This window comes from Streptomyces sp. NPDC003300, from assembly GCF_040610915.1.
Lineage (GTDB): Bacteria > Actinomycetota > Actinomycetes > Streptomycetales > Streptomycetaceae > Actinacidiphila.
Window position 1 is genome coordinate 115,344 of record NZ_JBEXNE010000005.1, and the last position, 115,343, is coordinate 230,686.

The 115,343-nt window shown below is 71.4% G+C and carries 97 protein-coding genes, 4 tRNA genes, 6 pseudogenes and 3 CRISPR repeat arrays (2 of these 110 cut by a window edge); of the genes and pseudogenes, 53 read left to right on the forward strand and 54 right to left on the reverse strand.

Annotated elements, in window-relative coordinates; genetic code table 11:
• The 4 genes from ABZX65_RS09540 to ABZX65_RS09555 all read left to right on the forward strand — a co-directional run.
• A protein-coding gene (locus tag ABZX65_RS09540; RefSeq protein ID WP_355336523.1) for a hypothetical protein crosses the window boundary here: on the forward strand, positions 1-149 show its end. Its footprint begins 181 nt before the window's first position; only the last 149 of its 330 coding nucleotides appear in the window; its start codon lies beyond the left edge, outside the window; the stop codon is at positions 147-149.
• Positions 150-420: 271 nt separating this feature from the next.
• Positions 421-960: a hypothetical protein gene (locus tag ABZX65_RS09545; RefSeq protein WP_355336524.1), complete on the forward strand. Its 540-nt coding sequence runs from the start codon at positions 421-423 to the stop codon at positions 958-960.
• A 32-nt stretch (positions 961-992) separates the two neighbouring features.
• Positions 993-1,427, forward strand: coding sequence for a nucleoside deaminase (locus ABZX65_RS09550; RefSeq protein WP_355336525.1), 435 nt, complete (start codon positions 993-995; stop codon positions 1,425-1,427).
• Between the two features lie 31 nt (positions 1,428-1,458).
• Positions 1,459-1,548, forward strand: a tRNA-Ser gene (locus ABZX65_RS09555).
• 93 nt (positions 1,549-1,641) lie between these two features.
• On the opposite strand, the gene ABZX65_RS09560 is transcribed toward ABZX65_RS09555, so the two are convergent.
• Positions 1,642-2,247 (reverse strand): Uma2 family endonuclease, encoded by a 606-nt coding sequence (locus tag ABZX65_RS09560; protein WP_355336526.1) that lies wholly within the window; start codon positions 2,245-2,247, stop codon positions 1,642-1,644.
• A 268-nt stretch (positions 2,248-2,515) separates the two neighbouring features.
• Between ABZX65_RS09560 and ABZX65_RS09565 the strand changes: the two are divergent.
• The 4 genes and pseudogenes from ABZX65_RS09565 to ABZX65_RS09580 form a co-directional block, all read left to right on the forward strand.
• Positions 2,516-2,950: pseudogene (locus ABZX65_RS09565) on the forward strand (transposase); the annotation flags it as partial.
• 5 nt (positions 2,951-2,955) lie between these two features.
• A complete protein-coding gene (locus tag ABZX65_RS09570; RefSeq protein ID WP_355336527.1) occupies positions 2,956-3,285 on the forward strand; it encodes a hypothetical protein in 330 nt (109 codons plus the stop codon).
• Between the two features lie 158 nt (positions 3,286-3,443).
• The gene (locus ABZX65_RS09575; RefSeq protein WP_355336528.1) at positions 3,444-3,686 is read left to right on the forward strand and encodes a hypothetical protein; all 243 of its coding nucleotides are present in this window, start codon (positions 3,444-3,446) and stop codon (positions 3,684-3,686) included.
• A gap of 12 nt (positions 3,687-3,698) precedes the next feature.
• Positions 3,699-4,298, forward strand: a complete 600-nt coding sequence (locus tag ABZX65_RS09580) for a histone deacetylase (protein ID WP_355336529.1) — start codon at positions 3,699-3,701, stop codon at positions 4,296-4,298.
• On the opposite strand, the gene ABZX65_RS09585 is transcribed toward ABZX65_RS09580, so the two are convergent.
• On the reverse strand, positions 4,273-5,412 hold the full coding sequence (locus ABZX65_RS09585) for a Fic family protein (protein ID WP_355336530.1): 1,140 nt from the start codon (positions 5,410-5,412) through the stop codon (positions 4,273-4,275). The two genes, ABZX65_RS09580 and ABZX65_RS09585, sit on opposite strands and share 26 nt — an antisense overlap.
• Before the next feature lie 267 nt (positions 5,413-5,679).
• On the opposite strand from ABZX65_RS09585, the gene ABZX65_RS09590 reads away from it, so the two are divergent.
• From ABZX65_RS09590 to ABZX65_RS09615, 6 genes are all read left to right on the forward strand, one after another.
• Positions 5,680-7,677 (forward strand): alkaline phosphatase family protein, encoded by a 1,998-nt coding sequence (locus ABZX65_RS09590; RefSeq protein WP_355336531.1) that lies wholly within the window; start codon positions 5,680-5,682, stop codon positions 7,675-7,677.
• Between the two features lie 252 nt (positions 7,678-7,929).
• Positions 7,930-8,094, forward strand: coding sequence for a hypothetical protein (locus ABZX65_RS09595; protein ID WP_188284483.1), 165 nt, complete (start codon positions 7,930-7,932; stop codon positions 8,092-8,094).
• Between the two features lie 83 nt (positions 8,095-8,177).
• The gene (locus ABZX65_RS09600; RefSeq protein WP_355336532.1) at positions 8,178-8,471 is read left to right on the forward strand and encodes a Dabb family protein; all 294 of its coding nucleotides are present in this window, start codon (positions 8,178-8,180) and stop codon (positions 8,469-8,471) included.
• 250 nt (positions 8,472-8,721) lie between these two features.
• Positions 8,722-9,549, forward strand: coding sequence for an RNA polymerase sigma factor SigF (locus tag ABZX65_RS09605; RefSeq protein WP_188284485.1), 828 nt, complete (start codon positions 8,722-8,724; stop codon positions 9,547-9,549).
• A gap of 167 nt (positions 9,550-9,716) precedes the next feature.
• Positions 9,717-10,559, forward strand: coding sequence for an RNA polymerase sigma factor SigF (locus ABZX65_RS09610; RefSeq protein ID WP_093712083.1), 843 nt, complete (start codon positions 9,717-9,719; stop codon positions 10,557-10,559).
• 53 nt (positions 10,560-10,612) lie between these two features.
• Positions 10,613-11,437 carry a hypothetical protein gene (locus tag ABZX65_RS09615; RefSeq protein ID WP_355336533.1) on the forward strand — a complete coding sequence of 275 codons (825 nt, stop codon included), beginning with the start codon at positions 10,613-10,615 and terminating at the stop codon, positions 11,435-11,437.
• Positions 11,438-11,637: 200 nt separating this feature from the next.
• Here ABZX65_RS09615 and ABZX65_RS09620 read toward each other — a convergent pair whose 3' ends face one another.
• Positions 11,638-11,823 carry a hypothetical protein gene (locus ABZX65_RS09620; RefSeq protein ID WP_355336534.1) on the reverse strand — a complete coding sequence of 62 codons (186 nt, stop codon included), beginning with the start codon at positions 11,821-11,823 and terminating at the stop codon, positions 11,638-11,640.
• 263 nt (positions 11,824-12,086) lie between these two features.
• Here ABZX65_RS09620 and ABZX65_RS09625 point away from each other — a divergent pair, with 263 nt between their 5' ends.
• From ABZX65_RS09625 to ABZX65_RS09635, 3 genes and pseudogenes are all read left to right on the forward strand, one after another.
• Positions 12,087-12,569 carry a MarR family winged helix-turn-helix transcriptional regulator gene (locus ABZX65_RS09625; RefSeq protein WP_355336535.1) on the forward strand — a complete coding sequence of 161 codons (483 nt, stop codon included), beginning with the start codon at positions 12,087-12,089 and terminating at the stop codon, positions 12,567-12,569.
• Positions 12,570-12,581: 12 nt separating this feature from the next.
• Positions 12,582-14,141: pseudogene (locus ABZX65_RS09630) on the forward strand (MDR family MFS transporter); the annotation flags it as partial.
• Positions 14,142-14,570: 429 nt separating this feature from the next.
• Positions 14,571-15,032 (forward strand): PPOX class F420-dependent oxidoreductase, encoded by a 462-nt coding sequence (locus ABZX65_RS09635; protein WP_355336536.1) that lies wholly within the window; start codon positions 14,571-14,573, stop codon positions 15,030-15,032.
• A gap of 58 nt (positions 15,033-15,090) precedes the next feature.
• Here the strand turns inward: ABZX65_RS09635 and ABZX65_RS09640 are convergent, their stop codons facing one another.
• From ABZX65_RS09640 to ABZX65_RS09685, 10 genes are all read right to left on the reverse strand, one after another.
• Complete coding sequence (locus ABZX65_RS09640; protein WP_355336752.1) at positions 15,091-16,254, reverse strand: ABC transporter permease; 1,164 nt, start codon at positions 16,252-16,254, stop codon at positions 15,091-15,093.
• A gap of 62 nt (positions 16,255-16,316) precedes the next feature.
• Positions 16,317-17,159 carry an ABC transporter ATP-binding protein gene (locus ABZX65_RS09645; RefSeq protein WP_355336753.1) on the reverse strand — a complete coding sequence of 281 codons (843 nt, stop codon included), beginning with the start codon at positions 17,157-17,159 and terminating at the stop codon, positions 16,317-16,319.
• A gap of 86 nt (positions 17,160-17,245) precedes the next feature.
• Positions 17,246-18,316, reverse strand: coding sequence for a peptidoglycan-binding protein (locus ABZX65_RS09650; RefSeq protein WP_355336537.1), 1,071 nt, complete (start codon positions 18,314-18,316; stop codon positions 17,246-17,248).
• Positions 18,309-18,833: a hypothetical protein gene (locus tag ABZX65_RS09655; RefSeq protein WP_355336538.1), complete on the reverse strand. Its 525-nt coding sequence runs from the start codon at positions 18,831-18,833 to the stop codon at positions 18,309-18,311. The genes ABZX65_RS09650 and ABZX65_RS09655 overlap by 8 nt, the downstream gene beginning before the upstream one ends.
• A 90-nt stretch (positions 18,834-18,923) precedes the next feature.
• Entirely contained in the window at positions 18,924-20,171 is a 1,248-nt protein-coding gene (locus tag ABZX65_RS09660) for a HAMP domain-containing sensor histidine kinase (protein ID WP_355336539.1), read from the reverse strand.
• The gene (locus ABZX65_RS09665; RefSeq protein ID WP_355336540.1) at positions 20,168-20,860 is read right to left on the reverse strand and encodes a response regulator transcription factor; all 693 of its coding nucleotides are present in this window, start codon (positions 20,858-20,860) and stop codon (positions 20,168-20,170) included. Before ABZX65_RS09665 ends, ABZX65_RS09660 begins: the two co-directional genes overlap by 4 nt.
• Before the next feature lie 215 nt (positions 20,861-21,075).
• Positions 21,076-23,292 (reverse strand): glycosyltransferase family 39 protein, encoded by a 2,217-nt coding sequence (locus tag ABZX65_RS09670; protein WP_355336541.1) that lies wholly within the window; start codon positions 23,290-23,292, stop codon positions 21,076-21,078.
• Complete coding sequence (locus ABZX65_RS09675; protein WP_355336542.1) at positions 23,289-24,716, reverse strand: bifunctional glycosyltransferase family 2/GtrA family protein; 1,428 nt, start codon at positions 24,714-24,716, stop codon at positions 23,289-23,291. Before ABZX65_RS09675 ends, ABZX65_RS09670 begins: the two co-directional genes overlap by 4 nt.
• A gap of 25 nt (positions 24,717-24,741) precedes the next feature.
• Positions 24,742-26,382: a HAMP domain-containing sensor histidine kinase gene (locus tag ABZX65_RS09680; RefSeq protein WP_355336543.1), complete on the reverse strand. Its 1,641-nt coding sequence runs from the start codon at positions 26,380-26,382 to the stop codon at positions 24,742-24,744.
• A gap of 20 nt (positions 26,383-26,402) precedes the next feature.
• On the reverse strand, positions 26,403-27,179 hold the full coding sequence (locus ABZX65_RS09685; protein ID WP_355336754.1) for a response regulator transcription factor: 777 nt from the start codon (positions 27,177-27,179) through the stop codon (positions 26,403-26,405).
• Between the two features lie 493 nt (positions 27,180-27,672).
• On the opposite strand from ABZX65_RS09685, the gene ABZX65_RS09690 reads away from it, so the two are divergent.
• Positions 27,673-28,545, forward strand: coding sequence for an MEDS domain-containing protein (locus ABZX65_RS09690; RefSeq protein ID WP_355336544.1), 873 nt, complete (start codon positions 27,673-27,675; stop codon positions 28,543-28,545).
• On the opposite strand, the gene ABZX65_RS09695 is transcribed toward ABZX65_RS09690, so the two are convergent.
• The 5 genes and pseudogenes from ABZX65_RS09695 to ABZX65_RS09715 all read right to left on the reverse strand — a co-directional run bounded on the left by ABZX65_RS09695 (position 28,505) and on the right by ABZX65_RS09715 (position 31,684).
• Positions 28,505-28,990 carry a cytidine deaminase gene (locus tag ABZX65_RS09695; protein WP_355336545.1) on the reverse strand — a complete coding sequence of 162 codons (486 nt, stop codon included), beginning with the start codon at positions 28,988-28,990 and terminating at the stop codon, positions 28,505-28,507. The genes ABZX65_RS09690 and ABZX65_RS09695 overlap by 41 nt on opposite strands.
• Positions 28,991-29,223: 233 nt before the next feature.
• Positions 29,224-29,325, reverse strand: a pseudogene (locus ABZX65_RS09700) (AraC family transcriptional regulator); the annotation flags it as partial.
• Between the two features lie 55 nt (positions 29,326-29,380).
• Positions 29,381-30,121, reverse strand: a complete 741-nt coding sequence (locus tag ABZX65_RS09705) for a class F sortase (RefSeq protein ID WP_355336546.1) — start codon at positions 30,119-30,121, stop codon at positions 29,381-29,383.
• Between the two features lie 261 nt (positions 30,122-30,382).
• The gene (locus ABZX65_RS09710) at positions 30,383-30,796 is read right to left on the reverse strand and encodes a hypothetical protein (RefSeq protein WP_355336547.1); all 414 of its coding nucleotides are present in this window, start codon (positions 30,794-30,796) and stop codon (positions 30,383-30,385) included.
• A gap of 606 nt (positions 30,797-31,402) precedes the next feature.
• Positions 31,403-31,684: a hypothetical protein gene (locus ABZX65_RS09715; RefSeq protein WP_355336548.1), complete on the reverse strand. Its 282-nt coding sequence runs from the start codon at positions 31,682-31,684 to the stop codon at positions 31,403-31,405.
• 61 nt (positions 31,685-31,745) lie between these two features.
• On the opposite strand from ABZX65_RS09715, the pseudogene ABZX65_RS09720 reads away from it, so the two are divergent.
• Together ABZX65_RS09720 and ABZX65_RS09725 are read left to right on the forward strand one after the other, a co-directional pair.
• Positions 31,746-31,952, forward strand: a pseudogene (locus ABZX65_RS09720) (hypothetical protein); the annotation flags it as partial.
• A gap of 118 nt (positions 31,953-32,070) precedes the next feature.
• Positions 32,071-32,274, forward strand: coding sequence for a hypothetical protein (locus ABZX65_RS09725; protein ID WP_355336549.1), 204 nt, complete (start codon positions 32,071-32,073; stop codon positions 32,272-32,274).
• Between the two features lie 80 nt (positions 32,275-32,354).
• Here the strand turns inward: ABZX65_RS09725 and ABZX65_RS09730 are convergent.
• Together ABZX65_RS09730 and ABZX65_RS09735 are read right to left on the reverse strand one after the other, a co-directional pair.
• Positions 32,355-32,427 (reverse strand) — tRNA-Arg (locus ABZX65_RS09730).
• A gap of 178 nt (positions 32,428-32,605) precedes the next feature.
• Positions 32,606-32,699, reverse strand: a tRNA-Ser gene (locus tag ABZX65_RS09735).
• A 180-nt stretch (positions 32,700-32,879) separates the two neighbouring features.
• On the opposite strand from ABZX65_RS09735, the gene ABZX65_RS09740 reads away from it, so the two are divergent.
• Positions 32,880-33,479, forward strand: coding sequence for an SSI family serine proteinase inhibitor (locus ABZX65_RS09740; RefSeq protein WP_355336550.1), 600 nt, complete (start codon positions 32,880-32,882; stop codon positions 33,477-33,479).
• 286 nt (positions 33,480-33,765) lie between these two features.
• Complete coding sequence (locus tag ABZX65_RS09745) at positions 33,766-37,773, forward strand: PAS domain-containing protein (RefSeq protein ID WP_355336551.1); 4,008 nt, start codon at positions 33,766-33,768, stop codon at positions 37,771-37,773.
• 707 nt (positions 37,774-38,480) lie between these two features.
• Here ABZX65_RS09745 and ABZX65_RS09750 read toward each other — a convergent pair.
• From ABZX65_RS09750 to ABZX65_RS09765, 4 genes are all read right to left on the reverse strand, one after another.
• Entirely contained in the window at positions 38,481-40,373 is a 1,893-nt protein-coding gene (locus ABZX65_RS09750) for a hypothetical protein (protein ID WP_355336552.1), read from the reverse strand.
• Between the two features lie 326 nt (positions 40,374-40,699).
• Entirely contained in the window at positions 40,700-42,349 is a 1,650-nt protein-coding gene (locus tag ABZX65_RS09755) for a long-chain fatty acid--CoA ligase (protein ID WP_355336553.1), read from the reverse strand.
• Between the two features lie 203 nt (positions 42,350-42,552).
• Positions 42,553-43,077, reverse strand: a complete 525-nt coding sequence (locus ABZX65_RS09760) for a SigE family RNA polymerase sigma factor (RefSeq protein WP_355336554.1) — start codon at positions 43,075-43,077, stop codon at positions 42,553-42,555.
• A gap of 526 nt (positions 43,078-43,603) precedes the next feature.
• A complete protein-coding gene (locus tag ABZX65_RS09765; RefSeq protein ID WP_355336555.1) occupies positions 43,604-44,767 on the reverse strand; it encodes a DUF1906 domain-containing protein in 1,164 nt (387 codons plus the stop codon).
• 375 nt (positions 44,768-45,142) lie between these two features.
• Here ABZX65_RS09765 and ABZX65_RS09770 point away from each other — a divergent pair, with 375 nt between their 5' ends.
• Positions 45,143-45,442, forward strand: a complete 300-nt coding sequence (locus ABZX65_RS09770; RefSeq protein WP_355336556.1) for a hypothetical protein — start codon at positions 45,143-45,145, stop codon at positions 45,440-45,442.
• Between the two features lie 182 nt (positions 45,443-45,624).
• Here ABZX65_RS09770 and ABZX65_RS09775 read toward each other — a convergent pair whose 3' ends face one another.
• The 12 genes and pseudogenes from ABZX65_RS09775 to casA form a co-directional block, all read right to left on the reverse strand.
• Entirely contained in the window at positions 45,625-46,818 is a 1,194-nt protein-coding gene (locus ABZX65_RS09775) for a lipid-transfer protein (RefSeq protein ID WP_355336557.1), read from the reverse strand.
• Positions 46,815-47,216 (reverse strand): MaoC/PaaZ C-terminal domain-containing protein, encoded by a 402-nt coding sequence (locus ABZX65_RS09780; protein ID WP_355336558.1) that lies wholly within the window; start codon positions 47,214-47,216, stop codon positions 46,815-46,817. The genes ABZX65_RS09775 and ABZX65_RS09780 overlap by 4 nt, the downstream gene beginning before the upstream one ends.
• Positions 47,217-47,422: 206 nt before the next feature.
• A pseudogene (locus tag ABZX65_RS09785) lies at positions 47,423-48,349 on the reverse strand (OB-fold domain-containing protein); the annotation flags it as partial.
• A 90-nt stretch (positions 48,350-48,439) separates the two neighbouring features.
• Complete coding sequence (locus tag ABZX65_RS09790) at positions 48,440-49,627, reverse strand: ribokinase (RefSeq protein WP_355336559.1); 1,188 nt, start codon at positions 49,625-49,627, stop codon at positions 48,440-48,442.
• 148 nt (positions 49,628-49,775) lie between these two features.
• A complete protein-coding gene (locus ABZX65_RS09795; RefSeq protein WP_355336560.1) occupies positions 49,776-50,081 on the reverse strand; it encodes a hypothetical protein in 306 nt (101 codons plus the stop codon).
• Between the two features lie 617 nt (positions 50,082-50,698).
• Positions 50,699-51,276: a CRISPR direct-repeat array (repeat unit 28 nt; unit sequence GGGAACAGCCCCGCGGGCGCGGGGAGCA).
• Positions 51,277-51,419: 143 nt separating this feature from the next.
• Entirely contained in the window at positions 51,420-51,788 is a 369-nt protein-coding gene (cas2e, locus tag ABZX65_RS09800) for a type I-E CRISPR-associated endoribonuclease Cas2e (protein ID WP_355336561.1), read from the reverse strand.
• A gap of 10 nt (positions 51,789-51,798) precedes the next feature.
• Complete coding sequence (cas1e, locus tag ABZX65_RS09805) at positions 51,799-52,752, reverse strand: type I-E CRISPR-associated endonuclease Cas1e (protein ID WP_355336562.1); 954 nt, start codon at positions 52,750-52,752, stop codon at positions 51,799-51,801.
• A gap of 3 nt (positions 52,753-52,755) precedes the next feature.
• On the reverse strand, positions 52,756-53,457 hold the full coding sequence (gene cas6e / locus ABZX65_RS09810; RefSeq protein ID WP_355336563.1) for a type I-E CRISPR-associated protein Cas6/Cse3/CasE: 702 nt from the start codon (positions 53,455-53,457) through the stop codon (positions 52,756-52,758).
• Positions 53,457-54,152 carry a type I-E CRISPR-associated protein Cas5/CasD gene (gene cas5e, locus ABZX65_RS09815; RefSeq protein ID WP_355336564.1) on the reverse strand — a complete coding sequence of 232 codons (696 nt, stop codon included), beginning with the start codon at positions 54,150-54,152 and terminating at the stop codon, positions 53,457-53,459. Before cas5e ends, cas6e begins: the two co-directional genes overlap by 1 nt.
• On the reverse strand, positions 54,149-55,381 hold the full coding sequence (gene cas7e / locus ABZX65_RS09820) for a type I-E CRISPR-associated protein Cas7/Cse4/CasC (RefSeq protein ID WP_355336565.1): 1,233 nt from the start codon (positions 55,379-55,381) through the stop codon (positions 54,149-54,151). The genes cas5e and cas7e overlap by 4 nt, the downstream gene beginning before the upstream one ends.
• Before the next feature lie 93 nt (positions 55,382-55,474).
• On the reverse strand, positions 55,475-56,176 hold the full coding sequence (gene casB, locus ABZX65_RS09825; protein WP_355336566.1) for a type I-E CRISPR-associated protein Cse2/CasB: 702 nt from the start codon (positions 56,174-56,176) through the stop codon (positions 55,475-55,477).
• Positions 56,176-60,864, reverse strand: a complete 4,689-nt coding sequence (gene casA / locus ABZX65_RS09830) for a type I-E CRISPR-associated protein Cse1/CasA (RefSeq protein WP_355336567.1) — start codon at positions 60,862-60,864, stop codon at positions 56,176-56,178. The genes casB and casA overlap by 1 nt, the downstream gene beginning before the upstream one ends.
• Before the next feature lie 1,117 nt (positions 60,865-61,981).
• Positions 61,982-64,268: direct repeats of the CRISPR family, unit length 29 nt; unit sequence GGGAACAGCCCCGCGCGGGCGGGGAGCAG.
• Positions 64,269-64,473: 205 nt separating this feature from the next.
• On the opposite strand from casA, the gene ABZX65_RS09835 reads away from it, so the two are divergent.
• Positions 64,474-65,370: a hypothetical protein gene (locus ABZX65_RS09835; RefSeq protein ID WP_355336568.1), complete on the forward strand. Its 897-nt coding sequence runs from the start codon at positions 64,474-64,476 to the stop codon at positions 65,368-65,370.
• Between the two features lie 397 nt (positions 65,371-65,767).
• A CRISPR array of direct repeats spans positions 65,768-67,627; the repeat unit is 29 nt; unit sequence GGGAACAGCCCCGCGCGGGCGGGGAGCAG.
• A gap of 252 nt (positions 67,628-67,879) precedes the next feature.
• Here ABZX65_RS09835 and ABZX65_RS09840 read toward each other — a convergent pair.
• Positions 67,880-68,395 (reverse strand): hypothetical protein, encoded by a 516-nt coding sequence (locus ABZX65_RS09840; RefSeq protein ID WP_355336569.1) that lies wholly within the window; start codon positions 68,393-68,395, stop codon positions 67,880-67,882.
• 240 nt (positions 68,396-68,635) lie between these two features.
• Between ABZX65_RS09840 and ABZX65_RS09845 the strand changes: the two genes are divergently transcribed.
• A complete protein-coding gene (locus tag ABZX65_RS09845) occupies positions 68,636-69,871 on the forward strand; it encodes an amidohydrolase family protein (RefSeq protein WP_355336570.1) in 1,236 nt (411 codons plus the stop codon).
• Positions 69,872-69,956: 85 nt separating this feature from the next.
• Positions 69,957-70,880: an FkbM family methyltransferase gene (locus ABZX65_RS09850; RefSeq protein WP_355336571.1), complete on the forward strand. Its 924-nt coding sequence runs from the start codon at positions 69,957-69,959 to the stop codon at positions 70,878-70,880.
• A gap of 63 nt (positions 70,881-70,943) precedes the next feature.
• Here the strand turns inward: ABZX65_RS09850 and ABZX65_RS09855 are convergent, their stop codons facing one another.
• The 4 genes from ABZX65_RS09855 to ABZX65_RS09870 form a co-directional block, all read right to left on the reverse strand.
• Entirely contained in the window at positions 70,944-71,468 is a 525-nt protein-coding gene (locus tag ABZX65_RS09855) for a hypothetical protein (RefSeq protein ID WP_355336572.1), read from the reverse strand.
• A gap of 13 nt (positions 71,469-71,481) precedes the next feature.
• Entirely contained in the window at positions 71,482-71,913 is a 432-nt protein-coding gene (locus tag ABZX65_RS09860; RefSeq protein WP_355336573.1) for an ATP-binding protein, read from the reverse strand.
• Complete coding sequence (locus ABZX65_RS09865) at positions 71,910-72,662, reverse strand: GntR family transcriptional regulator (RefSeq protein WP_355336574.1); 753 nt, start codon at positions 72,660-72,662, stop codon at positions 71,910-71,912. Before ABZX65_RS09865 ends, ABZX65_RS09860 begins: the two co-directional genes overlap by 4 nt.
• 284 nt (positions 72,663-72,946) lie before the next feature.
• The gene (locus ABZX65_RS09870) at positions 72,947-73,225 is read right to left on the reverse strand and encodes a hypothetical protein (RefSeq protein ID WP_355336575.1); all 279 of its coding nucleotides are present in this window, start codon (positions 73,223-73,225) and stop codon (positions 72,947-72,949) included.
• A gap of 78 nt (positions 73,226-73,303) precedes the next feature.
• On the opposite strand from ABZX65_RS09870, the gene ABZX65_RS09875 reads away from it, so the two are divergent.
• Positions 73,304-74,059 carry a GntR family transcriptional regulator gene (locus tag ABZX65_RS09875; RefSeq protein ID WP_355336576.1) on the forward strand — a complete coding sequence of 252 codons (756 nt, stop codon included), beginning with the start codon at positions 73,304-73,306 and terminating at the stop codon, positions 74,057-74,059.
• 58 nt (positions 74,060-74,117) lie between these two features.
• On the opposite strand, the gene ABZX65_RS09880 is transcribed toward ABZX65_RS09875, so the two are convergent.
• The 3 genes from ABZX65_RS09880 to ABZX65_RS09890 all read right to left on the reverse strand — a co-directional run bounded on the left by ABZX65_RS09880 (position 74,118) and on the right by ABZX65_RS09890 (position 76,660).
• Positions 74,118-74,897 carry a hypothetical protein gene (locus tag ABZX65_RS09880; RefSeq protein WP_355336577.1) on the reverse strand — a complete coding sequence of 260 codons (780 nt, stop codon included), beginning with the start codon at positions 74,895-74,897 and terminating at the stop codon, positions 74,118-74,120.
• A 207-nt stretch (positions 74,898-75,104) separates the two neighbouring features.
• Positions 75,105-75,875 carry a glycosyltransferase family 2 protein gene (locus ABZX65_RS09885; protein ID WP_355336578.1) on the reverse strand — a complete coding sequence of 257 codons (771 nt, stop codon included), beginning with the start codon at positions 75,873-75,875 and terminating at the stop codon, positions 75,105-75,107.
• Positions 75,872-76,660, reverse strand: coding sequence for a GntR family transcriptional regulator (locus ABZX65_RS09890; RefSeq protein ID WP_355336579.1), 789 nt, complete (start codon positions 76,658-76,660; stop codon positions 75,872-75,874). The genes ABZX65_RS09885 and ABZX65_RS09890 overlap by 4 nt, the downstream gene beginning before the upstream one ends.
• 369 nt (positions 76,661-77,029) lie before the next feature.
• Between ABZX65_RS09890 and ABZX65_RS09895 the strand changes: the two genes are divergently transcribed.
• The 10 genes and pseudogenes from ABZX65_RS09895 to ABZX65_RS09940 all read left to right on the forward strand — a co-directional run bounded on the left by ABZX65_RS09895 (position 77,030) and on the right by ABZX65_RS09940 (position 84,403).
• The gene (locus tag ABZX65_RS09895) at positions 77,030-77,317 is read left to right on the forward strand and encodes a hypothetical protein (RefSeq protein ID WP_355336580.1); all 288 of its coding nucleotides are present in this window, start codon (positions 77,030-77,032) and stop codon (positions 77,315-77,317) included.
• A gap of 59 nt (positions 77,318-77,376) precedes the next feature.
• Positions 77,377-78,492 carry a hypothetical protein gene (locus ABZX65_RS09900; protein WP_355336755.1) on the forward strand — a complete coding sequence of 372 codons (1,116 nt, stop codon included), beginning with the start codon at positions 77,377-77,379 and terminating at the stop codon, positions 78,490-78,492.
• A gap of 176 nt (positions 78,493-78,668) precedes the next feature.
• Complete coding sequence (locus tag ABZX65_RS09905) at positions 78,669-80,687, forward strand: cell division protein FtsK (RefSeq protein WP_355336756.1); 2,019 nt, start codon at positions 78,669-78,671, stop codon at positions 80,685-80,687.
• 131 nt (positions 80,688-80,818) lie between these two features.
• The gene (locus ABZX65_RS09910; protein WP_355336581.1) at positions 80,819-81,070 is read left to right on the forward strand and encodes a hypothetical protein; all 252 of its coding nucleotides are present in this window, start codon (positions 80,819-80,821) and stop codon (positions 81,068-81,070) included.
• Entirely contained in the window at positions 81,070-81,264 is a 195-nt protein-coding gene (locus ABZX65_RS09915) for a hypothetical protein (RefSeq protein WP_355336582.1), read from the forward strand. The genes ABZX65_RS09910 and ABZX65_RS09915 overlap by 1 nt, the downstream gene beginning before the upstream one ends.
• Before the next feature lie 31 nt (positions 81,265-81,295).
• Positions 81,296-81,538 carry a hypothetical protein gene (locus tag ABZX65_RS09920; RefSeq protein WP_355336583.1) on the forward strand — a complete coding sequence of 81 codons (243 nt, stop codon included), beginning with the start codon at positions 81,296-81,298 and terminating at the stop codon, positions 81,536-81,538.
• Between the two features lie 105 nt (positions 81,539-81,643).
• Positions 81,644-82,261 (forward strand): hypothetical protein, encoded by a 618-nt coding sequence (locus ABZX65_RS09925; RefSeq protein WP_355336584.1) that lies wholly within the window; start codon positions 81,644-81,646, stop codon positions 82,259-82,261.
• Between the two features lie 2 nt (positions 82,262-82,263).
• On the forward strand, positions 82,264-82,572 hold the full coding sequence (locus ABZX65_RS09930) for a DUF6303 family protein (RefSeq protein WP_355336585.1): 309 nt from the start codon (positions 82,264-82,266) through the stop codon (positions 82,570-82,572).
• Positions 82,573-82,737: 165 nt separating this feature from the next.
• Positions 82,738-82,908: pseudogene (locus ABZX65_RS09935) on the forward strand (helix-turn-helix domain-containing protein); the annotation flags it as partial.
• 67 nt (positions 82,909-82,975) lie between these two features.
• Positions 82,976-84,403 (forward strand): site-specific integrase, encoded by a 1,428-nt coding sequence (locus tag ABZX65_RS09940; RefSeq protein WP_355336586.1) that lies wholly within the window; start codon positions 82,976-82,978, stop codon positions 84,401-84,403.
• 154 nt (positions 84,404-84,557) lie between these two features.
• Here ABZX65_RS09940 and ABZX65_RS09945 read toward each other — a convergent pair.
• Positions 84,558-84,644: transfer RNA gene (locus ABZX65_RS09945), tRNA-Ser, on the reverse strand.
• Positions 84,645-84,680: 36 nt separating this feature from the next.
• The gene (locus ABZX65_RS09950; RefSeq protein ID WP_355336587.1) at positions 84,681-86,474 is read right to left on the reverse strand and encodes a trypsin-like peptidase domain-containing protein; all 1,794 of its coding nucleotides are present in this window, start codon (positions 86,472-86,474) and stop codon (positions 84,681-84,683) included.
• Positions 86,475-86,663: 189 nt separating this feature from the next.
• Between ABZX65_RS09950 and ABZX65_RS09955 the strand changes: the two genes are divergently transcribed.
• The 3 genes from ABZX65_RS09955 (at position 86,664) to ABZX65_RS09965 (ending at position 89,801) form a co-directional block, all read left to right on the forward strand.
• A complete protein-coding gene (locus tag ABZX65_RS09955; protein ID WP_355336588.1) occupies positions 86,664-87,581 on the forward strand; it encodes a glycerophosphodiester phosphodiesterase family protein in 918 nt (305 codons plus the stop codon).
• Between the two features lie 228 nt (positions 87,582-87,809).
• Entirely contained in the window at positions 87,810-88,649 is an 840-nt protein-coding gene (locus ABZX65_RS09960) for an ATP-binding protein (RefSeq protein WP_355336589.1), read from the forward strand.
• 189 nt (positions 88,650-88,838) lie between these two features.
• Positions 88,839-89,801 (forward strand): DUF5926 family protein, encoded by a 963-nt coding sequence (locus ABZX65_RS09965; RefSeq protein WP_188281531.1) that lies wholly within the window; start codon positions 88,839-88,841, stop codon positions 89,799-89,801.
• Positions 89,802-90,725: 924 nt separating this feature from the next.
• Here ABZX65_RS09965 and ABZX65_RS09970 read toward each other — a convergent pair.
• Both ABZX65_RS09970 and ABZX65_RS09975 read right to left on the reverse strand, forming a co-directional pair.
• Positions 90,726-90,995 carry a hypothetical protein gene (locus tag ABZX65_RS09970; RefSeq protein ID WP_355336590.1) on the reverse strand — a complete coding sequence of 90 codons (270 nt, stop codon included), beginning with the start codon at positions 90,993-90,995 and terminating at the stop codon, positions 90,726-90,728.
• Positions 90,996-91,204: 209 nt separating this feature from the next.
• Complete coding sequence (locus ABZX65_RS09975; protein WP_355336591.1) at positions 91,205-91,918, reverse strand: bifunctional DNA primase/polymerase; 714 nt, start codon at positions 91,916-91,918, stop codon at positions 91,205-91,207.
• A gap of 795 nt (positions 91,919-92,713) precedes the next feature.
• On the opposite strand from ABZX65_RS09975, the gene ABZX65_RS09980 reads away from it, so the two are divergent.
• Both ABZX65_RS09980 and ABZX65_RS09985 read left to right on the forward strand, forming a co-directional pair.
• Complete coding sequence (locus tag ABZX65_RS09980; protein WP_355336592.1) at positions 92,714-94,300, forward strand: PP2C family protein-serine/threonine phosphatase; 1,587 nt, start codon at positions 92,714-92,716, stop codon at positions 94,298-94,300.
• A 451-nt stretch (positions 94,301-94,751) separates the two neighbouring features.
• On the forward strand, positions 94,752-96,164 hold the full coding sequence (locus tag ABZX65_RS09985; protein ID WP_355336757.1) for an aminopeptidase P family protein: 1,413 nt from the start codon (positions 94,752-94,754) through the stop codon (positions 96,162-96,164).
• A 44-nt stretch (positions 96,165-96,208) separates the two neighbouring features.
• Here the strand turns inward: ABZX65_RS09985 and ABZX65_RS09990 are convergent, their stop codons facing one another.
• Positions 96,209-96,652, reverse strand: coding sequence for an ATP-binding protein (locus ABZX65_RS09990; protein WP_355336593.1), 444 nt, complete (start codon positions 96,650-96,652; stop codon positions 96,209-96,211).
• Between the two features lie 205 nt (positions 96,653-96,857).
• Here ABZX65_RS09990 and ABZX65_RS09995 point away from each other — a divergent pair, with 205 nt between their 5' ends.
• The 9 genes from ABZX65_RS09995 to ABZX65_RS10035 all read left to right on the forward strand — a co-directional run bounded on the left by ABZX65_RS09995 (position 96,858) and on the right by ABZX65_RS10035 (position 107,705).
• Positions 96,858-97,724, forward strand: coding sequence for a hypothetical protein (locus tag ABZX65_RS09995; protein ID WP_355336594.1), 867 nt, complete (start codon positions 96,858-96,860; stop codon positions 97,722-97,724).
• A gap of 297 nt (positions 97,725-98,021) precedes the next feature.
• Positions 98,022-98,771 (forward strand): YcnI family protein, encoded by a 750-nt coding sequence (locus ABZX65_RS10000; protein WP_355336595.1) that lies wholly within the window; start codon positions 98,022-98,024, stop codon positions 98,769-98,771.
• 272 nt (positions 98,772-99,043) lie between these two features.
• The gene (locus ABZX65_RS10005; protein WP_355336596.1) at positions 99,044-99,796 is read left to right on the forward strand and encodes an SCO family protein; all 753 of its coding nucleotides are present in this window, start codon (positions 99,044-99,046) and stop codon (positions 99,794-99,796) included.
• The gene (locus ABZX65_RS10010; protein WP_355336597.1) at positions 99,793-100,329 is read left to right on the forward strand and encodes a copper chaperone PCu(A)C; all 537 of its coding nucleotides are present in this window, start codon (positions 99,793-99,795) and stop codon (positions 100,327-100,329) included. The genes ABZX65_RS10005 and ABZX65_RS10010 overlap by 4 nt, the downstream gene beginning before the upstream one ends.
• Positions 100,330-100,397: 68 nt before the next feature.
• Positions 100,398-102,452 (forward strand): copper resistance protein CopC, encoded by a 2,055-nt coding sequence (locus ABZX65_RS10015; protein WP_355336598.1) that lies wholly within the window; start codon positions 100,398-100,400, stop codon positions 102,450-102,452.
• 41 nt (positions 102,453-102,493) lie between these two features.
• A complete protein-coding gene (efeB, locus tag ABZX65_RS10020; RefSeq protein WP_355336758.1) occupies positions 102,494-103,789 on the forward strand; it encodes an iron uptake transporter deferrochelatase/peroxidase subunit in 1,296 nt (431 codons plus the stop codon).
• Positions 103,790-103,868: 79 nt separating this feature from the next.
• Positions 103,869-104,798, forward strand: a complete 930-nt coding sequence (pheA, locus tag ABZX65_RS10025) for a prephenate dehydratase (RefSeq protein WP_355336599.1) — start codon at positions 103,869-103,871, stop codon at positions 104,796-104,798.
• Positions 104,799-105,456: 658 nt separating this feature from the next.
• Positions 105,457-106,743 carry a serine--tRNA ligase gene (serS, locus tag ABZX65_RS10030; RefSeq protein WP_355336600.1) on the forward strand — a complete coding sequence of 429 codons (1,287 nt, stop codon included), beginning with the start codon at positions 105,457-105,459 and terminating at the stop codon, positions 106,741-106,743.
• Positions 106,744-106,853: 110 nt separating this feature from the next.
• Positions 106,854-107,705: an HAD family hydrolase gene (locus tag ABZX65_RS10035; protein WP_355336759.1), complete on the forward strand. Its 852-nt coding sequence runs from the start codon at positions 106,854-106,856 to the stop codon at positions 107,703-107,705.
• Between the two features lie 98 nt (positions 107,706-107,803).
• On the opposite strand, the gene ABZX65_RS10040 is transcribed toward ABZX65_RS10035, so the two are convergent.
• The 5 genes from ABZX65_RS10040 to ABZX65_RS10060 form a co-directional block, all read right to left on the reverse strand.
• Positions 107,804-108,484, reverse strand: coding sequence for a rhomboid-like protein (locus tag ABZX65_RS10040; RefSeq protein WP_355336601.1), 681 nt, complete (start codon positions 108,482-108,484; stop codon positions 107,804-107,806).
• Positions 108,485-108,682: 198 nt separating this feature from the next.
• Positions 108,683-109,402, reverse strand: coding sequence for an ABC transporter permease subunit (locus ABZX65_RS10045; protein WP_355336760.1), 720 nt, complete (start codon positions 109,400-109,402; stop codon positions 108,683-108,685).
• A gap of 82 nt (positions 109,403-109,484) precedes the next feature.
• On the reverse strand, positions 109,485-110,402 hold the full coding sequence (locus tag ABZX65_RS10050; RefSeq protein WP_355336602.1) for an ABC transporter ATP-binding protein: 918 nt from the start codon (positions 110,400-110,402) through the stop codon (positions 109,485-109,487).
• A complete protein-coding gene (locus ABZX65_RS10055) occupies positions 110,399-111,322 on the reverse strand; it encodes an ABC-2 transporter permease (protein ID WP_355336761.1) in 924 nt (307 codons plus the stop codon). Before ABZX65_RS10055 ends, ABZX65_RS10050 begins: the two co-directional genes overlap by 4 nt.
• 4 nt (positions 111,323-111,326) lie before the next feature.
• A complete protein-coding gene (locus tag ABZX65_RS10060) occupies positions 111,327-112,406 on the reverse strand; it encodes an ABC transporter ATP-binding protein (RefSeq protein ID WP_355336603.1) in 1,080 nt (359 codons plus the stop codon).
• A 220-nt stretch (positions 112,407-112,626) separates the two neighbouring features.
• Here ABZX65_RS10060 and ABZX65_RS10065 point away from each other — a divergent pair, with 220 nt between their 5' ends.
• Positions 112,627-113,556, forward strand: coding sequence for a M24 family metallopeptidase (locus tag ABZX65_RS10065; RefSeq protein WP_355336604.1), 930 nt, complete (start codon positions 112,627-112,629; stop codon positions 113,554-113,556).
• A protein-coding gene (locus ABZX65_RS10070; protein WP_355336605.1) for an SDR family oxidoreductase crosses the window boundary here: on the forward strand, positions 113,553-115,343 show its 5' portion. 126 nt of this gene lie beyond the right edge of the window; only the first 1,791 of its 1,917 coding nucleotides appear in the window; its start codon is at positions 113,553-113,555; its stop codon lies beyond the right edge, outside the window. The genes ABZX65_RS10065 and ABZX65_RS10070 overlap by 4 nt, the downstream gene beginning before the upstream one ends.

The window sequence follows — 115,343 nt, forward strand, 5'->3', positions numbered from 1 at the left end:
GCGACACGGACATCGAGCGGCGCCGCAAGCGCGCGCTGTTCCTGCGGGAGCTGAACGAGGCCAAGGAGCTGCGCGAGCGGGTCCAGCCGCGACGCGCCCGGGTCGCCCGGCTCCGTCAGCAAATGCGGATGCGCACCTTCCGTTGGTGACCGCGCCGCGCGCGTGAACGGGTACGGATCACGTATACGCCGCGTACGCGCCGCGTACACAGCGTGACGGATCAGTACCGTACGGGTGACCGTTCCGGGCCCCCGATGGCCGGACTTTCCAGAGAAGTGACGAAGACCTGGCACGTCGCGGTGCAGAAGACCCTTCGCAACGCCCCGGTTTCTGCCACGATGCCGAGTGGGTGGGGCCAACGGAAGTCGAAAGCGGCCCCCATCCGGTCCGGACGGCCTGAGACCCTGTGGGAGAGTCACGGTGTACTTCGCCGCACTGCTCGCGCGCACCGAGGACGGTTGGCAAGCGAGCGAACCCGATCTCGACGATGTGGAAACCCTCGCCGATCTGAGCGATCTGGCCCGCGCGGCCGGCGACGAGGAGGAAACGGTTCTGGTCTTCATCGAACAGGAGGACGCCTGGTTCGGCGTCATCCGTGTGGACGGTGAAGAGGATCCCAGGATCTATGTGTCCGACGCGGCTGCCGCCGCCCGCAGTTCGTACGGGGAGATCCTGCTCACCGACGAAGTGCTGGGCCGCGACCCCGAGGACCTGGACGAACTCGTGGACCTCGACGGCACCGAGGACGGCGAGGACGACGAGACCGAGGACGCCGTGGCGGGCCCCTCGGAAGACCATGTGCCGACCGGTCCGCTCGGCGAAACCGACATCCTCACGGATCTCGGCATGAGCACCAGGGAACTGCTGGCGCTCAGCGGTGACGGCGCGCTGACCGGTGAGGCGCTCGGCGAGATCGCCGACGCGCTGGGGTGCGGGGACGTGCTGGAGGCGGTCCGCTGACAGACCCTCTGAAGGACCCCTGGGTCGCCGCGATGCGGCTGGCCCTGGAAGAGGCGGCACAGGCCCCGCTCACCGGTGACGTACCGGTGGGCGCGGTCGTGCTGGCCCCCGACGGCACGGTGCTGTCCCGTGCCCGCAACGAGCGCGAGGCCACCGGCGATCCGACCGCCCACGCCGAGGTCCTGGCCATCCGCCGCGCCGCCGCCTCCGTCGGCGGCTGGCGCCTGACCGGCTGCACCCTCGCGGTCACCCTCGAACCGTGCACCATGTGCGCGGGCGCGATCGTCCTCTCCCGGCTCGACCGCGTCGTCTACGGCGCCGCCGACGACAAGGCGGGCGCCGCCGGTTCCCTCTGGGACGTGGTCCGCGACCGCCGCCTCAACCACCGCCCCGAAGTCATCCCCGACGTCCTCCCCACCCCCTCCGCCGCCCTCCTCACCCGCTTCTTCCGTACAACCGATTTCTGACCACCCCCCCGCGTGGGCTAGGATCTCTCTCGGTAGCGTGTCCGAGCGGCCTAAGGAGCACGCCTCGAAAGCGTGTGAGGGGGCAACTCCTCCGTGGGTTCAAATCCCACCGCTACCGCCATGAACAGCGAAGTTGAGGGGCCCGACCGCACTGCGGTCGGGCCCCTCAACGTGTTCGTCGGAGGGCCGTTCGCCGGGGAACCCTTCGTGGCCGTTACTCGTCGTCGTAGCGCTTGAAGTCGCTGGTGTCGATGGTCCAGGGGCCGAAGGGGACCTGGTCGCCGAAGACGTAGGGGAGCACGGTGGAGTAGTGCGGGCCGCTGGAGCCGGGGGCGGGGTCGGCGTAGGTGAAGACGAGACCCTTGCGAGGGTCGATGAGCAGGTAGAGCGGGATGCCCATCGCGGGGTAGTCGGCGGCCTTCTCGACGTAGTCGTTGTCCGGGTTGGACTCGGAGACCACCTCGACCACCGCGAGCAGGTCAGCGGGGTCGACTGTCGGTTTCGGCTCTTCCAGGATGTCGAGCGGGAGGACGACGGCGTCCGGTCGGCGCATCCGCCCCACCGCCGGGTGCTCCACTTCGGCACCTGACTGGGCGACGATGTCACGGTCCGGATGCGTGGCCGGGAGCTGAGCGTTCAGCTGGCGGACGACGCGGGTGGCGATGGCCTCGTGGCGGTTGACCGGGCTCATCATCACGACGACCCCGGCAGCTCCGATCTCGATCGCCCAAGCCCCTTGCAAGCGGTCCGCCAGCGGCCAGAGCTCCTCCGCGATCTTCCGCATACGTGCGTAGACCTGCGGGTCCGCTGCTTCGGTCACGACTCCTCCGTACGGTGGGTTCAACCGGCACCCGAGCCAGTGAAGCGCCTGCAACCGACTGACGCGGTTGCTCCTGCGAGTCTGCATGCCACCGCGGCCATCGCCAAGGCGGACTTGCCCCGGCCTGCGGCGTTCCGGGACCGGCCGAAGAACAACGATCCATGAGCGCATGGCTCCCAAGCCGCGCCGCGCGCCTGTCGCCCCCCCAAACGGCTCTACCTTCTTGATCGGGTTGATCGAGCCATTCGTAGGGTTGGGTCGCCCAGGGGTGACCAGCGGTGAGCCCGCGCTGCTGCTGGCGCTGCTGGTCAGCCACGGCCAGGAGGTCCTCACCCGCGTGGTCAACCGCCTGCGCGGCACCCCGCTGTCCATGTTCCCGGCCCTGGAGAGGGCCCTGGACATGGCCAACACCGGCCCACTCAGGCTGCTGACGGGCTGCCAGACTCCGCATGCGATCCGCCGTGCCGGGGTCACTCGGCTGGCGATGGCCCTCAACGAGCATGTTGTCGAGCTGGACAAGCTCATCGAGGACCGGTTTCGCGAGCACGAGCTCGCTGACATCGTGCTGAGCGTCCCGGGCATCGGCACGACTCTCGGAGCCGAGTTCCTCGCCGCCGTCGGTGGCAGCCTGGACAGGTTCGACTTCCCAGACGCCTTGGCGGCCTTCGCCGACGTCGCCGCGGTGAAGGCGCATGGAAGAATCGACGTATGCAGTCTTTTTCCGCCAGCCCCGACAGTCTGAGCGGACCCCTGACCCTCCTTGACGACGAAGGGACGAGCTGGATTCTTCATCGCAAGCGGCTTGACCTGCGCATCGTCCGTCGGCTGGTCAAGGACGCCACCACACTTGTCTTCTGGGGAGACATGGGCGGTATGAGCCCCCGGCTCACGACGGCGGCCGAACGTCCCCTGCTCTGGGACCGGATCAAAGACGAGTACATGGGCCCCGGCGGAACATGGTCGACCGGCCGCTACCTGGCTCACGAGTTCCGCGCCGAGCCGGGACACCGCATGCTCTACGTCGAGGACCACTGCTGAGCTCCGCGCGCGGCGATTGAGTCGGAACCCGTTTCCGCGAACGGAGTCATCGACAACAGCAGTAGGAAGCTGGGACATCACTGCTCCCGAGCCTCACCTCTTCAGTGACCAGCGGTTACTCAGTAAACCCGGCCCGCTCCCCCGGTAGAATCGGAGCCATGCCCTCCCCCGTGTGTGCCACGACCGGCGAAGGCGCGGTGCCGGGCGCGCCGCGGTGGCCGGCGGGGTCGACGCACGACGAATTCCTCGCGGTGCCGGGTGACGCGGCCCGCGCCTCGCGCCCGCACCGGCGCAATCCCCAGGCCCTCGAACCCGGCGACGGCGAACCGAGGTTCGGCCTCTTCCCCGACGTCCTCCCGCGCGGCCTGCCCGCGACGGAACCCACGGCCCCCCGCCCGTAACCGATGCCCGCCATGTCGGAGCGCCTGGTCTGGTACGTGTCGTACGGCTCCAACATGTCGCTGGCGCGCCTGCGTTGCTACCTGACGGGCGGTACGGCCCGGGACACCGCGGACGGCGGCGGGCGTACGTATCCCGGTTGCCGCGACCCGCGGATGCCGGAGCGCTCAGTGGGGATCGAGCTGCCGGGGACGGTGTACTTCGCCACCTGGTCGCCGGTCTGGCACGGCGGACGCGCCTTCTACGACCCGCTGGCCCCCGGCCGCGCCTGGGCCCGCGCCCACCTCCTGACCCTCGGTCAGTTCTCGGACATCGCCGCCCAGGAGATGTACGCCGCCCCCGGCCACGACCTCGACCTCACCCGGGTCCTCGCCGAGGGCCGCGACCGCCTCGGCCCTGGCCGCTACGAAACCCTCCTCCACCTCGGCGACCTCGAAACCCACCCCCTCCTCACCTTCACCGCCCCCTGGCACGCCCCCGACGCCCAGCCGGTCCCCCCGTCCCCCGCCTACCTCGCCCACCTCGCCGCGGGCCTCCGCGAAGCCCACACCTGGCCCCCCGAAGCGATCACGACCTACCTCGCGGGCCTCACGTCGCGGAGTACGGCTCGATGAGCGGTCGCGGATCACGTACTCCGCGAACGATCTCCTCCGGCACCCCGGGGCCCTGTGCGTAGTAGCGCCCCTGCGCTTCACCGTGGGCCGACAGCCATCCCGCCCTGACGAGTTCACGGATGTCACGTTGGGCCTGCTGCTCGCTCAACTCCGCGTCCGCCTGGTACGTCGCCCGCCGGACCCGGTTTCCCATCAGGGCCGGGTACAGGGCGTACAGCGTGCGCTCGGGCAGCCCTTGTCGCTCGACGGCCTCCTCAAGCGCGGACCACACCGTGCGGGTGGTCTCGACCTGCCGCTGTACGGCCTGGGCCTGTTGATGGTGGGCGCGCAGGCAGAACCGGACCCAGGCGCGGGTGTCCCGGTCCGGCGTCCAGACCGGGCCGCCGACCTCCGCCAGTACGTCGTAGTAGCGATAGGTGTTGCGGGCCCGGCCCAGCCACTCCTCAATACTGGAGAACTCCGGCGCGACGATCCCTTCCCGCGCCAGGACCAAGGTCTGGAGCGCGCGGGACATCCGGCCGTTTCCGTCCGCCCAGGGGTGGATCGCGACGAGATTGAGGTGCGCCATCGCGGCTCGCACCAGAGCGGGCGCTTCCAGGTCGCCCTCGTTGAGCCAGACGACCAGTTCCGCGATGAGATCCGGCACCGAGTCGGCGTCAGGCGCGGTGTAGGCCGCGATGGTCGGGTCCTCGGGTGAGGTCACGTACACCGCACCGGACCTCCACCAGCCCGGACGTTTGAGCAGGTGGTGGCCTTGCATCATGAAGTGCAGACCGTTGAGCAGACCCTTGCCGTAGGCGAAGTCCGGCCCGGCGTCCGTCAGTCGCTGGATGTACGTCATGGCCTGCCGGTAGCCCTCGATCTCGGCGGAGACCGTCTGGTCGGCCTCGATCGGCGCCTCGCCGAGCATGATGTCTTCGACATCGGCGACGCTCGCCGCGTATCCCTCGATCGTGTTCGAGCCGGCGATCGCCCGCGCTGTCAGATTGCGGCGGAGCTGCCCCTCCCAACGGCGCGGCGTCCGCAGGTGGAGCCGGAGCCGGTCGCGCATCCCCTCGATCTCACCGAGGACCCGCTCATCCACGTCGTCCAGGCCAGGCGTTTCATACAACATGACGCAATGACACCATCATCCCGTCAATACGTCAAACCGTCTCTCAACGCGACCTACCTCGCGGGGCTGGCCAGCGTGGCCTGATCTCGTCGCGCGGGGGGCGTCCGGGGCGGGCGGGGGCGTTCCCCTTGGGGGGCGGACTCCGTACGTTCGTACGGAGTCGGGGTCGCGTTCACCGAAGGGCGGATCGGCGAAGGCGGCACTCCGGTCGGTGTGTCCTGATATGTCTGGTGTGGGCGGCACGAGAGCGAAGGTGGGATCGGGAGCATGGACCTGGCTGAGCGGACGAGAAGCCGAGGGCGGGTCCGGCGCGGACACGTACACCAGGGACACGCACACCGGGGATACGCACACCGCGGACACGCGCACCGCGGGCGGATCGCGCTGGCCGCGACGGCCCTGACCGCCGCCGCCGTGCTGGCCGTGGCGCCGGGGGCGTCCGGGGCGTCCGGGGCGTCCGGCGCTCCGGGACCCGAGGCCGCGACGGCCACGCCGGTCAAACACGTCGTGGTCATCTTCGACGAGAACGTCTCCTTCGACCACTACTTCGGTACGTATCCGAAGGCCGCGAACACCGACGGCACGCGCTTCACGGCCGCCCCCGGCACCCCGACCCCGGTGAATCTGCTCAGCGACGGCTCCCGGCTGCTGACGCACAACCCGAACCAGTACCAGCCGCGCCGCCTGAGCCCGTCGCAGGCGCTCACCTGCGACCAGAACCACAGCTACACGCCCGAGCAGCAGGCGTACGACGGCGGCGCGATGGACCAATTCGTGCAGCACACGAGCAGCGACAAGTGCTCGGGCCTGTACGGGAGTCCGGGCCTGACGATGGACTACTTCGACGGGAACACCGTCACCGCGCTGTGGAACTACGCCCAGAACTACACGCTGGGCGACAACAGCTTCGGCGACGTCTTCGGCCCCTCCACGCCCGGCGCGCTCGGCCTGGTCTCCGGGCAGACGCACGGCGGCGTCTCGATCGACCCGAAGACCGGCGAGCAGGTCCCGGTGGAGCGGTCCACGACCGTACGCAGCCCCGACCCCACGACCGGGGTCGGCACGGTCGTCACCGACCCGGACCCGGCGTACGACGACTGCTCGGACAACAACCACACCGCGAGCGGCCAGCTCACCGCGATGCGCGGCCGCAACGTCGGGGACCTGCTCAACGACAAGGGCGTGACCTGGGGCTGGTTCCAGGGCGGCTTCGCGCCGACGTCCTCGCCGGGCGGCACGGCGGTCTGCGGCGCGACCCACGCCAATGTCGGCGGCAACGCGTCGGTGGACTACTCGCCGCACCACGAGCCGTTCCAGTACTACGAGTCGACGGCGAACCCGCACCACCTGCCGCCGACGTCCGCCGCGATGATCGGCCGCCAGGACCGGGCCAACCACCAGTACGACCTGACCGACTTCGACACGGCGCTCGCGGCCGGGAATCTGCCCGCGGTGTCGTTCCTGAAGGCGGCCGAGTACCAGGACGGGCACGCGGGCTACTCCGACCCCCTGGACGAGCAGCACTTCCTGGTCCGCGAGATCAACGCGGTCCAGCGGTCGCCGCAGTGGGCGAGCACGGCGGTGATCGTGGCGTACGACGACTCCGACGGCTGGTACGACCAGGTCGCCGCCGCGATCACCAACGGCTCCACCGACGCGGGCGCGGACACCGCCATGTGCGCCGACGGCCCGCCCGCCGCGGGCGGCTACCTCGACCGCTGCGGTCCGGGACCCCGGCTGCCGCTGCTGGTCGTGTCCCCTTACACCCGGCGCGATCACGTCGAGCACGCGCTGACCACCCAGTCGTCCGTCCTGCGCTTCATCGAGGACAACTGGGGTACGGGCCGGATCGGCGACGGCTCCTTCGACGCGACCGCGCACCCGCTCGACCCGATGTTCGACTTCGCCCGGCCCCAGCAGCGCGCGGTGCTGCTGAACGCGGACGGCTCGGTCGCGAAGACCGTGCCGGTACGGGTGGCGCCCGGCCGCAGGACCCCGCTCCCGGAAGGCGCGTCGGGCGGTACGGCGAGCGGTACGACCACGGGTACCAGCAGCGGTACCAGCAGCGGTACCAGCAGCGGTACGAGCAGGGGCGCGGCGTCGGCCGCGGACGCCACGACGGCGGGACCGGGTACGGGCGCGCCCGCCGCCTCGGGGCCGGGCGCCCGGCTGACCGGCACGGAGATCGCCGGCGGGTCCGCCCTGGTGGTGCTGCTGGCGGCGGCGGGCGGCACATGGCTGCTGCTCCGGCGCCGCAGGACGTGACAGCGGGCGGGCGGAAACAAAGCGACGGCAAAGCGAGGTCAAGCGGCGGTAAGCCGCGGCAAGCGGCGGCAAGCGGTGCCGACAGGCCGATCCCACGCTCCGGACCTGCCACGAACCCGAGCCCGACCTTCATCTTCTAAGAGGATGATTGGGACAACAGGCCGTCTGATTACGCCATCTGATGGATAGACTTCCGTGATTGCACACTTGTGACCGTCGGTGCGGGCTGCGGGCTGGGGAGGGCAAAGGCGCATGGCGCAGGCGAAGAAGATCACCATGTACGTACTGGTGATCTTCATCCTCTACACGATCATCAATCAGCCGGCCCGAGCCGCTGATCTCGTCCAGGTAGGCTTCCAGGGCATATCGAACGCCGCGAAGAGCATCGGGAAGTTCATGCACGACCTGGCCAACTGACCGGCGGGCCGTCCCGGCCGCTCCGGCGGCGCACCACCAGTACCCAGCGGCACGCGGCGGCATGCCGGCGGCGAGGGAGTCCCATGATCCGGCATCTGGTCCTGTTCAGGCTCAACGAGGGCGTGCGGCAGGACGAACCGCGTGTCCAGGCGGGCGCGCGGGCCTTCGCCGAGCTCGGCGAGAAGGTGCCGGAAACGCTCTCCTGGGAGTGCGGCTGGAACATCACGGACCGCCCGATCGCCTACGACTTCGCCATCAATTCCACCGTCGCGGACGCGGCGGCGCTGACGGCGTATCTCGAACACCCGGAGCACCGGGCGGCCGTCGCGCTCTGGTCGGAGTTCGCCACCTGGGTGATCGCGGACCTGGAGATCTGACCTCCCGGCCGAGCGCACGACGAGCGTTCACGCGCCCCCCGCCGACCCGCGGGGGGCGTTTTCGCGCCCTTTGAGCCCCCTCGCGCGCCACCTCCGCGCACCCTTCGCTCCGGATTCACACCGCCGGACGGGGGACTTCTGGGCCGCCGGTTCGTACAACACGGCAATATGCGGTGCTTGCACAAAGCGGACATGAATTGTGATGCTATGACCGCTTTTGCCGGATGAGTGGACCGATAAGGGGTGTGGTGTGCCGGTGTCGGCCCATACGGCGTCAACAACGTATCCCCGAGGCAGAACCCGTACGCCCAGTGCCAACGCGGCGGACGCGAGAGCGCTCACCCAGGTGCTCTTCGAGCAGATCACCAAGCTGGAGCCCGGCACCCCCGAGCACGCACGGGTGCGGGCCGCGCTGATCGAGGTGAATCTGCCGCTGGTGCGCTACGCGGCGGCCCGCTTCAGGAGCCGCAACGAACCGATGGAGGACGTGGTCCAGGTCGGCACGATCGGCCTGATCAACGCGATCGACCGGTTCGACCCGGAGCGCGGCGTGCAGTTCCCGACCTTCGCGATGCCGACCGTCGTCGGCGAGATCAAACGTTACTTCAGGGACAACGTGCGGACCGTGCACGTGCCGCGCCGCCTGCACGAGCTGTGGGTCCAGGTGAGCGGCGCGATCGAGGACCTGACCGTGCTGCACGGCAGGTCGCCGACGACGGCCGAGATCGCCGAGCGGCTCAAGCTCGCCGAGGAGGAGGTGCTGGCGTGCCTGGAGGCGGGCCGCGCCTACCACGCGACCTCACTGGAGGCGGCGCAGGAGGGCGACGGGGCGCCGGGGCTGCTCGACCGGCTCGGCTACGAGGACCCGGCGCTGTCCGGGGTCGAGCACCGCGACCTCGTCCGCCATCTTCTGGTCCAGCTTCCCGAGCGGGAGCGGCGAATCCTGCTGCTCCGCTACTTCGGCAACCTGACGCAGTCCCAGATCAGTGCGGAACTGGGGGTTTCGCAGATGCACGTGTCCCGTCTGCTGTCCCGGAGCTTCGCGCGGCTGAGGTCCGCAAACCAGCTCGAAGCGTAGCTGAAGAGGATTAAGTCACCTGCACGGATATGTCGACATGGCGCTACAGCGTGTTGCCGACATGTGACATTCTGCGGGTACCGCGTTTGTCGCGAGCCGGCCTCCGGTATTCCAGTGGAGGAACAACCGTCGCTCGCGACACCCGTCCGCGACCTCAAGGGGGTGGCATGTCCGTACAGGTGGGCAGTCCCAAGGTGCTCAAGCCCGACACGGCGACCGCACCGCACGATGCTCTTCACGGCGAGGCCATCGACACCCGCACGCTGTCCCGATCGCTGTTCCTGCGCCTCGCGGAACTGCCGGTGGACAGCCCGGAACGCACCTATGTACGTGACACGCTCATCGAGCTGAATCTGCCACTCGTGCGGTACGCAGCCGCTCGCTTCCGCAGTCGGAACGAGCCGATGGAGGACATCGTCCAGGTCGGCACGATCGGCCTGATCAAGGCGATCGACCGCTTCGACTGCGAGCGCGGGGTGGAGTTCCCGACCTTCGCGATGCCGACGATCGTCGGTGAGGTGAAGCGATTCTTCCGCGACACCTCCTGGTCGGTCCGGGTCCCGCGCCGCCTCCAGGAACTGCGGCTGGCGCTCACCAAGGCCAGCGACGACCTCTCCCAGAAGCTGGACAGGTCGCCGACTGTCGCCGAACTGGCGGTCTGCCTCGGGGTGTCGGAGGAGGACGTCGTCGACGGCCTCGCGGTGGGCAACGCGTACACCGCCAGCTCGCTGGACTCCCCGCCGCCCGAGGACGACGGCGGCGAGGGCACCCTCGCGGACCGCCTCGGCTACGAGGACACCGCGCTCGAAGGCGTCGAGTACCGCGAGTCGCTCAAGCCGCTGCTGGCCCAACTGCCGCCGCGCGAACGGCAGATCATCATGCTGCGGTTCTTCGCGAACATGACGCAGTCGCAGATCGGCGAGGAGGTCGGCATCTCCCAGATGCACGTCTCCCGGCTGCTCACCCGCACCCTCGCACAGCTCCGTGACGGCCTCACCGCAGAGGCATGAGGTGGCACTGACGGGGTGGTGACGACCTGACACCCCGTCAGTAAACTGACGTGATGGTCGCGTTGGTCTCGTACGTCGCGTTGAGGAAGACCCAAGCACTGCTGCGCACCACGGCTCCGGCGCTCGCCGCGCTGGGCCTGCTCGTCATGGCCACCGGCTGCGCGGGCGGCGGCACCACCGGCCATGTCGCGATCGGCGGCGTCGGCCCCTCCCCGAGCGCTCCCCACGACGTCCCCCCGGACGGCGACGTGGTCCTGGTCCCGCTCGACGGCCCGGCCCCCGGCGCCGCGAAGCCGTCCCGTACGCCCTCGGGCACGGACACCGGCACGGGGCCGCGTACACCCTCCTCCGGAGCGCCCCGGACACCCTCCTCGCCCCACGGGACCCCCACGACCCCCGGCGGACCGGCCAGCGGCTCGACGGCCCAAGCGGGCGGCGGCACGGACTCCGGTACGGGACCGGGCTCGGCTACGGGACCGGGCTCGGCTACGGGCGGCGGCACGGGTTCAGGGGGTACGGGCTCGGGGGGCACGGGACCGGGCGGCGGGTCCGGCGGGGCCACGACGGCGCCGCCGACGGCCGCGCGGCTGACCGTGAGCGCGCCCACGCGCACGGCGGACGCGGACCGCTGGTGCGAGAAGGTCGCCGTCACCTTCACCAACGCCGGGGGTCTGCCGGTGACGGCGGGCACGGTCACCTTCGGCACCCACATCATCGGCGGGCTCGGCATCGACTGGGCGACCGTGGAGACGGCGAAGCCCGTGCCGGTGCCGCTGGCGGGCGGGGCGTCGCGCACCGCCTCCTGGGACCTGTGCGTGGACGCCTGGCGGGTGCCGCTGGGCATGCACATCGAGACCAGGGACGTCACGCTGTCCTGACCGGCGCCGCCCTGGCGCCGACCCGGTCCCGGCCTGTCCCCCGATCCGCCCGTGGACCCCGTGACAGCCCCGACAACGGACCCGTCAAGACCCGTCCACGGACCTGCCCACCGACCTGTACCCGGACCTGTCCACGGACATCCGTGGCGATATGCCCCCGTTGGCACATCCTGCTGCGTAGGGACGGGCAGGGCGGGCGGTCAGCGCATCGCGAGCGCGACCACTCCGATGACCACGGCCACCGCCACGATCACACCGATCACGAGGCCGACCTTGCTGCGGCCCTGCGCCCGCTGCACCTCGGCGGCGGGCGGCTGCTCGTCGACGAAGGCACGGAACATCTGGGTGTTGCCGGCCGGGTCGTAGTTGTTCTCAGGGTTCGACATGCCGCCTGACCCTAGCGTCTCGACGGAAGGGCCCGCACCCCCGGCCCGCCCGGCGGCCACACGGCCTCCGGCCCGAGCCGTTCAGGCAACCCAGACACGTACCTCTTGGGCGGATACAGGCGTTTCCTTTGCTGAATCTTTGCCGCGATTCCGGGCAAAGAATTTGTCTGGCACAACCAACTACTTTACAGTTGCTTCAGGCAACCAAAGATCACAGCGGACTCACAGGCAGCTCCCGTAGCGGAAGGACAGGTGACCGTCGTATGGCGGACCGCGAGCAGTGCGTGGAACTCGCACACCAGCTCCGCACCACCTTCGTCGTCAGCCGCGAGATCGCCCGGGGGCTGCCGCCCGAGACCCCGCTCACGGCGGTCATGGTGCTCGGCGCCCTCGACCGCCACGGCGAGCTGCGGATGAGCAGGCTCGCCGAACTCCTCGACGTCGACATGTCCGTGACGAGCCGTCATGTCGCCTTCGGCGTCGAGCGCGGCTGGATCGACCGGGCCCCCGACCCGCTGGACCGCCGCTCACGGCTGCTGCGGCTCACCGAACACGGCACGCGGACACTGCGGTCCTCGTCCGACCGGGCCGCCGCCGTGGTCGCCGACCATCTGGCCGACTGGCCGGACGCCGACGTGGCCCGGCTCTCCGAACTGCTCGCCCGGCTGCGTGACAGCTTCGGCGACTGCCGCTCCGCCGCCTCGCGCGGCGGCGCCCACCACATATCGCGCGCCCAGACGGGCTGAAGAGGACTGAAGATGGCAACAACAACCCAGGCCGGCAAGCGGGACGGGCAGGCACCGGAACCGGGCCACGGCGGCCAGGAATCCGCGCCCATGTCGCACCGGCAGATCATGGAGGCGCTGTCCGGGCTGCTGCTCGGTCTGTTCGTGGCGATCCTGTCGTCCACGATCGTCTCCAACGCCCTGCCCCGCATACTCGCCGACATCGGCGGCGGGCAGAGCGCGTACACCTGGGTGGTCACCGCCTCGCTTCTCGCGGTCACCGCGACCACCCCGATCTGGGGCAAGCTCTCCGACCTGTTCAGCAAGAAGCTGCTGATCCAGCTCTCGCTGGTGATCTACGTGGTCGGCTCGATCGTGGCCGGCTTCTCCACCAACCCCGGCATGCTGATCGCCTGCCGCCTGGTCCAGGGCGTCGGCGCGGGCGGTCTGTCCGCGCTGTCGCAGGTGATCATGGCCGCGATGATCTCGCCCCGGGAGCGCGGCCGTTACAGCGGCTACCTCGGCGCGACCTTCGCCATCGCGACCGTCGGCGGCCCGCTGATCGGCGGTGTCATCGTCGACTCCACGCTCGGCTGGCGCTGGTGCTTCTACGTCGGTGTGCCGTTCGCCGTCGCCGCGCTGGTCGTGCTCCAGAAGACGCTGCACCTGCCGGTGGTCAAGCGGAAGGTGCGGATCGACTGGACCGGCGCCTTCCTGATCACCGCGGCCGTCTCGCTGCTCATGGTGTGGATCTCGCTCGCCGGTGAGAGCTACGCGTGGGTGTCCTGGCAGAGCTACGTGATGGTGCCGCTGTCCCTCGTGCTCGGCGCGCTGTTCGTCTACACCGAGACCCGCGCGGCCGAACCGATCGTCCCGCTGCGGCTGTTCCGCAACAAGACGATCACCCTCACCTCGATCGCGAGCCTCTTCGTCGGTATCGCGATGTTCGCCGGCACGGTCTTCCTGAGCCAGTACTTCCAGCTCGCCCGCGGCAAGACCCCGACGATGTCCGGCATCATGACGATCCCGCTGATCGGCGGCCTGTTCATCGCCTCGACCGTCTCCGGCCAGATCATCACCCGCACCGGCCGCTGGAAGGCGTTCCTGGTCTCCGGCGCGGTCCTGCTCACCGCGGGCTCCGCGACCCTCGGCCTGATCCGCAACGACACCCCGTACTGGGAAGTCGCCGTCTACATGGCCCTGTTGGGCCTCGGCGTCGGCATGATGATGCAGAATCTGGTGCTCGCCGTGCAGAACCAGGTCTCCGTCGCGGACCTCGGCTCGGCCAGCTCCCTGGTCACCTTCTTCCGCTCGCTGGGCGGCGCGGTCGGCGTCACCGCGCTCGGCGCGGTGCTCGGCAACCGCGTCACGCACTTCGTCACCACGGGCCTCGCCGACCACCACATCACCGGCGCCGGGACCGGCGGCGGCATCCCGGACGTCGAGCAACTGCCCGCCCCCGTCAGGGGGATCGTGGAGAGCGCGTACGGCCACGGCATCGGCGACGTCTTCCTGTACGCCGCGCCCTTCGCCCTGCTCTCCTTCCTGCTGGTGATCTTCGTCAAGGAGACCGCCCTGCGCACCCGCAGCGGTTTGCAGCAGGCTGAGGCGGGTACGGGCCGGGCGGCGGAAGTCGCCGTCGCGGAGCTGGCGGCGGCCGAGACCGGCGCGGCGGACATCGCCGCCACCCAGACGGGTACGCCCGAGGCGGAAGCCGTCCGGGACCGCTCGGGCGACCAGACCCGGTAACCGGGAGGGCCGGTCACCCGGCCCGCAGGAACTCCCGGCCGACTGTCCTGTTCCCACAGCGGAGAGGTCCAGGGCGGCGGACGGGACCGGGTCCCGGAGGACGGCCGGAGCAGGGGACGGCCGAGGCCGTCCACCGGGACCCAGCACGAAGGGCGTGCCGCCGGAGCCGATGTCACGGCACGGCGGCCCGCCCCCTCTCGTCGGACGCCGTTTCGGCGTAAGGCCGAAGGCGCCTGCGGCCGCATCCGCGGGTGCCCGACGTAGGGTGCTGGCATGGCTCCCAACATCGCCACGAATACGTCCGTCACGCTGGATGAGCTGCTGGAGTTCGTGCGCCCGCGGCACCGCGCGATCCTGCTCACCACCCGTTCCGACGGCCGCCCGCAGGCGTCCCCGCTCACCTGCGGGGTCGACGACTCCGGCCGGATCGTCGTGTCGACCTACCCCGAGCGGGCCAAGACGCGCAACGCCCGCCGCGATCCGCGCGCCTCGCTCGTGATCCTCTCCGACGAGTGGAACGGCCCCTGGGTGCAGGTCGACGGCACCGCCGAGGTCATCGACAGCCCCGAGTCCGTCGAGCCGCTGGTCGAGTACTTCCGCAACATCTCGGGCGAGCACCCCGACTGGGACGAGTACCGCTCCGCGATGGTGCGGCAGGGCAAGTCCCTGATCCGCGTCACCCCGGAGCGGTGGGGCCCCATCGCCACCGGCGGCTTCCCGGCCCGGCTGGCGTAGCGCGCACTCCCCGTCCCGTCGGAGGTTCCGACTCCCGCGCCCTGAGCGGTCGTTGCCCTCAGCCGCTCAGGGCGGCGGTCGGGTGGGTGCGGGCGGCGCGGATCGCCGGGTAGAGCCCGGCCACCGCGCCGATGAACAAGGTCGCGCCGACCGCGATCAGCAGGGTCACCGGCGGCACCGACAGCGGCCAGCCCTTGATGACGGCGAAGCCCGCCGTCACCGCGACGCCGAGGGCCGAGCCGAGGACGCCGCCGAGCGCCGAGAGCAGCAGGGCTTCCGCGAGGAACTGCGCCCGGATATGGCGGCGGGTGGCGCCCAGCGCGCGGCGCAGCCCGATCTCGCGGCGGCGTTCCAGCACGGAGATGATCATCGTGTTGGCCACGCCGATGCCGCCGACGAGGAGGGCCACGGAGCCGAGCCCGACGAGCAGCCCGGTGAACGCCTGGTCGGCGGCGTTCTTCGCGGCGAGCGCGTCGGAGGGCCTGGACACGGTGACCTCGTCGGGCGCCTGCGGGTTGACCGTACGGCCGAGGCGGGAGCGTACGGAGTCCACGGCCGCGTCCGCCGAGCGCTCGTACACCACGGTCGGGCTGCCGTCGTAGCCGAACTGCGAGCGCGCGACGGGGGTGCCGACCAGTGCGGAGGTGTCCAGCTCCGGGGCGAGCGGCACCGCTTCGAGGATGCCGACCACGGTGAAGTACCGTTCGCCCAGCCACACTTGGGAGCCGGGGGTGACAACTCCCAGCCGCTCGGCGGTCTTCGAGCCGAGGACGACGGCGGGGAACTTCGCGGTGGCGGCGTTGAGCCACGATCCGGCCGCGAGTCTGGCGCCCACGGTGCCGATCAGGCGGAGGTCGGCCGCGCGGGCGGTGATGCCGCCGGTGGCGTCCTTGTCGGACAAGTGGCTGCGGTACACCGGGACGCTGAGGTCGCCGTAGCCGCTGGTGCTCTCGACGCCGTCCAGGAGGCCGACCTTCGCGATCGTGTCCTGCGGCAGCTTCGTGTCCTGCCCGAAGAGGCTCTTGCCCGCCTGCGCGGTCAGCAGATTCGTACCGAGCTTGGCGAGTTGGGCGTTGAGCTTCGCCTGGCTCGACGCGGAGATGCCGACGACGGCGATCATGGCGGCGATGCCGATCGCGATGCCCAGCGCCGAGAGGAGCGCGCGGGCGGGACGGGTGCGCAGCCCGACCGTGCCGAGTCGCAGCAGGTCGCGGCCGAGCAGGCGCGAGCGGGGCGGCCTCCGGCCCGGACGCGGTGGAGAGGCCGCCGCCGTGGCCTGGGCGCTCACGCCGACGCCCTTTCGCCGGAGGCGACAGAGGACGCCCCTCGCGCCACTCCCCCGGAGGGCCCGCTGTCCCCACCGGCTCCCGCACCACCGGCCGCTCCGGCCGCACCGGCCGCTTTGGCAGCTCCGGCAGACTCGGCCGCTTCGGCCGCTCCGGCAGGCTGGGGCGCTTTGGACGCCCCGGCCGGGCCCGAGTCCGACAGGACTCGTCCGTCGCGGATGGCGATCCGGCGGGGCAGGCGGGCGGCCAGCTCGGCGTCGTGAGTGATGACCAGGACGGTGGTGCCCTGGGCGTTGATCTCGTGCAGGAGCTCGACGACCCCCGCGCCGGAGGCCGAGTCGAGGTTGCCGGTCGGCTCGTCCGCGAGGAGCAGCGGCGGGTCGCCGACCACGGCGCGTGCGATGGCGACGCGCTGCCGCTCGCCGCCGGAGAGCTGGTTCGACTTGTGGTCGTGGCGGTGGGCGAGCCCGACGCGGTCGAGGACGGCCCGCGCGCGCTCGCGCCGCTCGGAGCGGGGGACGCCCGAATAGAGCAGCCCGTCGGCCACGTTGTCGAGCGCGGTGACGCCGTCGGCCAGGTGGAACTGCTGGAACACGAAGCCGATCCGGTGCGCGCGCAAGGCGGACAGGGCACGGTCGGAGAGGTCGTTCACATCCACCCCTTCGATGGCGACCGAGCCCGCGGTGGGCCGGTCAAGGGTCCCGATCAGGTTGAGGAGGGTCGATTTGCCGGAGCCGCTGGGGCCGACGAGCGCGACCAGTTCGCCCTTCCGCACGGTCAGGCTCACTCCCGCGCACGCGAGTACCGGAGGCTCGCCGTAACCGCGCTCGACATCGCGCAGTACGACGATGCCAACGCTGTCGCCGCTGTCGCCGCTGTCGCCGCCGCCGAACTCGTCGCGGCCGCCGCTGAGTTCCCTGGTGTCGCTCACAGTCCCGGCACCACGACCCTCTGACCCTCGGCGACGCCGTCGCCGGAGATCTCCACCCGGCCGCCCGCGAACAGGCCGGTCCTCACGGGGACGCGCGTGGTCCTGCCGTCGGGTCCGACGACCTCGACCCCGAACCGGTCGCCGTCGAGGGCCTGGAGGGCGCCGACGGGTACGGACAGCACGTGCTCGCGCGTCGCCGAGGGGAAGTTGACGGTCACCGTCGCCTGCTGGAGCGCGCCCACCGCGGCGGGGTCGGCCAGCGAGACGACGACGGGGATCACCACGGCCTTGCCGGTGCCGCCCTCCTTCTCCGTGGGCACCCCGACACCGGTGATCGTGCCCTTCGTGGACGTGCCCGAGGGCAGGTCGATGGTCACCTTGCCGCCCACGACGGCCAGTTGCTGATCGGCGAGCTTGAGGTCGACGTCCACCTTCTTGTCGAGTCCCGTGATGCCGAGGACCGGCGCGCCCGCGCCGAGCCGGTCGCCGACGGACACCTTCACGGCGGCGACGCGTACGTCCCCCGGCACGAAGACGACGCGGCCGAGTTCGACGGTGCCGGTACGGCGCTGGCCCGTGGCCTTCTGCCAGGCGCGGACCGCCTCCGCGGTGCGCGCGGTGAACTTCTCGTCGGGTGCGAGGCCGAAGTACCCGAGCTTGGCGAGGCCGCGCTCCAACTGCCTGACGTCGGGCCCGTCGTCCATCCCGGCGCGGAAGGCGCGCCAGGCGGGAAGCGGCCCGCGGAAGAGGAACACCGGCACGTTGTCGACCGCGAAGAGCCGCTGGCCGAGCCTGATCCGCGTGCCGGTGGCGGGCAGTTGGGTGACCACGCCGTCCATGCCGCCCGCGATGTCGCGCGCGACGGCGAAGGCGAGGGTGCCGGAGTTCTTGGTCGTACCGGTGAGCGTGCCGCGCTCGACCGGCGCGGTCTCGACGTGCGGGGTCTCCTTGGCGGTCGCGGGCGAGCGGTCACTGCCGTACGCGTAGATCCCGGCGGCGCCGCCGCCCCCGAGCAGGAGGACGACCGCGAGGGCGGCGCCGGTCACGGCGAAGCGTTTCCTAGCCATTGGGGCGCACGCCCCCCATGTCCGCGTTGCCGCCGCTCGCGCACTTGGCGACCACGTCCTTGGGCGCGTCCTGCGGGACGGTCAGGCCGATGACGCCCTTGCCGGGGTCGGGGACGTCCACGCCGTTGTCGCGGAAGCACTTGGCGCTCTTGAGCGCGTCCTCCTGCAACTGCTCGTCCGTCTTGTTCTCCATGCCGGGTACGGGCGGCGGGTCGCCGAGCGTCCCGCGGCACTTCGTACTGGCCTTCTCCAGCGCGGCCATCTCCGAGGCGTCCTGCGACTCGGTGACGGCGAGGCCGCCCTTGCCCGGGTCGGGGAAGTCGATGCCCTCGTCGCGCATGCACGTGGAGAAGGCGAGCTGCCAGTCCTCGAAGCTCTTCGCCTTGGCGGTGGGCTTGCCGGTGTCAGCCGTGCCGCCGCCGTCGGTGCCGCCGCCGCAGGCCCCGAGGAGCACGATCGTCAGCGGTACCGCGGCCACGGACCCGAGCAGGCGCCGGCGCTGCTTCGTAAGGAACATGGTGTCGTCCTTTCGGCGCGGCACCCCGTGGTGCCGCTCGTCCCGGACAGTCCATCGATCGCGCGGTTGCGAGGGAGTCAAGGGATTCTTTTAGCTTTTGATGACACCGCGCGCGGGCAGCGCGAAGGTCACGGTGAGCCCGCCGCCGGGGTTCGCGGCGATGCCGAGCGCCGCGTCGTGCACGTCGGCGACGGCGGCGACGATCGCCAGCCCGAGGCCGTGATGCCGCTGCCCGCCGGCGCGCCCCTCAGACCGCCCGGCCGTACGTCCCGTGCCGCGCACGAAGGGCTCGGTGAGGGAGGCGACGGTGCCTTCCGGCACCACGGGTCCGGTGTTGACCACGCGCACCTCGGCGCCGCCTTCCGGGGCCGGTCCCGTACGCACCTGGAGCGAGCCGCCCGCCACGTTGTGCCGCACCGCGTTCTGGAGGAGATTGGCGACCGCCCGGTGCAGGAGCACGGGATCGCCGACGGCCGCGGCGGGGCGGAGGTCGAGGCCGGCCCGGACGCCCGAGGCGTCGAGTTCGTCGTGCAGGTCGCGCAGCGCGTCCGCCGCGATCCGGGCGAGGTCGAGGCCGTCCCGGCGGACGCCGCGCGCGCCGATCTCGGCGAGGGTCAGCAGCGAGTCGACGGTCTCGATGTTGCGCCGGTTGGTCCGGTAGACGCGCTCGGCGACCTCGCGCAGTTCGGGGTAGCCGACCTCGGGGTCGGGCTCGCGGTCGGCCAGCGCGACCTCCAGCATCGTCTGGTTGGCCGCCAGGGGCGTCCGCAGCTCGTGGGAGGCGTTGGCCGCGAACCTGCGGTGCGCCTGGAAGGAGCTGTCGAGCTTTTCGAGCATGTCGTCGAAGGTGTCCGCGAGGTCGTGCACCTCGTCCCCGGGGCCGCGCATGCCGATGCGGTGGTCGAGCGCGCCCGTCGCGGCGAGCTTCGCGGCCGAGTTGATCGCCGCCAGCGGGCGCAGCACCCGGCCCGCGACGACCCAGCCGATCACCGCGCCGATCACCGCGAGGACGACGAGCACGACGGCCGAGACGATCAGCAGCGTGTTGAGGATGTCGGAGGCGCTGCTCAGGTGCAGGGCCGAGGCCGTGTCGGCGTCACCGTTGGTGGGGCTGACCGGCGACGGGACGACCTTCACCCCCGGCACGGACATGCCCTCCTCCAGTTTCGACGGCAGGATCGCGTACGTCGGCACGTACCGCATGAAGACGTACACGGTGCCCAGCATCAGCGCGCCGGTGGCCGTCAGAAGGGTCGCGTAGGTGAGGGTCAGGCGGGCGCGCATCGTCATCCGCGGGCGCCAGGACAGCATGCCGAGGGGGGACGTCCTGTCGGTCACGGCCGGTCCCGGTCGGTCGCGTCGGGTACGGGGGCGCCGAAGCGGTAGCCGCTGCCGGGGACGGTCTGGATCACCCACGGCTTGCCGAGCTTCTTGCGGAGGTTGGAGATGGTCACGCGGATGGTGTTCGTGAACGGGTCGGCGTTCATGTCCCACGCCTTCTCCAGCAGCCGCTCGGCGCTGAGCACACCGCCGCCGGCCCGCATGAGCAGTTCGAGGACGGCGAATTCCTTGCGGCTGAGCCGTACCTGCCGTCCGTTCCTGCTCACCTCGCGGCGGTACGGGTCGAGGCCGACCCCGGCCGCCTCCAGGGACGGGGGCGCGGCGGGCTGATTGCGCCGCTCCAGGGCGCGCAGCCGCAGGACCAGCTCGGGGAAGTCGAACGGTTTCGCGACGTAGTCGTCCGCGCCCCGCTCGAAGCCGGTGACCTTGTCGTCGAGGGTCCGCGCCGCGGTGAGCATCAGCACACGGGTACGGGGGTGGTCGGCGACGATCCGCGCGCAGACGTCGTCCCCGTGCGTGCCGGGGACATCGCGGTCGAGGACGACCACGTCGTAGTCGTTGACCGCGACGTGTTCGAGGGCGGTGTCGCCGTCGTGCACCACGTCGGCCGCGATGCTCTCCCGGCGCAGGCCGGTCTGGATCGCTTCGGCCAGGAACACCTCGTCCTCGACGATGAGCACCCGCATGGCTTCCTCGCTTCCGCCTGTTCCGCTGTTCCGTACGTCCTGGCGCGCTCACGCGTGCCGCGTACGGCGTGCGTGGGGGTACGTCGTGGCCGTCGCACCCGTCGCGCCAGATTCAGCTAAACATGGGGGGGATTGCGAAGCCGTAAAGGAATGCGCCGCGGCGGCGCCCCCGGGTGTGCGGGGCGCCGCCGCGGCGCGGTCGGGGGACGAGAGCGTCAGGACGTGGGCGCGGTCAGGTCGTAGACCGTCGTGCCGCCCACGGTCTTGGCCGTGTAGTGGGCCTTGACCCAGGTGGTGATGGCGGACGCGGTACCGCTGCCGCCCATGCCACCGCCGCCGCCCTGGCCGCCGCCGAGGAAGTAGTGGATCTTCCCCGCGGCCACGTACTTCTGGAACTGGGCGAGGGTGGGCGAGGGGTCGCTGCCGTTGAAGCCGCCGATGGACATCACCGGCTTTCCGGTGGCGAGCTGGTAGCTGGCCTGGTTCTGGGAGCCGATCGCGGCGGCGACCCACGTGTAGTCGCCGGAATCGGCGAGGAGCAGCTTCTTCATGGCGGAGCCGACCTGGGTGCCGTTGAGCAGGCCGCCCATGCCGCCGCCGTTGCCGCCGGGGGCGCCGGGGGCGCCGGGGGCGCCGTCCTGGCCGGTGCGGCCGGTGCCGGGCATGGTCTGCCCGTTCTGGCCGTTCTGGCCGCCGCCGAAGGGGCCGCCCTGGCCGGTCTGCCCGTTCTGGCCGCCGGGCATGCCCTGCCCCTGCCCCTGACCTTGGCCGTTGGTGGGGCCGCCGCCCATGCCGGGCGGCATGCCGCCGCGGCCACCGCCACCGCCGCCGGGACGTCCGCCGCCGCCGAAGCCGCCCATGCCGCCCTGGACGGCGGGCCCCGCGGTCACGATGGAGCCGGAGTGACCGGTGTTCACGGTGTTGAGGGTGTACGCGACGGGCCCGCCGAGCGCCGCGGCGACGCCGACGAACGCGGCGATCACGCCGAGCCGGGCGGCGACCCGTACCCCGGGCATCGCACCCGCGAGCAGCCCCGCGGCGGCGACGAAACCGCCGATCAGGACCGCGCCGCGCAGCCACGGGAGCCAGTCGGAGGAACGGTCGAGGAGTACGTACGACCACACGCCGGTGCCCGCGACGGTCACGGCGAGCACGGCCGCGGCGGCGATGTGCGTGCGCCGGGCCCACAGCAGTGCCGTGCCCATGCCGACGACGGCGGCGATGTAGGGGGCGAGGGCGATGTTGTAGTACTGGTGGAAGATCCCGGACATGAAGCTGAAGGTCGCGAAGGTGATCAGCAGCGCGCCGCCCCACACCAGGAACGCCGCGCGGACGGTGTCGGTGCGCTTGGCGCGCCAGGTCAGCCACAGTCCCGCGGCGAGCAGGACGAAGGCCGCGGGCAGCAGCCAGGCGATCTGGCCGCCCATCTCGGAGTTGAAGAGCCGCCCGATGCCGGTCTCGCCCCACATCCCGCCACCGCCACCGCCACCACCGCGGCCCCCGCCGCCTCCGCCGACGCTGCCGGTCTCGTTGCCGGTGATGCGGCCGAAGCCGTTGTAGCCGAAGGTCAGCGACAGGAAGCTGTTGTCCTGCGAGCCGCCGATGTACGGGCGGGACGACGTCGGCCACAACTCGACGATCGTCACCCACCAGCCGCCGGACACCACCATCGCACCGCCCGCGGCGAGGAGTTGGCCGATACGGCGGCGCGGCGTCGTCGGCGCGCAGACCGCGTAGACCAGTGCGAGCGGCGGCACGATCAGCCACGCCTGGAGGGTCTTGGTGAGGAAGGCGAAGCCGAGCGCGACGCCCGCGATCAGCAGCCACTTCGTCCGGGCGTCCTCCAGCGCGCGCAGCACGCCGTAGACGGCGACGACCATCAGCAACGCCAGCAGCGCGTCGGGGTTGTTGAAGCGGAACATCAGCGCCGCGACGGGGGTGAGCGCCAGGACGGCGCCCGCGATCAGGCCCGCGCCCGCGCTGAACCGGCGGCGTACGGCCGCGTAGAGCACGCCGACCGTGGCGACGCCCATCAGCGCCTCCGGCACGAGGATCTGCCAGGAGCCGAGGCCGAACAGCCGCACCGACAGGGCCATCGGCCACAGCGCGGCGGGCGGCTTGTCGACGGTGATGGAATTCGCGGCGTCGGAGGAGCCGAAGAAGAACGCCTTCCAGCTCTGGCTCCCGGCCTGGACGGCCGCGGAGTAGAAGGAGTTGGCGTATCCGGCGGCGCTCAGATTCCACAGGTAGAGGACCAGGGTGCCGAGCAGCAGCGCGAAGAACGCGGGGCGCACCCAGGCGGCGTCCTCCGCCCGGCCCCGCCAGGTCCGCCGCGCGAGCCCTCCCCGGTGCCCCGCTGGTCGCGGCGCCGGTTCCGCGACCGGATGCCCGAACACGTCCGTGTCCACTGTGGTGTTGCCCGGCGCGCTCATCGCGCCCTCCTCAAGTCGTCGCGGGGGGAAGGGGTTTCGTGGGCCGGGAGGTCGGCAGACCGGGTCCCGTACGAGACGGGGCCGGCCCCGGTGACCGTCTCACCGTCGCGGAAGGCCGCCGTGGCCGTCTCACCGTCGCGGAAAGCCGAGCCGCCGGTCGCGCCCTCGGGGAAGACCCACGCCCGGAAGAGCAGGAATCTGAGCACCGTCGCCGCGAGGTTCGCCGCGATCAGGACGGCCAGCTCCGTGCCGTGGTCCGGGTGGGCGGTCGCCGCGTGCAGGGCGGCCAGTGAACCGCTGGTCAGGGCGAGGCCGATGGCGAAGACGACGAGGCCCTGCGCCTGGTGGCGTACGGCCTGGTCGCGCCCGCGTACGCCGAAGGTGAGCCGCCGGTTGGCGGCGGTGTTGCCGAAGGCGGAGAGCAACAGCGCAAGTGCGTTGGCCACTTGGGAGCCGGTGCCGAGCCGGAAGAGCGAGAAGAGCGCCAGGTAGACCAGCGTGCTGAGCACCCCGACGACGCAGAAGCCGACGAGCTGCCGCGCCAACCCGGCAGGCACGCCGGTGAGTTCGCGGTCGCGCGGGTCGTCCCCGAAGGGCCGCCGCAGCCGGTCGAGCGCCAACTGCCCGGTGGCCAGGGCCCGGCCGACCCGCCAGACGCCGCGCAGGTCGTCGGTGGCGGTGCGGACGAGATCGACGCTGCTGTCCGGGTCGTCGACCCAGTCGACCGGCACCTCGTGGATGCGCAGGCCCGCGCGTTCGGCGAGCACCAGCATCTCGGTGTCGAAGAACCAGCCGGTGTCCTCGACCATCGGCAGCAGCCGCTGGGCGACATCGCCCCTGATGGCCTTGAATCCGCACTGCGCGTCGGAGAAGCGCGCGGCCAGCGAGCCGCGCAGTATCAGGTTGTAGGCGCGGGAGATGAACTCCCGCTTCGCGCCGCGCACCACCCGCGAGGAGCGGGCGAGCCGCGAGCCGATCGCCAGGTCGGAGTGGCCGGAGATCAGCGGCGCGACGAGCGGGAGCAGCGCGTTGAGGTCGGTGGACAGATCCACGTCCATGTACGCCAGCACGGGCGCGTCGGAGGCGGACCACACCGTCCTCAACGCCCTTCCGCGGCCCTTCTGTTCGAGCCTGAAGGACTCGACCTCGGGGAGTTCCGCGGCCAGCGCCTTCGCCACCGCGGACGTCAGGTCCGTACTGGCGTTGTCGGCGACGGTGATCCGGAAGGGGTAGGGGAAGGTGCCCGACAGATGCGCGTGCAGGCGGCGGACGCAGGGCTCCAGGTCGTTCTCCTCGTTGTACACGGGGATGACGACGTCGAGGACCGGGGCCGCCTGGGCACCGGGCCCGGCCGGGTGTTCCGGAGCTGTGCCCGCGGCCGGCAGGTGCTGCCGGGCGGGCAGATTGCCGAGTTGGGTTCGCATGATCCGACCCTCGGCGGGCGCGCTGTCACGACGTTGTGGCGAGCCTGAGCGGCGGCTGTGAGTGTGCGGCGCGCAGCCGGACGGTGAAGACCGTACGTCCGGGCACGCTGTCCACGGACACCTCGCCGCCGTGCGCGGTGACCACCGAGCGCACGATCGCCAGGCCGAGCCCCGTACTGCCGGACCGCGCGGCGGCGGCCGTCCGGGTACGGGAGGCGTCGCCGCGCGCGAACCGCTCGAAGACATGGCGTCGCAGGTCGGCGGGGATGCCGGGGCCGTCGTCCTGGACCTGGAGCAGGACGCCGGGCCCGTCGCGTACGACGCGGGCGGTGACCGTCGTACCGGCCGGGGTGTGGGTGCGGGCGTTGGCCAGCAGATTGGTCAGCACCTGGTGGAGGCGCTGCGCGTCGCCGTGCACGGTCGCCGGGTCGTCGGGCAGGTCGAGCCGCCAGACGTGGTCGCGGCCCGCCGCGCGGGCGTCGCTGACCGCGTCCACGACCAGCGGGGACAGGTCGGTCTCGGCGAAGCTGAGCGGGCGGCCCGCGTCCAGTCTGGCCAGCAGCAGCAGATCCTCGACGAGGGTCGTCATCCGTCCGGCCTCGGACTCGATCCGGCCGAGCGCGTGCCGGGTGTCGGGGCCGACGGGTTCCCTTCCCCGGCGGGTGAGTTCGGCGTAGCCGCGGATCGAGGCCAGTGGCGTCCGCAGCTCGTGGCTGGCGTCCGCGACGAACTGCCTGACCCGTGTCTCGCTCTCCTGCCGCGCGTGCAGGGCCGAACCCACGTGCCCCAGCATGCGGTTGAGCGCCGCGCCGACCTGGCCGACCTCGGTCCGCGGGTCGGTGTCGGAGTCGGGAACGCGTTCGTGCAGCGCCACCTCGCCGCTGTGCAGCGGGAGTTCGGACACGCGGGTGGCGGTCGCGGCGACCCGGCGCAGTGGTTGCAGGGCGATCCGCATCAGCGCCGCGCCCGCGAGGCCCGCCGCGACGAGACCGGCGGCGGCGACCGAGAACTCCACCCAGATCAGGGTGTTGAGGGTGTCCTCGATCCCGCTGGTGGACAGGCCGACCAGTACGGTGCTGCCGTCCGAGGACTGCTGCGCCGACGCGACGCGGTACGTGCCGAGGCCGGGGACGCTGAGGGTGTGGGCCTTGCCGTCCCTCGGTACGGAGGCGAAGGCGGCGGTCTGCCGCGCGGTGAGCGGGTCCGCTTCGAGCAGGCCGCCGCCGGACGGTGTCGCGCTGACCGCGGCCCGCGTGACCGTGCCGTTCGCGCCGACGATCGCCCCGACGGTCTCGCCGGGCTGGCCGCCGCCCGCCAGGAATCCGAACGGCCGCTCGGTGAGCGGACTCTGCGGAAGCCGTGCCGCCCGGTTGGCCTCCGGGCCGTCCCCGGGGCCGCCGTGCGGCCCCGCCGCCCGTACCGCCACGTCCTGCACCTTGCCGTCGAGCTGCCCGTACAGGAAGTCGTGCAGCGCGAATATGGTGACCGCGCCGATGACCGCGCACACGACGGCGACGAGCGCGACGCAGGACGCGACGAGCCTGCGGCGCAGGGACCAGGGGCGGGACCAGGGGCGCTTGCGGGTACGGGAGTTGGGCTTCGGGTCGGCGCGCGGCGCGGGGGGCGGGGAGGCGTGGGGAGTAGGGGGCGGGGAGGCGTGGGGCATCGTCTCGGCTTCCGGGGTCGTCAGGCGGCGGGCTCGCCGGGCTTGATCAGGTAGCCCGCGCCGCGCCGGGTGTGGATCATCGGGGCGCGGCCGGCGTCGAGCTTGCGGCGCAGGTAACTGATGTACAGCTCCACGACGTTGGCCTGACCGCCGAAGTCGTACGACCACACGCGGTCGAGGATCTGCGCCTTGCTCAGCACCCGGCGCGGATTGCGCATCAGGTACCGCAGCAGCTCGAACTCGGTCGCGGTGAGGTGGACGTTGTCGCCGCCGCGGCTGACCTCGTGGCTGTCCTCGTTCAGTACGAGGTCGCCGACGACCAGCAGCGACTCGTTGCGTACGGCGGCGGCGCCCGAGCGGCGCAGCAGGCCGCGGAGCCTGGCCACCACCTCCTCCAGGCTGAACGGCTTGGTGACGTAGTCGTCGCCGCCCGCGGTGAGCCCGGCGATCCGGTCCTCGACCGCGTCCTTCGCGGTCAGGAACAGCACGGGGACGTCCGGGGTGTCGCGGCGCAGCTTCGCCAGCACCTCCAGGCCGTCCATGTCCGGCAGCATCACGTCGAGCACGACCGCGTCGGGCCGGGTCTCGCGGGCCGCCCGCAGCGCGCCCGCGCCGTCGGCCTCGGTGCGTACCTGCCAGCCCTCGTAGCGCAGCGCCATCGACAGCAGGTCGGCGAGCGGCGCCTCGTCGTCGACGACGAGGACGCGTACCGGCGAGCCGTCGGGGCGCGCGAGGTCGGTGGCGGTGGCGGTGGTGGCCGCGTGCGCGGTCGCGGGGGCTGCGGTGGCGGTGCTCATCGATGTGGAAGGCATGGTGTTCACCCTGTGCGCGCGCTATGAGAGGAGCCTTGGCCGATTCTGTGAATCGTCTGAGAATCGCGGTGAGGGTTGTTTGCGGCGGTGCGCACGGCGGTGCGTACGCAGTTGCGCACGGCGGGCCGTACGGCGGTGTGTACGGAGTTGCGCACGGCGGTGTGTACGGCGGCGGGTGCCGCGCGGGACCGGGTGCCGACTCCGGCGCGGAGAACGATCAAGGGGTGAACGGTCAAGGGGTGAACGGTCGGAGGCGGACGGTTCGGCGGTCGTTCTGGGCATCTTCCTGGGCACTTTTCGTCATCGGCGGCCGATATGCGATGCGCGGGCCGAAAGGTTGGTGCGGGCGGCGTACGTTCGGCCCATGGGAGGTGGCATGGCGGGCGGCGGGGGTGGCCGCGGTGACCCCGTGGGCGCGGAGCGCGACCGGTCGGTCGCGGCAGGCGGCCATGACGGGAGCGGGGCCGGGTGTACGTCGGTGGCCGAGGCGATACCGCGGGCGGTCGCGGTCGACCGTATGGGCCCCGGTGACCACGCCTGCCTCGGAATCCACGGCGACGACGACCGGTGGGCGGTGCGCGCCGCCTTCACCGTCGCGGGCCTCGCCCTCGGTGAGCGCGTCATGATCTTCACCGGCGGGGGCACCGCCGGTCCTGACGCCCTCGCCCATCTCTCCGCGCACGGCGTCCCCGCCGAACGCTGCGCGCGCACCGGGCAGTTGGCGCTCTCCTCCGAAGCCCCCGGCTACGACCCCGCGTCCGGCGCCTTCGACCCGGCGGCCCGTACGGCCTTCTGGGCGGCGGGCACCAGCACCGCGCGGCGGCGCGGCTTCACCGGCATGCGGGTGGTCGGCGACATGACGTGGGCCGCCGCCGCGCACTCCGGCCTCCCCGAGTCCGAACTCTCCTCCTACGAAGCGGAGTTGACGCCCTTCTCGGCCAGGACCGGCTTCACCGCGATCTGCGAGTACGACCACGGCGCCGTCCCGGCGCCCCTGCTCTCACGTATCGCCGCCCTGCACCCGCTCGCCGTCCTGCCCTCCCTCGACACCCTCCACGCCGACCGCACCGGCTCCTGCCTCCGCCTCACCGGCACCGCCGACCTCGCCACCCGCCTCCACTTCGACCTCACCCTCCGCGCCGCCTTCACCAGCGACCCCCCGCCCGCCCTCCTCGACCTCACCCCCCTCTCCTTCCTCGACGCCCACTGCGCCGGCACCACCCTCCGCCTCCCCCGGGGCACGACGGTGCGCTGCACCCCGTCGCAACACCGCATGCTCCGCGTCTGCGGCGCGGCCGAGGCAGAAGGGGTCACCTTCCAGGTGGAGGATCCTCCGGCGCGGGGTCGGTGAAGAGCGCCGGGTCGAAGGGCTGGGTGCCCTCGTCCGGGGTCCAGAGGGCGGCGAGGGGCATCAGGTCGGTGATGCGGGCGCTCCGGACGCCGTCCGGGGTGGGCAGGAGGACGCGGATGGACGGGTGGTAGTCGAAGAGGATCTGGCGGTCGCGGCCGCACGGGCCGACGGGGCCGCGGCCGAGGTTCCCGACGGCCACGATGGTGGTCAACTGCCGCGCCCCGCAGGCTCGGGCGTGGCCCAGGGCGACGAGTTCGGCGCAGGGCCCGCCGGTGAAGTGGTAGAGGTTGATGCCGCCGTGCATGCGTCCGTCCGCGTCACGGACGGCGGCGCCCATGGTGTGGACGCCGCCGTCGCCGTCGGTGTTCTCGTCGACGACGGCGCGGGCGTACGCGATGAGTTCGTGGTCGGCGGGGGTCAGTTCCCGACTGGGGATCGTCAGCACGGGCCGGATGCTACGGACCCGGGCGGGCGGGGCGCGAGGGCTTTACGGGTGGTGCGCGGCGCGCCGGAGCCGGGCGCCGAGGCGGTGGGCGATCGTCCGGGCGGCGTCCGGGGCGAGGCCGGGGAGGCAGGAGAGGCGGGTCAACGAGGCCACGAGGGCGCCGGGTTCGACTCCGCCACTGAGGATCACCTCGCCCGCCGCGACGGCCCGCGCCCGCGCCCGCGCCGTAACGGTTCGGGCAGGAAGCCGAGTTGGGCGTGGAAGCGGGTCCACAGGCGCTCGCGGCTCCAGCCGACCCCGGCGGCGAGGTGGTCGACACGGACGAGGCCGAGGCTGCGGCTGCGTCTGCGGCTGCGTCGCCGCCGCAGACCGCGGCTCAGCTCCTCCCGTTCACCACGGCGCGGTCCACGGAGCGGCGGGGGAGGCCGGAGGCGCCGGGGCCGCCGTGGCCACGGGAGACGCCACCGGGGCGGGAGCGGGCGGGCCGACCTTCGTGAGGTGGGCGTAGACGACGATGTTGGCGCTGTAGCTGGTGGCCCGGGAGTAGGTGCCGGCGCAGGTGATCAGGCGGAGTTCGGGGCGGGTGGCCTGCCGGTAGACCTTCTCGCTGGGGAAGTCGCTCTTCTCGTACTGCTCGACGGCGTCGACGGTGAAGACGGCGGTGCGGCCGTCCTGGCGCCGCACGGTGAGGGTGTTCTGCTTGTGGAGCTGGCCGATGCGGTAGAAGACGGCGGGGCCGCTGTGGGTGTCGAGGTGTCCGACGACGACCGCGGTGCCGGTGCTGCCGGGCGTGGGGCCGTTCCGGTACCAGCCGGCGAGGTTCTTGTCGTCCGGCGGCGGGGGTTGCAGGGTGTGGTCCTTGTCCGTGGTGAGACCGGTCATCGGCGCGTCGACGCCGATCTCGGGGATCGTGATGCGGGTGGGCGGCGACGGCGGCAGCGGGTCCACCGCGGGGGCCGGGACGGCCGGTGCGGCGGGGCCGGAGAAGGCGTCGGCGGCCGAGGGCCTGGGCGGGGTGAGTCCGGTGCCGGAGGCGCTGTCGACCACGAGGAAGCCGCCCACGGCCATGCCTGCCAGGAGCAGTGCGAGGCCCGCCTGGCGGCGGCGGTGGGCGGCGCGGGGGTGCTGCATGCGGGGCGGGCCTTTCTCGAAGTCTGCGTCCGTCCGCCTCGGGCCGGGGCCCAGCGATCAGCGCGTGGCGCCTGGCGCTTAGCGATTGGCGATTGGCGCTTAGCGCCTGATGCCTGGCGCTTAGCGCCTGGTGCCTGGTGCCTGGTGCCTGGTGCCTGGTGTCTGACGCCGAACGAGCTGCGGACGTATGACGCCCCCTGCGGTCGCGCGCTCCGCTTCGAGCGGGGCGCGCGGCCACAAGGGGCGGAGGTGGAACCGAGGTCAGCCCTCGACGGAACGGCGGCGCATCATCACGACACCACCGGCGGCCGCGACGGCGAGCACAGCCGCGCCCGCGGTCATCTCGGTGCCGCTGATCCCGCCCGCCAGGCCGCCGGAACCGGCGTGCACCGGACCGGTGACGCTCGCACACGCGTCCCGCTCGCCGACCTGCGCCTGCTCCAGGATCTCCTCGGCCGTGGCGATCTGCTTACGGATCTCCGGCGTCTTGTTCGGCAGCTTCTCCAGCCGGTCGAGCTCCTTCTGCGCTTCATGGGTCTTGACCTGGGCCTGCTCACAGATCTCCGAGTGGGGACCCGTCTCGGCGGACGCCATCGGGGCGGAGAGCGCCAGAGCGCCGCCGCTGAGGGCAATGCTGGAGATGGCGAGAGCGGCGAGAGCACGAGCGGAACGCATGGGACTCCTTCGCGAGGGCACGCCCTCGGACCCTGATGGCCCGAGAAGGGGGACGTACGTGCCCAACGAAGTCATAGATACGAATAATGTGACTTATTCACACACCTTCACACCATTTTTGCCCCGTTCAGACCACATCCCCCGGCGCGTCGCTCACCCCCCGCCGCCCCCGACTGTGCTTACCCCTCTTCACATCTGCCGGACCGTCACCTCACACCGCCACGCGAACGCCACGGCCGACACGAGTGGCGCCGCGTGAACGGCTATCTGCCCGACGAGGCCGCCGTGCTCGACAGGGCGTTCGCCACGTACCCGCGGATCGCCGACTACGTCGCAACCGTTGCTCGGCCGGACATGGTCGCCGTCGACCAGACCGTCGACCAGCACCGCATCCCCGGCTGCGACGGCGTGTGGCACCAGCAAGGGGTGTGCGAGGCGACCTTCGCCGACATCACCACGCCGGGCGCGACGCTCGTCGTCAACGTCAGTTCCGAGGAGGACCGGACCACGCACCTGGTGATCTGGGAGGGCAACGACGGCCGCGACCTGCTGCGGACCACCAACCGCGCCGACGCCGTCGCGTTCGCCAGCTGGCCCGGCCGCGAATCACTGGTCATTCGATCCGGAGGACGAAGTGAACGCAGCCCGATCCGCAGCCCGATCCGCCGCCCGCCGCGCCGCCCGCCGCTCGCGCCAGGGCAGCACCAGCCTGACGACAAGCACCGCCACCACCGGCACCGGCACGGTGACCCAGAGCGCGTGCCGCGACTGCGGCCAGGTGGCGTTGCCCCACAGCATCGGCACCAGCGCCCCCGCGGCCAGCACCACCCCGGTGACCAACGCCCACTTGATCGCGCTCAGCGGCGACCCGTCCCCCCGCTTTTCCATGGCTGCCACCGTAGCGGGCCTTTCCGACCCGTCTCGGAGCACCCCATGAGCGTCCGGTACGGAGCGGGTGGTGATGTTCGCCGCCGCCGAGGTGGCGCTGTTCTCCATGGCGCTGATGGCCCGGCAAAACCTGGGCGCCCTCGGGGTGCCGGGTACGCCAGGGGTACTGGTGTGGGTGGTGACCGGGGGGGAGCTGCGGGAGCGGCTGCTGTCCCGGTTCGGCCTGGCCCAGCGGGGGCGGGACGCGGCGCAGATCACCCGTGACCGGTAGACGCGGATTGCCACCCGCAGGGCCGCGCAGCGTCGATCCGCGTACTCAAGGACCGCTACGGCGTCGGCCAGCTCCGAGCCACCCGAAACCAGAGCGACCTGCAAGCGAGGATGTCGTGAGCCTCGATCCGAAGCACCATCAATACGCCAACCCGGTGCCCAGCTTCGAGATCCGCCCGCTGCCCGCCCGGTGCCCGGAAACCTCCGTGTCGGCGTGGGCGGGCCACTCGGATCTGTCGTTCACGAAGCGGACTTACGTGCACCCTGACCCTCAGTCACTGCGGGCCGGTTCGGAGAAGCTTGCCGAGCTGTTGCGCTGACGCAAGATCATTCGGCGATTGTGAGAAATTATGACAGAAGCCCCGCACCCCCGAAGGGGCACAGGGCCTCTGACCTGCTGTGCACTCGGCAGGATTCGAACCTGCAACCTTCTGATCCGTAGTCAGATGCTCTATCCGTTGAGCTACGAGTGCGAGCGCTTCGCGGGGTTTTGGGCCGGTCGGCGTTGCGGGAACAACATTACATGAGGTGTGGCGGGAGGTGAAATCCATAACCGGGAGGCGGGGTGACCTGCGGGAATGGGGTGGGGGCCGGGGGGTGGAACGGAAGGAGCCCCGCCGTCGGTGGAGGACGGGCGGGGCTCCGGGGTGGTGGCGGAGGCGGAGGGATTTGAACCCTCGATGGACGGTAAAGCCCAAACCGCATTAGCAGTGCGGCGCCATAGACCGGACTAGGCGACGCCTCCTGGTACGTGCCCGGGTGAGCGGGCGCGTGTGCAGATGATGACACAGCCGTGCGGGCCGCGACCAATCGCAGACTACGGTACAAGGCCGCCGGTGGGCAGGGCAAAGGGGTAGTGCGGGGACGCGCCCACGAAGGAGTGGGTTGCGGGGGCGGGCGGGCCCGCACGGGTAGGGAGGGGCGCATGCGAAACCCCCGAGCCACCGCACCCCGTACGACGCGGAACCGCGCCCCGAAGGGCGCCCGCGCACCCCAGGGCACCCGTACCGTCCTCGCGTTCCTCACCCTGGCCGCGCCCCTCGCCGCGCCCCTCGCGGCCGCCGACGGCGCCGCGGCGGTCGGCGTCCCGCGCCCCACCCCCGTCGAGCGGCTGATGGAGAGCCGCCTGACCGTGACGTACGCGGCGGCGCCCGACGCCCAGCCGCGGACGTACACCCTCGACTGCGGCCCCGCCGGGGCGAAGGAGGAGACCGACCCGGCGTGTGAGCATCTCGTGGAGATCGGGGGACCGGAGCGTGCGGTGCCCGCGGGGCAGATGTGCTCGATGATCTACGGGGGACCGCAGACGGCCCATGTGACGGGCGTGTGGCGGGGCCGGACGGTCGACGAGGAGTACAGCAGGACGAACGGCTGCGAGGTGTCGCGCTGGCAGCGGATGGTGCCCGCGATCCCGGCCGCGAACGGCGCGAACGGCCTGAACGGCGCGAATACCGCGAGCGACGCGGTGAACAGCGCCGACGCGAGCGCCGGAGGTACGCGGACGGACACGACCGTACGTTCGTGACGTACGCCACACCCGCGCGCCCCCGGCCGAACGCGGCGCCCGAACACCCCGCTCCCAAGGGGCACATGGACATCCGGGGCCGCGCGAGGGGGCCCGACCCGTACACTCGGTCTAGTGACATGTCCCGGGGGTGGCGGCAAGATGGGCCGCCCGTGACAAGCCGCCCGCCCGTGAGAGCTGGCAGCACAAGAGCGGAAACGAAAGCGCAAGCAAGAGCGGACATCAGCGCGGGAAAACGGCGGCGCAGGACAGTGCGGCACGTGCGGTAACAGGGAGGACGCGTCTCGTGAGCAGCAGGCCATCCAGAGGCGCTGCTCGCCTCGCCTCGATACTCGATGCCCTGCCCGACGCGCTGCTGCTGGTCGACGTCAACGGCACGGTGGTCAACGCCAACGCGATAGCGATCGAGACGTTCGAGTCGCCGGGTACGGCGCTGGTGGGGCGGGGCCTGCTCGACCTGCTGCCCTCCTTCGACTCCAAGCGGATTCCCGGCTCGATGCGCAGCCCGCGCGAGGCCGCGGAGGACACCCGCACGAAGCCCACCCGGATGGTGGCGCGGCGGACCGACGGCACGGAGTTCCCGGTCGAGGTCACCAGCGCCAATCTGGAGGACCCGCGCACCCCGTACGCCGACTTCGGTGAGCCCCAGCCGCCCCACTACACCGGCGACGAGCTGCTGATGCTGGTGGTCCGCGACCTCACCGGCACGCTCGACACCGAGGCCGAACTGGCCCGCCAGCAGCGCCAGACGGAGATGATCCTGCGCGCGGCGGCCGAGGGCGTGGTCGGTGTGGACACCGCGGGCAAGGTCGTCCTCGTCAACCCGTCGGCCGCGCAGATCCTCGGCCACCGGGCGACCGACCTGGGCGGCAAGGAGCTGCACCCGCTGGTGCACCACTCGCGCAGGGACGGTTCTCCGCTGCCGTACGAGGAGACCCCGCTCGCCGACACGCTGCGCTCCGGGCGCAAGCACCGCGTCCGCGGCCAGGTGCTGTGGCGCAAGGACGGCCGCGCGGTGCCGGTGGACCTGACGACGGCGCCGGTACGGGACGGCGACCAGCTCGTCGGCGCGGTGATGACGTTCACCGACCGTACGGCGTACGACGCGCTCGCCGCCCGCGCACTGCAACTCGGCGCGCTGCTCGACACCTCGCTGCGCGGGCCGCTGGCCGAACTGCGCGGCGAGCTGACGGGCCTGGCCGCCGACCCGGCCGGGCAGCTCTGGCCCGAGGCCAACCAGATCCTGCACCACCTGTCCGCCGGCTACTCCCGCATCACCACCCTCATCGACAACGTGCTGGCCTTCCAGCGGCTCGACCGCGGCGAGGACAAGCTGCGGCGCGAGACGGTCGGGCTCGACAAGGTGGTGGCCGCGGCCGTGGAGGGCGCGGTCGAGCTGATCGGGCCGGGGCGCGCGCAGTACGCGGTGCACGCGCCGCCGATCGAGGCGTCCCTGGACGCCGAGCGGATGGCGCAGGCCCTCGCCCACCTCGTCGCCGACGTCGCGGGCGTCGACTCGGCGGGCAACGCCATCGCGTACGCCGGCGACTCGACGATCGTGGTCGCGGCGGCCCAGCGCGGCGACGTCATAAGGATCGACGTCCGCGGCCCGCACGCGGGCGGCGACCCCGTCCATCTCCCGCTCGCCCGCGGCATCGTGGAACGCCACGGCGGCGTGCTCCAGACCCACGAGGTGCCCGGCGGCAGCGCGTACGTCCTGGAGGTCCCGGTCGGCCGCGCCCGTCAGAAGAACGGTTCGGCCGCCGCTTCCGACGCCTCGGGTACGGGTACGGAATCGGCCACGGGTGGCCGTACGGACGGCGGTACGGAATCAGGTACGGATACGGGCTCGGGTACGGGCTCGGGCGACGCGTCGGAGCAGCCGCGTGAGTCCGAGACCACCGTGATGCCCTTGCCGACCGAGCCGATGCGCGGGACCACCGGGCAGGGGTCGAACGCGGCGCCGGGCGCGGGCAATGGCACCGGGCCGGACTCCGGGAGCGGCGTACGGCGGGCACCGCACCAGCGGCAGGCGCCGCAGGACAGCGGGGCGGCGGTCGCGCCCTGGTCGATCCCGGCCGCGCCCGACCAGGACTCCGCCCCGACCGGGCGCCGCCGCGCGCTGCGTCGGCCCGGCGACGAGTCGGACGGCGGGAGCGCGGGCGGCAACGGCGGCGCGGGGCGCGAGATCGCGCCCGCCGACGGGGCGCAGCCCACCGGCCGCAGGGCGCGGCGGGCCAGGACCGACGACCAGGAGCAGGAACGAGGCGGGGGCGCGGCGGGTCAACCCGCCCTCCCGCAGGGGCAGTCCGCGCTTCCGCAGGGGCAGTTCGCGCTTCCGCAGGCGCAGGCGGGGCTTCCGCAGAGCCAGCTTCCGCAGGCCCAGGCGGGGCTACCGCAGAGCCCGCTCCCCCAGACCCACCTTCCGCAGCCGCAGATTCCGCAGGCCCAGGTCCCGCACGCCCTGCCGCCTGTTCAGCCGCCTGTTCTGCCGAGCCCCGGCCAGGACCCGCGCGGGCTTTCCGCTCCCGAGGCGGGCACCGGCCGTCGCGCGCGCCGCGCCATCGAGACCGCCGCGCCGGACAGCGGCGCCGCCGTCGTACCGCAGCAGCAGGGCCACGCGCCCGAGCCGCCGCGGCAGCCGCAGCCGCAGACCTGGCCGAGCCCCGGCCAGAGCGCGGGTCAGGCGGCGGACGAGGAGCCGGAAGGCCCCGTACCGCCGCGGTCGTGGCCCGCGCCGTCGCAGCAGCCCCCGCAGCCGCAGCCGACCGCGTGGCCCGCGGCGCCGCAGAATCCGCAGCCGTCGACCTCGCTGCCGTCGCAGCAGCAGGCGCCGTCCTCGCAGCCGCCGTCGCCCGGCCAGGGTCAGCCGCCGCAGGCTCCGGCCGCGTCGGCGGCCGGACCGGGTACGGCGGGACCGTCCCCGCAGCGCGGCGGCCCGGCGCCGCAGCAGGACCCGTCGCAGAGCAGCCACGGCCGTGCCATAAGCGTGCGTACGCTCGGGCAGGGCATGCCGTTCGGGCAGCAGGCGGGCGATCCGCAGACCCAGACGCAGGCGGTGCAGGCCCAGTCGGGGCTGCCCGCGCAGGTGACGGCGAGCGGTTCCGGCCGCCGCCGCAGGCTGAACCCGCCGCAGCAGCCGCAGCCCGTACAACCGGGTCAGCCCGAGCAGAACGGCCAGCCCGAGCAGAACGGCCGGCCCGAGCAACAGCAGCAACAGCAACAGCAACAGCACGGTCCCGGCGGCGAGACGCAGGCCCGTCAGCACCCGCAGGCCGACCCGGACAGCGGTCAACTCCCCATCCGCCGCCCCGAACCCCAGCCGCAGCGCGGCGCGGGCCGGTCCGCGATCCCCGGCCAGGCCCCGGCGCCGGACGACGACGACCGCGAGACGGCGCTGCTGCGGCCGGTCCCGGCGGCCGATCCCGTTCCGAAGTCCCAGCCGCCGGTGCCGCGTGAGGCGGGCGGCCGGGCGTACGCCATAGGCGCGCCCGCGGAGGGCGCCGCCGAGGGTCCCGAACCGCTGGACGGCCCCAATGGCGCGGTCGACGTCACCGACATCGCCGACGACCGCATGGAGGAGTCCTTCGACGAGCCGCGCCGCCTGCTGGTGTGGCCCGAGCCGGACACCTCCACCCGCCAGGCCCTGACCGACCGCGGCTACCGGCCGGTGATCGTGCGCTCCCGCGAGGAGGTCGACGCGCAGATCGCCGAGCCGCCCGCCGCGCTCTTCGTGGACCCGCTCACCGGGCCCATCACGCGTACGGCCCTCCAGTCGCTACGGCAGGCCGCCGCGGCGGCCGACGTGCCCGTCCTGGTCACGGCCGGTCTCGGGCAGGCCACCCGCGAGGCCGCGTACGGCGCCGACCCGGCCGTACTCCTCAAGGCGCTCGCCCCGCGCGACAGCGAGCAGCACCCCCCGCGGGTTCTGCTCGTCGAGAGCCACGAGCCGATCGCCCAGGCGTTCGCCGCCACGCTCGAACGGCGCGGCATGCAGGTCTCGCACGCCGATTCCGAGACCGACGCCATGTCCAAGGCCGCCCAGATGCATCCCAACCTGGTCGTCATGGACCTCATGCTCATCCGGCGCCGCCGCCAGGGCATCGTCGACTGGCTGCGCGGCAACGCCCGCCTCAACAACACCCCCCTGGTCGTCTACACCTCCGCCGACATCGACCCCGCCGAGCTCCCCCGCCTCGCCTCCGGCGAGACCGTCCTCTTCCTCGCCGAGCGCTCCACCAGCCCGGACGTCCAGGCCCGCATCGTCGACTTGCTCGCCAAAATCGGAGCCTGACCCCTCCGGGGAGGTCCCCCGTCTTTGGGGGCGCGGCCCCAGCGCGGTTCCCTCCCCCGGGCGGCGAGCCGATCCTTCAAGGGGCGCGGGACCGTGTCTAATCTGCGGCCGCCGCCGCCGCGCGCGGGCGGCGCGCTCAGCCACGGCGCTCCCGCACCTCACCACCCGCCCCAGCGGGGCAGATCGGCTGTTCCCGGACCACCGGCCGGTGGTGGGTTGCCCGCGCAGTTCCCCGCGCCCCTGACGGGGCGCACCGTCTTTCGTCCGGGCGGTGGGCCGGTCTTTTCAGGGGCGCGGGACTGTGTTCAATCTGCGGCCGCCGCCGCGCGGGCGCGCTCAACCACGACGCGGGCGCACGTCACCACCCGCCCCAACGGGGCAATCCCGTCGCCCCCGGACCACCCGCCGGTGGTGGGTTGCCCGCGCAGTTCCCCGCGCCCCTGACGGGGCGCACCGTCTTTCGTCCGGGGGGCCAGGCACGGGCATTTAGGGGCGCGAGGAACTGCGCGCTCAACCACAACGAGCGCGCACGTCACCACCCGCCCCAGCGGGGCAGCCCGGTGGCGGCTGGCCGCGCCCCCAATGGGCCGCACCGTCTCTCGGCCGGGGGGCCAGGCACGGGCATTTAGGGGCGCGGGGAACTGCGCGCTCAACCACGACGAGCGCGCACGTCACCACCCGCCCCGGCAGGGCAGACGCGGCGTGGGTCAGGGAAGGTGTTCGGGAGGGCCGGGCCGGAGGCCAGGCCGGCGGATCATGGCGGTGATCTCGGCAGCGGCGACGGCGGCACGGCCGGGCCGCTTGAGGAGGCGTTCGGCGAAGGGCCAGCCGACCACGCCGAGGGAGATCTCCTCGGAACCGCCGAGGCCACGGTGACGGCCGGGGCCACCCGGGGCACCGGAACCCTCGTCCCAGCCGCCCGGGGCACCGGAACCCCCGTCCCAGCCGCCCGGGGCACCGGAACCCTCGGGGTCGGCCTCGACGCACGTGATGGTCAGGGCGCCGCCGCGACCGTAGCGGGCATGGCCGACCGCGTCCCAGGGGATGTGGCGGGCGCGGGAGGACAGCAGGCCGCGGACGCGCAGGCCGACGCTGTCCGCGGTGATCTGCCAGGTCATGAGGCACCAGCCGCCGTAGAACCAGGTGAGGGCCACGAAGGAGAACCAGAGCACGCGCGACCAGGGCCAGTCGCCGACGGCGGCGGACGTCACCGCTCCGGCTCCGGTCACGAGCATGACCGCACCGACGCAGCGCGCGACAGGCCCCGCGTGCCAGCGCACCGGCCCGGCGGCGGCCACCACGGTGCCGAGGGCCCGCTGGACGTCGGCCTCGACGGCCTGACGGTGTCCGGCCTCGCGTCGCCCGGCCGTCGAGCCCGCGTCGCCGTGGTCGACGGCCGGCCCGCCGCGTATCGGGGACAGGGACACCTCGACGGACGGCTTCGCGGCGGGGCCGCTCTCGGCGGACGTCAGGACGAGGGCGCCGTCCTCGCTGAGCGCGCCGTAGAGGATGACGTCGTGTACGCCGGAACGGGCGTGCGGAAACGGCTCGTAGTGCAGCACGGCCTCGCGCCCGAGGCCATCGGCGCCGTATATCTCGGTGAAACCGTCCGCCCTCGTCCGGGCGCGCGCCCGGAGGACCGGTACCGGGCCGCGCCGGAGGGCGAGCACGCGGCGGCGGGCGAGCTGCCCCGAGAGCGCCGAGGCGAGGCCGAGCCCTACGAGGGCCATGCCGCCGGCCTGGCGGAGGAAGTGGGACAGGTCGTCGGGGTACGGCTCGCCCGCCAGCCGTACCCAGTCGCCGTGGACCAGCACGGTCACGGTGCCGACGTCCCGGTAGTCGCCGTCCACGTCGAAACGGTGACGGGAGCCGTCCGGCATGCGCACCGTGAGCAGGTAATCGTCCGGGTTGTAGGCGACGACGGGAACGTCCCGGGCCACGGCCACCCGCGCGGTACGGTCATCGGACCGGTCCTGTACGACGACGGTCACGATCAGGGCGGCGCCCACCGCGCACATGAGCAGCCCGGCGACCCGCCGGAACAGGCCCCGCTGCCCCGGCTCGATGCCGTCCGGCATGGGAGCGGACGCGGTGACGCCCCCGGCGGCCTCCGCGATGAGGGCGCGCTGGCGGCGGCGGGCCCGCAGCCGTTGCGCCACGGCCAGCCAGCCCCAGCACAGCGCGGCGACGACCACCGCGGCCGCGACCTTCTCGCCGGCCCCGCCCTCCCACTGGCCGGGCCGGGCCAGGTAGAGCAGGAGCAGCGGGGCGGTCAGGACGGCCAGTTCCGGCAGGAAGAACAGGCACACGAGGTGGGGCAGGAAGAGCATCGTGCCGGTCTTGTCCACCCATTCCTCGCCGCAGGGCGCCTGCGGAGTGCAGGTGGGGTCGGGACTCATCAGGACCGCGGCGAACACGGCGACCAGCAGGACCACGGCGGGCAGCGTCGGCCGCAGCCACGCCGCCCTGGGCCCGGCCGCCCGCCACCCGCGGGCGTCGGCGGCGAGCCACGGGCGCGCGGCGCCCCCGACGTACGACGTGCCATCGGACCCGCCGCCGGACCCGCCGCCGTATACGTCGTCGGATGCGTCTTCGGGCACACCGCCGGACCCGCCGCCGCGCACACCGCCGGACCCGCCGTCAGGCACACCCTCGGACCCGCCGTCGCTGATCATCGGTGCGTCATGGGAGTACCCGTGTCCGTCCTGGCCGAGGGCGCGTCGAAAGCGGCGTCCGCCGAGCCGACCAGGCTCTTCCCGCCGCACCAGCAGATCGTTTTACCTGATCATTGCGCAACCGGGAAAGTTTGCGAAGCGGCACGGCCCGCCGTGGCGACAGGCGTACGAAGGACGGTCACTTCGTAGGAGCCGCCCGTCGCCAAGCGGTCGCACTCCGGGGGCTCACCACCCCCCCCGGCGGGACGCCGTCAGAGCTGCGTGACGTCCAACTCGCCCTCGGCGAACGCCTTGCGGATGACCTTCTTGTCGAATTTACCGACGCTCGTCTTCGGCACCGCCGGAACGATCGCCCAGCGCTCGGGGATCTGCCAGCGCGCGACGCGCCCGGCGAGGAAGTCGTGCAGGGCGGCGTAGTCGGCGGTGGCGCCCTCGCGCAGGACGACGGTGGCGAGCGGGCGCTCGCCCCAACGCTCGTCGGGGACGGCGACGACGGCGGCCTCGGCGACGTCCGGGTGGGCCATGAGGTGGTTCTCCAGGTCGACGGAGGAGATCCACTCACCACCGGACTTGATGACGTCCTTGGACCGGTCGGTGAGGGTGAGGAAACCGTCGTCCGAGATGACGCCGACGTCACCGGTGCGCAGCCACCCGTCGGGGCTGAACTTGTCCTCGGGCCGCACCGGTTCCTCACCGACGCCGCCGTAGTACGCGGCGGCGATCCAGGGCCCGCGCACCTCCAGCTCACCGGCGGACTCGCCGTCCCACGGCTGGACGGAGCCGTCCGGGCCGATGAGCCGGGCCTCGACGGAGGCGGGGAAGCGGCCCTGGGTGATCCGGTAGGCCCACTCCTCCTCGGGGGTGACCCCGGCGGGCGGCTGCGCGACCGTGCCGAGCGGCGACGTCTCCGTCATGCCCCACGCGTGGCACAGGCGTACGCCGAGCTGCTCGTCGAACGCCTTCATCAGGGCGGGCGGGCAGGCCGAGCCGCCGATGGTGACCTGCTTGAGCGAGGTGATGTCGCGCGGCTTGGCGGTCAGCTCGGCCAGCAGCCCCTGCCAGATGGTGGGGACGGCGGCGGCGTGCGTGGGGCGCTCGCTCTCGATCATCTCGGCCAGCGGGCCGGGCTGGAGGAAACGGTCCGGCATCAGCAGGTTGATGCCGGACATGAAGGCGGCGTGCGGCAGCCCCCACGCGTTGACGTGGAACATCGGCACCACGGGCAGCGACGTGTCGTGCGAGCTGAGCCCCATCGACTCGGTGGAGTTGACCTGCATCGAGTGCAGGTAGATCGACCGGTGCGAGAAGACGACGCCCTTGGGGTCGCCGGTGGTGCCGGAGGTGTAGCACATGGCCGCGGCGCTGCGTTCGTCCAGCTCGGGCCAGGCGTACGTGGTCGGCCGCCCGTCCAGCAGCTCCTCGTAGTCGTGCACGGAGGGACGTACGCCGTCCAGCACCGAGCGGTCGCCGGGGCCGACCACGACGACGTGCTCGACCGAGTCGAGCCGCGGCAGCAGGGGCGCGAGCAGCGGGAGCAGCGAGCCGTTGACGAGGATCACGCGGTCGGCGGCGTGGTTGATGATCCAGGTGAGCTGCTCGACGGGCAGCCGGAGGTTCAGGGTGTGCAGGATCGAGCCCATGGCGGGGATCGCGAAGTACGCCTCAAGGTGCTCGGCGTTGTTCCACATGAGGGTCCCGACCCGGTCGCCCTCGGCGACCCCGAGCCCGTCACGCAGCGCGTTGGCGAGCCGGACGGCGCGCAGACCGACCTCGCGGAAGGAGCGGCGCTGCGGCTCACCCTCTCCGGTCCAGGTCGTTACCTGCGATTTTCCGTGGACCAGCGTCCCATGGACCAGGATGCGGGTGACGGTCAGCGGTACGTCCTGCATCGTGCTCAGCACAGGGGGCCTCCGGCGGCTACGCGAGGGTAATGTCCTCGCGATTCTGCGTGCATACCGATCGGTACGTCACTACCCCGCGCGGTATTGCCGCCGGTTCGTTCCGGGCGGCGCGGCGGTCGGGGGGACCGGGGCGCGGCCCGCCGGACGGCGTGGCACGTGTCGTGGGGATGTGTGCGGCGCCCGCCCCCGGGCCCGGGCAGGCCCTAGGCGACGCACAGCTCCAGCTCCGGATCGTCGCGCAGCTTGCCGAGGGCGCGCGAGACCGCGCTCTTCACCGTGCCGACCGAGACGCCCAGCGCCTCCGCCGTCTGCACCTCGCTCATGTCCTCGTAGTACCGCAGGACGACCATCGCCCGCTGGCGCGGCGGCAGCCGTGCGACCGCGCGCAGCAGCGCGTCCCGCTGGGCCTGCTGCTCGGTGATGTCGGGGGCGCCGGTCGCGGCGGGCTCCGGCACCTCGTCGGTGCTGAACTCGTCGACCTTGCGCTTGCGCCACTGCGAGGTGCGCGTGTTGACGAGCGTACGGCGGACGTATCCGTCGACGGCCCGGTGGTCGTCGATCCGGTCCCAGGCGAGATAGGTCTTGGTCAGGGCGGTCTGGAGCAGGTCCTCGGCGTCGGAAGGGTTGGGGGTCAGGGAGCGCGCGGTGCGCAGCAGCGTCGGGCCCTTGGTCCGGACGTAGGCCGTGAACTGCGTCGTATTGGCGCTGGTGCACACAGGCGTGGTCATGGCTTCACGTTAGGAGCCGACATGCCCGTGGCGGATCGGCCGCAGGTGCCGAAGCGGGATCACTCTCAGGTCGTAGGACGGGGGTTGTCCCCACCCCCCGAGGGGGGAGCCGGGGGTCGGGGTCCCGCAGGGGTTCCTCCGGAGAAGAGCGCGGTCCAGGGGGCGGACACGGTCCCTGGACCGGCCCGTGGCCGCCGTACGGGCGCTGCCCTGGTGGCCGTACAGGCGGTCCGCCGCTTTACGTGTGCGGGCTGCCGCCGTACGCGGGGGGCCGTCGCCGTACGCGTGCGGCCGTCGCCGCCACGGGCCGCGCCGGGGTCGGCCCTGACGTCCGCCCCGGGGCGGTCCCGGTGTCATCCCCGGGTCAGCCCCGTACGACCTCGGCGTCAGCCCGTGGTCGTACATCAGCGCGGTCCGAGCGTCCTGGAAGCTCGGACCGGCCTCGGACCGGTGCTCAGGAGTGGGCGCTCAGCAGGGGGCGCTCACGACTGGGGCGCTCAGGAGGTGGGCGCTCAGGAGCGGGCGCTCAGAGCTTGGCGACCGGCGCGTCGATCAGGTCGCGGTCGATCGACAGCTTGTGACCGCCGTGCGTCTCGGTGACGGCGCCCGTGTACTGGTGGATGCGGCTGTGCGAGGCCCAGGCGGAGGGGCGCAGGACCGGTTCGGCGGTGAGGGTGGGGGCGACGCCCCAGCGGGCGTACCAAATGGCGCCCGGGAGGTCGGACGTACCCGCCCTGCGGGCCTTCTCCATGTGCGCGATGCCGGAGTCGGCGCTGCTGTAGAAGCCGGGCACATAACCGCGCGCCCGCACCTGGCGGTCCCAGGCGCGTACGAAGGACAGCGTCGCGTTCGCGCAGCTCGCCTTCCTGAGGTCGTACGCCTCCATGTCGAGGTAGAGCGCGCTGCCGCGCTTCATGCCGAGCGCGCCCGCGGCCTTCGCCGCGTCCGCGCCCTCGCTCGTGCCCTGGGCCGTCGCCCGCTGGGGGTCGATGCGGAACGGGTTCTTGTTAGACCCTCTTACGCAGGGGCTCTGCGAACCGACGTAGATCGGCAGCAGGCTCCAGCCCGCCGCGGTGGTCTGCTGTACCCAGTTGTTCGTCAGATTGCGCTGCGTCTTGCAGGCGCGGGCCCGGCCGCCGAAGTAGATGCCGACGGCGCGGTACGGGGAGGAGGCGCGCCAGGCGCGCATCGTGGCGAGGTCGGGGGCCTGGCAGGTGTCGAAGCCGCGCCCCTTGAAGACGCGCGGGGCGACGGCGGCGTCCTCGGGGAAGGTGGCGGCGTCGTCGGACGCGTCGTCGGTGCCGGGGAATCCGGTCTCGTCGGGGGCCTGGGCACCGTCGGGGGCCTGGGCGCCGTCCGGAACCTGGCCGTCGTCCGAGGCTTGGCCGTCGTCCGAGGCTTGGCCGTCGTCCGACGCCTGGGCTTCGGCGGCCGCGGCTTGGGCTTCGGCGTCCGCGATCCAGCCGGCGGGGTCCGTCCTGTTGTCGACGGGGTCGATGTGCCCGTCGGCCGCCGCTGCCCCCGCGCTCGCGGGGCCCGCGCTGGCCGCCGGGACATCGCTGTCGGCGACGGCCGACACCGCGGGAAACAGCAGACCGGTCAGCGTCAGCGCGGCGGCGAGGACGTAACGAGTGCGGCGCGTACGGCGCACGCGGTGCGCGTAACGGATAAACCTACTTGTTTCGGTCATTTGCCGAGTCAACGTGGCGGGCGGCCCGCACGGGCGGAGACACGCCGCCGGGTCGGGCCGTACGGGCCCCGAACCGCTCGGGCGGCGGGCACTGCCGCCGCGTCGGCTCCGCCGGGCCTGGCGCCGGACCCGAGGTCGGGGCCGTCCCTCCCCCCTCCCGGACCTGCTGACCCGCTACCGCGCTCGGCTGCGCGTGCGCGCTTCCCGGCACTCGGATACGCCGACGACACGCGGGCCTGATACGCAAATTACCGTAGTACGTGGGTTATTTGCATGATGGCGTCGGATTGCTACGGTCACCCCGTCGCTATTTGCACCCACGCGAGCGGGGCCGCTTCGGCGTCGACCGCGTGGCCCAGTAGGGAGGACCTTCTCGTGCTCCGTGCTCGTATCGCCGCCGCGGGCGCCGCCGTGGCGCTGGCCGCCGCAGGGCTTGTCGCAGGCACCGCCCCGTCCGCTCAGGCGTCGACCCCGCCCACCCCGTACATGTGCCCCTACTTCCTCAACGACGGCGCGCACGGTCTGTACGTGTGGACGTACGGGCAGGGCTGGCTGGTGTGCAGCTACAGCCCGCACGCCGAGCTGTCCTGTCGGTACAACGCGTTCAGCGGCGACGCCTGGTTCAACGCGCCGAATCCCGACTACTGCCCGACGCGCGCGATTCCGACGGCCTGACACGATTGCGGCGGCTGCCGACGGCCTGGGCCGGTCGGCCGCCGCCCTTCCCTCCGGGGGTCCGGGACCCCGATCCCACCGGGCCCCCGGACCGTCGGGCCTTCGGGCCTTCGGAACCCCGCGCCCCGCGCCCTGTGCCCCGCGCCCGCCTCAGGCCCCATGCCCCGCGCCCTGTGCCTGCCTCAGGCCCCGTCCGCCGACAGGATCAGGCCCGAGGTGGGGACGCCGGTGCCGGCTGTGACGAGGGTATGGCCGACGGAGGCGACCTGGTTGACACTGCTGCCGCGCACCTGGCGCACGGCTTCCGCGATGCCGTTCATGCCGTGCAGATACGCTTCACCGAGCTGGCCGCCGTGGGTGTTGACCGGGAGGCGGCCGTCGATCTCCAGGCCGCCGTCCGCGGCGAAGTCCGCCGCCTCGCCGGGCCCGCAGAAGCCGAACTCCTCCAACTGCATGAGCACGAACGGCGTGAAGTGGTCGTAGAGCACCGCCACGTCGACGGCGGCCGGACCGAGGCCGCTCGTGCGCCACAACTGCCGTGCCACCACGCCCATTTCGGGCAGCCGGGCGAGGTCGTCGACGTCCCGGTAATAGCTGGTCATCTGCTCCTGCGCGCGCCCCGCGCCCTGCGCGGCGGCCGTGACGACGGCGGGTGCGCGCCGCAGGTCGCGGGCGCGCTCCGCGGAGGTGACGACGATCGCCTGGCCGCCGTCGGTCTCCTGGCAGCAGTCGAGCAGCCGCAGCGGCTCGACGATCCAGCGCGAGGCGGCGTGGTCGGCGAGGGTGATCGGGCGGCCGTGGAAGTACGCGGCCGGGTTGTTCGCCGCGTGTCTGCGGTCGGCGACCGCGACATGGCCGAAAACCGATGGTTCCAGTCCGTAGACGGACAAATATCGGTTTGCCGACATTGCCACCCACGAGGCGGGGGTGAGCAGACCGGGGGGCAGGTTGACGCCGAGCGCTGCCCCTTCCGCCGACGGCTCGCGCCCGAGGACGCCCGAGCCGAAGCGGCGGCCGGAGCGTTCGTTGAAGGCCCGGTAGCAGACCACCACCTCCGCGATCCCGGTCGCCACCGCCATCGCGGCCTGCTGCACCGTCGCGCACGCCGCGCCGCCGCCGTAGTGCACGCGCGAGAAGAAGGACAGCTCGCCGATTCCGGCCGCCTGCGCCACCGTGATCTCGGGGCTGGTGTCCATCGTGAACGTCACCATGCCGTCGACGTCCCCGGGCGTAAGCCCCGCGTCGTCCAGCGCCGCCCGCACCGCCTCGACGGCCAGCTTCAACTCACTGCGCCCGGAGTCCTTCGAGAACTCCGTCGCCCCGATCCCGACGACAGCCGCCCGCCCGCCGAGCGCGTCCCGCCGCCGAACACTCATGACCCCTCCGGGAGTTGCGGGATCTCCACGGTGACCGTGCCGGTGACGTGCCGGCCGAGCGCGTTCACGCCCACCACCTCGACGGTCGCCGTCCGGTCCGCGAGCGCCGTGACCGTACCCGTCAACTCCATCGTGTCTCCGGGGTAGTTGGGCGCGCCGAGCCGGATGCGTACCGCCGTCGTCACCGCGTCCGGGCCGAAGTGCGCGGCCACGTAACCGCCGACCAGGCCGTTGGTGGTGAGGATGTTCATGAAGATGTCGGGAGAGCCTTTGGCGCGGGCGAGTTCGGGGTCGTGGTGCACGTCCTGGAAGTCGCGCGTGGCCAGCGCCCCGGCGACGACGAGGGTGCGGGTGACGTCGATACGGCGGGGCGGGAGGGTGTCGCCGACGGCGGTCATGCGGGGGCCTCCGCTTCAGGGGTGGTGACCGTACTGGAGGGTTCCGTGTCGGCGGGTTCCGTATCGGCAGGTCCCCTATCGGCGGGTTTCGTGTCGGCGGGTTCCGTGTCGGCGGGTTCCGTGTCGGCAGGTTCCGTGTCGGCAGGTCCCCTATCGGAGGGTTCCGTGTCGGCAGGTCCCGTATCGGCGGGTTCCGTGTCGACGGGGCGGAAGGCCGGCGCGGTGAGGTCGTCGTCCGCGTCCAGGAAGTCGAGCAGGACGGGCGCGCCGATCCGGACCTTGTCGTACGGGACGCCGATGACGTTCCCCAACAGCCTTACGCCCTCGGCCAGTTCGACGAGCGCGACCGCGTACGGCGGATCGAAGGCCGGGAACGGCGGGTGGTGCATCACCACGTACGAGAAGACGGTGCCGGTGCCGGAGGCGGGGACGGTGTCCCAGTCGGGGGAGCCGCAGGCGTTGCAGCCGGGGAGCCACGGCAGGCGCAGGGTGCCGCAGGCGGTGCAGCGCTGGATGAGGAGTCGGCGATCCTCGCGGATGGCCTGCCAGTAAGCGGCGTTGTCGCGGTTGACGACCGGGCGGGGGCGGGTCGCGGACTTCGTACGTGCGGGGGCGGGAGCCGGGTCCCGCGCCGAAGTTGCTTGCACGGGTGCGTACTTGAGGATGCGGAAGCGGTGGGTGCCCGCGAGGACGCCGTCGGCGCGGACCTCGGTGCGGGTGGTGACGAAGTAACCGGCCCCGAGCTTGGTGGACTTGCGCGGGGAGACGGATTCGACGACCGCGTCGAAGGTGACCCGCTGACCCGGCCGCAGCGGCGCCACGTACTCCTGCTCGCAGTCGGTCGCCACGACGGCCGCGTAACCGGCCTCGTCCAGCCGTCCGAGCAGGTCGTCGTAGCCGGGGGTGCGTCCTTCGTGGCCGGACAGCCCGCCCATCGTCCACACCTGGAGCATGGTGGCGGGCGCGGTGCCGTCGGGGGGCACGGGGTGGCCGAGGGCTTCGCACCAGTGGCGGATCATCGGGGCGTTGACGGGGTCCTTGCCGATGCCGCCCGTGGCGGCCGGGGTGCCTTCGTAGCGGCGCAACTCGGCATGGAGCGGGTCGCTTTCTGCCGTTCCGTCCGATCCGTCCATGGCGGCGCCGCCCTCCCTCGACAATCTGACTGTCCGTCAGATTCGGACGGCAGGGCGGCTGTTGTCAATGGGCGTGCGGGGGTGGCGGGTTCAGGCCGGGGGCTCTTCCGTGCCGGGATCGGGGGCGGCCCCGGAGGCGGGGGCGGAATCGGGGACGGGTCCGGGTCCGGGTCCGGGGACAGCGGCGGGGGCGGAGTCTTGTGCGGGTTTTCCGTCCGGCCCGCGACCTCCCTCACTCTCGGCCAGAAGTTTTCCACAGGCTGTGGACGAAAGTTGGGCACCGGATTCGCCGACCGCCGCCGCCCCGACGCGTACCGCCCAGCCCGCCGCCTCGACCAGCCCGTCCCCCTCCGCCAGCCGCCAGGCCAGCGCCCCGGTGAAGGCGTCACCCGCACCGGTCGTGTCGACCACCTCGACCGGGACGGCGGGCAGCCGCGTCGTACGCCCCCGAGGCGGCTCCGCGTCCGCGCGTACGTTTTCGCGTACGCCCGCACGCACGTCCCTGCTCACGTCTTCGCGTACGCCCCCGCTTACGTCCTCGCGCCCGCCCGCGCTTACGTCCTGGCGCTCGACGACGGTCACGCCCGCGCCGCCCATGGTCACGACGGCGGACCGGACACCGAGCCGGAGCAGGTCACGCGGGTCGGCCTCCGCGGCGGAAGCCGCGCCGAGCAGGACGCGCATCTCGTGCTCGTTGACCACCAACGGGTCTGCACAGGACAGGAGTTGACCCGATTCGGCATCGTCCCTGACGGCTTCGGGCGGTGAGGGGTTGAGCACCAGGCGGGCGCCGTGCCGCTCGGCCGCGCGGGCGGCGGCCCGTACCGCGTCCATCGGGACCTCGCACTGCGCGGACACCACGCGAACGGCCGGCCCGACCGCGGCGGTCACTTCGGCCGCCGTGAGCGCGGTGTTGGCACCCGGTACGACCACGATCGCGTTCTCGCCGTCGGCCGCGACCGTGATGAGCGCGATGCCGGTGGGCACCGTCTTCTCGGTGCCGAGCGCGGTCGTGTCCACGGCGGCGGACCGCAGTTCGGCGGTGAGCCGTTCCCCGTACGCGTCCACCCCGACCCGCCCGCAGAAACCCACCCGCGCGCCCAACCGGCCTGCGGCGACAGCCTGGTTGGCCCCCTTGCCGCCCGCGTGCACAGCCACGCCCGACGTACCGAGCACCGTCTCGCCGGGCGCCGGGTGGCGGTCGACCCTGACCACCAGGTCCGCGTTGGCCGACCCCACCACCAGCAGCGTCACGCCGTCCGCCGTACTCCTGCCCACCGTTCACCGTCCTCGCCGTTCCCCGCTTCGATCATCCTGCCGTGGAACGCGTGCGCGCGGCGGCACATGGCGTGCCGCCGCGCGTACGCGTCACCGGTCAGGAGTGGCGGGGCGCCCCCTCACGCCGCCGCCGAGCCCGCGGCGCGGGTCACCAGAGCTGCGCGAAGTGGATGCTGACGTTGTCCTGGTGGATGGCGGTGAAGCCGGAACCGGCCACGCTCGCCGTGTTGTTCTGGTTCGACGCCCCGGCCCCGGTGGCCGCCTGCTGCGTCGTCGTCACATTGCCGAAGTTGCCACCCCCCACGTTGCCGCCGGAGTTGCTCACCACCGTCGCGTTCGAGTGGCCACCCGCGAACGCGCCGTCGTCTGCCGAGGCCGTGCCGGCGAACAGCACGGCCGCCAGCGGCAGTGCGGCAACGGCGGCCAGGGCACGGACGGTACGGATGCTTGCCATGGTGTTCCCTCCAAGGGGACATGTTGCGGGACTAGTTGAACTGTCCGGACTTGTGGAAGCCCGGTCCGATCCGGAGCACCGCGGTTGGCCGACCGCGGTGCCGTCTTGCTTCTTCGAGCGGCGTCGCCGAGACCAGAGTTGCCCACCCCACCCCTCCCGAACCCGCCCCTCCCCCTCTTTTCCCCCGCAAGCGTGACGATCTGTCGACAAACCCCCCATCCCCCACCTTTCCCCCACCCGCACCCCCCGCCCCCTCCACCCCCCAGTCCCCCCAAGCGCCAAAACGTTCCTGCCCCTTTTCAGCCATTTTCCGGTCACCACCGGAAACCGACGACACAGGGAGCGCGACGGACACACAAAAGGTGGGGCCGGCTCCCGATCGCATCGAGGCCCGACCCCACCTGCATGTTCACTACCTACCGCGGAGGCTGTGGGATTTGAACCCACGGTGACATCGCCGCCACGACGGCCTTCAAAACCGCTCGACCATACAGACTCGCCCCGCTTCCTTCCTACGAGGTGCCTGGCCCTTCCTCTCAAGAAGACGACGCCCTGACCACAGGTCGCCCACACGCATGACCGCGACACGGGCGCAGAACCAACGCCCTCCCACCCCGAGCAGCAGCCCCGCGGGCGCGGGGAGCAGCTTGTCCAGTCCCTCCGCGCGGTCAAGGGCATGGGAACAGCCCCGCGGGTGCGGGGAGCAGAGCGGTACGTCAATCTCGTCGTCGGGGCACGAGGGAACAGCCCCGCGGGCGCGGGGAGCAGGGCCAGGTGCCGCGGCTGGAGGTGTTGGCCGCGGGAACAGCCCCGCGGGCGCGGGGAGCAGACCGGAGCGCTGCGCCGCCAGTCCCTCGCCCAGGGAACAGCCCCGCGGGCGCGGGGAGCACATGGACATGTTCTTGATGTCCTCCGGCGAAAGGGGAACAGCCCCGCGGGCGCGGGGAGCACTTGACATCAATGAGCGCCAACTCGCTGATGACGGGAACAGCCCCGCGGGCGCGGGGAGCACCGCATGGCCGACTTCGCCCGGCTGTGCACCCAGGGAACAGCCCCGCGGGCGCGGGGAGCACTCCTGACGGGCGGGAATGTTGCCTCGCAGAACAGGGAACAGCCCCGCGGGCGCGGGGAGCACATGACCTCCACCACGCGTATCCAGTTGTGCCAGGGAACAGCCCCGCGGGCGCGGGGAGCACAGTGTTTGGCCTGGTGTTTTGGAACGGCCAGCACCGGATTTTACTTAAGTTGAGAGATTCGGACATATCGCCTCGATGTCCCCGTCGCTCGCGCGCCGCGCACGGCGCGGCGCGGGTTCCGCGCCACCGCATCGCGCACCCCTCAGCTTCCGCCGCCGAAGCGGCGGCGCTTCGCTGCCTTGCTCCAACCGGTGGTGGGTGGGGAGGCGGAGGAGCGGGAGGAGTCGGAGCGGCGGCCGGGGTGGGGGCGGTGGATGAGAGTGAGGCCCTCGTGGTCGATCGGGTGCCAGGCGTGGTCGTGGGTCTTGAAGGTGTAGCCCTGCTCGGTGTCGGTTTGGTAGGCGAGGAGGGCACGGCCCTGGTTGGCGTATTGGCGGACCTCGGCCCAGAGGACGTCGCGAAGACGGGCGGACGGGGTGCCGAGGAAGACGCCCGGGGAGATCTCCAGGAGCCAGCGGGTCAGGAAGCCACGGAGACCGGCCGGGCAGTTGGTGAGGATGATGACGGTCACGGGGATGCCCTCACCAAACGATCTCGGAGTCGTAGTTGCGGCCGCTCTCGACTTCGACGCCGTGGTCGGACTGGAGACTTACGCGGTCGCCTGCCGCGGTGTCCGAATCCTCCCGCACGGCGTCGTAGCCCAGCAGGTCTTTGATGTCCTGTACGCAACGCTCCAGCAGCCGCGTTCTGTTGACCCGGTCCCGGACGGCCCGCCGCGTTCGGGACGCCACGTCTTCCGGTCCTTCCGCCGCCGCGTCGAAGGCCGCGGGAATGCCCACCGAGGTCTTGTAGAGGTCGGCGATATCGAGGACGAAGGAGCGTTCGTGACCCGAGTGCACGAACCCGAGGCCCGGCGAGCAGCCGAGGGCGGCGACGACGGCGTGCGCGATGCCGTACATGCACTGAGCGGCAGCGGTGACACCCTGGTTGGGCGGGTCACCAGCCGCGAAGTCGTCCCGGTTGTACTCACGGCGGCGCCACGGAACGCCGGTGCGTTCGGATTCGGCGCGGTAGCACTGGCGCAGGCGGCGCCCCTCCATGCCGAGGAGTTCCTGGCGCGTCTTGCCCGCCGGGTCTTCGTCGGGGAACCGCAGACGGTACATCGCGCGGGCGACGTCCAGCCGTCGCCGCGGATTCGCCCACGCGAGAGCCTGGGCCTCGACCAGTCCGGAGGAGCGGGTCAGAGCGCGCCCGCCCGCGTAAAAGCGGACGCCGTGCTCCCCGACCCAGACGACGCCCGCCCCGCAGTCGCCGAGGACGCTCATCGCCTGGTGGGTGATACGCGTGCCGGGACCGAGCAGCAGCGTGCCGATCGTGGCGGACGGTATGTGTGTCACGCCGTCGGCGCTCTCGGCCGTGATGGCGTTGTCGTCACGGTGGACGACGCACCGTTCCAGGTAGATGAAGGACAACCGGTCCCCGATACGGGTGAGTTCGCGCGGCGTGGCGGCACCGCGCCTGCCGACCGTGCTCATCGGTCAGCCCACCGGAGCAAGGGTCATCAACCCGCACCCGTACGCCTTCGCCTTGCCCAGACCCTGGGTGAGGGTGCGGCGCAGCGCGTCCGGGTCGGTCACCGTGAGCCGGCCGTCGTACGTGATCGAGGTGAGGGAGACGGTGCGGCGCTCGGCTGCTTTTGCGAACCGCAGGTCCCGCTTGTCCCGGAGGACGAGCTGGAGTTCGTCGCCGTACTCCAACAGCCTTGTCTCGGGCGGCTTTTCGACGACGGCGAAGCCCGATGAGGCCTGCCGCTCCAGCAGCCACGCCTTCTGATGGCGGGCGGTGAGGTGCGCGGTGCGCTTGCGTTGCTCGTCGTCCGTGCGACGGATGGAGTGCACGGGGTTGGCGGTGAGCCGGAAGGTCCACGCACTCCCGACGGACAGCCGGGCGAGGAAGGCCCCGTAGTCGTACGTCTGCCAGCCCGGTGTGTCCGAGGCGGCGGGCCAGCCGGCCTGTTCCACCAGATGTGTCAGGTCAGGACGGGTGGGGCTGACGACGAACAGCACCACTTCGGCGGCCGAGTTGCGGTCGACGCGCCAGAGCACACGCGGCCCTGAGCCGTCTCGGACGGGCAGTTCGGGGAACGCCATCGCGACGGCGGCGTGCATCCGGTGCGGCGAACCGAGCAATGCGCGGCCGTCACGGCGGGCGGTGTTGAGGCGAAACCGGGTCATAAACATCACACGGCTCCCAGGGCCGACGTCGGATCGTGAACAGAGGCGCGCTCGACAGACGGGTTCGGAACACAGTCCGCCACCACACCGCGCAGCCCGTAACGCCGGTGCCGCGGGTCGAAGCTGACCGGCGCGTCACGGAAGCTCTGGTCGGGGGACGTGCCGGGCGGGCAGTCGAGCAGCAGCGCAAGCTCGCGCGGCGTGCCGTGACGATGCCGGTACCAGCCCGATGCCTGCCAGGGCACCTCTCCCAGCGCCGTCACAATGTCCGCGTCGTGGCACACACCCAGGTCGAGCGGCTGGGACGGTGGGCACGAGCGGCGTCCCAGATACGGCAGCCACACCGGTGCCCGGACGGCCGCGTTCAAGCGCCCGATCAGCGCGGGTTCCCCCTCGACCGCCGCCACGAATACGGCGTCGGCCAGGTAGAAGCGCTCCGACAACGGCATCGCCTTGTCCGTGTCGAAGTGGTGGGCGGTCTGGAAGTCCCTGATACGCGTGCCGGGTTGATCGATGCGGACGCCGTAGCGCAGCTCCGTCAGATCGCTGAGGTCGGCATCGCGTTCCCTGCCCTCGGCAGCGGCCAGCAAGCCGAGTACGCCGCTCTTGGTGGGGGCGTTCTCGGTGGTGCGGCGGGCGAATCGCGCGGCTGAGCCCCATGCCTGCAAGGGACCGGCCAGGCGCAGCAGGAGCACGCTCACGCGCCGGACTCCCGCCCTGCGGAATCCGCCGTGCCATGGATCAACCGCTGAGCCACCGACTCGCCAATCGACGAGACCAGTTCGGGAATGCTGATGCTCTCGCCAAGGGCGGCGAGCGGCCCGGTTCCCTCGCCCACCCGCACAAGCCAGGTTCCTTCGTCGCCCGCGATGCCGTACGCCGCTTCCAACTCCGGTACGTGAGCGGCCAGTCGGCGGCACGCCTCCTCGACGAAGCCGTCCTCGCGGCGCTTCGGGGCGACGGCTCGCTCGAAGGCCGCCACAAAGCTGACGGGCCGCTTCGAACGGAGTTTGACGAGGACGACGCTCGGCAGCGTGTGATTGCCGAAGGTGTTGACCTTGCCGCTGGGCAGAGACGTGATGAAGCCCTCCAGAAACGCCTCGACGGCGCGACGGGTCGGAGCCGCCGCGTGCTCTTCCTCGCGCAGTCCCGCGCCGAGGTTGGCATGCAGGCGGTCGACATCCAGAGCCGCATAACGGTAGAGCGTCGCGGAGTTGAAGTCGATGACGCCGATCATGCCCGCGCCGGGTTCCGCGCCGGTGTTCCGGTCGTCCACGGCCGTGTAGTAGTCCGATTCGTTGTCGACGGCATGCACGCTCAGGGCGTGGGCGACCTGGGTGGCCGCCTCGACGTTGAGTCCGGCATCGTCGGCGACCATTCGGCCGAAGAGTGCGATGTCGACCGAGTGGCGGGTGTCCACCAGGTGCTTGGCGAGAGCCTTGTTGTCCTTGTTCTTGAAGAAGCCCTTGAGGACGGCGACATCGCCCTTGCCTTCGCTGCCCTTGAGGGCGAGTTCCGCGAGCGCGTCGAGCTGGCGGGCGCTGAGGAACATCAAGTACGACGCTTCCGGCGCTGGTTCGGGCTCGCCCTCCTTGGCCTTGCGCTTGGGCGGATCGATCTTCGAACCGGTGGCGGTACGCAGCGTCTCGGCGGCCAGCGCGAGCGCGGCCGTACGGTCGAGGGCCGGCTCGTGCGCGAGGATCCGCTCCGCCACCGCTTCAGCGACCTTCTTGGTTCGCACGCCCAATTCTGCAGGGTCGACGAGGTCGTCGAACGCCTTTCGTGTGGCCCGCTTCCAGGCCTGGCTGGAGACCCGGGCCCGACGGACACCTCCGTAGACCGCGGTCTTGGGCGATCCGGTGTCGTCGCGGTTGATGTTGCTCGGCGGAACGGTCTGAAGAATGTGCACGTCGATGATGGTTCGGGTCACGGTCCTGAGTCCTGTCGCATGGAAGTGCGGATGAGTGTCTGAGGGAACGTCAGAAGCCAGCAGGGCGTTTGGCGTTGCTCGGCGTGCGCGCTTTCAGTCCTTTGGCGTTCGGCGGCCGGGCACCACACCCGCCGCGTGGAAGTCCCGGCCCCATGTCCTGCGGACGTCGGCTTGGGCCGAGGGCCGCTGCCAGCGGTAGAGCTGATCGGCCAGGAGCGCGTAGTCGAGCGGAATGGAGTTCTTCCGAAGCAGCAGGACAATCTCCCGCAGGCGCTGGGCGAGGACATCGAGGGTGGTGGCGGTGCCGACCCGCACGAACCGTCGGCGGATCACCTCGTCGATCTCCGGTTCGGAAGGCACAGGGACCGGTGATGCCGGGGCCGGACCGCCCACTGTCCTGACGGCCGCGGGCACCATCAGCAGGCGCACGGACCGGCCGAGCCCGTAACCGGGGACGTGTGTGTCGGTGTCGCGGTGGGACTGCTGGTGCAGGGCCCACAAGGTGACCGCCATGTTCAGCGCCTCGTCCGCGCGCTCCTCGTCCGGCCGTTGTACGGTGCCGGTCGCGGATTCGGCGATGACGAGAGCGAGTTCCTCCGTGCCGGTCAGTCCCCAGAGGTCCTGTACGTCGTAGGCGGGACGGCCGACGCCGCGCCGCAGCCTGGCCACGGTCGCGACCGCGGCCGGCCGGTCGTTTCGGTAGCCGCCTTGGAGCCTGCGGATGCAGCGGTCGGTCGCTGTGCCAATGAGGTCGTATCCGCGGGCGCCGGACGGGTTGGGGACGGTTGTGGTCATCACGCGGGCTCCGTTGCTGCGTCTGCTGCGTCTTGTGTGCCGGCCGCGTAGTGAGCGACGAGCACTGTTTCCTCACCGGACTCCGCACCGCCCGAGCCGATCGCGGCGCCGGTGGGCGCGACAGACGGACTCGGCGCCAACGGCAGGACTTTCCTCAGGTTCACCAGGAACCACAGTTCGGCCTGTGCGTCATTCAGCCAGCGTCGGCCATTGCCGTCCGGCAGGTCCACGTACCGTCCCTCGGCCGCCGCCGGCCCCGCGTCGTTGAGGAGTTCTCGCCCCAGGGCGCGGATCGTCGTACCGACCGTCCGCTGCCACTGACCGCGGTACTCCTCAGGGTCGGAGATGTTCCGCAGGCCGCTGAGCCACGCCCGGTACGGGCTGTCCAGCGCGGCGAAGCCGAGGTCACGGGCTGTGGCCGTGGCCGGTCCCAGGTCGGAACCGGCTGCCTGGGCGAGGTTGCCCGCGAGGTGGCCCAGCGCCCTCACCGCGTCATCGGCGTCGGCGACGGCAGCGACTGCGACTTTCCCGTAGAGGGGTCGCTCCGCGTGAAGCGCGACGACCGGGAGCAGGATCTCGTCGTCCGTGATCTCGTCGATGACCGACTGCTGTGTGCCGTACTTGGCCCCGACGATCCGGGTGCGCAGCAGGCCGAGTCGCGGCAGATACTCCTCGTACGTGAGCCGGGCAAGCCACTGGACGACTCCGGGCGGCAGAGTGCGCTCTGCTCTCTGCCGCTGCTCGGCGCCTTCCCTCCCCCGGCCCTTGTCACCGAGAAGAGCGGCGAGACCGCGCCACGCCGCGCGGCTCGGGTCGTGCTGGCTCGGCATGAAGACTTGAGGCTCGCCCCACTTCTTCGCCTGAGTCGGACTGTCGCGCCAGGCGGTCATGGGTTCGCGCCGATGCCGGTTGCGCACGGCGAAGGGGTCGCCGTAGCAGAGGACGACACCCGTCACCTCGCCGTCGCCGTGGTGCAGACGGATGCGTCGGCTCTGCCAGGTGTAGAGGTCACGAGGGCCGGACGGGCGGGGGTCGTCGGGGTCCGCCGCGATCGGCTGCGGGCCGAGGGGAGGTCGGCGCCATACGGGCCTGTCGTCCGTGTGGACCTGGAGGAAGTCGTTGTCCGCAGAGATCAGATTGAGCAGCAGGGTTTCCTTGAGGGTGTCGCCTTCGGCGAAGACGCCGCCGAGGTTCCCGGCCCAACCGACGCCCAGAGCACCTGACGGGTAGCCCTTGCCGCCTTTCGCCCTCGGATCGTCAACGGCTCCCGACTTGATCCCAGACGTGTCGAAAGCGTGAGTGTGCACGAGCCAGCGCGCCGCCTCGGCGAATCCGAGCCGATCGGGACCGGGTTGACGCATGCTGAAGAAGGGATCGCCGTTGGGAACGTCGGCGACGATTCTGCTCAGTGGACCGATGTCGTTCTTCTCCGTGTGCAGACCGGCGACTTGGAGGAACGGCTGCTGAGGATGGAGCAGATCGAATCGGTCGCGATACCGGTCGAGATACTCCGGTACCGCGGTGAAGGGCTCGTCGGACTCCCACAGTTCACCCCAGTCCTCGATCTCTCGCGGGCCGTCCACGGCGTCGTGCAGGACGGCGAGCAGTAGTCGAATCAGGGCGAACTCCTGCGTCGGTACGTCGCCGACGATCCGCCGCAGCCCGGCAGCCTCTGCGAAGACGTCGCGCAGGGACATCTCGTCCGTCGTCCCGTCCAGTCGCTGCACGGGAATCCAGGGCCGGGACACCAGGTCGAATGAGGGCACTCCGTCTACCACCCTTACGTCGTGGGCACCTTCCGGCACCACGAGAAGCCCGTCGGACGGGCTGTAGCGGACCTCGGCACCGACCAGCCGGGCTCGGCGGTCCTCGTCGAGGACCAGGAACAACTCCCCTGCCAACCAAGGGCTTTCCTTCACCTGCCAGGCCGCAGGACAGAATTTCTCCAACTCGCGGATCGTCCGGTCGATCACCCAGGATTTGGAGAAGTGCCAGGGGAGGTTCAGCGCACTCGCGGCGGCGGCGCGGGCCGCTCTCCCCTGCGGTACGGCGTGCTCGGGCAGGTCGAGTCCGCCCCTTGCCTTGTCCAGCCACGGCAATGTGGTCAGCGTTCCGTCGCTTCGCCTCTGGATCACGAGGACTTCGAGCGTGTCGTCGGTGTCGCGCACCTGGGCGCGTCCTGCCGCGGTGTCGTCGGCGTCGCCGACTCCGGCGTCGGTCCAGCCGATGATCGGTCGACCCGCGCGGCGTACGGGACCGAGCCGGAATGCCTCGGCCCGGTCGGACTTCTCGGCCAGGAGCGCGCGGTAGGCGACTCTGGCCTGCGCCATCTTTGCGGCCCAACTGTCCGGGCCGAGCGGATCATCGCCATACGCCGCCTGTACGAGTGGGCTGATGTCCTCGGGCAGACGCAAGGGGCGCCCTTCCACGTGCGGCCGGAGGACGGCAAGCGAGCGCAGCAGCAGGTGTTCTCCGTCGTAGACCTTGACCGAGCCGCGGGCGATCTCCGGCGGATCCTGTGCCCAGTCGGCTATGCCGGTGATCAGGCAGCGCGCGTCCCGGAGGCGAGGGGGGCGCGGTCGGTCGTGCCGGTGGAGCCGACCCATCCGCTGCAATATCAGGTCGACCGGGGCAAGGTCGGTGACCAAGAGATCGAAGTCGAGGTCGAGGGACTGCTCGACAACCTGGGTCGCCACGACGATGTGCGCGCCTTCGGGGCGTCTGCTGCTGGGGCCGAAGCGGTCGAGCAGCTCAACATCTTTGCGGGCCCGGTCGGCAGCGACGAAGCGCGAGTGGGCGACCGTGACCCGCTCCTCACCGAAGCGCTCCCGCAGCCGCCCCGCCGCTTCCTGCGCGCGGTCGACGGTGTTACGTACCACCAGTGCGCAACCGCCTTGGCTGAGTTCGTCCTCCAAGCGGTCGACCAGGATGGTCACGTCGTCGTCGAGCGGCTGAACATGGACGTCGGTGCGGCGGCCGGACGCGGCGGGAGGCTGCCGGACCACGGTGGGGCCGCCGGGCGAGACGGCGGTCAGCAGTGGATACGTCCCGGCGGACGCTGCGGCGGACGTGTCGCCGGACCGGTCGGCCTCGGACACAGGGTGACCTGCGTACGCTTCGGCGAGCGCCCGGCGGCGGCCGGCGGGCAGGGTCGCCGACAGCAGCACGACCGGAACCCGGTATGCGGCCAGCCATTCCAGCACACGTTCCAGGTACGTGCTCATGTAGGCGTCATAGGCGTGGACTTCGTCGATCACGACGACCTTGCCCGCCAATGCGAGGTGGCGCAGGGCCAAGTGGCGACTCTTCAACGAGCCGAACAACACCTGGTCGATCGTCCCCACCGCGAAGGACGCGAGCAGCCCCTTCTTCCGTCCACGTAGCCACTGGTGGGCCTGGAGTCCGGAAGGACGACGTCGTTGCCGGGCGTTGGGGCCGTCGAACTCGTCCCCGCCGTCGAGATCGACCGCCGCGACCGTGCGGGCACTGCGGCTGGCGAGGCCCGCCCAGGTGTCGTTGAGCGCGGACTTGGCATGGGCGAGAAAGACGGACTGCGGCCCGTCGGACGGCAGTCGGCCGATCCAGTCGATCAGCCGGGCGAACATCGCGTCGCCGGTCGCCCGCGTGGGCAATGCGATCATGCAACCGCCCGCCCCGGTGCGCGCGGCCAAAATTTCTGCCGCCGCGAGAGCCGCCTCCGTCTTGCCCTCACCCATGGGTGCTTCGATGATCAACAGGCCGTGCGGGTCCATTTCCCGCGCGATGCCGACCGCCTGTTCCTGCACGGGGCGGACGGACGCGCCCTGCGGTAGGTCGAAGCGCGCGGCGAACAAGTCGGCTGCTGTACCCGCCGGTTCGTCCGGCTCCCAGGGGCCGGGAAGGTCGAGGCCCAGCCAGGCCGCCTCCAACCGTTCCGACTGCGACCGCCGCGTCCCCTCCGCCGTGATGTACGGAAACAGGTCTGCCGAACTGGCGATCCAGTCCGCGAGAATCACGATCGCGGTCAGCGTGACCTGGACCGGCTGGGAGAGCTTCACCGACTTCCACGCGCTGAAGTCGTCCTCACGGATGCCCGCCACCTCCGCGCAGGCGGCCATCAGCTCGAACTGCACGGCCTTCCAGCGCGATTCGTTCTTCCCCCGCGTACGTATCAGCTCAGGATGCAGCGCGAGATCGTGAAGGCGCTGGTGCCCTGGCGGCACACCATGGTGGCCGCCGATCACCACGGCGAACTGTCCGCTGACCCGGTTGGACCACCCGTGCCTCTCATTGAGCCACTCACTCAACAAGAGCTGACCGGCCAGCCCGTGGGGGCCCAACTTGCGGTCCTCCCTGAGCCGTTCGAACGACGGCATGTCGAGACCGTGGTCCCGCATGACCTGCGCGAGCGGATCGACCTGGCACGCGAAGGCCGGCGTGGCCTTCCCGATGTCATGCACCCCGGCCAGCCACCCCACCAACCGCCGCCCGTCCTCCACCCCTCCGGGCAGCGCCTCCCCCACCAGCGCCTTCACATTCCCCGGCAGCCACGCATCCCACAACCGGCAGGCCACAGCCCCGCTGTCCGCCATGTGCCGCCACAACGGCAGCCACCCATCGGTGTCCCGATCATGCTTCCCCCACGCGCTCCGCGCCGCGACAGAGAGGGAGAAGGCAGACCTCAGGAGTGATATTCGAGGCTGAGCCATTGGCATATTCGACACCGTCGATCCCCCTCCGACAACACCATTGCGTAAGTTGACCAATAGTGATCACCGGTTCCAACGATTCTTCACCCACGGCTGTCCGATGGTAGATGTTTGATCGAACCCGTTACTTGCCGTGTGTGCGGTGAGTCGAAGCTACTCACCGCACACACAAGGTGTCCTTAGAACCGCACCGGCGACCAGGATGATCGGTATGCTCGCGGCATTACCAGGATGACCTGGATCACGAACACGAACACGAACACGAACACGAGCACGAGCACCGCGACGCGAAGCCACGCCCCGACGGGCAGGGAGGCACCGACTCCCGTAACCACCAGTGCTACAAGACCACTTGGCACATCCATCGGCTGGACAGTGCGGGGCGGCCTGCTTTGTCGACGGTTTGCTAACATGCGGTTCTTCCTTTCTGCAGGTGCTACTTCAGGGGGAAGGACATGACCGGGCTCGTGCCTCCGCTGGAACGGATCGCGCACATGGGCCCGGTCATTTTTTTGACGAAGAGCATGCTCTCGTGGAGCACGCCTCTCGCTCTCGCCTCGCCAACGGTGTTGTGCTGACGGGTCGTTGGAGGCGTAGCAGCAATGACGAGCCGCACGCGCACACCGCACGCACATGAAGGTGGCACTCACTGCTTTACACAGGGAGGTCCGCCTTGTTCCACCTGTACCTGGTTAATTGACCTCAGCGAACCCTGATTGCTCGGCATAGATCTACTGAAACCGCGTGCCGCCTGCACGCCTCCCAGGGCACGGATCCCGGCACGGACCCAGATAGGGGCCAACGCCGAGGGTCTAACCAACAGGGACGCGAGTCTTGCCCCGACCTCCTGTCGCACGCTGCCGGTGCGCGAGATGCAGACCTACGGAGCAACCCTCATAAGACCGACGCCGAGTAGAGCGTCGACAGGCTGAGGCGCCGCCCAGTTGCCGCCATCAAGTCCGACAAGCCAAGTTTGCGCCACACAGCGGAAGTTCTCGATGCAGACCGACCCGGCTGAATAACCCCACGTGTGTGGGGAGCACTACAAGAGGTTCGCCGTGATCGCCTGCACCTGGGGTTCAGCCCCGCGCGCGGGGAGCACACGTCCAACGTAAGCGGGAACAGCCCCGCGCGGGCGGGGAGCAGTCCTGCACCGCGCGCGGCGTCGCGAAGCTGAGGGGAACAGCCCCGCGCGGACGGGGAGCAGGTCGGCAACCTCACCGTGCACACCGCGTACGAGGGAACAGCCCCGCGCGGGCGGGGAGCAGGCCAAGGTCGACCGGCCGCTACAGCGCGGCATGGGAACAGCCCCGCGCGGGCGGGGAGCAGCCAGGCGGTCAGGAAGCTGATCCACTCCAGCAGGGAACAGCCCCGCGCGGGCGGGGAGCAGGAGGTCGAGCGGCTGCGAGCGGAGCGCGACCAGGGAACAGCCCCGCGCGGGCGGGGAGTAGGTGCGCTCCATCGTGCTCCACACCATCGGCGCGGGAACAGCCCCGCGCGGGCGGGGAGCAGGCGTAGCCGGTAGCGGCGGCCCAGCGCTCGTAGGGAACAGCCCCGCGCGGGCGGGGAGCAGGTGCCGTACTCCACGTCGGCCGCGTAGCTGACGGGAACAGCCCCGCGCGGGCGGGGAGCAGGCCATCGAGCGGGTCTGCGCGGCGTAGATGACGGGAACAGCCCCGCGCGGGCGGGGAGCAGGTCTACCTCCACGCGTGTGTCAGCGCCTGCCCGGGAACAGCCCCGCGCGGGCGGGGAGCAGATCGCCCGCACGCTCGGCATCCCGATCGCCGAGGGAACAGCCCCGCGCGGGCGGGGAGCAGGCGCTGGCTGCGTTTCCGGCCGCCCGCACCTTGGGAACAGCCCCGCGCGGGCGGGGAGCAGCGTCGTCCCCGCCTGAACGACAGCGCTGCCGAGGGAACAGCCCCGCGCGGGCGGGGAGCAGGTCGACCGCAAGTACACCGCCCGCGACATGCAGGGAACAGCCCCGCGCGGGCGGGGAGCAGGATCCCGAAAACCGGCCGCGTCCGGCTGCTCGGGGAACAGCCCCGCGCGGGCGGGGAGCAGCGCGCACACCAGCTGCTCGCCGCGCTGCCCTGGGGAACAGCCCCGCGCGGGCGGGGAGCAGGGGCGCTCCACTCCCGTATAGGCGGAGATGTCGGGAACAGCCCCGCGCGGGCGGGGAGCAGGCGAGGGCGTTGCCGCTCGCGGGGTTGATGTAGGGAACAGCCCCGCGCGGGCGGGGAGCAGTTCGCGGTCACGCGGACGGACGGGCAGTGGGAGGGAACAGCCCCGCGCGGGCGGGGAGCAGTTGTCGCCGCCGGCGTTGTTGCCGTGCTGCCAGGGAACAGCCCCGCGCGGGCGGGGAGCAGGTGATCTCTCCAGCCGGTGCCGACGCACCGTCCGGGAACAGCCCCGCGCGGGCGGGAAGCAGCTTGTACTTCTTCGGGACCAGCCCGAACGGGTCGGGAACAGCCCCGCGCGGGCGGGGAGCAGACGACCTGCGGCAGTCCCAGACCTATTCGGCTGGGAACAGCCCCGCGCGGGCGGGGAGCAGTTCGCCATGCGTGTGAGTGAGGACTACGACCGGGGAACAGCCCCGCGCGGGCGGGGAGCAGTTCGGCTTCCCCTTCGGCGGCTTCCCGTTCGTGGGAACAGCCCCGCGCGGGCGGGGAGCAGCACCGAGGCGATCAACGGCACCGAGATCTCCCGGGAACAGCCCCGCGCGGGCGGGGAGCAGTGGCAGGTCCACATGATCCCCGGCACCCGTCAGGGAACAGCCCCGCGCGGGCGGGGAGCAGAAGATGTCGCGCGCCGTCGACTGAACCGCGTAGGGAACAGCCCCGCGCGGGCGGGGAGCAGTGCCACAGTCCCCGGTCGATGCTGCCGTCACCGGGAACAGCCCCGCGCGGGCGGGGAGCAGCGGTACAACCAGGTGCTGGATCACGCTCACGAGGGAACAGCCCCGCGCGGGCGGGGAGCAGCCGGAAATTCCGCTGTCCTCGCTGGCGGCGTCGGGAACAGCCCCGCGCGGGCGGGGAGCAGCTGCTGTCCAACCGGGCCGCGCGGCACGTCGGGGGAACAGCCCCGCGCGGGCGGGGAGCAGATGGAGGGCACCCTCGACGGCTCCGATAGCTGGGAACAGCCCCGCGCGGGCGGGGAGCAGTGCCCGAAAGCATTCTGCGCCTGGTCCAGCAGGGGAACAGCCCCGCGCGGGCGGGGAGCAGGCCAGGGCGCCAGCCCCCGTGTCGAATCCGGCGGGAACAGCCCCGCGCGGGCGGGGAGCAGGATGCTGGACGCGATGGCCGCAGGCGGCGCCGGGGAACAGCCCCGCGCGGGCGGGGAGCAGGCCCATCGAATTCATTGCCAGGAATGCAATGGGGGAACAGCCCCGCGCGGGCGGGGAGCAGAGTGAATGACCTGGGGCTTTATTCGGTTCGACCGCCAATTTTACTCACCTGCCGAGATTCGGACATATATTCCTTATTGCAATAATCCGCCAACACTCAGGCGCTTCGCCACCAGGCCAAGACTTGCCCGCTCTTCGACACAGCAACGTGCAGGCGGGGAGCGAGCCCCACGACATCCTTAGCATCCATTGGCCACCCAGGGACCATGGACGGCCGAGAGGACGCAAGGAAGGAGAGCCCCGCATCGCCCTCAGGTGCCGGCGTTGTTGTCGTGGCGGGCCGGGGGAAGGAGGAGATCACGGGCGGGGTGGGCTTCGCCGGCGACATTGCCCGAGACTCCGAGGTCCACGCGGGCGACCTCGTGGAACGCGTTGATGGCGCGGAAGGTGGCGCGGTTGCGGTCGCGCCAGGCTTCCAGGGTGTCCGGGGTCTTGCCGGTGGCCTGCCAGTCGACGGCGAGGGCAGCGGCGTTGAGGTCGTGGGCTGCCTCGACCACGTCGTCACCGCCCAGAAGCATGATGCGTTCGAAGGCGCGGCCCCGGGAACGGGAAGCGGCGGCCACGTCGGCGAGCATCTCGAAGCGTTCTTCGGCTGCCTCTACTACGCCTCGACACGACCCTCCGAAGCCGCAGCACTCAGCGAAACAGGGTGCCTCCTCCCCGACGAGGAGGACGAGGATGCCTGGGGCGAACTCGTCCTCTCCGAGTCACGGCCCGAAGTCGGATCGGGCTGGACCGACGACGGGCAGCCGTACGAGAAGCGCGGACTCAAGCGCCGTGCACGCAAGGCGACCAGATCGGTGCCGATTCCGCCGGTCCTCGTCCGCATGTTCCGCGAGCACATCAGGACGTACGGCACCGCTCCGGACGGCCGGCTCTTCCGCACTGTCGGCGGGGGACGCGTTCGCTCCACCGAGTACACCGAGATGCGGCAGGCCGGCATCTCCTTGTGGATCAAGGCGGGCGTCGACCCCGTGGAGGCCGCACGGCGGGCCGGGCACAGCGTCGCCGTGCTCTTCCGCTTCTACGCGAAGATCCTTCACGGCGTGCAGGACCGGGCCAACGAGCTGATCAGCCAAGCACTCGCTGACCAGGCGAGATAGCGGAGCGTAGTTCGCAGAAGGGGTCGCGAAACCTGACCACAGGTTGACCACACGCACTGGTCATCGGTGGGATTCGGTGGCACACGAGCGGGACGCACAACAGGTGGGGCGGGATCTCGATGTGATCGAGATCCCGCCCCACCTGCGTGATTGCTAGCTGCGCGGAGGCTGTGGGATTTGAACCCACGGTGACATCGCTGCCACGACGGTTTTCAAGACGGGTCAGCCGGACGGACCCTCTCCGCCTCTGACCTGCTGAAATGCCGACCCTGACCTGCGCTGAATCGATATCCGGGCCACCGGTGGGCCACAGCGATGTACCGCGCCTGCGGGCGGAAAGGCGTCCTCGCGGGCGCGGGGAGCCGACACCGGTTGAGCCGGACACGTCTCCGGCCTTGGGAACAGCCCCGCGCGGGCGGGGAGCAGTCGAACAGGCCCGACAGCGGGCCCGTGCACAGGGGAACAGCCCCGCGCGGGCGGGGAGCAGATGCTGGGAGTGTCTGCACGTGCAGACAGACCGGGAACAGCCCCGCGCGGGCGGGGAGCAGAGCCCGGTGCCCAGCGGCCCGGCGTCCAGGGGGGAACAGCCCCGCGCGGGCGGGGAGCAGGTTTCGTGCATCCGCACGCGCGCGGAGATGTTGGGAACAGCCCCGCGCGGGCGGGGAGCAGCCGACCTCACGTTCTCCCTCGACGCCAACTCGGGGAACAGCCCCGCGCGGGCGGGGAGCAGGTTGTGCTGGCCGCGCATGCGGCGGCAAGTGCGGGAACAGCCCCGCGCGGGCGGGGAGCAGAGCATGGCGAGGCTGGTTGTGCGGGTGTTCATGGGAACAGCCCCGCGCGGGCGGGGAGCAGTGAGCGGTGAGATGTACGAAGACGCGTGATCCGGGAACAGCCCCGCGCGGGCGGGGAGCAGGCGTGGTGTTCTCGATCATGGGTCTCTTTCGGGGGAACAGCCCCGCGCGGGCGGGGAGCAGGACGATCCGCGCAGGTACGCGACTGTGGCGCAGGGAACAGCCCCGCGCGGGCGGGGAGCAGCAGCTCGGCCAGGGAGTCGACCCCGTGGCTGTGGGAACAGCCCCGCGCGGGCGGGGAGCAGGACGGCTCCGAGCTGATCGACACCCTCAGCGGGGGAACAGCCCCGCGCGGGCGGGGAGCAGTGGAGCTGCTGCCGGCCGAGGCAGCACCAGCGGGGAACAGCCCCGCGCGGGCGGGGAGCAGGAGTCCGGCCGCGACGACCGCGGAACACCGTGGGGAACAGCCCCGCGCGGGCGGGGAGCAGCCGTCGACCGCAGGCTTCGCGGACTGGGACCAGGGAACAGCCCCGCGCGGGCGGGGAGCAGCTGGTGGCTTCGATCTCCTGTGCCTCAGCGGGAGGGAACAGCCCCGCGCGGGCGGGGAGCAGGTCCTCGATTTCGGCGACGTCGATGTGTCCGGGGGAACAGCCCCGCGCGGGCGGGGAGCAGGCGCCGCGCAGCATCACCCTGGACGTCAGCAAGGGAACAGCCCCGCGCGGGCGGGGAGCAGATCGTCGGCAGCCTCCCCGAGTTGGAGGAGCAGGGAACAGCCCCGCGCGGGCGGGGAGCAGGCGGTAGGTCTGTGCGGCGGCGTGGTGGCACTCGGGAACAGCCCCGCGCGGGCGGGGAGCAGATCAGCTCGGAGCCGTCGCCGGACGACAGTTCGGGAACAGCCCCGCGCGGGCGGGGAGCAGCCGCTCACCGACAACGGGCCGTCCCGCGGCTGGGGAACAGCCCCGCGCGGGCGGGGAGCAGCTGGGGTCCCTTCGCCGATTCGATGTCGCGCGGGGAACAGCCCCGCGCGGGCGGGGAGCAGAGCCATAGGTGTTCCCTTTCCTTGTGCCGTTCGGGAACAGCCCCGCGCGGGCGGGGAGCAGGAATGCGGGCGGTGTGACATGCCGGGTATCGAGGGAACAGCCCCGCGCGGGCGGGGAGCAGTCCATCTTCGTTTCCGAGCCGTACACGCCCTGGGGAACAGCCCCGCGCGGGCGGGGAGCAGCCGCTGCTCGTCTACGGCAGCACCCACATGGAGGGAACAGCCCCGCGCGGGCGGGGAGCAGACCGGGATCACGACTTCGGACCGCGCCAAGAAGGGAACAGCCCCGCGCGGGCGGGGAGCAGCACCTGGTCCACGAGTGGAACCCGAGTGCGCGGGGAACAGCCCCGCGCGGGCGGGGAGCAGTCGGTGTTTTCCCCGGTGAGCTGGAGGGTGGTGGGAACAGCCCCGCGCGGGCGGGGAGCAGAGGAAGTGACCTGGTGCTTTACGCGGGTTGACAGCCGATTTTACTTACTTCACGAGACTCCGGCATATCTCCCCTATCGTAATCATCTGGCGCATACTGATGCAATTCGCCATCAGGTCGATACCTACTCGCTCGTCAGCACAGCGACCCGCAGGCCGGGAGCGAGTCGCTCGTGTCAATCATTAGCATCGAATGCCACCCAAGAGTTGCGAACGGCCAAAGGACAGCAGCGAGTAGAGCGCTGCATCACTCTCAAACGCCAGCGTCATCGTCACGCCGGGCTGGCGGAAGCAAGAGGTCTCGGTCCGGGTGGGTGTCGCCCGTGACGGTGCCGCTGACGCCGAGGTCGACGCGGGCGGTTTCGTGGAACGCGTTGATGGCGCGGAAGGTGGCGCGGTTGCGGTCGCGCCAGGCTTCCAGGGTGTCCGGGGTCTTGCCGGTGGCCTGCCAGTCGACGGCGAGAGCAGCGGCGTTGAGGTCGTGGGCGGCCTCAACGACGTCGTCACCGCCCAGAAGCATGATGCGTTCGAAGGCGCGGCCCCGGGAACGGGAAGCGGCGGCCACGTCGGCGAGCATCTGGGACTCGGGGTCATCGCTGCGGCGGATGCCCTCGCGGTGTTCGTACAGCTCGACGGCAAGGAAGACGCTGGCACGGACCGCGTCGACATAGTTCTCGTATGCGTCGAGCTTCTTGCTGTCCCAGCGGGTGAGCTGTTCACGGCGGATGCGCTGCCGCTCGGTCCAGTAGTTGGTGACGTACGTGGTCATCGCGCCCAGGAGGACGGCCGCGATCGTCAACAGTTGCTCGGAGGTCCCCAAGCTGTCCCCATCCCCCACCCGCAAGTCGTAAAGACGTCTTGAGGATTTTAGGAGGGGATCGCACCGCTTGGGGGGCGTACGGCGTGACCACCCGCTGACAGAGCACGCTGCGGCTCTTGCCACTGGCTCCGTGTGCACCTACCGTGAATCTGACGGATCGTCAGATAAAGAGCGCGGGAGGCAGCCGAGATGACCACCGATGGCGCCGTAGTCACGGATCTGCCCAGGATCATCAGCGTGGACGATCACGTGATCGAGCCCGCGCATCTCTTCTCGACCTGGCTGCCGGAGAAGTTCCGCGAGCGGGGACCGCAGCCGCTGACGGCGGGGATCGGTGAACTGGCGTACATCGGCGGGAAGTACCGGTTCACCACCGATCCCGAGGGTCAGCTCACCGACTGGTGGCAGTACGAGGGCGAGTTCTTCCCGTACAAGCGGATCATCGCGGCGGTGGGGTTCTCGCGGGACGAGATGACGCTCGACGGGATCACCAGGGAGCAGATGCGGCGCGGGTGCTGGGACCCGGTCGAGCGGCTGAAGGACATGGACCTCAATCACGTCGAGGCATCCCTCTGCTTCCCCACCTTCCCCCGGTTTTGTGGACAGACGTTCGCGGAGGCGCACGACAAGGAGGTGGCCCTGGCGTGTGTGCGGGCCTACAACGACTGGATGGTGGAGGAGTGGTGCGGTGACAGCGGCGGGCGGCTGATCCCGCTGTGCCTGATCCCCTTGTGGGACGTCGACCTCGCGGTGGCGGAGATCAAGCGAAACGCTGCCCGGGGGGTGCGCGCCGTCACCTTCAGCGAGATCCCCACCTACCTGGGGCTGCCGTCGATCCACTCCGGCTACTGGGACCCGTTCTTCGCTGCCTGCGAGGAGACCGGCACGGTGGTGAACATGCACATCGGGTCGTCGTCGCAGATGCCCGCCGCGTCCCCCGACGCGCCTCCGGCGGTGCAGGCGAGTCTGAGCTTCAACAACGCGATGGCGTCGATGATGGACTTCCTCTTCTCCGGGGTACTGGTGAAGTTCCCGCGCCTGACCCTGGCGTACAGCGAGGGCCAGATGGGGTGGGTGCCCTACGCGCTGGAGCGGGCCGACGACGTGTGGCGCGAGCACCGGGCCTGGGGCGGGGTCAAGGACCTGATACCCGAGCCGCCGTCCACGTACTACCGCAGGCAGATCTACTGCTGCTTCTTCCGCGACAAGCACGGCGTCGCGTCCCTGGACACCATCGGTGAGGACAACGCGACCTTCGAGACCGACTACCCCCACGTCGACTCCACCTGGCCCGACACCAAGCAGGTCGCCGCCGACCACATGGCGGGGCTGTCCGACGAGGTCACATACAAACTGCTGCGCGGCAACGCCATCCGGATGCTGGACCTGCCGTTCGACCGAGACCGTAAGGCCGCCGACGCCTGAGACCGCACCTCCCACGGCGAAGCTCTGAGAGTGGGCCGACCCGCAGTGCTACGGTTCCCGTTGGCCCCTGTGGAGAGGTGATCCGATGAGCAACCCCACGTCAGAGACGCTGGTCACCCTCGGGCGCTGGTACGTACGCAACGCGCCCGGGACCTTCGGAAAGGCGCCGCTGGCGGGTCGCTACCTCAATCCGCGGCTACGGGACGAGCCGCGGCGGCGCGTCATCGAATCCACGACCGGAGCCCGTTTCGCTGTCGATACCCAAGACCTCATCCAGCGATATCTCTACCTGTTCGGGGTATGGGAGCCGCGGATGACGCAGTGGCTCCAGCGGCGGCTCCGGCCCGGGGACACGTACGTCGATGTCGGCGCCAATGTGGGGTACTTCAGCGTGCTCGCCGCGCAACTCGTCGGCGCCGAGGGGCGGGTCGTGGCGATCGAAGCGTCTCAGGCCTTCAACGACCGGTTGGAGCAGAACGCCCGGCTCAACGACCTCACCAACATCCGCGCCGTCCACACCGCCGTCTCCGACAAGCAGCAGACGCTCACCTTCATACTGGCCAGCTCCGCCAACATGGGCGCGAACAGCATCGTGCCGTGGGACGGTCCGGCGGAGTCGACGTTCGACATCGAGGCGTTCCCGCTGCCCGAGGTGCTTGAGGCGGAGGAGATCACCAAGGCGCGCGTCATCAAGATCGACGTCGAGGGCGCGGAGGGCAGCGTCGTACGCGGCATGGTGCCGCTGCTCGACCAGCTCCGGCCGGACGCGGAGATCACGGTCGAGGTGACCCCGGAGCGCATGACCCAACTCGGCGACTCCGTAGAGGAGTTGCTGGACTCAATGCGCGAGCACGGCTTCCACGTCTACCGGCTCGCCAACGAATACGCCGCAGCGACGTATCCGTCCGCACTACGCGGCCCGTCGGCCGTACCCGTCCGCTGGCGGGGGCCCGTCACGGACGAGAGCGACCTTATTTTCTCCAAGGTGGACGCCGAGACGCTGCCGTAGCGCCAACAAGGCCCGGCGCTCCGGGAATTGGAGCACCGGACCTGTGCCCGTCAGGTTGCGGGATCATGTCGCGTGACGGGCGAGCCAGTCCTCGCGGGCGGCGACGAGCCGTGGCCGTACCTCGTCGTCCAACAGCGCCGCGTGAGCCCGTAACTTGGCTGCGACCTCGGCAAGAGCGGGCGGGGAGAGGGCGTGCATCCAGTAGTTGCCGACGATCTTGATGTTGACCACTGGCATCCTCGGCAGCGGGCCGCCGACGTACGGGTTGCAATCGATACTCGTCCGGAAGACCTCAGTCTCCTGCCCCTCTTCGCCATCGCAGGCGACCGGTAGACGCTGGCCGAGGAAGCGAGCCCAGTGGTTCATGTCGGCGAGCAGCGTGGGTAGTTCCTCAAGGAGTACACCCGTCTCGCTCGGGTCGGCCTCGGCCCAGTCGGGCAAGTAGCCCGAGGCGGTGCAGCCACAGGTGGTGGTGATGCGCCAGGTACGGCCTCCCGTTTCGGCGGCCTCGCCCGGCCTCTTCTCCGGCCCGAGCGCGGGCACCGACCCATCACGCGTACGGGAATCCGCTGCGTTGCTACTACTCACGGCGTGACCCCCTCTACTCGGCGTTGCCGTCGACACTGACAACCGCCCACACGAGCTTGCCGACTCCTTCGCGCTTGCTCACTCCCCACTGCGCGCCCGTGATCGCGTCGACCAGTGCCAGGCCACGCCCTTCCTCCGCGTCCGTCGGTACCTTCCGCAGCACCGGCCGCTTCTCGCTGGCGTCATGCACCTCGATCCGCACTCCGCCACCCTCGCGCTCGCATCGCGTCTCGATCTCACGACCGTACGGAGGGCGCGCGTGGCAAACCGCGTTGGTGAGGAGTTCGGACAGGACGAGTTCGGCTGATTCAGCCAACTCGCCCAGCCCCCAGGCATTCAGCACATCTCGCAGTTCGCGCCGCGCCTGTTGGACGCGCCGGGGGCTGCGAGACCACCGACGCACCCAGACCAGCGTGGCGCTCTCGGGACAGGGCAGTGCGCTCATCGCGTCTCCGCTTTCTTGTCGGTCTTCTTGTCGGTCTTCTTGTCGATCGGAGTGACGAAGGCGACCTCCGCACGATCGCCGGGGAGTACGAGAAGGACGTACGCCAACACCTGGCCGTCGTCGGCGGTGATGGTGCGCTCGATCGAGAGGACGGGTGTACGGGTGGCGATCCGCAGCGACTGTGCTTCCGCCCCCGTGGGGAATCGGGCGGTGACCAGGTCGGTGCTGTTCGCCACGGGCTCGCCCGTCGCAGTGGTGAGGCTGCGGACGATGTCGTCAGCCCAAGGAGACGCGCTGACAGGGGGGTTCCTGACATCGCTGGTCGCACGGGTGACGGCGTGGGGAATGTAGAGGTGCGCGAGCCCCTGCGGGGAGTCGTCGCGATGGCTCAGGCAGACGTATTGGGTGATCGGCGCGTCCGGCGGTGTGCGGAGCCGGGCGGCCAGGTCTCCGGTCGCGGTGATGTCCGCTGAGCTGACGATCACTTGGAGACCGTCATCGCCATCGACGGCCACACCCGGGTAGGTGAGGCGTTGGGGCGGTCGGCGGACGAAGTTGCCGCGCCCCTGGAACTTCTCGATCAACCCCTCCGTGCGGAGCAGTTCTAGGGCATCACGGAGAGTCGGCGTACTGACGTGATAGCGGGCGGCGAGCCGGGTCTCCGGCGCCAGCCGCTCGCCGACCGCGAGCGCACCTGAAGTGATGAGGCGGCGGAGGTCGTCGGCGACATGCTGATGGCGGGAAGTCATGGGGAGGCAAGCACCTCCCCGGCCAGCGATGGGTTGCGTCGCCAGGCCCGTTCCTCAGGGCTCAGGACGTACGGGCGGACGAGCGGGGTGTCGTCGGCGAGCCAGATCACAGCGGCTTGTGAGCGCTGCGGGCGACGTAAGACAGGCCATGTCTGCGGGCTCGCGTGCGTCGCGAACGGGCCCTGTACGGACGGGCGTTGTCGGTGACGCCCGGGAGCGGAGGCGCACTGCCGCGCTATCCAAGTAGCAACGTGGCGAATGTGGTTGAACACGCTGGTCAGCTCCTACGGCTGATGGTGGTGTCCCTCGGCGTCGGGAGACGTGGGGGTGTTCTTGGTGACGGCGGCCCATAACGAACGGCCGCGTGCGCCGCTGTCGGCGAGGCCGAACCAGTCCGCCGTGGCGAGCAGTGCCAGCACCTCGCCCCACGCTTCGGTGGGGAACGCGGCGGGCAACGCAGCCTCAATCCGCGTGTGGTCCCGGTACTCCTTCACGGCCGGGGTGAGTCCTACGGCGGCGAGGCCCGCGCGGATGTCCTCGGTGCGGGCTTCGGGTTCGGGCACAACGCATCTCCGTCACCTCGGAAGCACTCTCAGTGAAGCTAGTTAACTAGATTAGAGCTAGTGGACTAGATTGTCCACATGCCTGAGCAGCCGCCCTATCTCCGCATCGCCGACGTGCTCCGCGAGCGCATCGAAAGCCAGGAGTGGACACCCGGAGACCGCCTGCCGTCCCGCGGCGAGTTGGCCCAGGAGCACGGCGTCGGCGAGAACGTCATCCGGCGCGCTCAGGAGCTGCTGATCTCGCGCGGCATCCTCGAAGGGCGCGCGGGATCAGGGACGTACGTGGCCGCGCCGCGCGAACGCGTCCGCATCGTGCGCGCGACCTACCGCGAGCAGGCTGGCGGATCGCCGTTCCGCGCGGACATGTCCGCGCTCGGCAAGCGTGGGACGTGGGAGAGCCGGACCGAGGCCAAGGTGCCGGTACCGGCTGACATCGCGGCCCGTCTCGGCATCGCCGAGGGGGACCTGGCCGTGCGCACCGCCTACGAATTCCTGGCGGACAGCAAACCCGTCCAGCTCTCGACCAGTTGGGAGCCCTACGCCCTGACGGCCGGCACGCTGGTCGTACTCCCGGAGGGCGGCCCGCACGCCGGCGCCGGAGTCGTCACCCGCATGGCAGAAATCGGCATCACGGTCAGCCACGCCGTCGAGCGCCCCGAGCCCCGCGTCGCCACCACCGAAGAGGCCACCCTCCTCGGCATCCAACGCGGCTCACTGGTCACCCACATCAGGCGCACGTACTACAGCGACGATGGCCAACCGGTAGAGACGGCGGACATCGTGGTGCCCGCCGCCTTGTGCGAGATCGTCTACGAGGTCCCCGTCACCTCCTAGCCAGCGTCAGTTAAGCCCGAGATGCGGCGTACTCCGATTCGACGGCACTCCATGGGCGTTACGGTCTTGCCTCCTGTGCGCGGGCCGTGCCCTTCGCGTACTTGTCGCCTAGCCGACGAAGCTTACGGCGCACCCGTTCACCGAGCTTCTCGGGATTTGGAGCGCCTGTTGAGCGGGCCGCCTCGGCCCAACTGCGAATTGCTGGGTCGCGTGCCCAAGCTAGCGCCACATCCAGCTCATCTGCACCAAGCTCCATCAGGATGGTCTCGATCTCCGGGAGCAGGTCCGCGTCCGGCCGTGTCTTGGCCGCAACCAAGTCCCCTAAAGTCAAGCCATCAGCGATTGGAGTGTTGAGCAGGGCGACCCTTCGACCCCCCGCTTGGTGTTCCCACAGCGGCTTGAGTTGTCTGTGCACGCGGCTTGCCTCACGTTTCACGTGGCGCGGCACGATCAGTGAAGCATCCTCCTCCCCGAGAAGGGGCACCCAGTCACCGAGGAGAGCAGTAGAAACAGCCTCCCTCCAACTTGCCGCCTTTGCCTGGCTGAACCCGAGCGTGGAACGCGCGACGTAGTCAACAGCGTCGTCGTGACCGCAGACCGCGGCTTCGCGGCCCGTCAAAAGGGAGGCCAGCGGATCACCCTGCCAGTACCAGCATCGGGCTTGCATAGTTGCAACATAGGCAAACATCGCTCGCTCGCGCGGCGTAAGCGCCGCCCTAGGCGGATACGTGCCCGTGATCATGTTGTAACGCGACGTGACGTCGGATGTCGGGTAGCACAAATCGATGTAGTCGAACCCCTCTTCGCCTCTTGGTGCTGTGACCGGCCCGAGAGTCATTGCGTGTGCCCTTCTCGACTGTCGATGAGCGTCTCTTCTACTGGCGACGGGGGAAGGCGTATTCGGCAATGACTCTTGAATTATTTTGAGTGATCTACATCACACATGGCGAACACGCAGTTCAGCGGTGCGGACACAGCTCCGCCGAACAGCCGACGCGGCACCAAGAAGATGACCGTCTCGAAGGTGTCAGGAAACCATCGGTGATCAACCTCGACCACCTGCCGTCCACGCCGCCGACATGAGCGCTGCCGCGCGGGCGCCGACTACGGCCATGCGGGCTTCGCGCTCTGCCTCGTCGGTGTGGGTGGGCTGGGCCGTGGCTTGGCCTTCCCACTTGCGGTAGAGCAGGCCGTATTTGCGGGTGAAGTAGCCGCGGCTCACGACGTTCAGGGCGAGGAGGAGGCCGGTGTCCTCGGAGGCGGGGAGGGCCATCCAGCCGCCTAGGGCCAGGAGGAGGTCTCGGCGGACGAAGAGGGTTGCGGGGTGGACCTGGGCGCGGAAGTTGTGGGCTTTCCAGTGGTCGAAGACGGCGCCGCGTTCGACGGGGCCGCCGTCAGGGTCCTGGTCGAAGCCTGCGGTGGAGCCGTCAGGGAGGAGGTCCAGGACGCGGGAGGTGGTCCAGCCGAGGGTGGGGTCGGCTTCCAGGAGGGCCAGGTCGCGGGCCAGGGCGCCGGGCGTCAACTGGTCGTCCGCGTCGAGGACTTTGACGTAGTCGCCGCCCGCGTGGGCCATCGCCATCATGCGCGCGACGCCGGGGCCGCCAGGGCGCCCCTGGCCGAAAGTCACACGCGGGTCGTCAGGTACGAACGGGGCGACCGCGTCGCCCTTACCGTCCTCCTGGATGATCCAGTGCCAGTCCCAGCCGTCCGGAAGTTCCTGGCTGACCAGCGACTTGTACGCGTCCGCGAGATACGGCGCGGCCGGTTCGTGGACGGCGGTGATGACGTCGATGGTGCGCCGGGTCACGGCGTTCACCACCTTTCCAGGTCGGTGGTGAAGAGCAGTTCCGTGCGGTCACCGGGCAACGTGACGTCGGAGATGTCGACCGGGCGGCCCTCGATGTCGTACGAGGTCTTGCGGAGGACGAGGACGGAAGTCCCCGGTGGCAGCCCCAGCTCCTCCGCTTCCTCAGCGGTCGGCGGGCGGGCGGTGATGCGCTCCTCGATCCGGCCCAACTCGATTCCCACGGTGAAGAGCTGGCTCTGCGTCCCCCCTGGCCAGGGCTCCTTGGTCTCATCCAGGAGATCAGGGTTCTCCGCGACCACGTCCCGGACGAGGTAGGACCGTACGAGGTTGAACGGCGCGCTCTCCGCCCGATACCGAGTGCGGTAGGTCCGCTCCAGGAGCGCGGTCCCGACCGGGACACCGAACGCCTCGGCGATCTCCTCCTCCGCCTTGATCTCGCGGTACGCGGCGTAGAAGACGAGGTCGTTCAGTTCGAGACCGGTGTCGCGCTCGGTCGAACCAGTCTGGGCCCGCTGGGGCTCGGGCTCGCGAGCGCGGTCCTTCTCCCACTGGTGACGGCCATTGGTGCGCTGGACGAGGGTCCGGGGGCGGCGGACGAAGTTGCCGCGGCCGTGCACCTTCTCGATCAGGCCCTCGGCCTGAAGCAGGCTGAGCGCTTGCCGGAGGGTCGGAAGGCTCTTCCCGTACTGCTCAACGAGCTTGGTCTCAGAGGGCAGTTGGTCACCAGGATGCAGTTCACCTGCACGGATGAGCTGACGGAGATCGTCAGCGATCCGCTCGTATGCCTTGGCCATGGGGCCTCACCGTCCTGATCCGTTAGCAGCCCCAGGATACAAGTCATCAAGAGGTCTTGACGAGTGAGTGACCCATGCCTCATAGTCGTTTCCACTCCTAAAGAGGACTTGAGGACAGGTTCTCTTGAGGATAGATGTGAGAAGGACGCCCGGAGGGCCCCGCGACAAGGGTCCGAAGGCAGCGCCAGCTCCTTGAAAACTCCACAGAGTGCCTGAACGAACGAGTGCTTTTGATCCCGGCACGGCGGCCCTGAGCTGCGGTGCCGGAGGTCATGACCACTCGCTCCCAGAGCCGGTGGCAGCAACAGCCGTCGTCAGATCGCAGACAGCGCCGTCGGCTCTCCCACCCCTCAGCCTCAGGAGAGAGCCATGTGTACGTATGGAGGCCGCTGCGACGTCGTCGACGACGAATGTGAGTTAGCGGACGCCCCTGACCACTTCCGGGAACTGTTCCTCGGTCCCCCGGACGAGTCGGACGAACAACGCGCCGCCCGTGTGGAGGCAGCCCGCGAAGTGCTCGCGGAACTGCTGGAAGAGGGCGCGTCCGACCACATCACCAGGGAAGACGCGCTCTGCGCACTGTGGCTCGGCGGCGTCGCGCTGCTGAGGAGCAGTCGCCACACGGTGCGGCCGAGTCGAGCGGGGGAGGCGGGGTGATCGCGGCCCCGCCTCGACCCGTTGCCAGCACGCTCGACGCGGCGTACGTCTGCGTCGCCCTGGTCGCCGTCGCCCTCGTCTGGCTCATCGGACATAACCGCAGCCGGGGTACTCCCGCCATCCGGGTCGCCGCCCTCGCGGCGATCGGCTGCACCGCCTACAGCGCGGATACGTCCTGGCGCTTCGCCGCCGACTACCTCGACATGGCGGGTACGGTCGAGCGCGCCGCGATGTTCGGCGCAGCCGAACTCGCCCTGTTCGCAACCGCATTGATGGCCCGGCAGAACCTCAACGGGCCTAACGCGGCGCCGGGCGTCCCCGGAGTCCTGGTGTGGGTCATCACCGGGGTGCAGATCATCCCGGCGTACGCCGAGTCCGGCCTGGTCGGCGGGACCGTACGCGCCTTCGTCGGTCCGGTGATGGCCGCGATGCTGTGGCACCTCGCCATGGGAATCGAGCTTCGGCACCGCAAGCCCGAGGCATCGTCCAACGGCTTCGGCACCCTGGTCGCAAGGGAGTTGCGTGAACGACTCCTCTCTCGCCTCGGCATCGCCGAGCGGCAGCGGGACGCGGCGCAGATCACCCGCGACCGGGCCACCGTACGAGCGGTCGCTCTCGCGTCCCGCCTCGCCGAGATGAGTCCCACCGACCGTGGGAAGCGGCGCGGGCGCGGGATCGCGCGGCGCCTGTCCGTCGCGGTCGCCAAGTCCTCGGTCGGCAACGACCGCGAGCAGCGCCGCGTACTGCTCGACCAACTCGCCGCGCGGCGGAACGCAACCGCGCTGGCGACCGTTGAATTGATGTCGCCGTGGGATGAACGTTCACCGGACCCCACCGCGTTCGCCCTCGCCGCGCGCACACGCGACGAGATGGCACGGGCCACCGCGAACATCCGCCGTTACCCGCGCACGCTGTTCACCGACCTTCCGCCGATGGATGACCCGGACGACGGCGGCCGATCACCTGAACGCACGCCCGCCAAGCTCGGTACCGCCGAGGCCATGGCGGCCATCGAGCACGGTTGGGCCGACGGTCTCAGCGTCCGCGAAACGGCGCGGCGGGCGACACGGGCGCCGAGCTACGTACACGGCGTGTTCGTACGGCTCGACGCAGAACGCGGTCCCCGTCCAGTGAACGGCCCGGCCGGATCAGCGCGTACGGCGAAGCAGCCTTGACGGCTCGCCGCTCACTTCTCAACACCGGGGCCCGGCCGCTGCTTTGGCGGGTAGGGCCAGGCCCCGGCGTTCCCTCCCAACCAGGAAAGGAATCGCCAGTGAACCACGAGAGGCAAGACCCGGGGCGAGCGCCGTTAGGGCTCGCCCCGGAAGAGACGGCAGACCCTGACGGGTCAATCGAAGTCGACAAGCCCCGCAGCCCGACTGGCCCTGGGCTGATCGATCGCGTACGCGGCGCCAAGCGACGGCCGGTCGTCCCGGCGTGGGCGCGGTCGCGACGTGAGTTCGAGTCGGCGGCGCACGGCGTCGCCGTGTACGCCGGACACGTGAGCGCGTATCACGCGGTGCGTACACCCTGGTACGCGCTGAGGCTTACGCTCCGCGCGCCCCGTGGCGTCGCCCGTTTCGTCGGTGGATCGCTGCGGTGGCTGGTCGACGCCGAGGGTGAGCCGTTGCGGCAGGCCGCGGCCACGCGCGGCGACATCGAGGAGTACCTGAAGCTCTCGCGGCAGCGTGACCGGCGAGTGCGGTGGCGTGCGGTTGTCGGCATCGTCGTCTCGGTCGTCGGGCCGGTCGTCGCCCTCGGGTCGTACGTCCTGGCGCCGGGCTGGCTGGTCGCGATATCAGGTGTGGTGGCCACCGCGGCTCTGGGACGGCTCGGCCAACCGGCAGATGATCCGGTTATCCACAGGGCTGTGGAGATTCCCAAGGCCACGAAGCTGACGAGTGACATCGTGCTGCGGGCCCTCGGAGCGCTCGGCATCCCCGCGATCAACCAGGCTCAGGCCAAGGGCGGTCCCGGTTTCGCCTTCACCGCGCCCATCACCCGCGACGGCCCCGGCTGGCTCGCCGAGGGCGACCTCCCGTACGGCGTCACCGTCACGGACGTGATCGACCGCCGCGAACGGCTGGCGTCCGGACTGCGGCGTCCGCTCGGCTGCGTATGGCCGGAGGCGGTGCCGGACGAGCACACCGGGCGGTTGCGGCTGTGGGTCGGCGATCAGGACATGTCGCAGACGAGGCAACCGAAGTGGCCGCTCCTGGACTTCAAACCGCTCGACCTCTTCAAAGCGCAGCCGTTCGCTACCGATCAGCGCGGGCGGTGGGTGCTGACGTCGTTGATGTACGTCTCCGGGATCGTCGGCGCCGTGCCCAGGATGGGCAAGACCTTCCTACTACGGCTCTTGCTCCTGATCGCGTGCATGGACCTGCGCGCGGAGATCCACGCGTACGACCTCAAGGGGACGGGCGACCTGTCGACGGTCGGCCGCGTCGCCCACCGCTACCGGGCGGGCGAGGAGGACGAGGACATCGCCTACGCCCTCGCCGATCTCCGCGAGCTGCGCGCCGAGTTGAGGCGACGGGCGAAGGTCCTTCGCGAACTGCCCAAGGATCTCTGTCCCGAGTCCAAGGTCACGTCCACGCTGGCGGACATGAGGAAGCTCGGCCTGCACCCCATCCTCATCGGCGTGGACGAGTGCCAGAAGTGGTTCGAACACCCCACGTATGGCGCTGAGTTCGAGGAGCACTGCACCGACCTCGTCAAGCGCGGCCCCGCACTCGGGATGACGTTGCTGCTCGCCACACAGCGGCCCGACTCCAAGTCACTGCCGACCGGCATCTCAGCGAATGCCACGCTGCGTTGGTGCCTGAAGGTCATGGGTCAGATCGAGAACGACATGGTCCTCGGCACTGGCTCGTACAAGCGCGGCATCCGCGCGAATCTGCTGGCCTGGGCCGACAAGGGCATCGCGTGGTTCGTCGGCGAGGGCTCGGACGCACGGATCGTGCGCTCCGTCTATCTCGACGCGCCCACGGCTGACGCGCTCGCGCTGCGTCTGTACGAACTGCGCAAGGCGGCGGGTCGCCTCACCGGGCACGCCCTCGGCGAGGAACCCGAGGGCGGAGCTTCCCCCTCGTACGACCTGCTCGCCGATCTGCTCACCGCCATCCCGTCCGGGACGTCGAAGACCTGGAGCGAGGACATCATCGCCCGCCTCGCCGAACTCCGGCCGGACGTCTACAGCGAGTGGAGCCCTGAGCAACTGGCCTCCGCCGTAAAGCCGTACGGCATCCGCACCGTGCAGGTGTGGGGCACGACGGAGGACGGCAAGGGCGCGAATCGGCGTGGGGTTCGGCGCGCCGACGTGCTCGCCGCCATAGCGCAGCGTGACGGCGACAGCGCCGCCGCTTAGCGACTCCGGCTAGCACCGCGCCCCGCTAGGTCTAGCGCCCCCGCTAGCGCCCCAAAGGTCTTCTGACCTGGCATCTAGCCGCTAGCGGCCCACTTCACGCATGCCCTGATTCCGCCCTGGAAGGGGTTCTCATGCCTTCGCTCGTCAGCGCTATAGCGCTCATCGTCATCGCGGGACTCTGTTACGCCGCATTGTGCGCCGCGAGTCCGCTCGGCAGTTGCCGCAGGTGCCGCGGATTCGGCTTCAAGGTCAAGCAGAACCGGCGCGGCCGGATCGTGCGCGGCCGGGAGTGCCGACGCTGCCGTGGATACGGGCAGCGGGTCCGCGTCGGACGTCAGCTCTACAACGTCGCGACCCGGCTGCACCGGGAGGGGACGCGCTGATGGCCTTCAGCATTTCCGCGCTCGTGCTCTTCGGCGCGCTGCTCGCCCTGCTCACGCGCTACCGCGCGGTCGGGGCCGGGGCCGCCGTCGTCGCGCTGCTCTTCGGCTTCTACCTCGCACGCAGCAACGCCGCGCCCTCGATCGACCAGATCATGTCCGCGCTCAGGGACGCGATCCCCAACTCCGGCAAGTAGCCGTCAAGTGTCCTCGTAAGGAGGCAACTTCATGTGCACGCCCGCACTCGCGGCATCCCAGCCGCGCATCTCCCTGATGGCCATCAGCGAACTCCGCGACGTCCTCACCGCCCTCGAACTCGGCCAGGGCCCCACCGCCGTCGCCGGTCTCATGGCCATCGACCCCGAGTCCTGGCAGGCCATCGAGCAGCGGCTCGCGGCCGTCGGCGGCGACCTGCGCACGGTCCTCCAGGCCACCTCCGTCGGCGCCCCCGTCCTCCCGCACCTCGCCTGAAGGCCTGACGATCCCCGTGCGAGCCCAACCCCTCATCCATAGACGGGGGTTGGGATCGCGCGGAGGACCGGACAGCCCGCCCGGCCCGCCCAACGGAGGAACCCCATGCCCGCCATCGCCCCGGACTGGCACCTCAGCCTGACCGACAGCGTGTACGCCCTCGGCGCAGCCGCCCGTGAACTGCGCACCGCCCACAGCCACGCCCGCCACACCGCGTGGACCGCCGACCCCGCACGCATCGTCCCCGTCGTCGGTGTCCTCACCGTCCCCGACGCCGAACCCGTCCGCCCGCACGACGAAGCGCTCTGGCAGCTCAGCGACCTCTACATGGTCCTGGAGCACCAGACGAAGGAGTTGTACGAGAACGCGGCGCTCGGCTACGCGTACGGCACCGCCGCAGCCATCGCCGCCGTCCTGCGCAGCGAGCGCCCCCGACACGTCGAACTCCCCCGCGACCGCCACGGCAACTACACCGTGACCGCGGACGGCATCCCCGACGTCAGCCAGTCCGTCACCAGCGACGCCGGAGGCCACGAACTCGCCGACCTCCGCGCCCGGATCATCGAGAGCGAGCAGGCGCAGAACGCCGCCGAAGCCCACGGGGAAGCGGAGTTCTCCACCACCGTCGCCGACCTGGCGTACGCCTACGGCGAGCGCGCCGGGCGCACCCTCCAGCACCTCATCCGCTTCGCGGACGCCCACGGCTTCCTCCAGGCGGGTTGACCGTGGCCTACACCCGCCCCCTGAACGCCCACATGATCCACTCCTGGGACGGCGCCGCCTGGGAGGTCTTCGTCGCCGAGCCCGACGAATCCCGCTGGGCGCACGTCCCGTTCCCGGTCGGCGACGGTGTCCCCACCGTCAGCGCCCGTACCGCCGCTCTGCGTGCCCTCGGCTACGCACCGCTCACCGCCGACACCGCCTGGGAGTGGATGGAGACCTTCTTCGAGGGCGACCCCGAAGGCACCGTCTCCCTGATCGCCAGCGTCAAGGTTGCCCCGGCCACGCCGACCGACGACCCCACCGACACCTGACTCCGCCCGGGGCAGCGGCCAATCCGCCAAGAACACCCGCTGCCCCGGCCCTCCCATCCCGAACACGACACAGGAGGAGCCCCCAGCATGCCCCACAACTCGTCGCCCTCGCAGCGCGGCAGCCGCGCGCCGGGCCGCCCGCGTCCGCCGACGCGGCACCCGAGCCTCAAACTCCCCGAAGTCCTGGACGAGATCGGCATGTCCCGGTCCGCCTTCTACCGCATGCGGGCGCGCGGCAAGGCGCCGAAGTGCATCAAGTTGCCGAACGGCCAGCTCCGCGTGCGCCGCGGCGACCTCGACTCCTGGCTTGAGGGCCACGAAGAGTCCGCCTTCTGACGCCCTCCGAAACGATGACGTTGGGGGTGAGCGTCTCTCGGCGCGCGCCCCCACCCAGGGGAGAAGCATGCTCACCTACGACGTGAAAATTTGGGGCATCCGGAAACGCCCCGACCGCGCGACCCCCTTTCAGCTCCGCTGGCGGGTCGGGACAACACCACACTCCAAGAGCTACAAGATCAAGGAGCAGGCCGACGGCCGCCGTTCGGAGCTTTTGGCCGCACTGCGCAACCGCGAGCAGTTCGACGAGACGACAGGAGTCCCAGCGTCCGAGTTCCACCGTCTCCAGTCCCCGACGTGGTACGCGCACGCATGCGCCTACGCCAAGATGAAATGGCCGACCGCATCGGCCAAGCACCGCGCTGGCATCGCCGAAGCCCTCGCCACCATCACGCCCGTCCTCGTCAAGGACTCTCGGGGCGGACCGAAGCAACAGGCCCTCAGGACTGCCCTCTACTCGTGGGCGTTCCGGTTCAACCGTGATGACGTAACCGGAGAGTTGAAGCCTCGGCAGGAGACCGAGAGCGCCCCGGCGGACATCGCAGCCGCGCTGGAATGGATCACGCGCAAGTCTGTCGACGCGGCCGAACTCGACAAGCCGACCCACTTACGCGCTGCTCTCGGCGCCCTCTCCATCAAGTTGGATGGAACGAAGGCAGCGGAGACGACCGTCCACCGGAAGTACACGGTCTTCACCAACGCGCTTCGCTACGCCGTGGAACGCGAAATCCTCGCTTCGTTCCCCCTGGGGAAAGTCGACTGGAAGCCGCCGGAGACGGACGACGAGATCGACTTTCGGTTTGTGCCCAGTCCGGGGCAGGCCCAGCGGCTCATCGCCGCGGTGCGTGAGCAAGGGCCACGCGGCGAGCACTTGGCAGCGTTCTTCGGGTGCCTCTACTACGCCGCCATGCGTCCCGCCGAGGTCGCCGCCCTCGGCGACGACGCATGCCGCCTTCCCCCCGCGCCGAAGAACGGCACCGCGGAGAGTCAGTGGGGCGAACTCGTGCTCTCGGAGAGCCGCCCCGAGGTCGGATCGGGATGGACTGATGACGGCGTTTCCTACGACAAGCGCGGCCTGAAGCGCCGCGCCCGCAAGGCAACACGTCCGGTGCCGATCCCTCCCGTCCTCGTCGGGATGCTCCGCGCGCACCGGGCGACATACGGCACCGCCCCTGACGGCCGGTTCTTCCGGGCATCAGGTGGAGGGCGGGTCCGGTCGACGGAGTACACGGGGATCTGGAAGGCCGCTCGGAGCAAGGCTCTCTCGGCAGAGGACGGCATGACGCCCCTCGCCGAGGTGCCGTACAGCCTCCGTCACGCCGGAGTCTCCCTCTGGCTGAGTTCCGGCGTAGATCCAGTGGAGGTAGCCCGGCGGGCTGGGCACAGCGTCGCTGTGCTCTTCCGGTTCTACGCGAAGGTCATCAAGGGCCGCCAGGACCAGGACAACGACCGCATCTCCCGCGCCCTCGCTGAACAGGCCGAATACCCCGAGTGATGCTCACGAAGAGCCGTGGACCCGGTCCACGCGTGGTCCACACGCACTGGTCGACGGCGGGACATACGCGGGTCAGGGTGGGACAGGGAGCAAGACCAAGGGGTGTCCCGATTTCCGGGACACCCCTTTTGGCCTGCACATACAACTACCTCGGCGGAGGCTGTGGGATTTGAACCCACGGTGACATCGCTGCCACGACGGTTTTCAAGACCGTTCCCTTAGGCCGCTCGGGCAAGCCTCCTGGCGCGGGGCGCGGGGACAGCTTAGTGGGTGGGGGCTAGTTGCTGTCGCCGGTGCGCTGGCCGAGGGTGACGGTGGTGGTGTGGGAGGTGCCGTTGCGGGTGTAGGTGATGGTGGCCTTGTCGCCGGGGGAGTGCTGCCAGATCTCGCCGATGAGGGTCTGGCCGCTGTCGATGAGGGTGTCGTCGAAGCGGGTGATGACGTCACCGGGCTTGAGGCCGGCGTTCGCGCCGGGGCCGCCGGAGGTGATGGCGGTGTTGGAGTCGGTGGAGATCTTGGCGCCGTCGCCCTGGTACTGGGTGTCGAGGCTGACGCCGATCACCGGGTAGACGGGCTGGCCGGTCTTGATGAGCTGGTCGGCGACGCGCTTGGCCTGGTTGATGGGGATGGCGAAGCCGAGGCCGACGCTGCCGCCCTGGGTGCCGGGGTCGCTGTTGCCCGCGGGCTGGATGGCGGAGTTGATGCCGATGACGGCGCCGTTGGCGTTGAGGAGGGGGCCGCCGGAGTTGCCGGGGTTGATCGAGGCGTCGGTCTGGATCGCGCTCATGTAGGAGGCGCTGCTGCCCTGGCCGTCGCTGGAGGCGACGGGGCGGTGGACGGCGCTGACGATGCCGGTGGTGACCGTGCCGGAGAGGCCGAAGGGGGCGCCGATGGCGATGGTGGCGTCACCGACCTGCGCCTGGTCGGAGTTGCCGAGCGGCAGCGGGGTGAGCTTGACGCCGCTCGCGTTCTTCAGCTTGATGACGGCCACGTCGTACCCCTGGGCGCGGCCGATGACGGCCGCGTCGTACGTCTTGCCGTTGGAGAAGGTGACGGTGAGCTTGCCGCCGCTGGCCGCCGGGGCGACCACGTGGTTGTTGGTGAGGATGTGGCCCTCGGTGTCGTAGACGAAACCGGTGCCGGTGCCGCTCTCCTGGCTGCCGCTGGCCTTGATGGTGACGACGCTCGGCAGCGCCTTGTTGGCGATGCCCGCCACCGAGGTGGGGGCGCGGTTGAACGCCTTCTGGCTGCCGGAGTCGGAGACGGTGGTCGAGGAGGTGGAGCTCGACTTGTCGTTGTGGTCGGCGATCGCGTAGCCGACGCCTCCGCCGACGCCGCCCGCGACCAGCGCGGCCACCAGGACGGCGGCGACCATGCCGCCGATGCCGCCGCGGCGCTTGCGGCCGTCGTTCGGCGGCGGGGGAACGTGCGTGCCCCAGGCCGGCGGCAGACCGCCGGGGCCGCCGGGCTGGCCGGTACCGGGCGCGTTCGCCGCGCCGTAGGGGGACGACGGCGCGGCGAACGGGTCGTGCGGCCCGCCACCGTGGCCGGACCCGCCATGACCCGACCCGCCGTGGCCCGCCCCCGCGCCCTGCTCCGTACCCGACGCACCCGACGCACCCGACGCACCGAACGCGCCCGGCCCCGCGGGCGGCTGCTCCGCCGCGAACACCGCGGCAGGCGGCGTCCCGTACGGCGAAGGCGGCCCACTCGGCGGACCGTAAGGCGAGGGCGAGGGCGAAGGCGCGGGCGCGGGCGAAGAGGAAGAGGAGGAGGAGGAGGAGGACGGCGACGAGTACGGGTCGGCCGGGGCCCGGTACGGATCCGCGGGCGGCACCGGAGCCGCGTCCCGTACCTCCGGCAGGATCTCCGTACGCGACTCGCCGTCCGCGGACGCCGGGGGAGCGGCGGGCGCGGGCGGGGCGGCCGGAGGGGCCGTCGGAGGAGCGGGCGGCGGGGCGAGCGGCGGAGCGGCAGGAGGTACGGGGGCCTGGGCCGCCGAGGCACCGTCGGGCGCGGGCGCTGCCGACTCCGCAGCCGAGCCGGAGCCGGCTTCGTTCTCGGTGCTCACAGCGATTCTCCTCAGGGTCGGGACAGGTTCTGAACAGGATTCCGAACCGGGTGCGGAACAAGGTGGTGGGCCGAACACAGCATTTCCCACGGCGTGTCGGACCGCCGTAAGCGGTAGCTGTGCATCTTCGCGTACCCGTCGTACGGCCGTGTTACCGGGCCGCCGGGGAGACGGTGGCACCATGACACGGTGACTTACGCGCGCGCGGTCCCGGAGGCGTTTCCGGACGGGCGACCTGTCCAGGTCGTCGCCCATAGAGGCGCCTCCGCGGACGTACCAGAACATACGCTCGCCGCGTACCGGAAAGCCATCGAGGACGGGGCCGACGCCCTGGACTGCGACGTCCGGCTGACCTCGGACGGCGAGCTGGTGTGTGTCCACGACCGGCGGGTGGACCGTACGTCGAACGGCCGGGGCGCCGTCTCCTCCCTCGCCCTGGCCGACCTCGCCGCGCTGGACTTCGGCTCGTGGAAGGACGGCCGCGGCGGACCCGGCGGCGCCGGAAGCCGGGACCGTCACCCAGGAGACGTCCGTGCGAAAGACGCGCATATAAGAGGTGCCCGCGCGGGACGCGTAAAAGAAGAGGACGAAAACGCCGTACGCGAACGCAGCGGCGTCCTCACGCTGCGCCGCCTGCTGGAACTGGTCGCGGACACCGACCGCCGCGTGGAGGTGGCGATCGAGACGAAGCACCCGACGCGGTGGTCGGGCCAGGTCGAGCGGCGGCTGCTCGACCTGTTGCGGCACTTCGGTATGGACCGCCCGGCGCGCGGGGAGCCCGCCCAGGTGCGGGTGATGAGCTTCTCGCCGGGGGCGCTGCGCCGGGTACGGCTGGCCGCGCCGGCGGTCCCCACCGTCTTCCTGGTGCGCCACGCGCTCCCCCGGCGCTGGAGCGGGTGGCTGCCGGCGGGCGTCGGGATCGCGGGGCCGAGCATGCGGATCGTGCGGGCCGACCCGGGATACGTGGCGCGTTTGCGCCAGGCGGGGCACCGCGTCCACGTCTGGACGGTGGACGAACCCGCCGATGTCGAGTTGTGCGTACGGCTCGGGGTGGATTCCATCATCACCAACCGCCCGAGTGCGGTTCTGTCCCAACTGGGTCGTTGAAGTTCACAGATGTCCGCAGGCCACAGCAGGAGTCAACACAGAGCAGCCGACATCACCAGGCGACAGCCGTCACAGGGCGTACCCCGGCGCGTTCGTATCGTGTTCGGGCTGCAATTGTGCGTCGGGAATGTGTACGGAGTACGTCAATGGATCGCGGTTGGCTTGTTTCCGGCCGAGTCGCAGAGGGCATCCATCCCGTGGCGCAAGGGCGTGAAGGAGGTCTCGGGGGTGTCGTTGATGGTGGCGCAGGAGGTGCCTACGTCCTCGACCATGGCCCTGCCCCATGGTCCGACCGGCGTCGCGGTGGCGCGCCGGAAACTGCGGAACGAATTGTGCGCGCAGGACGTGCCGGAGCCGGTGATCGACGACGCCGTCCTCATCCTGTCGGAGCTGCTGAGCAACTCCTTCCGGCACGCGCGTCCTTTGGAGACGCACGAGGCCGGGGGCGGCGGTGACGCCGGTGGCGCACGGTCCGCCCGGGACACTCCCCGTACGGTGAACGACGACTGGACGGCCGGCGGCCGTCACGACAGCCCACGGACGGGCAACGGCGGTACGGGCAGCGGCCGTACGGACGGCGGCCGTACCGACAGCGGCCGCGCCGACTGCGGCGAGTGCGGGATACGCGCCGCGTGGGCGATAGGCACGGACGGACTCCTCGCGGTCGAGGTGACCGACGGCGGCGGCCCCACCAGGCCACGCCCCTCCACCCCCTCCCTGAGCGCGCACGGCGGCCGGGGCCTCGGCATCGTCGGGAGCCTGTCGCTGCGCTGGGGCGTGCGCGACGACGCGCCCGGCGAGGTGACGGTCTGGGCGGTCCTTCCGGTACGCGCCCGGCACGCGCGCCGCGACGACCCGGTGATCGCGGGCGGTACGGGCGGTACGGGCGGCACGCGCGGCCAGCGGGCCGGACTCGGCGGAATCGGCGGTACGGGCATCAGTCCGATCGTCGGTGCGGGCGGCGGCCTGCCGATGGGCATGTCGATGGACCTGGCCGAATCGATCGAAGCGTTCGACGCGCTCGGGTCGCTGAACACGGCTTTCGACGCGGTCGACGAACGCGGCTGAGGTCGCGGGCCCAGGCGTAGGGCGGCGCGCCGGGCCGCACAGAGCCGCACCGGGCCGCGCGGGGTACAGCACTACAGCGCGCAGGACACCCCGGTAGCCCCCTCCGCACGCCTCGCCGTGGTCCGGCGGCGACCGCGCCGGGCGCTAGGCTCACGGCCGGAACACCGCCGTTACGGGAGAGACCGAGCCATGGCCAAGAAGCGCGCGACCGCGACGAAGACGAAGGTCCCGACGAGCGGAGAGGTCCCGGTGGTCGGCGCGCGCGAGCCCTGCCCCTGCGGCTCGGGCCGCCGGTACAAGGCGTGTCACGGCCGCGAGGCGTCGCACGCGGTGACCGAGCTGGTGCGCCGCCCGTTCGAGGGGCTGCCCGGCGAGTGCGACTGGGTCGCCCTGCGCGAGCTGGTCCCGGCGGCGACCGCCCCGCTCACCCTCAAGGACGCGCTGCCCGACGGCGTTCCTTCGGTGACGCTCGGCACCGTGCTGCCGATGGCGTGGCCCGGACTGCGCCGCGACACCGGGGCCGTCCTGCTCGGCCTCCAGAACGAGGCGGCGTCCGGTGACGTCAGCCGCGACCTCGCCGACACGCTGCTGCGCGCGCTCACCGCGGCGCCCGGCAATCCGGTGGACGGCCGCCGCCCGCCGCAGGACGGGCCGCGCCTCCAGGACGTGCTGGACCTCGACGCGCCCTTCACGCCCGAGGTGCACAGCGGCTTCGAGTTCTGGCTGGAGGACGCCGACGCGGCGACCGGCGAGGTGGCCGCTTCGCTGGAGCGGGCCAACCAGGCGGCGATCCCGACCGTACGGCTGACCGGCGTGGACGCCGCGTACTGGTGCGAGACGCCGGAGAAGAACCACCTGCGGTGGGTCATGCCGCACCCCGAGGAGGAGTTGCTCGACGCGTTGGCCCGGCTGCACGCCGCCGGGGTGTCGTCGCTGGGTGACGGTACGCGGCTGGTCGGCTCCTTCCGCGCGCACGGGCTCGTGGTGCCGGTGTGGGACCTGCCGGTCGGCATGGGCGCCGACGAGGTGGAGAAGCCCGCCGCCGCCTTCAACGAGCGTCTGGCCGAGACGCTTGCCAAGTCCGGCCCCCTCACCGCCGACGAGCGGCGCGCCCGCAGCGGCTTCACCAACCGCCAGATCACCCTGAGCTGACGCCGACCGCCTTACGCCTCGCGGCGAGCCATTCCACGGCCTCCAGCCGTACGGGGGGGGGCAGCCGTCACCCCGGCCGAAGCGCTCCCGCACCTCACCACCCGCCCCGGCGGGGCAGTCCGCTCGCCCCCGGACCACCCGCCGGTGGAGGGTTACCCGCGCAGTTCCCCGCGCCCCTCACGGGGCACACCCACCTTCGCCCAGGCGGCGAACCGATCCTCTAAGGGGCGCGGGGAACTGCGCCACCAGCCACGGCGCTCCCGCACGTCACCACCCGCCCCGGCGGGGCAGATCGGGAGGTCCGCGGACCACCGGCCGGTGGTGGGTTGCTCGCGCCGTTCCTCGCGCCCCTGACGGGGCACACCCACTTTCGCCCAGGCGGTGTGCCGATCCTTTAAGGGGCGCGGGGGACTGCGCCACCAGCCACGGCGCTGCCGCACGTCACCACCCGCCCCGGCGGGGCAATCCGGTCGCCCCCGGACCACCCGCCGGTGGAGGGTTACCCGCGCAGTTCCCCGCGCCCCTGACAGGGCGCACCCCCCTTCGCCCAGGCGGCGAACCGATCCTCTAAGGGGCGCGCGGAACTGCGCCACCAACCACCACGCTCCCGCACGTCACCGCCCGCCCCGGCGGGGCAGATCGGGAGGTCTGCGGACCACCGGCCGGTGAGGGCGGGGGCGGCACGGAGGGGGAGGCCGTGATTCCGGTCACAACTCCCGTTGAATCGCGGCTAATCGGCGCCCCGTCGGCGTCGGGGAATTTGCTAACGGACGAAGTCTTGTTACCGTTTGGTCAGCCCGGTCGCTGGTGCATCCCCCGTCGCCAGCGACCGGGCGTTTCCATGCCCGCGGGGCGCCGGACGGCGCTTTTCGCCATGCGAGGGAGACGACGGCGACGCTTTTCGTCGTACCGGTCGGTAGCGGTTCAGGTGCCTTCGGCGGTCGGCGGAAGCATTCCGTAACCGTCCACGGACGTGGTCCTGGCGTGCGGGGCGCCGAGGCCCGCGTGGCCGGAGTGGCCGCCGTGGCCCGGGTGTTCCGAGGGGCCGTCCGTGGCGGCGGCCAGCGGCAGGACGACGGCCAGGGCGGCGACGCTCGCGAGGGCCACCATGCGCAGCCCCGACACATGGTCCTGCGCGACCTGCTGAACGGCCTGCGAATGCGGCTGCGGCTGCGGCTGTGACTTCGGCTCCACGGGCACGACCCCACCTGCGCTCGACGGTTGCGGTCCGCCGAACGTAGCGGGCGGACCGGGGACTTCGGAACGATCAGGCGCCGTTCAGCGCAGGGCCGGGGCCCTCGGCTACCCGAACGAGTGACAGAGCGCGCGGCGAACGACACCGCGCCCGCCCTGAACAGCGTTCAGAACAGGCGCGGTGTCAACGCGGCGCATCAATACGCGGATCAATAGGTGAGCCGGTCGCCGTCCGGCGCGGTCCGGCCCGCGCGGACGAGGGCGTCCACGAGGTCGCCGATCCGCGGCAGCCACGGCGCGGCGCCGCCGAGCCCGACCGGCGCGTCGGGCCCCGTCGCCTCGGGCACCGGGGGCCGCACCCAGCGGAGCTGCCCCGCGCTGCTGCTCGACGGCGGCAGCGCCACGTATCCGCCGTCGCCGTGGTAGCGCAGCGATGTCGGCACCCAGTCCTGGCTGTCGAGGAGTTCGCCCAGCTCGGCGAGCGAGTAGGGCGCGACGAGGATCACGTACCGGGTGGGGGTGGCGACCACCGGGCCGAGCCGTACGCCGAGGCGTTCGATCGCGTCGAGCGCCCGCGTGCCGGCCACCGCGGGCAGGCTCGCCGCGGACACCCGGTCGCCGGTCGCGAGGACCACCGGCGCGTCCGGCCTGCGCGTCCACCACCAGCGCACCATGCGCGGGTCTCGGGTGGCGGCCAGGAGTCCCGGCTCGTGCGGATGGGCGCCGGGCACCGGGCAGTTGGGGCGGGCGCAGGCGCACGGCTGCGCACCGGTCGCCCGCCATGTGCCGCGTTTGTCGTATCCGACACCGGGCACCACACGCCATTGCCACTGCTCGGCATAGGTGAGCGCCGCGTCACGCAACGCGGTCCGCCCCTTTCGCGGCAGTGAGAGCTTGCGTCGCCTTCCGAGGATCTCGCGCATCAGCGCTCGTTCCTTTCCGTTAACGCCCAGGGATCTGCCCTTGCACACGTATCTGTCGAGCACGCCGTTCACGAGGCAGCGCATCACGCCGCCGGCCGAGCGTGGAACGTGGCGGTGGGTGGCGTGCGCATGGCGCTTGCTCACTTGCCCCGATCGCGAGCCACTAGTCGTGGATCCCGTTGGGCGCAGCTCCCGCTCGCCACTCGGGGTGGGGTCGGCTGTCAATTGCTTACGTACTACGACGCTTGAGCCGGACTCCGGGTTCCTACCCATCACCCGCAAATATGACGCGCTGTTGGCCGGGATCAGTCGACAGCGCGCATGAGACGGGGGTAGCTCTTTCTGGCCAACCTGCGGCAGTTCGACGGCTACTCCAGGCCACCGGCGCACCACGGCACGTGACGCCGGTCACGTCCCGACGCCACTCCGTCTACCAGGACAATCCTGGACATGCCCGCGATTGTGCGTGTACAAGTGGGTTCCTTGGTAGCGACGCGCCACGACATGGGGGTTTGCGATGCTATTGATGCAGATGCGCCGCGCTTTGCGGACGAAAAGCGCGGAATGCCCCATCCATTGGCGACTGGCCGGAAGCCCCCGGCCATGAGCGCCGCTCACATGAAAAAAGTGGCCGGAACAGAGCCACCACCTTCCGCGGCGGCGCAGAATGCGTCCCCCGCGGGAGGCCCCGCGCAGGTCACGGCCGCCTCCGCGGTCCCCGCCGTCTCCCCCGCCGCTCCGCCCGCACCCGCGACGGAACCAGCGGGACCGAGGACGGAACCGAGGACGGAACCGGTGACGGGACCGGCGGCCGATTACACGATCGATTCCACGATCGGTTCCGCACCCGATTCCACGACCGGTTCCGCGAGCGCGCCCGTAACCGACCAGGCCGCCGTACCCGCGGCCAAGCCCGTGACCGTACCCGGTGCGGGCCGTCCCCGGGCGCCGGAGCAAGCGGCCGGTGACCGGTACGGCTCCCCCGCCGTGCAGGACCGGCTGGCCTCCTGGGTGTGCGACCTGTCCCTGGTGCACGAGCTGACCGAGCGGCTGGCCCGGACGACCGCGCTGGACGACACGCTGCACGAGGTGCTGCGCGCCGGGGCCACCCTGGTCGGCGCCCGCCGCGGCATGGTCGCGCTGGAGCCGGCCGACGGCCTCGGCCCCGAACGCACCGTCGGCCTCGGCCTCGGCCACGCCGACCTCGGCACGATCGAGACCGTGCCCGTACCCCGTACGTCCGCCTCCGACACCGGCGTGCCGAGTGACGCGAGCGGATCAGGAGCGCGGGACGGGTCAGGGGCGCGGGACGGATCGGGAGCGCAGGACGGATCAGCGGCGGAGGACGGATCGGCGGCGCGGGACGCGGACGGCGAACGCGTCCACGCCGACCTGCTGCACGAACCCGGCCTCGACCGGCGGCACCGCGAGGTCGCCGTCCAGCTCGGCCTCGGCGCGAGCTACGCGCTGCGGCTGACGGCGCAGTCGGCCGGCAGGCTGGGCACGGCCGTGTGGTTCTACGACGAACCCGCGGAACCCGACGACCGGCAGCGCCGCCTGATGGGCCTGTATCTGCGCTTCGCCGCCGAGCACACCGCACGCGTGCTCGACCTGCGGCGCGCACGGGACACCACGGCGGCGCTGGCCGCGGAACTGCTGCCGGAACGGCTGCCGCGCGTCCCCGGCGTACGGCTGGCGGTCAGGCACCGGACGAATCCGCGCGGCGGCGGCGACTGGTACGACGCGCTGCCGCTGCCCGAGGGCGCGCTCGGCCTGGCCGTCGGCGGGGTGACGGGGCGCGGCCCCGGCGCGGTGGCCGCGATGGGTCGGCTGCGCGCGAGCCTGCGCGCGTACGCGGTGATGGAGGGCGAGGACCCGGTCGCGGTCCTGTCCGACCTGGAACTGCTGATGCGGCTCACCGAGCCCGCCAGGTCCGCGACGGCGCTGTTCGCGTACGTGGAGGCGGAGGCGGCGAACGGCGGCCCGCGCCCGGCGGGCGGCCCCGGCGGCCGCAAGCTGATCCTGGCGGGCGCGGGACACTGCCCGCCGCTGGTGATCGGCGACCGCCGCTGCGAGTACGTCGAGACGTCGCTGTCCGCGCCGCTCAACATGCTCAGCTGCTGGGAGGCGCCCAGCGTCGAGCTGTACGCGCGGCCCGGCGAGACCCTGGTGCTGTTCACGGACGGGCTGCTGCACCGTACGGGGGAGTCCGCCGACCGGGCGCTCGCCCGGCTGCACGCCGCCGCGCAGAGCGCCCCGCGCCCGGCCCGCGACGACCCCGACCGTCTCGTCGACCACATCCTGCACGCCGTCCTGCCCGACGGCCTCGACCGGTCAGAGGGCGTGGAGGACGTCGTCCTGCTCGCCGTCCGTTTCGACTGAGGCGGACAGAGACGGGCCCCTGAGAGACGGGCGGCTGAGAGACGGGCCCTTGCGAGACGGGCCCTTGAGAGAGACGGGCCGCGGTCACCCGCGTCCGCTTCGGTCCGCCCGGTCCTGATTCGTGAGCGATTCAGGACCTATGCCCCCCCGCACGCCCTCTTCCGCGCGCACATACGATGCGTAGAGGTCCATAGCGGGTCCCGGCGGGACCTCCAGGCAGCTATGGCGACGACAGCGAGGAGGACAGGACGTGGCCGAGGCCCAGGCACAGCCGGACGAGCAGGTCGAGCGGGTCGGACAGGAGACGCCCGAGACTCCTGAGACGACGGGGACGGCCGTGACGGCGGCCGAGGCGGCCACGGACGCGGCAGTCGAAGCGGCCACCGACGCGGCGGCCACGGCGGACGGCGACGCGGCGGCCACGGACGCGGCGGACGGCGACGACAAGCCGATCAAGCAGCGCAAGAACCGCCTCTACCCGGCTGTCTCCGACGAGCTGGCGGCCGTGATGAAGGCCGACTGGGCCGACACGGAGCTGCACGGCCTGGCCCCGCTGCCGCAGGCCGCGTACGCCGCCGCGCGCCGCGCCGCGCTGTCCGAGCGCTTCCCCGGCGAGCGGATCGTCGTACCGGCGGGCAATCTCCGTACCCGTTCCAACGACACCGAGTACCCCTTCCGGGCGGCCACCGAGTACGCCTATCTGACCGGTGACCAGACGCAGGACGCCGTCCTCGTGCTGGAGCCGCGCAAGGGCGGCGGGCACGCGGCGACCGCGTATCTGCTGCCGCGCTCCAACCGGGAGAACGGCGAATTCTGGCTGGACGGCCAGGGCGAGCTGTGGGTCGGGCGGCGGCACAGCCTCACCGAGGCCGAGCAGTTGCTCGGGATGCCGTGCCGGGACGTCCGCAAGGCCGCGGAGACGCTGCGCGAGGCGGCCGGTCCGGTCCGCGTGGTGCGCGGGCACGACGCGGGCATCGAGGCGGCGCTCACCGACAAGGTGACGGCCGAGCGCGACGCCGAGCTGACCGAATTCCTGTCCGCGCTGCGTGCGGTGAAGGACGAGTTCGAGATCGCCGAGTTGCAGCGGGCGTGCGACTCGACGGCGCGCGGCTTCGAGGACGTCGTCAAGGTCCTGGACAAGGCGGAGGCCACCTCGGAGCGGTACATCGAGGGAACGTTCTTCCTGCGCGCCCGAGTCGAGGGCAACGACGTGGGCTACGGCTCGATCTGCGCCGCGGGCCCGCACGCCACCACCCTGCACTGGGTGCGCAACGACGGCCCGGTCCGCTCCGGCGACCTGCTGCTGCTCGACGCGGGCGTGGAGACCCACCACCTGTACACCGCGGACGTCACCCGCACCCTCCCGATCAGCGGCAGCTTCTCGCCGGTCCAGCGCAAGGTCTACGACGCGGTCTACGAGTCCCAGCAGGCCGGTATCGACGCGGTGAAGCCGGGCGCGGCCTTCCGTGACTTCCACGAGGCGTCGCAGCGCGTGCTGGCCGAGAAGCTGGTCGAGTGGGGGCTGCTCGAAGGCCCGGTCGACCGGGTGCTCGAACTGGCCCTCCAGCGCCGCTGGACGCTGCACGGCACCGGCCACATGCTCGGCATGGACGTCCACGACTGCGCGCACGCACGGACCGAGGCGTACGTGGACTCCACCCTGGAGCCCGGCATGGTGCTGACGGTCGAGCCCGGCCTGTACTTCCAGGCGGACGACCTGTCGGTGCCCGAGGAGTACCGGGGCATCGGCGTCCGGATCGAGGACGACATCCTGGTGACGGACGACGGCAACCGCAATCTGTCGGACGCGCTGCCGCGGCGCTCGGACGAGGTCGAGGCGTGGATGGCGGGGCTGCGCGGCTGAACACCGGTCCCGGCCGGTCCCACCGGAACCGGAGTCGAGTGGCGCTACGACGCCTTCAGCAGGGCGTCGTCACGCCACTTGAGCACCTTGTCGAAGGAGACGACCGTGCCGTGACCCGGCCGGTTCTGGAAGTGGACGTGGTCCACCAGCGCCTCGATGAGGAAGAGTCCGCGTCCGTGCTCGGCATGCTGGCCCCTGGGGCTCAGCGGCCGGGCCGGGTGGCGGAAGCGGTCGCGGGGGAATCCGGGACCGGAGTCGGCGACCTCGATACGGCACTGGTCGCCGTCGATCCGCGCGGTGACGCTGTACTCCGTGCCGGATCCGGCGTGTTCGACGGCGTTGGCACACGCTTCCGAGAGGGCCACCGCCAGGTCGAAGGAGATGTCCGGATCGACTCCGGCCGTCTCCATGGTCCCGATCAGCAGCCTTCTGGCCAGCGGAACGCTCGCAGCCTCGCGCCGCAAATGGAGTGACCACCAGATGCTCATGCTCCAGCCTCCTGGCTGCGGCTCGACATAAGGTTACGTATTGCCGCGAAGAGCGTCCCGTAAGCGCGATGTTGACGTGATATCGCTCATTCGGCGGATGCCCATGCCCGGCGTACGGGTGTAAGGGGACTTCACGCGCACACCCCCGCGAGCCGGACACCCGCCGTATCCGCCCGGAGCGCGCGGTGAGAAGATGACCGCCGTCATGACTGCCACGCGGGGCTCCGTCCCCTCCGTGCGCGCCGGCGCCGGAATGCGACTGCTGCGGGCCGCGGTGTTCACCGCGGTCTGCGTCGTGCTGGCCGCGGTCGGGCACGCGATGGCGTCCGGCCGTACCGTGCCGGTGTGGGCGCTGGTCGTCGGCTGGCTCTCGGTCTTCGCGGTCGTGGCGCCGCTCGCGGGGCGCGAACGCACCTTGCCCGGCATCGCCGCCGCCCTCGCCGTCGGACAGCTCGCGCTGCACAGCGTCTTCAACGCCGGGCAGATGTGCGCGAGTACGACGGCCGCCGGGCACGGCGGCGGCGCGGGGTCCGGCTCCGGCGGTCTGCTGGCCGTCGCGGCCCGGCTGGTCTGCGGGAGCACGGCCGCGGCGCCGCTCACCCCGCGGAAGGCGCAGTGGGTCGTCCAGCAGGCGGGGCTCGACCCGTCCGCGATGGGCGCGCCCGTGCACACCCCGGGCATGGACATGAGCGGCGGTACGGCCGCGGGCGGTACGGGAAGCGTCGCGCACGCCGTGATGTCGCTGCCCTTCTGCTCCCTGCCGATGTTCCTCGGCCACCTGCTCGCCGCCGTGGTGGCGGGCTGGGTGCTGCGGCGCGGCGAGGCGGCGCTCTGGCGGCTGATACGGCTGTCGGTGCGCGGCGCCGCCGAGTTGGCCGCGCTCTCGCCCGCCGTACTGCGCCGCGCCCACGCGCTGCTGTCCGCGCTCGCGGCGCAGGCGGCCGGGACCGCGGGCGTACGGCCGCGGCGGCGCTGCACGGCGGACGCGACGGCGGCCAGGCACCGCACGGTGTGGCTGCTGCGGCACTCGCTGGCCAGGCGCGGGCCGCCGTTCGGCCTCGCGGCGGTCTGACGCGACGCACCCCCGCCGACTCCCCCTTGGCGTAGGCCCCCGGGGACTCGCAGGTCCTTGCGGACCTGAGAGGCCCTCACTGGGCTGATGAGTCCATCGGTCCTACGTAGGTCCATAGGACTTATACGGCATAGGTCCATAGGACTTACGCCGCCTTCCGGGGAGCACGGCGACGGTGGCGCGCGGGTCCGCCCACGCCTCCGCCGACCGCGGGCGCCTGACGCGCCGTGGTCCGCGGTTCCATGCCACCGTCAGCCCACTTCCCACAGACCTGTGGAGAACTGGAGCACCCTCGTAATGAGCAGCTCACGTATGCGCGGCCGTGCCGCGACCATCGCCGCCCTCGCCGGTGCCACCGTCCTGCTGGCCGCCGTGCCCGCCTTCGCGCATGTCACGGTGACGCCGAACAGCGCGGCCCAGGGCAGTTACAGCACGGTCGCCTTCAAGGTGCCGAACGAGGAGGACAGCGCGTCCACGACGAAGGTCGAGGTCAATCTGCCCACCGACCACCCGGTCGCCTCGGTCTCGATCCAGCCGGTGCCCGGCTGGACGGCGCAGGTGACGAAGTCGAAGCTGGCGACCCCGCTGAAGTCGGACGACGGCACCATCGACGAGGCGGTCACGAAGATCACGTGGAGCGGCGGGAAGATCGCGCCGGGCCAGTTCCAGCAGTTCCCGGTGTCGTTCGGGCCGCTGCCCGCCACCACCGACGCGCTGGTCTTCAAGACGCTCCAGACGTACGACAACGGTGACATCGTGCGCTGGATCGACGTGCCGAAGGAGGGCCAGGCCGAGCCGCAGCATCCGGCGCCGACCCTGAAGCTGACGGCGGCGGCGGCCTCCGACGGCTCATCGGCCACGCCGAGCGTGACGGCGACCCCGGCCGCCGACGCCAAGTCCGGCGACTCGTCCGCCGGTACGCAGGCGGCCTCGTCCGACACGAGCGACGGGACCGCCCGTGCGCTGGGCGTCGCCGGAATCGTGGTCGGCGCGATCGGGATCGGCTACGGCGTCTTCGCCGGTCGCCGCCGCAACCCGTCGGCCTGACGCCGGACGCCTGACGGCCGGTCCGACCGACGGCTCCGGCCGACGGCTGGTCCGGCTGACGGCTGGTCCGACCGACGGCCGACGCCGGTCCTCGCTCGACCGGTGTCGGCCGGATCGCCGGATTCACCTGAAGCACCTGAAGCACCTGAAGCACCTGCTCCACCGGATCCACCGGACCGCTCGCGGTCCCGTTCGACCCGAACAGCCCGCTGGGCGGCCACGCGAACCGTGGCCGCCCGGCACCACCCGTCCACTGAAGGGGCATCACCTTCATGCGCACCACCCGCTCCACCCGCACGACCGCTTCCCCGCGCACGACCGGCACGACCGGCACGACCCGTACGCGCACCCGCACCCGCACCCGTGCCCGTACCACCGCCGTGACCGGGGCCGCCGCGCTCGCCGTCGCGGGGGCGCTGCTGCTGTCCGGCTGCGGCGGCTCCGGCGACTCGTCGGCGAACGCCAATGTGGCGGCGGTGTCCGCCGAAGCGCCGCAGAAGGCGGGCACGCTGCTCGACACGCCGTTCACGAAGCCCGCGCTCGTGCTGACCGACAACCAGGGCAAGCCGTACGACCTGGTGAAGGAGACCGCGGGCCACCCGATGCTGCTCTTCTTCGGCTACACGCACTGCCCCGACGTCTGCCCGACGACCATGAGCGACCTGGCGCTGGCCAAGGCGAAGCTGCCGAAGGCCGACCAGGACGCGCTGCGGGTCGTCTTCGTCAGCACCGACCCGGAGCGCGACACCCCTGCGCGGCTGACGGCGTGGCTCGGCGCGATGGACAAGTCCTTCATCGGACTGACCGGTAAGTTCGACGCCATCCAGGCCGCGGCCCGCTCGGTCGGCGTCGGCATCGACCCGCCGGTCAAGGAGAAGGACGGCAGCGTCACCGTCACGCACGGCGCCGAGGTGCTGGCCTTCTGGCCCAAGGACGACAAGGCGCACGTCCTCTACATGTCGGGGACGACGGCCGGGCAGTTCGCGGCCGACCTGCCGAAGATCGTCAGGAGCGAGGCGCCGTGAGGCGGCGCGCGCTGCTGGGCGCCGTCGCCGGTGTCGCGGCGGTGGCGCTGGCGACCGGCGCGGGCGTCGCGCTGAGCGACGGATCGTCCGGGTCCGGCGCGGGGTCCGACGAGGCGTCCGGCAGGGCGTCCGGCAAAGGGTCGGGCGGCGGGTCCGGCAAAGTGTCGGTGAGCGGCGGGTACATACCGCAGCCGCTGCTGACCGACGAGGCCGCCGCGTACGTCACCGTCGCCAACGCCGGGGGCGGGGACGCCGAACTCACCTCGGTCAGCACACCGCTGGCCGCGCACGTCACCCTGCACAGCACGACCGGCACCACCATGCGCCAGGTGACGGCCCTGACCGTACCGGCGGGCGGCACCCTCACCCTCGGCACCGGGGGCGACCACATGATGCTGGAGAACCTCACCCACAAGCCGCGGGTCGGTGAAACAGTCACCCTGCGACTCCACTTCGCCCACGCCACGCCCGCCACGGTCACGGTCACCGTGCCCGTCGAGGCGACGACGTACCGCCCGGACCCGAAGGGCTGACCGCAGTGAACCCAGCGACGCCAGCGCGCACAGCGCCCGCAGCGAAGAAGAACGCCCGGTTGCCACGTTTGAGGCCACCGCGTCGCCAGACCGGCGGGCGGCGGCTGGCGGCGCTCGCGGCCTGCCTCGGCGGGCTGCTCGCGCTGCTGCTCGGCGTCGCTGCGCCCGCGTCCGCGCACGCGGCGCTGCTCCGTACCGACCCGGCCGACGGCTCGGTCGTGCAGAGCGCGCCGCAGCGCGTGGTGCTCACCTTCTCGGAGGGCGTGCTGCTGTCGGCGGACTCGCTGCGCGTGCTCGACCCGCAGGGCAAGGACGTGGCGGTCGGCAGGCCGCAGCACGACAGCGGCAAGGACTCCGGGTCCACGGCCACCGTCGGGCTGCGGCCGGGCATCGGCAACGGCACGTACACCGTGGCGTGGAAGGCGGTGTCGCAGGACAGCCACCCGGTGGCCGGGGCGTTCACCTTCTCGGTCGGCGCGGCCTCCAAGACCAGTGTCGACCTGTCGGGCGCGGCGGCGGCGGGCGGCGGCGCGGCGTCCACGCTCTACGGGATCGCCCGCTACTTCGCCTACGCCGGTTTCGCGCTGCTGGTCGGCAGCGCGGTGTTCCTGTCCGTGTGCTGGCCGCGCGGCGCCCTGCTGCGTCCCATGCGGCGGATCGCGGCGGGCGGCTGGGCGACGCTGGTCGCGGCCACCATCGCGCTGCTGATGCTGCGCGGCCCGTACGCCAACGGCACCGGGCTCGGCGACGCGGTCGACCCCGATGTGATGCGCGCGGTGCTGGAGACCCGGCCGGGCGCGGCGCTCGTCTCCCGGCTGCTGCTGCTCGCGGCGGCGGCCGTCTTCCTCGCCGTGCTCTTCGGCAGCTACGCCAAGCGCGAGGACCCGGAGGAACGCGCCGACCTGGCCTGGGGTCTGGGCATCGGCGGCACGGTCGTCGCGATCGGCATCGCCGCCACCTGGGCGATGGCCGAGCACGCCTCCGTCGGCATCCAGCGGCAGGTCGCGATGCCGGTCGACATCGTCCACCTGCTGTCCATGGCGGTCTGGCTGGGCGGGCTCATCACCCTGCTGACCGCGCTGTTCGCCCGCTCCACCGCCGGTACGGTCGAGCCGTACGCCGTGCGCCGCTTCTCCCTCATCGCGCTCACCGCCGTGACGACCCTGATCGGCACCGGCACGTACCAGGCGTGGCGGCAGATGGGCAGTTGGGCGGCCTTCTTCGACACCCACTACGGGCAGCTGCTCTTCATCAAGATCTGGCTGGTGTGCGCGCTGGTCGGCGTGGCCTGGTTCTCGCGGCGCTGGACGCGGGAGCTGGGGGTGACGCCGGTGGCGCGGACGGAGGCGGTGTCGTCCCCGGTGGGGGCTCCGGCCGCCGCGTCCGCCGGTACGACGTCGGGTACGGGGTCCGGTACCGGGTCCGGTACGGGTTCCGCCAGGGGCAAGGGCTCCGGTACGGGCTCGGGTTCGGGTTCGGGTTCGGGTTCGGATTCCGCCGGGGCGGGTACGGGGTCCGGCTCCGAGGACCCGGCGCGGGCCGCGCAGCTGCGGCGGCAGCAGGACGCGCGGGACTCGGCGAAGGCGAAGAAGGTGCGCGACGCGGATCCCGCGCGCAACCGGCTCCGGCGTTCGGTCCTGATAGAGGTCGGCATCGCCGTCGTCCTGCTGACCGTCACCACGATGCTGACCGGCTCGCAACCGGGCCGGGCCGCGGAGGAGCAGAAGGACCTCAAGGCGCCGCCCGCGGCGACCGGCGGCGGGAACGCGACGGCCCCGACCGAGGTCGTCCTGTCCATCCCGTACGACACCGGCGGTCCCCACGGCAAGGGCACGGCGGGCCTGACGGTCTCCCCCGCCCGGTCGGGCGCCAACGAGGTCCACCTCTTCCTCAGCACGCCCGCCGGAAGCTCGGTGGACGTGCCGGAGGTGCGCCTCCAGTTCACGCTGCCGGCCAAGAAGATCGGCCCCATCGACGTCCCCTTGCAGCACCTGACGGTGGGCCACTGGACCGCGGCGGGCGTCCAACTGCCGCTGCCGGGCGCCTGGCAGGTGGCCGTCACCGTCCGCACCTCGGACATCGACGAAGTGACGGAGACGAGGAACATGCAGGTCAACCCGTGAAGTCATCCGATTCGGCGGAAGACGTGAAGCCCGCGGAGTCCGTGCGGACCGAGGACGCGGCCCCCGCCGGGCTCAGCAGGCGGCGGCTGCTCGGTACGGCCGGGGCCGCGGGCGCGGCCGGACTGGTCGTCGGCGGCGGTGCCGGTGCGGGCGTCGCGCGGGCCGTGCGGGACGAACCGGTCGCGCTGAACACGGTCGGTTCCGCGTACGTCCCCTTCGAGGGCGCGCGGCAGGCCGGAATCGTCGGGCCCGCGCAGGCCGTCGGCCACCTCGTCGCCTTCGACCTGGTACCGGGCGCGGACCGCAAGGCCGCCGCCGCGCTGCTGCGCCGCTGGTCGGACGCGGTACGGACGATGACGCGACCGGGGACGCGGAGCGGGACCTCGCCGGGGGGCCGGGACGCGCTGCCCTCGTCGTACGACGATCAGATCGCGTACGACGCCGGGCCGTCCTCGCTGACGGTCACCTTCGGTTTCGGCCGGAGCTTCTTCGGCCGTACGGGGCTGACCGGGCGGTTGCCCGGGGCGCTGGCGCCGCTGCCGGACTTCGCGGGCGACGCCCTCGACCCGAAGCGGAGCAACGGCGATCTGTGGCTGCAGATCGGCGCGGACGACGCGTTGGTCGCCTTCCACGCGCTGCGCGTGCTCCAGAAGGCGGCGCGGGACACCGCCGGGGTGCGCTGGCAGATGAACGGGTTCAACCGGACGCCGGGCGCGACCGCGCACCCGATGACCGGGCGCAATCTGATGGGCCAGATCGACGGGACCAACAATCCGAAGCCGACCGACGCCGATTTCGATCAGCGGATCTTCGTACCGGCGGGCGGCTCCGCCGACTCCGGCTCCCCGGCCTGGATGGCGGGCGGTTCGTACGCCGTCGTCCGCCGCATCCGGATGCTGCTGGACTCCTGGGACCATCTGTCGGTGGCCCGGCAGGAGAAGGTGATCGGCCGCCGCAAGTCGGACGGGGCGCCGCTGTCGGGCGGCACCGAGACCACGCCGGTCGACCTGGCGAAGGTCGGCGCGGACGGCGCCCTGGCCATCGCGGGCGACGCGCACGTCCGGGTCGCGGCCCCGGCCTCCAACGGCGGCGCCGCCATGCTGCGGCGGGCGTTCTCGTACCACGACGGCATCGGGACGGACGGGACTCCGGACGCCGGGCTGCTCTTCGTGGCCTGGCAGGCCGATCCGCTCAAGGGTTTCGTGCCGGTGCAGCGCAAGCTGGACGGCGGCGACGGCCTGTCGCGCTTCCTGCGGCACGAGGCGAGCGGCCTCTTCGCGGTGCCGGGCGGCTGCGGACCCGGAGAATACGTGGGTCAGCGGCTGCTCGAAGGGTGATCGCACGATCTGGTGGCGGCGTTCCGGGCTGATGAACAGACCGGCATTCCGGGTCGGTGCGGGCCATTAGGCTGAACGCATGTCGCCAGCGAGCCGTTATACCTATCTGGGTCCCGAAGGCACGTTCACCGAGGCCGCGCTGCGGCTGCTGCCCGAGGCCGCCACGCGCGAGCTGGTACCGATGGTGTCGGTGCCCGCGGCGCTCGACGCGGTGCGCAACGGCGAGGCGGGCGGTGCGCTGGTCCCGATCGAGAACTCCGTCGAGGGCGGCATCACCGCCACGCTCGACGAGCTGGCGTTCGGCGACCCGCTGATGATCTACCGCGAGGTGCTGCTGCCGATCGCCTTCGCGCTGCTGGTCAGGCCGGGCACCGCGCTGTCCGACGTGAAGACGGTGACCGGGCACCCGGCCGCACAGTCTCAGGTGCGCAACTGGCTGTCGGGCAATCTGCCCGACGCGGTGTGGGAGTCGGCCGCGTCGAACGCGGACGGCGCGCGGCTGGTGCAGGAGGGCCGCTTCGACGGCGCCTTCGCGGGCGAGTTCGCGGCGCCGACGTACGGTCTCGAACCGCTGGCCACCGACATCCGCGACGCGCAGAACGCGACGACGCGCTTCGTGCTCGTCGGGCGTCCGGCGCGGCTGGCGGCGCCGACCGGCGCGGACAAGACGTCGGCGGTGTTCTGGCTGCGCGACGACCACCCCGGCGCGCTGCTCGAACTCCTCCAGGAGTTCGCGATCCGCGGGGTGAACCTGATGCGGATCGAGTCCCGGCCGACCGGTCGCGGCCTCGGTCAGTACTGCTTCTCGGTGGACGCCGAGGGTCACCTCACGGACCGCCGGGTCGGCGAGACGCTGATGGGGCTGCGCCGCCGCTGCCTGAACGTCCGCTTCCTCGGTTCGTACCCCCGGGCCGACGAGGTCGAGGTGCGGGTGGCGCGGGGAACGACGGACTCGGAGTTCACGGACGCGGCGGACTGGCTGAACCGGGCGCTGGACGGGCGGGCCTGAGGCGGGCGCTGGACGGGCTGCCCTGAGGCGGGCGGGCCTGAACCGGGCGGCACTGAACCGGGCAGGTCTGAACCGGGCAGGGCGTGTTCTTCCACCGTGGGGAAAAGTTATCCACAGGCTTCGAGCGCAGCCTGTGGGTAACTGGGGACATGTCGACACAGCAACCCGACCTAGTCGACAAATCTGTACACAGACACCATCGCTGTCCACAGCGGGGCAGGTCACCCCTCGTCACCCCAATTCCCCCGACCAACTCTCCCGAGGGAACACTTCTCACTCGAAAGTGAGTGTGGAACGGGTTTGAAGGGGGAATCCATAGCCGAGCATCGAGCCCGGCCGAAAGATCTCCCTCCTTCTCCACAGATCTTCCCCACACCCTGTGGACAAAGAATGGAAATCCCCAGCAGCCTGTGGATAACTTTCGGCCGGACGGCCCCCGAGAGGCCCGCGAAGGCCCCGCCGGAGCCCCGGCGGCGATGATCAACTCCGGTTCTCCACAGGCGCGATGACCCGGGGGAGGGACGCGGCGAATTTGGTTGACCGTCCCCCCTTTCTCCCCTTTACGGAATTTCCTCGCTTTACCCCCGAAGCGGACAAAGCACACCATAAAGTCCGTAAGTTGTCGCGGCCGATGCCCGCTCCCCGGTAACCTGGTCGCGTGATTGACCTTCGTCTGCTTCGTGAGGACCCCGACCGTGTGCGCGCCTCGCAGCGCGCCCGTGGAGAGGACGTCGCGCTCGTCGACTCCCTCCTCTCCGCCGACGAGCGGCGCAGGTCGTCCAGTACCCGCTTCGACGAGCTGCGCGCCGAGCAGAAGCAGCTCGGCAAGCTGATCCCGAAGGCGCAGGGCGAGGAGAAGGCCGAGCTGCTCAAGCGGACCGGCGAGCTGTCGGCCGCCGTCAAGGCCGCGGACGCCGAGCAGCACGAGGCGGCGGAAGAGGCCCAGCGGCTCCTGCTCCAGCTCGGCAACCTCGTCCACCCGGACGCGCCGATCGGCGGCGAGGAGGACTTCGTCGTCCTCGAACAGCACGGCGCGCCGCGCGACTTCGCCGCCGAGGGCTTCACCCCCAAGGACCACCTGGAGCTGGGCGAACTGCTCGGCGCCATCGACGTCGACCGCGGCGCCAAGGTGTCCGGCTCGCGCTTCTACTACCTGACCGGTGTCGGCGCCCTGCTCGAACTGGCCCTGGTCAACGCGGCCGTCGCGCAGGCCACCGCCGCCGGCTTCACGCCCGTCCTGACTCCGACCCTGGTCAAGCCGTCCGCGATGGCGGGCACCGGCTACCTCGGCCAGGTCGAGGACGACGTCTACTACCTGGAGAAGGACGACCTGTACCTGGTCGGCACCTCCGAGGTCCCGCTCGCCGCGTACCACATGGACGAGATCATCGACGCGGGCAAGCTGCCGCTGCGCTACGCCGGTTTCTCGCCCTGCTACCGGCGCGAGGCGGGCTCGTACGGCAAGGACACCCGCGGCATCATCCGCGTCCACCAGTTCGACAAGGTGGAGATGTTCGTCTACACCACGCCGGAGGACGCGGAGGCCGAGCACCAGCGGCTGCTGGCCTGGGAGAAGCAGTGGCTGTCCGCGCTCGAGCTGCCGTTCCAGGTGATCGAGCTGGCCTCGGGCGACCTGGGCTCCTCGGCGTCGCGGAAGTTCGACTGCGAGGCGTGGATCCCGACGCAGGGCAAGTACCGCGAGCTGACCTCGACGTCGAACACGACCGAGTACCAGTCCCGCCGCCTGTCGATCCGGCTGCGTGACGAGAAGGGCACCCGGCCGCTGGCCACGCTGAACGGCACGCTGTGCGCGGTGCCGCGGACGATCGTGGCGATCCTGGAGAACCACCAGCTCGCGGACGGTTCCGTACGGGTGCCGGAAGTGCTGCGGCCGTACCTGGGCGGCCGGGAGCTGCTGGAGCCCGTCACGTCCAGCGCCAAGTGAGCGAGTCGGAGGCCGGCGCCCTCGCCGGTACGGGACCGGGTGCGGGGGCCGCGGACGGAGCCGAAGCCGTGACCGGCGCCGGTACCGTCACCGGAGCCGCGGACAGAGCCATGGACAGGGCCGCGTACAGGGCTCCGGCCGCCGACGCGATCGACGCGGCGCGGCTTCCGTACCGGATGGTCGCCACCGACCTGGACGGGACGCTGCTGCGCGGCGACAACACCGTCTCGCGGGTGACGAGGGACGCGCTCGCCGCGACGGTGGCGGCGGGCGCGGTGCACATCATCGTCACCGGCCGCTCGGTGCCGTGGACCCGGCACGTACTGGACGATCTCGGGTACGAGGGCCTGGCGGTCTGCGGCCAGGGCGCGCAGCTCTACGACGCGGGCGCGCACCGGCTGCTGACCTCGGTCACCCTCGACCGGCAGCTCGCCGGGCTCGCGCTGGCCAAGATCGAGGCCGAGGTGGGCCCGCTCTTCCTCGCGGCCAGCCGCGACGGCCTGGCCGGCGACGTCCTGATCGGCGAGGGGTACCGGTACAACCCCGAGCTGCCGGTCATCCTCATGTCGGACCCGGCCGAACTGTGGTCCGCGCCCATCAACAAGCTGTACATACAGCACCCGGAGCTGGGGGACGACGGTCTGGCGCGGGCCGCCCGCGAGGTGGCCGGTGACCTGGTGGGCGTGACGATGGCGGGCGAGGGCATCGTGGAACTGCTGCCGCTCGGCCTCACCAAGGCGACCGGGCTCTCGCTGGCCGCGCGGCGGCTCGGCGTGACGGCCGCCGAGACGATCGCCTTCGGTGACATGCCCAACGACCTGCCGATGTTCGCCTGGGCGGGGTACGGCGTGGCGATGGCCAACGCCCATCCGGAGCTGCGGCGGGTCGCCGACGAGGTGACGCTGTCGAACGACGAGGACGGCATCGCGGTGGTGCTGGAACGGCTCTTCGGGCCGTTCTGAACGGCCCGGCCGGGTGTGCCGGGGGTGCGCAGGAGGCCGGGGCGGGGCTGAAACGTGTCGGGGCGGGGTCGGGGTGTGTCGGGGCTGGGTCGCGGCGCTCAGGCGGTCTTCTCGCGGGCGCGCCCCGGCGGCGTGATCGCGTAACAGCTCAGGCCGATCAGCGCGGCCGTGAAGTGGCCGAGGTCGGTGTAGGTCGCGTCGCCGAGCAGCGGATAGCCGAAGAAGCCCAGCACGCCGAGGAGATATCCCCAGCGCCAGGGGCGCGGCACCAGATACGTGAGGACGCCGACGATGCCCGCGAGGCCGTAGCTGACCCCGATGTCCACGGTGTGCGCGAGGGAGCGCGGCAGCCGCTGGTCCCTGATGCCGAACATGACGGCCTTCTCGCTGACGAGCGTCGCGCCGATGTGCGCGGTCGCGACGACGACCAGCCAGCGCCAGGTGCCGAGCCAGCGTTCGGCCGGGGCGTGGATCAGCTCGAAGAGGAAGAAGTAGAGGACGAGGCCCGAGGGCGTCTCTATCCACAGGGCACTGGCGAACAGCACCCGCAGCGGGTGCTGCCGCAGCTGGACCAGGTTGGTGCTGACGTGGTGCAGCAGATACGAGCGGACGTGCGGCGACACGACGGCGACGATGCCGCTGGTGATGATCAGGATCAGCAGCCAGATGTGGGTGCCGGGCGAGGCACGTATCCACTGCGCGGCGAAGCGCCGCGCGTCACGCGGGGTGACGCGGCGGCGCTCGCGGGCGGCGGTGGAGGACTCGTGAGCCGGGGCCATCGCGACCAGTCTTCACCGATCACAGCCGGGCTGCGACTCGCTCCCTTCCATTGACACCGCATTCACAGCTTGCGCCGCCGTCACACCGTGTTCCCGTTCCTGCGGGTGGTCATTTCCCTGCCGGTGCCTCGGCCCCGGCCCCTTCCCTGTGGGTGCCTCGGCCCCGGTCCCTTCCCTGCGGGTGACGTACCCCGGTCCCTACTCCTCACCCGCGAGCTTGAGGGTGCGCAGCTTGTGTCCGGCGAACCAGGTGGTGCCGACGGTGACCACCGCGAGCAGCACGATCGCGGTCGGCAGACCGACGTCGGAACTGACGATGCCGCCGTGGCCCAGCTTCTGCGCGACCGCGAGCGACCACTGCTGGACGCTGAGGGTCCTGGCGCCCGGCACCACATTGCCGATGACGGACTCCCAGACCAGCGCGTAGACCAGGCCGACGATCACCGCGTGCCGGGTGAGGACGCCGAGCATCAGGAAGATCGCCGCGTAGGCGACGGACGCGACGGCGGCGGCGACCCCGAAGGCGACCGCGACGTTCTGCCCGTTGCCGTTGAGGATGAATCCGGCGAGCAGGGTGGGGATGGCGGAGAAGGCGGCGACCACGCCTATCGCCACGATGAGCTTGGTGGACACGATCGTGGACCGTCTGATCGGCTTGGCCAGCAGGTAGACGATCGCGCCGTCGTCGATCTCCGGGCCGATGGCGCCGGTGCCGGCGATGACGCCGACCAGCGGGACCATCGCGCTGAGCGCGAAGCCCTGGAGGATGTCGTTGGCGGTGGAGTCGTCCGCGCCGGTCAGCGCGCGGACCGCGACGGAGATGATCAGCAGCAGCATCGGCAGCGCGAAGAGCAGCAGGGCGCGGCGACGGCCGAGCAGCGCGCGGTAGGTGAGCCGGGCCACGGTGGGGTGGAACACGGCGGGCCCTGAGCGGGCGGGGGCCGCGGCCCTGCCGCTCGGCGGCGCGGGGGTCTGTGTGGCGGACATCTGTGTCGGCTCCTTATGCCGTGACCAGGTAGGAGAAGACGCTCTCCAGGGACTCGTCGGACGGCGAGACGGTGAAGAGCCGGATGCCGTGGTCGCGGGCGATCCGGGGCAGGAATTCGGTGAATCCGGCGAAGTCGATGGCCTGGACGCGCAGCGCCTTCTCCGACCAGTCCAGCTCGATCGCGGCGGTGGACGCGTGCGCGATCAGCACGGACGCGAGCAGCCGGTCGTCGCTCGACCGTACGAGATAGCGGTGCGGGCGGTCGGTCATCAGGCGGCGGATCTTGCGGAAGTCGCCGGAGGCCGCGTGGCGCCCCGCCACCACGACCTCGATGTGGTGGGCGAGCTGCTCGACCTCCTCCAGGATGTGCGAGGAGAACAGGACGGTCCTGCCCTCGGCGCCCATCCGCCGCAGCAGCTCCATCAGGTGCAGCCGCTGCCGGGGGTCCATGCCGTTGAACGGCTCGTCGAGCAGCAGCACCGACGGGTCGTGGACCAGCGCGGACGCCATCTTGGCGCGCTGCCGCATGCCCTTGCTGTACGTGTCGATCTGCCGGTCCTGGGCGTACTCCATCTCGACCGTGGCCAGCGCCCGGCGGGCGGCGGCGTCCGGGTCGGGCAGGCCGTGCAGCTCCGCGTTGGCGACCACGAACTCGCGGGCGGTGAGGAAGTCGTACATCGCCTCGCGCTCGGGCACGATGCCGATCTCGCGGTACGACTGCTCATTGCGCCAGATGGGCGTCCCGTCGAGGGTGACGGCGCCGGTGGAGGGGGCCAGGAAGCCCGCCATCATGTTGATGAGGGTGGATTTTCCGGCGCCGTTGGGGCCGAGCAGGCCGGTGACGCCGGGGCCGATCGTCATGGTGATGTCGTTGACCGCCACCACGTTGCCGAACCAGCGCGAGACGTTGTCGATGCTGATCGTCGTCACGAGAGACCGACCTTCTGGTAGCGGCGCATCAGGAGGCCGAAGCTGCCGGTGATGATGGTGAGGACGGCCAGCAGGTAGACGATGCCGGCCAGCGCGTCCGGCGGTCCCGAGGCGTGCGGGAAGGCCGAGCTCGCGCCGAGGAACCAGGTCTGGAAGCCGTCGATCAGCGTGATCGGCGAGAAGAGGCCGAGCCAGCCGATCACCTCGTAGTTCTCCTGCACGGAGGCGACGCCCTGGACGCTGGAGACCGCGCCGTAGGTGATGACGAACACCGCGATGATCGCGGCGACGCCGAAGCCGCGGCGCGGGGTGATCGCGGCGATGACGAGCGCGATGCCCGCGAAGAGCAGCGACAGCAGGAGTACGGACACCAGACCCTTCGCGAACCCGGCGGTCTGGGTGCCGAAGCTGAGCTTCGCCAGCAGCGCGCCGATGTAGAGGATGAGCAGGGGCAGCGCGGTCAGCAGGAACAGCGCCGTGGCGAGCGCCGCGTATTTGGCGGCCACGTAGTCGACGCGCTCGATGGGCCGCGAGAAGTACAGCGGCGTGGTCTTGAACCGCAGGTCGCGGGAGACCGACTGCGGGGCCTGCGAGGCGACGAAGAGGGTGATGACCGCCTGGAGGATCACCGCGTAACGGGTGTAGTCGACCGGCAGCTTCGTCATGTTGGTGAAGATCGCGACCGCCACCATGATCAGCGCGGGCGCGCACATCGCGGCGAGCAGGATCATCGGCAGCACCTTGGACTTCGCGCTGCGGCCGAGGCCGTACGCGCCGCGCAGGCTCTGGCTGAAGAGGGAGCGCCGGGCGTAGGCGCGGCCGAGGCGCGGGCCGGTGTACTTGCGGTAACCGATGTTGTGGATGACGTCGGGGGCGGTGCCGGTGCCCGGGGGGCCGGGGTTCGGCGTGCCGGGCGTCACCGTGTCAGGCTGCGTCACGGCCTTCTCCTTCCTTGGTCAGGGTCGCGGTGTCCGGGGTGTTCGGGGTGCTCGTGTCGTGCGAAGTGCTCGTGTCGTGCGAAGTGCTCTTGCCGGGCCGGGTGCCGGGGTCGTGCGGGGGGTCGGGGTCCGGGCGGTCGGGGTCGTCCGGGTCGTCGTACGTCAGGTCCTCGTCGTCCGTGAACAGCTCGGCGATGCGGTGGCGGCGCTGCTCCATGCGCACCAGGCCGACCCCGAGTGCGGCGACGGCGTCGCGGACGGTGTCGTACGTCGCGTCGTCCGCTATGTCGACGTGCAGCAGGTGGCCCTTGGTCTGGGCGGTGAGCCCGGCGCCGGCCAGCGCGGCCAGCAGCTCCTTCTCACGGTCGGTGACCTCGACCGCGAGCGACGCCGTGGCCTGCGTGAAGTCGCTGGTGGAGGAGGCGCGCAGCAGTGTGCCGCCGTCGATGACGACGATGTGGTCGCTGGTGCGCTCCAGCTCGCCGAGCAGGTGCGAGGTGACCAGCACCGAGATGCCGAAGTCGGTGTGCACGCGGCGGATCAGGCCCAGCATCTCGTCGCGGCCCGCCGGGTCGAGGCCGTTGGTCGGCTCGTCGAGCAGGACGAGCTGCGGGTCGTGGACCAGCGCCTGCGCGAGCTTGACGCGCTGCTTCATGCCCGTCGAGTAGCCGCCCATCGGGCGGTACCGCTCCTCGTAGAGGCCGACGTGGCGCAGCGTGTCGGCGGTCCGCTCGCGCGCGGCGGTCGGCGGCAGCCCCGACATCCGGGCCATGTGGACGACGAATTCGGTCGCCGAGACGTCGGGCGGCAGGCAGTCGTGCTCGGGCATGTAGCCGACGAGGCCGCGAATCTCGGCGCCGTTGGTGGCCACGTCGAGTCCGAGCACGGCGGCACGACCCTCGGTCGCCGGGGACAGTCCCAGCAGGATCTTGATCAGGGTCGATTTCCCGGCGCCGTTGGCACCCACCAGCCCGGTCACACCGGGGGTGATGTCGACGGTCAGCCGGTCAAGAGCGGTCACCCTCGGGTACCGCTTGCTCAGGCTTTCGGTAGCGATCACAGTCACGTGTCCGACCGTAGTGGCGGGCGCCACGCTCCCGCGTCCGTCCCGAGGATCGGATCCTCCGCGATCGAGGTACTCCTGCGGGCTGACCACCCGTAGGGGTCGGGGGGTTTCCGGGAGTTATCCACAGGGGGTCGCGGGGCTCTTGACCTTGCCACGAGCCGATGTCACATTGATTGCTGTCAGCTTTCGAATGTCGGCGCGGGGTCTGGGGTGAGCGGCCATGGGCGAGGGGTGGGACGGCGGGCGCGACGGGTTCCGTGAGGTCGACGGGCTCGGCGGGTTCCGTGAGGTGCAGCGGCTGGCGTACGCGTGCGCGGAGGCGGTCGCGGCGGAGCTGCGGCCGGGGATGACCGAGCGGGACGCGGCGCACGCGATGCGGGTGTGGGCGCGGGAGCGCGGGGTCCGCGACTGGTTCCATCTGCCCTTCGCCTGGTTCGGCGACCGTACGGCCTTCACCGGCTTCAAGGTGCCGCTCCAGTTCTTCCCGACCGGGCGGCGGCTCGAACCCGGCATGCCGTTCATCCTCGACCTGGCCCCTGTTTACGCGGGCTGCACCGCCGACGTCGGCTACTCCGGTTCGCTCGGCCCCAATCCGGTGCAGGAACGGCTGATGGCGGATCTGCGCGAGCACCGCGAGCTGATCCTGCGCGGGGTGCGCGAGCGGCGCCCGCTGCGCACCGTCTACCAGGACGTCGACCGGCTGATGGTCAGGCAGGGGTACGCCAACCGGCATCGCGCGTATCCCTTCGGCGTGATCGCCCACAAGGTCGACCGGGTGCGCGAGCGCCGCTGGTCGCCGCGGATCGCCGGGTTCGGCACGCGGAGCCTGAAGGGGCTGGCCTCCGACGCGCTGCACGGACACCGCGAGGGCTGGTCACCGCTGTGGAGTCCGCACCGCATGTCCGACCACCCCCCATACCCCGGTCTGTGGGCGGTGGAGCCACATGTGGGATTCCGCGGCACCGGCGCGAAGTTCGAGGAGATCCTCGTGGTCACGGAGACCGACGCCTACTGGCTGGACGACGACCTGCCGCACGTCAGGCGCTGGCGGGAGACGGACGCGGACACGAGGACGGGATCGATGTCGAGGTCACGGATGGGGACGGGCACGGAATCGGGTTCGGGGACTGGGACGGGGGTGGCGGCATGACGCGGGACCAGTGGGAAGAGCGGGACGACCGGGACGAGGGCGCGGGTCCGGGCGAGGGCGGCGAGAGCCCGGGCGAAGCGGTACGGGACGGGGAGGCGCGGGACGGGGCGGCCGACGCGGCGGCGCGGGAGAGGTTCGTGACCGGGGGCGGCGGCGTACGGCTGTGCGTCGCCGAGTACGGGGACGCGGCGCTGCCGACGGTGGTGCTGGTGCACGGCTACCCGGACAGCAAAGAGGTGTGGTCGGAGGTGGCCGGGCTGCTGGCCGACCGCTTCCACGTGGTGCTCTACGACGTGCGCGGGCACGGCAGGTCGAGCGCCCCGGCGCGGCTCAAGGGCGGCTTCACGCTGGAGAAGCTCACCGAGGACTTCCTGGCGGTGGCGGACGCGGTCAGCCCGGACCGCCCGGTGCACCTGGTCGGGCACGACTGGGGTTCGGTGCAGGGCTGGGAATTCGTCACGGTCGGCGGGACCGAGGGCCGGATCTCCTCCTTCACCTCGATCTCGGGCCCGTCGCTCGACCACTTCGGCCACTGGATCAAGCGCCGGGTGCGCCGCCCCACCCCGCGCCGGGTCGCCCAAGTGGTCGGCCAGGGGGCCAAGTCCTGGTACGTGTACGCGCTGCACACCCCGGTGCTGCCGGAGCTGGCCTGGCGCGGAGCGCTCGGCAAGCAGTGGCCCAAGCTGCTCTCCCGCGCCGAGAAGCTGCCGTCCGACGGCTACCCGACCGCCTCGCTCCCCGAGGACGCGGCGCACGGCGCCTGGCTGTACCGGGACAACGTCCGCCGCAGGCTGGGCAGTCCGCGCACCGACGCGTACGCCCATGTCCCCGTGCAGCTCATCACGCCGACCGGCGACGCCTTCTTGTCGCAGCGGCTCTACGACGACCTGGAGCAGTGGGTGCCCCGGCTGACCCGGCGCACCGTGGCCGCCAAGCACTGGGTGCCGCGCTCCCGGCCCGAGCAACTGTCGCGCTGGATCGGCGAGTTCGTCACGGCGCACGAGTACGGCGGCCCCGCCGTCCCGGCCGCGACCTCGACCGTCACCGGGGCGGGCGGGACGGTGCTCGGGAAGGCGGAGACCGGCGCCAAGGAGCGGTTCGGCGGCCAACTGGTGCTGGTCACCGGCGCGGCCAGCGGCATCGGCCGGGCCACCGCCTTCGCCTTCGCGGAGGCGGGCGCGCGGATCGTCGCGGTGGACCGGGACGCGGAAGGCGCCGCCAGAACGGCCGAGTTGGCCCGGCTGATCGGCGCGCCCGACGCGTGGCCCGAGACCGTCGACGTGTCGGACGCCGAGGCGATGGAGGAACTGGCCGAGCGCACGGCCGGCCTCCACGACGTCCCCGACGTGGTGGTGAACAACGCGGGGATCGGTCTGGCGGGGGCCTTCCTCGACACCACACCCGAGGACTGGAAGCAGGTGCTCGACGTCAATCTGTGGGGCGTCATCCACGGCTGCCGCCTGTTCGGCCGGCAGATGGTGGAGCGCGGCCAGGGCGGGCACATCGTCAACACCGCGTCGGCCGCCGCCTTCCAGCCGTCCCGCTCCCTGCCCGCGTACAGCACGTCGAAGGCGGCGGTGCTGATGCTCAGCGAGTGCCTGCGGGCGGAGTTGGCGCCGCACGGCATCGGGGTGAGCGCGATCTGCCCGGGGCTGGTCAACACGCCCATCACCCGCAGCGCGCGGTTCGCGGGGGTCGGCGAGGAGGAGCAGGAGCGGCGCAGGGCGCGGTCCGCCCGGCTCTACGGGCTGCGCAACTACCCGCCGGAGAAGGTCGCCCGCGCGATC

Bases quoted from the DNA above. Each gene is read 5' to 3' on its own strand.
- ABZX65_RS09550 (WP_355336525.1), top strand. From the start codon at position 993: ATGCGGCTGGCCCTGGAAGAGGCGGCACAGGCCCCGCTCACCGGTGAC.
- ABZX65_RS09570 (WP_355336527.1), top strand. From the start codon at position 2,956: ATGCAGTCTTTTTCCGCCAGCCCCGACAGTCTGAGCGGACCCCTGACC.
- ABZX65_RS09575 (WP_355336528.1), top strand. From the start codon at position 3,444: ATGCCCTCCCCCGTGTGTGCCACGACCGGCGAAGGCGCGGTGCCGGGC.
- ABZX65_RS09580 (WP_355336529.1), top strand. From the start codon at position 3,699: ATGTCGGAGCGCCTGGTCTGGTACGTGTCGTACGGCTCCAACATGTCG.
- ABZX65_RS09585 (WP_355336530.1), bottom strand. From the start codon at position 5,412: ATGTTGTATGAAACGCCTGGCCTGGACGACGTGGATGAGCGGGTCCTC.
- ABZX65_RS09590 (WP_355336531.1), top strand. From the start codon at position 5,680: ATGGACCTGGCTGAGCGGACGAGAAGCCGAGGGCGGGTCCGGCGCGGA.
- ABZX65_RS09595 (WP_188284483.1), top strand. From the start codon at position 7,930: ATGGCGCAGGCGAAGAAGATCACCATGTACGTACTGGTGATCTTCATC.
- ABZX65_RS09600 (WP_355336532.1), top strand. From the start codon at position 8,178: ATGATCCGGCATCTGGTCCTGTTCAGGCTCAACGAGGGCGTGCGGCAG.
- ABZX65_RS09610 (WP_093712083.1), top strand. From the start codon at position 9,717: ATGTCCGTACAGGTGGGCAGTCCCAAGGTGCTCAAGCCCGACACGGCG.
- ABZX65_RS09615 (WP_355336533.1), top strand. From the start codon at position 10,613: ATGGTCGCGTTGGTCTCGTACGTCGCGTTGAGGAAGACCCAAGCACTG.
- ABZX65_RS09620 (WP_355336534.1), bottom strand. From the start codon at position 11,823: ATGTCGAACCCTGAGAACAACTACGACCCGGCCGGCAACACCCAGATG.
- ABZX65_RS09625 (WP_355336535.1), top strand. From the start codon at position 12,087: ATGGCGGACCGCGAGCAGTGCGTGGAACTCGCACACCAGCTCCGCACC.
- ABZX65_RS09635 (WP_355336536.1), top strand. From the start codon at position 14,571: ATGGCTCCCAACATCGCCACGAATACGTCCGTCACGCTGGATGAGCTG.
- ABZX65_RS09650 (WP_355336537.1), bottom strand. From the start codon at position 18,316: ATGGCTAGGAAACGCTTCGCCGTGACCGGCGCCGCCCTCGCGGTCGTC.
- ABZX65_RS09655 (WP_355336538.1), bottom strand. From the start codon at position 18,833: ATGTTCCTTACGAAGCAGCGCCGGCGCCTGCTCGGGTCCGTGGCCGCG.
- ABZX65_RS09665 (WP_355336540.1), bottom strand. From the start codon at position 20,860: ATGCGGGTGCTCATCGTCGAGGACGAGGTGTTCCTGGCCGAAGCGATC.
- ABZX65_RS09670 (WP_355336541.1), bottom strand. From the start codon at position 23,292: ATGAGCGCGCCGGGCAACACCACAGTGGACACGGACGTGTTCGGGCAT.
- ABZX65_RS09675 (WP_355336542.1), bottom strand. From the start codon at position 24,716: ATGCGAACCCAACTCGGCAATCTGCCCGCCCGGCAGCACCTGCCGGCC.
- ABZX65_RS09680 (WP_355336543.1), bottom strand. From the start codon at position 26,382: ATGCCCCACGCCTCCCCGCCCCCTACTCCCCACGCCTCCCCGCCCCCC.
- ABZX65_RS09685 (WP_355336754.1), bottom strand. From the start codon at position 27,179: ATGAGCACCGCCACCGCAGCCCCCGCGACCGCGCACGCGGCCACCACC.
- ABZX65_RS09705 (WP_355336546.1), bottom strand. From the start codon at position 30,121: ATGCAGCACCCCCGCGCCGCCCACCGCCGCCGCCAGGCGGGCCTCGCA.
- ABZX65_RS09710 (WP_355336547.1), bottom strand. From the start codon at position 30,796: ATGCGTTCCGCTCGTGCTCTCGCCGCTCTCGCCATCTCCAGCATTGCC.
- ABZX65_RS09715 (WP_355336548.1), bottom strand. From the start codon at position 31,684: ATGGAAAAGCGGGGGGACGGGTCGCCGCTGAGCGCGATCAAGTGGGCG.
- ABZX65_RS09740 (WP_355336550.1), top strand. From the start codon at position 32,880: ATGCGAAACCCCCGAGCCACCGCACCCCGTACGACGCGGAACCGCGCC.
- ABZX65_RS09760 (WP_355336554.1), bottom strand. From the start codon at position 43,077: ATGACCACGCCTGTGTGCACCAGCGCCAATACGACGCAGTTCACGGCC.
- ABZX65_RS09765 (WP_355336555.1), bottom strand. From the start codon at position 44,767: ATGACCGAAACAAGTAGGTTTATCCGTTACGCGCACCGCGTGCGCCGT.
- ABZX65_RS09775 (WP_355336557.1), bottom strand. From the start codon at position 46,818: ATGAGTGTTCGGCGGCGGGACGCGCTCGGCGGGCGGGCGGCTGTCGTC.
- ABZX65_RS09780 (WP_355336558.1), bottom strand. From the start codon at position 47,216: ATGACCGCCGTCGGCGACACCCTCCCGCCCCGCCGTATCGACGTCACC.
- ABZX65_RS09795 (WP_355336560.1), bottom strand. From the start codon at position 50,081: ATGGCAAGCATCCGTACCGTCCGTGCCCTGGCCGCCGTTGCCGCACTG.
- cas1e (WP_355336562.1), bottom strand. From the start codon at position 52,752: ATGAGCACGGTCGGCAGGCGCGGTGCCGCCACGCCGCGCGAACTCACC.
- cas6e (WP_355336563.1), bottom strand. From the start codon at position 53,457: ATGTTTATGACCCGGTTTCGCCTCAACACCGCCCGCCGTGACGGCCGC.
- casB (WP_355336566.1), bottom strand. From the start codon at position 56,176: ATGACCACAACCGTCCCCAACCCGTCCGGCGCCCGCGGATACGACCTC.
- casA (WP_355336567.1), bottom strand. From the start codon at position 60,864: ATGGCTCAGCCTCGAATATCACTCCTGAGGTCTGCCTTCTCCCTCTCT.
- ABZX65_RS09835 (WP_355336568.1), top strand. From the start codon at position 64,474: ATGGACGGCCGAGAGGACGCAAGGAAGGAGAGCCCCGCATCGCCCTCA.
- ABZX65_RS09840 (WP_355336569.1), bottom strand. From the start codon at position 68,395: ATGACCACGTACGTCACCAACTACTGGACCGAGCGGCAGCGCATCCGC.
- ABZX65_RS09845 (WP_355336570.1), top strand. From the start codon at position 68,636: ATGACCACCGATGGCGCCGTAGTCACGGATCTGCCCAGGATCATCAGC.
- ABZX65_RS09850 (WP_355336571.1), top strand. From the start codon at position 69,957: ATGAGCAACCCCACGTCAGAGACGCTGGTCACCCTCGGGCGCTGGTAC.
- ABZX65_RS09860 (WP_355336573.1), bottom strand. From the start codon at position 71,913: ATGAGCGCACTGCCCTGTCCCGAGAGCGCCACGCTGGTCTGGGTGCGT.
- ABZX65_RS09865 (WP_355336574.1), bottom strand. From the start codon at position 72,662: ATGACTTCCCGCCATCAGCATGTCGCCGACGACCTCCGCCGCCTCATC.
- ABZX65_RS09875 (WP_355336576.1), top strand. From the start codon at position 73,304: ATGCCTGAGCAGCCGCCCTATCTCCGCATCGCCGACGTGCTCCGCGAG.
- ABZX65_RS09880 (WP_355336577.1), bottom strand. From the start codon at position 74,897: ATGACTCTCGGGCCGGTCACAGCACCAAGAGGCGAAGAGGGGTTCGAC.
- ABZX65_RS09890 (WP_355336579.1), bottom strand. From the start codon at position 76,660: ATGGCCAAGGCATACGAGCGGATCGCTGACGATCTCCGTCAGCTCATC.
- ABZX65_RS09895 (WP_355336580.1), top strand. From the start codon at position 77,030: ATGTGTACGTATGGAGGCCGCTGCGACGTCGTCGACGACGAATGTGAG.
- ABZX65_RS09910 (WP_355336581.1), top strand. From the start codon at position 80,819: ATGCCTTCGCTCGTCAGCGCTATAGCGCTCATCGTCATCGCGGGACTC.
- ABZX65_RS09915 (WP_355336582.1), top strand. From the start codon at position 81,070: ATGGCCTTCAGCATTTCCGCGCTCGTGCTCTTCGGCGCGCTGCTCGCC.
- ABZX65_RS09920 (WP_355336583.1), top strand. From the start codon at position 81,296: ATGTGCACGCCCGCACTCGCGGCATCCCAGCCGCGCATCTCCCTGATG.
- ABZX65_RS09925 (WP_355336584.1), top strand. From the start codon at position 81,644: ATGCCCGCCATCGCCCCGGACTGGCACCTCAGCCTGACCGACAGCGTG.
- ABZX65_RS09940 (WP_355336586.1), top strand. From the start codon at position 82,976: ATGCTCACCTACGACGTGAAAATTTGGGGCATCCGGAAACGCCCCGAC.
- ABZX65_RS09965 (WP_188281531.1), top strand. From the start codon at position 88,839: ATGGCCAAGAAGCGCGCGACCGCGACGAAGACGAAGGTCCCGACGAGC.
- ABZX65_RS09975 (WP_355336591.1), bottom strand. From the start codon at position 91,918: ATGCGCGAGATCCTCGGAAGGCGACGCAAGCTCTCACTGCCGCGAAAG.
- ABZX65_RS09990 (WP_355336593.1), bottom strand. From the start codon at position 96,652: ATGAGCATCTGGTGGTCACTCCATTTGCGGCGCGAGGCTGCGAGCGTT.
- ABZX65_RS09995 (WP_355336594.1), top strand. From the start codon at position 96,858: ATGACTGCCACGCGGGGCTCCGTCCCCTCCGTGCGCGCCGGCGCCGGA.
- ABZX65_RS10000 (WP_355336595.1), top strand. From the start codon at position 98,022: ATGAGCAGCTCACGTATGCGCGGCCGTGCCGCGACCATCGCCGCCCTC.
- ABZX65_RS10005 (WP_355336596.1), top strand. From the start codon at position 99,044: ATGCGCACCACCCGCTCCACCCGCACGACCGCTTCCCCGCGCACGACC.
- pheA (WP_355336599.1), top strand. From the start codon at position 103,869: ATGTCGCCAGCGAGCCGTTATACCTATCTGGGTCCCGAAGGCACGTTC.
- ABZX65_RS10035 (WP_355336759.1), top strand. From the start codon at position 106,854: ATGGACAGGGCCGCGTACAGGGCTCCGGCCGCCGACGCGATCGACGCG.
- ABZX65_RS10040 (WP_355336601.1), bottom strand. From the start codon at position 108,484: ATGGCCCCGGCTCACGAGTCCTCCACCGCCGCCCGCGAGCGCCGCCGC.
- ABZX65_RS10065 (WP_355336604.1), top strand. From the start codon at position 112,627: ATGGGCGAGGGGTGGGACGGCGGGCGCGACGGGTTCCGTGAGGTCGAC.